Raw genomic sequence first — 87,261 nt, 5'->3', positions numbered from 1 at the left:
AGCACGACACAGCCAAAGAAGGAGAGAAAGAAGACCCAGACACCCACCGAATAACCCGCAAAGCTGGTCCAACGGGTGGGTCAGAATTCAATGCAAATCGTGGGTCAGGATTCCGTGCAAATCAACATTCAAGGCTAAGCGCGATGCTCTGACTGAATTCTCGGGCGTGTGCAAGGCACGCTAGCATTGTTAGTGATCGTGCTAGCGCCGCTATGAACACGGCTAGCAGCAATTCTGAACTCCAACAGCAGTTCAACGATACGTACGGTCACCAGTGTGGTGACGAAATTCTCGTTATGGTGGCGATGCGCCTGCAAGCTACCGTACAGACGCACGCTGTAGTAGGGCGCCTTGGCGGAGACGAGTTCCTTATCGTGCGCAGGGCCGCCACTCCGACCGGCGTAGTCGAGCAGATGGTCGCCGAACTGATCGCAGCTCTGCAGGTTCCGATGAATTTACGTTGTGGTGTTGAGGTGGTCGGTGCGAGCTTCGGCATTGGTGTTCTAAAAGCTGGCGAGGATTCAAGCGAACTCATCAGGAAGGCAGACTGCGCGATGTATCAAGCCAAGAATCGGGATCTCGCTAATCGGATAGTGTCCGATACAGGCCGTATTTGTGCCGGGTGAGTCGTCAGGCCGGGCGCCGGCATCACAGTTCCCGACCTGTCCAATCCTCATTGCCAGATGTAGTGAGGATCAGAGGTGTTATTGGCCTCTGCTGCTGTTGGTGTTCACAAATGCCACTAGCCATGTTCACAGGAATGCTAGCGGCCAAAACGCCGGGATGGCTTGCTGCGCAATGCGTTGCGTGCGATCAGCGCCATTCGACGCCTGTTGCGACGGTACAACAATCGTGATGATGCTTGTTCAGTAACTCTGCTAGCGTCGCATCGGTGCTGGATATCAAGTCTCACGGACGATGCGATCCGAAAGACACTTTTCATGGGTGGAGTTCAGGATCGTCACCGGCCGCATGCAGTCAGAAAGCGCTTCTGTATTTTCTGATTTGGTTTAAGGAACGATAACTTTAACTCTTGTGCAAAGAGCTATTTTTGATTAGCACGTATGGTCGTGTTCGGCGGGGGCCATATTAGGCGCGGATCTGGTCTTGAGCCACCACTTGTTGAAGACTGGAAAGCAGGCTTCTTGCCTCAGACATCGACAATCCGAAGTCAGCCGGGGTCGCTCCTTCGAGCGGGTGCTGAAACCTCGCCAACGGCACTTTCTCGTCGGCTCCGTCCCGCTGCAGGTAAATCGTCCAGTGCATATCCATCCGTCACCTCGCTGAACGGGTGTCGAAGGTAGCTTAGGGCAAAACGCCGCGCTCCCCCAATTTTTGTCCACTCCCCGAATCGATGCTAGCGAGTTCGCGCCTGGAGAACGTGAAAAACGTGTTGAGTTCGAATTCGCTGAGTTCGCGCGGCACCTGTCGGATCCCGAGATAAGCCATTCGCCAGTGGTCCATCTCGAGTGCTCCGCATCGACGATGAGAGCGAGTTAGAGTAGCGACGCAAAGTCGGTCGCGCTACGGTGTAAATCGGGATAGCTGTCTCAGGTACAACGACTAAGGAAAGTGCCGGAACGCTGTAGTGACGCTTTTTCGTATGGCTGATACGGCGTCCCCGCAAACGTGAATCCCTCAGACGGATAGTCAGCAGGTACTTGATTGGAAGGACAATTTATACAGGGTCACAAGGCGGAGCCGCGCCAGGCTTAGGTGCCCTTAGCCGAAAAAATGCACGAAAATCAAAGGCACCCCTCTTTGCGGGGTGTTCCGCAGGCCGGTGCGCTGTTCACGTCATGTGGTCGAGGCGAGTGGAGCCCCATTTCCTACGGTCATCCGCCTCCCTCACGATGCACGTTTTGTCCGGTTGAACGTCGTCTCTGTCCATTGAGGAGAACGCGGCTCAGGCTCTAAATTGGCGGCATTAAACCCACCGGGCGCTTGCGAGAAACACGAATACCGCGCGCCACCCCGTCCGAACATCCCGCCAGCGGAGCGCCAGGTTCGGGCGGCTCTAGAGGAGACACCGCCATGGCCCATCAGATAACATTCCGTTTTGAGGACGGAGTGACCCGCTTCATCGAGTGCAAGGAGGGCGAGCGTGTCACCGATGCCGCCATTCGCGCCAGGATCAATATTCCACTCGATTGCCGTGATGGTGTGTGTGGCACCTGCAAGGCGGTCTGCGAGTCCGGCGACTACGTTCTGGGCGACTGCGTGGAAGATGCGCTCAGCCCGGAAGAGGCGAGCGCCCGCAAGGTTCTCACCTGCCAGATGAGCCCACGTTCTGACTGCGTGATCCAGCTCGCCACGAATTCCGATGTCTCGGGGACCGGGCCGTCCTCCCACCAAGGACGGATCGTCGCCTGCCAACGAGCGTCGGACACCACGATCGCCTTCTCGGTCGAGTTGGAGAACCGCGCAGATCTCAGCTTCCTTGCGGGGCAGTATGTCAACATCCGGGTGCCCGGCACCGATCAGACCCGCTCCTACTCCTTCAGCTCGGGGCCGTCCGAGCCGCGTTTGTCCTTCCTTGTGCGCAACGTGCGTCAAGGGGTGATGTCGAGCTGGCTGTGCGAATCCGCCAAAGTAGGAGACCAAATCGAGATTCGTGGCCCGCTGGGAAGCTTCTACTTGCGCCCCATCGAGCGGCCGGTGCTGTTTCTGGCGGGTGGTACGGGCCTCGCGCCGTTCCTGTCGATGCTGGACAAGATCGTTGCGGACGGCGGCAATCCGTATCCCATCCACATGATCTTTGGTGTGAACAGCGACGAAGATCTGGTTGGCATCGACCGGCTCGAAACCTATGCGCAGCGCCTGCCGAACTTCACCTATGCCTGCACCGTCTCCAGCCCCGACAGTGCCCACCCCAACAAAGGCTATGTGACCCACCACATCAGCGCCTCCCAGCTAAACGATGGCGATGCGGATGTGTACCTCTGCGGGCCGCCGCCGATGGTCGATGCGGTGCGCAATTTTCTCTCTGCCGAAGGGCTGACGCCGCGCAACTTCTATTACGAGAAGTTCGCCGGCACCGGCCTGGTGGTTCAGACCGGCGAGGAGCGCACGACTCCTGTCGATGTGGATGAAGCCTTCGATTTGCGCATGGCGCTCGAACTCGGGGCGGCTCAGCTGACCATGGGCCGGCTGTCGAGCGAGCAATTGATCATGTTCCGCCGGCTCGCCGAGGCGACGGCGCCGTTTGTGTCCGGGCAGCGCTTTACCGACGTTCCCCGCTACATCGAGGCAAATCACGCCTTCCATATGTTCACGGTTGAAGCTTCCCGGAACACCCAGCTGATCGCGCTTTACCGGCAACTTGCCGTGCAGGACTACATCGCCCGCGCGCTGACCGACCAGATCGAGATCGTCGGCGATATCGTCCAGCAGCACCGGGACATTGTCGGCGCCTTCGAGCTGGGCGACCTGAACAAGGCGCGAGACGTGATTGCGCTACATGCGCTCCATTCCAAGGCCACGATGAGCCGTGCGCTGGAGCGTATGGCGCAGGGAAAGACGGCACCCAAGGTCGAGGCGCCCCCCGTGCCCCCGACGGCTGTGCCGCAGAGCGCGCCGCAGGTTTGCCCGTTCACGGCCAGGACCCTTCCGCCCTATTCACACGAACTGGACTGGCCCGAGGAACTGGATCCGTTCAAGGTGGTCGATGACGGCTCGCAAGGCGACCCTTACGAGCACTACCGCTGGATGCGCGAGCATGCGCCGGTGCTGCGTTGCCAGTCGGCGACTTCGGACGTGTGGTTCCTGTCGCGCTATGACGATGTCTACCAGGCGATTCGCAATCCCAAGCTGTTTTCCTCCGAGGTCGTCAGCCCGCCACCGCTGACGTTCCTGACGCTGTTCGATGCGCCCGACCATTCGCGCTTGCGCAAGGTCGTCCAGCCGTCCTTCCTGCCGCTGGCGGTCGATCCCTTTATCGAGCAGATCGGGCAGAGAGCGGAGGACCTGCTCGACGCGATGATTGCCAAAGGCGGCGGCGATGTTGTCGACGATTTCGCTATCCCGCTCAGTATCTCGACGATCTCCACGATGATCGACGTGCCGAACGAGGATGAAGAGAAGATGAAGTTCTGGTCGGATGAGACCTTCAGCTACTTCGGGCGCCTCGCCCGCAATGCGCCGGGGACCGGCACCGACGAGCAGAGCGCGCAGGCTTTCTTCGCTTACCTGAAGCAAGCGCTGGAGCGGCTCGCCCGCACCGACAGCCAGTCGATCGGCGGGCATATCGCGCGCATGTGGAAGGACGGATTGCTTTCGGAAAAGGAAGCGAAGGAGCTGTGCGCCTTCGTCTTCATCGCCGGGCACGACACGACGACTATCCTTGTCGCCAACGCTTTTCGCATGTTCGCCGAACAGCCGGATCTGCTGGGACGGATTCGCGAAAACCCGGCCGACGCCGACCGTTTCGTCGAGGAGGTGGCGCGCTATCGTGGGACCGTCCAGCGCGTGAGCCGCATCACCACCGAGGCGACCTCGGTCGCGGGCGTCGATCTGCCCAAGGGCGCGGTGGTGCGCTTGCTGCTGTCGGCTGCGAACCGCGACAGCCGCAAGTTTACCGACGGCGAGAGGTTCGACATCGACCGCGATTCCAACGGTCATTTGGGTTTTGGCAACGGCATGCACAAATGCCTTGGTGCGCCCCTCGCCAAGCTGGAGACGCTGATCGCGACGAAGGCTCTGGCCCGCAAGGTTGGCGATATCGCACTCGATCCGGCACGGCCGATCCAGTATGTGCGGGGCAACAACCTGACCAACTCCGGGCCGGAACACCTGTTCGTCAAGTTCCGTGGGTTATCGGCCTAAAGCGGATGACGGGGGGCGCGGTCGAGTCAGCCCGCGCTCCCCTTTTCAGGCGGCAAGGATCGATCGTGGGCCGCGAAGCGGTATTCGGTTGGCCGCAGTCCCGTCTGCTTGCGGAAGAAACGACCGAAATAGGCCTCGTCCTGAAAGCCCAGTTCGCTGGCGATCTGCTTCACGCTGAGCGTCGAATAGCCGAGCAGCCGCTTGGCCTCATGGATCGAGCGCGCATCGATTGCCTCGATTGCCGACACCCCGAAGGTGGCGCGGCAGATGCGCGAGAGCTGACCGGTGCTCACGCCCATCTCGTCGGCATAGCTGGCGACCGGGCGCCGCTCACGGCAATGGCGGTCGAGCAACGCGCGGAACCGCTCGATCCGTCCAGCCATGGTGCGCTGTTCGGAACTGGCCGAGAGCCGGGCGCTCTCGCTGAGGCGCCCGATCTTGACGAACAAGGTGATCGCCAGTGCCGCGCCTGCGGTGAACTGCCAGCGCTCGTGGCTCTCCGCCTCGTGGCCGATCGACTCGAACAGGGTGTTTAGAGGTGTGCCGCGCTCGACGTCGGGATCGATCGACAGCACCGTCGGCGTGCGGATAAATTCCAGCAGCTCGGGCGCGGCCGTCATCGCCAGCGATTCCAGCGCGGACTGCGCGGCGGTGATGACGTGACCGTCGATGTCGCTGCGGAAGTGAAAGCCGTGAACCGAGCGCGCTGGCACGACGATCAGGCATGGCGCTTCGACTGCCCAGCTCTTGCCGTCGATGAAGGTCTCGCCGCCCCCGGCGGTGACGTAGAGCACCTGGATCAGTGCGTCATGGATGTGCGGCCTGATGTCGAAGTCGAAACGGCCGGCACGCAGGGGAATGCGTTCGTAATGGACCATGTCGACCCAGGATTGGTCGGCTTCCGCGCCATAGAGCGCGAAATGCAGAACGGTCCGGCGGCGCTGTTGGTCATTGGCCATGATGCACGTTATGTCCTGCTCTATGTGATCTCTGTCCATTGTTCCACAGGGGCTTGGGGCGTTCAATGGCGATACGGATTTCAGCAAGCAAAATCGCATGGAAATTTCAGAAAGGATAACTACATGAGACAGGAACTTGAAAATCGCGCCGCTGCGTCGCCCCCCTACGCGCTGAACCTGGACGGAAAGGTCTGCGTGGTCACGGGTGCAGGCAGTGGTATTGGTGCCGGCATCGCGCGCGCGTTCGCCAGTGTCGGAGCACATGTGGCGCTCGTGGATTGGAATCTTGCTGGCGCGGAAGCTGTCGCCGCCGAACTTCGGAACGCCGGTGCGGTGGCGCAGGCGTTCGGCTGCGATGTGTCGGACGAAGTCTCGGTTGCCGCGGCTGCTGGCGAAGTTCGCGCGGCGCTCGGGCCGGCCAGTGTGCTCGTCAACAATGCAGGGCTTCTACGCGCCGGACCTCTCGAGACGGTCTCGATCGCGGACTGGAACCAGGCCATCGCCGTGAACCTGACCGGCTATCTTCTGTGTGCTCGAGCTTTCGGGGGCGACATGCTGGCGGCAGGCAAAGGCAGTATCGTTCACGTTGCCTCGATTGCGGCGCTCAGTCCGCAGACCAATAGCGGTTCGTATAGCCCGAGCAAGGCGGGCGTGCTGCTGCTGTCGCGGCAGTTGGCGGCGGAGTGGGGTCCACGCGGGGTGCGCAGCAACTGCGTGCTGCCCGGCATGATCCGCACCGCGCTGTCCGCGAAGTTTTACGAGGAGCCCGGCTTCGAAGCTCGCCGCGCCGCCGCCACCGCGAGCCGCCGTATCGGCGAGCCGGAGGACCTCGCCGGCCCGGCCCTGTTCCTCGCCTCTGACCTGGCTGCCTACGTCAATGGCGCGGAGGTGCTCGTCGACGGCGGGCTCGATTGCATGCTGATGGACATGGTCCCGCGTCCCGGCTTCAACGCCACGCCGGCCGCGTGAGCACCATCACACCAAAACAAGGAGAGTGGATATGGCCAAGGAGATCACTTGCGATCTGGTCGTGGTCGGATCGGGTGCCGCGGGCCTCGCTACCGCGATCACTGCACGCAAGCGCGGCCTCGATGTCATCGTGCTCGAAAAGGAGCCCGTGTTCGGTGGTACCACCGCGCTGTCGGGCGGGGTCTTGTGGATTCCGCTGAGCAAATATGGCCGACAGCAGAACCCGGCTGACACCGTCGAGCGCGTGCGCGAATACATGATGAGCGAGACGGGCAACAACTACGATGCCGCCGCGGTCCAATGTTTTATCGAGAACGGGCCGAGAATGGTCGAGTTCTTCGAGCGAGAGACCGAGATGAAGTTCGTGCCCACGTTCTATCCGGACTATCACCCGGATGCGCCCGGCGGCGTCGACATCGGCCGCTCGATCCTCGCCGCGCCCTATGACATTCGCGGGCTGGGCAAGGACATGCACCGCCTCAAGCCGCCGCTCGAGACGATCACCTTCATGGGAATGATGTTCAATTCCTCGAACGCGGACCTCAAGCACTTCTTCCGCGCGACCAAGTCCATTGTTTCGTTCCTCTACGTGGCCCGGCGTCTGGCTACGCACATCAAGGAGCTGGCGCTTTACCGGCGGGGGATCAACGTAACGAGCGGCAACGCGCTCGCCGCGAGGCTCGCGAAGTCGGCGCTGGCGATCGACATTCCGATCCTTACTTCGACGCCCGTGAAGGACCTGCTGAGCGAGGACGGCAAGGTGGTCGGTGCGCGCGCGGCCGCTGCGGACGGTGACCTTCGGATCACCGCCCGGCACGGCGTCGTGCTGGCTTGCGGCGGCTTCCCGCAAGATCTCAAGCGCATCGCGCAGGTCTATCCGCATGTGACGCGTGGGGGTGAGCATCTCTCGCCTACTCCCGTCGGCAATACGGGCGACGGGCTGAGCATGGCGGAGAAGGTGGGTGGTGCCGTGGCGCTCGGCTTCGCCGATGCGTCGGCCTGGATGCCGGTATCAAAGGTGCCCTTCGGCAAGGGCCGCACAGGCGTATTCCCGCATCTGCTCGACCGCTACAAGCCCGGCGTGATCGGCGTGCTGCGCAACGGTCGGCGCTTCACCAACGAATCGAACTCCTACCACGATGTTGGCGCGGCGCTGATGCGAGCCTGTGAGGGTGAACGGGAGACGGCGATGTGGCTGATCTGCGACAAGGTGGCGCTCGGCAAGTATGGACTGGGCTATGCCAAGCCCGCGCCGATGCCGGTGGGGCCGTTGCTACGCAAAGGCTACCTCATCAAGGGCGAGACGATCGGCGAGCTGGCGCGCAATTGCGGGATTGTTCCTGATGCGCTTGAGATGACGGTCTCTGCCTACAATCTCGACGCCGAGCGCGGAGAAGACCCGGCGTTCCATCGCGGTCGCACATCGTTCAACCGTTATCTCGCCGATCCGGACAACCAACCCAATCCTTGCGTTGCGCCGATCGCGACCGGCCCCTTCTATGCGGTGAAGGTAGTGATGGGCGATCTGGGCACGTTCGACGGCCTCAGGACTAGCGTCACCGGCGAGGTGCTGCGCGCCGACGGCAGCCAGATTGAGGGCCTTTACGCGGTCGGCAATGACCGGCGCAGCGTGATGGGCGGCAACTATCCGGGCGCCGGTATCACCCATGGGCCCAATATGACTTTCGGCTATGTCACCGGTAACGCTATCGCCACCAAAGCCATGACCTGCAAAGAGAAGATGCACGCATGAGCACCCACCCAATGTTTCTGGCAAAGTCCCTCGTGGATTTCCGGGTCTACACTATCGCGCTGCGCAAGATGCCCGAGTTTCTCGAGGTGTTTGACAGGCTCGCCATGCCAATCCTGCTCGAGACGCTTGGACACCCGCTCGGCTTTTGGACAAGTCTGGTCGGGCCGCAGAACCAGTTCACCCACCTGTGGGGGTATGACGATCTGGCAGACTACGAACGACGGTGCCTTGCACGCGATACGCATCCGGATTTCCCGGCCTATCTCAAGGCATCGGGCCATCTGATCACGGCACAGGAGACACGACTCATTCGTGCAGCCGCGCTGGATAGCGTCGCAGAGTAAGTCGATACTCCGTTATCACACACCCGCTTTGGCCTTTTTCGTGCATCGCGCCCAGCAGCTGGTTCCAGCCGGGGGAGCTACGGTGGCAGGCTCAAGGTATGGCGCTGTCACGTTGAAGTGCTCGCGATGCACTAGCGGAGAGGACACGCATTCGCTCAGAAACGGACGGACCTTGGGTGATCTCAGTGAAACGCTTACACGCGGCGAAGCGTGCCGCGAGCTGTTTGCGACAAAGCGAAGTGGCCAGCAGGTGTCGCTTGAGCGCGAAGTGCTGACGGATCGTACCGAGGCTCGATAAGAAGGCTTGAACCGCTGACGCGGCAGTGGTGGTTTTTAGTGTGACCAGTGGGCTGCTGCCGGTTCGGTGGACAGCAAGTCAAGCTTTTCGAGTCTGCTCAAACTTAACGGGGCAGACATATCCCCGCGTCGAATGTCGGCGGGTCACGGTATAGAGGAATACAGGAGACAACGGTCATGAAGACCAAGGTAGTAATCATCGGTGCCGGGCCGTCCGGCCTGCTTTTGGGACAGTTGCTGCAAAAGGCGGCCATCGACAACGTCATTCTTGAACGACAGAGCGGCGAATATGTGCTCGGCCGAATCCGTGCAGGCGTGCTCGAGCAGGGCATGGTCGACCTGATGCGCGAAGCGGGCGTGAGTGAGCGTATGGATGCGGAAGGGTTGGTTCACGACGGTATCGAACTGGTGTTCGGTGGGCGACGTGACCGGATCGACCTGAAGAAGCTCACGGGTGGCTCGTCGGTGCTGGTGTACGGCCAGACCGAAGTGACGCGCGATTTGATGGCGGCGCGCGAGGCAAGCGGCGCGACCACGATTTACGAAGCGGCCAACGTTCAGCTGCACGACGTGAAAGGCGAAGCGCCCTATGTCACTTTCGAAAAGAGCGGTGAGACGTACCGTCTGGATTGCGATTACGTCGCGGGCTGCGATGGCTTTCATGGCGTGTCGCGCAAGACGATCCCTGCGGAAGTGCTCACGCACTACGAACGCATCTATCCGTTTGGTTGGCTCGGCCTGCTTTCCGACACGCCGCCTGTCAATCACGAACTGATTTACGCGCACCACGAACGCGGTTTTGTGCTCTGCAGCCAACGTTCGACGACTCGCAGCCGTTACTACCTGCAAGTCCCGTTGACCGAGAAGGCCGAGGACTGGTCCGACGAACGCTTCTGGGAAGAGTTGAAAACGCGCCTGCCGCAGGACGTAGCGGAGAAGGTGGTCACAGGTCCGTCGCTCGAGAAGAGCATCGCGCCGCTGCGCAGCTATGTGGTTGAGCCGATGCAGTACGGCAAGCTGTTTCTCGTTGGCGACGCGGCGCATATCGTGCCACCGACCGGCGCGAAGGGCCTGAATCTCGCTGCGAGCGACGTGAGCACGCTGTATCGGATTCTGAATCGTGTTTACCGCGACGGCAGAACCGATCTACTGGAAAAGTATTCGCAGATCGCGCTGCGCCGCGTGTGGAAGGCAGAGCGTTTCTCGTGGTTCATGACGAACCTCCTGCACGAGTTCTCGGAGCACGACACCTTCGACAAGCGCATGCAGCGTACCGACTACGACTACTACACGATTTCCGAAGCTGGACTCAAGACGATCGCGGAAAACTACGTTGGTTTGCCGTACGAGTCTATCGAGTGATGGCAACAGCGATGTTCGCTTGATTCACACTCGTCGTCTATGACGATGTATCTCGGGGGGCGCCTCTTGGTATCCCGAGATACTGCATCGATCTTTTCAGCAGACGAATTTCCGCCGAACGTTAAGATTTTCGCCGTCGGCATCTGGACCGGATAGGCGTCGTTTTCATAGGCGTTCGTATTGGCATCGAATCACAGAATTGAAAATCATCTAGCGGGCCTCCACCGCCGCCCTGACGGGCGACGGGGTTAAAGTGAGTTTGCCAAACCGCTGTAGCTGGAAGCCGTTAAAAACCCTGGGATGTTTTCTGCCAGAGCCATGTAACACGTCGCTGTACAATCCACGGAAACTGTCGTTGTGCGAGTTCGTGGAATTCCTTGTTCAACAACGCGACGCGCAATTGCACGACACTGTGTGCCCCCACGCGACTCCAACGCATATGCTGGCTCTTGCACATTCGACGGCCAACAATTCGATTAATCGACGATTCGACGAAGCCGGTGGAGATCCGCCCTCCCGCATGTTGCCATGTGCGATAGTCGATCAGCGACTCAACGTTGCTCTCGAGATAAGTGACCACATTCGAAAGGCTATAGCTCGCTTTCCTGACTTGGCTTCTCGCTGCTGGATCTCGTATCTCACGCAGATCAAGCAAGTGAGCGAGCTTGGCTGCGAACTGCTGCCACGCCACTGTGCTTCCGACCCAAACGTAATGTCGGAAGCGAACAAACAGATCCCACAGTTCAAACGCTGATCCACTTTCCGTGAGTCGCCCGTAAGCCAGAGGCGCGATAGCCTGATCAACGCGTCGCAACATCCGCCCGATGTGCGCCCAATCGAGAATCCACTCGTTATCGTAGGTGAAGTCATTGGCGACGCCGGCCAGGTCCCGAACTCCATCAGTTAGGACAACGACTTCATTAGGATCCCCGTATCCGCTGTCCTCGAGGAATCGTTTCATTTCTTGATTCAGCCGCCGGGTTCGCGGCAGGGCGGAAGCCCACACTCGTGGTTGCTCACCAGCTTGCCCCAAAGCAGCGACGATGACCGCGATCGACGATGATCGGTTCTCGGCTTCTGCGCGATTTTCCTTGCCTGACCCTTGCGATTGCAACGTGCGCGACGGACATAGCCGACGTCAATGCCAAGCTCTGCATTCGGTTTGGCCGTCTTGCACCACCGACGCACCGGCTGCGTGTGCTGTATCGATTTTCCGATGGCCACGGTGTGGTTGCGGATGGTTACATGATTGTCGCGATCTGAGGTGGGTAGCAGAAGGTCCATGATGGCCTTGGCTTGCCGATAAGGCATCGTGGCGCCAAGCTCCGCGTGCAGCCATCTCAGTTCACCGGTACTTGCCTCCGTCAAGTAGTCCTTGAGCGGAGAAACATATTTCGAGCCGTCAGCACCACAATTGCAGGCCTTCCATCGTTCGCGGCAATAGAAAACTTTTCCTAGCGCAGTCTTCAGCTCCGAGCAATGACTATCGTGCAGGCGACGCTGTACGCCGCAATCCACACAGGATCTACGCGACGCGCAAAAACGTTCGATCTGCTCGACAACGAACTCCTGCTGCACACGATTGAGCAATGACTTGCCTTCGGCGAGTGATAGTCCAACGTCTCCGGGTGTCTGGTATTCGACGGGCCTGTGAAGCCGCATGACCTCAACCCGCTTCACCACACTCCCATCGCCGTTATCGAACTCAAGAACGATCCGGAAATGCAAGCGACTCGGGACGGCCGCGCCGCTGAGCGCGTCACGGTCCACGGCAGAAAATGGCCGTTAGCAAGAGGGGAACTACTTGATGAATGAGAGCGCCGCTGCCGGCCCGGTGCGCGTGCGCTTCTACTGACTCGGTGGGGCCGATCACCACCACGCCATAGGCTGAGTCCGTAACAGGCTGGCCATCTCCGCGTTTGAACAGTGCATCGTCGTGTTCATATCCGAGGACGGCGTAGACGCGAAAGCCAAATGCCGTCAGGTTGCTGCCGTGCGCCGGTCGAAATGCGTTGACCGAGTTCGCCTCGACGCGCATCGGCTTCGGATCGATGTACTGGTCCTTCAGGAGCGGGGCGATGAACGCGTGTGCGTTCGATCTACAGTCGAGTTGCGGATCGAGCGCGTAGGCGTAGGACGAGACCTGAGGGAGCCCCGCGGCGATAGCAGCAAGCACCGTCACCCAGGCGTGGATTGCGGAAACCTTCATCAGTCTCTCCATTCAATCGAGCTTACTCCGCAGTGTGAGCGAACTCGACCCGGCACCAGCATGTTCTGCACCCGCTCCAGTTTCATGGCCAGCGGCCAGATGCGCATTCCAGCTCAGCGTGAAGGTTTCCTTGGTGGACGCTCCGGCACCATTTCGTCAAGATGACGAAGACTCCGCGCACAGGCTACCCCGACACTGAGACCCATCGGACTCCTCGCTATTCGCCAGTGCCGACTCCAACGCGTGAACAAAACGCTGAAACGCATCCAGCGTTCCATGGACGCTTCGGTACTCGGTGCGGCCGATCCTGCCGTCAAGTACGATCAGCATTCCAGCATCCGCCGCCAATTCCAGGGTATTCATTCCGTTCTCCTGAGATCGCCCGACTATCGACCCGTCGCTCATGCCGCAAGCGGGTAAGCGCGCATCGCCGGCGTGCTCGCCTTGGCCGGGAACACGTTCCACGAACCGTCATCGTGCCGGAAGAAAATGATGGTCAAACCTCCGTCCGGCCGCGCCACGCCGATCCGCACATAGCGCCTTCGATCCGATGGTGTGCGACTGAACTCCATCACGCGTACCGCCACCACCGCAGAGTGCCCAAACCACTTTGCGACCAGTGATCGCAAGCACATCTTGCCGGAACCCATCTCGCTCTCCTCTCACCGCGGCGCCACCATCGTGTCCCACCAATTCGTGGCTGGAACATTGCAACGTCTTGCCGGTTACCTTACCGTCAACTATAGGTTAGATAACCTATAAATCAACCGCTTAATTTGAGCGTAAGGGAAAACGATATTTTCCGATGGAAGCGTCGATTCATCGGACATTTGGCGTGTCGATGCTTTGGAAAACCGGTTTCTCAACCTATACTTAAGTCAGGTTAGATAACCTATTAAGTTGAGCGATTCCTGAAGCGGCCGCCGCGCAGTCGCACTGCCGACTCGCCAACGCGATGCCCGGAAAGCGTAGAACCGCAAGAATGATTGTTGTCGCACAGGGCGGTTGCGACCGCACGGGCCGCTGCCAGACGGAAACTTTGCGCCGAACAGCGAGACAGTCGGCGCCTCAGAACGGAGTGCACGTGAAAAAACTGACCCTCACTTCCGCAGCGATATTTGATCCACGAACCGCGACACTCACGAGACGGCGCGGCAATCGGGAGAGCCGGGTGCCTGAGATCATCGATGTATCGATCAACGTGCTGATCGCGGCGGGTTACGCGGGGTACACGATCAACCGCGTGGCCAATGATGCGGGCATTCGTCTGAGCACCTTACAGCACTATTTTTCGACCCGTGAAGCACTGTTGCGCGCCACGATCGAGGAAATCGCAAAGCGGTACTTCGACCGCTTTCGAGGCTTTGCCGAAAACAGAAACCGGTCCCCGCAGGCGCGGCTAGAAGCGATCATCGACGACGCTTTCGCCGAGTTTGTCAAACCTGGGTTGCCTGCAGCCATCTTCGAAAGTTGGGGATTGGCGCTGCATGAACCGTTCGCGCGCGATGTCTTCATAGAGATACAGAAGCAGTTCACGAGGCTCTTTGCGAAGCTCGTTGGCGAACTCAATCCGGCACTGTCGATGGAAGAACGCGAATTGCGTGGCGCATTGATCCTGTCCAGTTGCCAGGGCCTGGTCATTTTCCTTCGCTGGAGTGAAGACAACCCCTCGCAACTGCATGCCTTCCGCAAGGCTGTCAAGGTCGTATGGAGTGGCCTCGGCAAGGCTGACGAATGAGCACGCGCGACCTGCTGCCATGAGTCTGTGTCGTCGTGGCAGAACAATTGTCGCCGCGCACATGCGCGTGTCGGTCATCTCATGGGCGACCACCCAGCCGGACGTGAACCAGGCGGTCGAAGCCATCATCGGGGCATGGCGCCGGGTGGCGGCCAATGCATTGAGTTTGGTGCGATAACACGCGCTTCGCCAGATCTACGCCAATAGTCGTAGTCTTCATTGCCGACTCTCCTGTCCCTTGCAGGGGGAACAACGATTTCCCACTTTGGCATAGGTCTGCCCGTTTCGCAGAGGGAGTCGCCCATTAAATCGGAGCCGGCCGGAGTCCCTGCCAAGGCTATTGCGGGCCTGGAGGCGGCGCGCGGTCCGCCGTCGCAAAACGGAACGGGAGTAACATGAGTTCTGGCGAGTGAGGCTTCGTGGAAGCGACAGATCGCGCCGGGCCGCGCTTGCTGACAAGTGAACCGCAAGCAGGGAGAAGACCGTGCCGGCGAACTCAGAGACGACATTACCTCCCCTTGTCAGGATCATTGGCAAGGCGGGTTCGCCGATGGCGTACACCATTCGGGATTTTCTTCATCGCAGCGACGTGCCTTTCGAATGGGTTCAGCTTACGACTGACGAAGAGGCGCGCTCGCGGGCAGGTGTGGAGCATCTCCATGATCCGCGTCTGCCAGTTTGTGTATTTCAGGATGGCAGCCGAATCGAGGCACCAACCGTACGCCAGATTACGGAGAGGCTCGGCTGGTTCCTCACCCCGTCGCGTGCCGAGTACGATCTTGCCATTTACGGTGCGGGCCTGGCAGGTTTGAGCGCCGCCGTCTACGCGTCATCTGATGGGCTCAAAACTGTTCTGATCGAGCGATCTGCCATCGGCGGGCAAGCCGGCAGCAGCTCCAGGATTGAGAACTACCTTGGATTTCCCGGAGGAATCAGCGGCGCGGAACTGGCCGAGCGAGCGAGGGAACAGGCGTGTCGCTTCGGAACGGAGATTCTCGTGGCGCGCGAAGGCGTCCGCGGCGAATTCCAGCCGGGCAGGTGCGTCGGCTACCTTGCTGATGGCACGAAGATTGTCTCCCGCGCCATCATCTGTGCGACCGGCGTCGAATACGCGCACCTCGGCTTGCCGAAGGAGGAGGAATATATCGGAGCCGGTTTGTACTATGGCGCGGGCTCGAGCGAAGCTTCGCTCACCCGGACCGAGCACGTCTATGTCGTCGGCGGCGGCAACTCGGCAGGACAGGCGGTGATGCATTTTGCTCCGTTTGCCTCGCGGGTCAGCATCGTCGTCCGTGGTGATTCGTTGGAATCCTCACTTTCGCAATACCTGGTCGATCGCATTTGTGCCTCCACGAATGTGGAGGTGCTTACGCGAACCGAAGTGGCGGGGCTGGAAGGGGATTCCCAGCTTCAAGCGATAACGCTCAAGGATCGCAACACGGGGCAGGAACGCAGGGTTGCCACACACTGGCTGTTCGTCTGTATCGGCGGTGTGCCACACACTGAATGGGCTCCAGAGTTAAGGGTCATGCGGGACGAGCGTGGTTATTTGATGACAGGTCCCGACCTTCTTCGCGACGGGCGGCAGCCGCCCAACTGGCCTCTCGATCGTGACCCGTATTACCTGGAAACCAATGTTCCCGGCCTCTTTGCAGTGGGTGACGTTCGTCACGGTGCGGTGAAACGCTGTGCCTCGGCAGTTGGCGAGGGTGCAATGGCCGTAGCGTTCGTGCACCGGTACCTGGCGGAAGGCTAAGACCGGCTTTTAAGCAGCCCCACAGACGCTCCAAGGTCGCCGTTTCGGGGTGATAGGGCAAGCCGACGGCGGACGAGTTCGCTGCCATTCGTCCGAGCAGATAACCCAATCATATGGCGCCCATGTAACTGCGCAGAGTCAAGCGCCCGGTTTCAGGCGGGAACACACGCCACGTACCGTCATCGTGCTGGAAGAAAAAAAGTGTGATCGAGCCTTGCGGCCGCAGTGCTTCGACGCGGACATAACGCCTCCAATTAGAGTGCGTGCGACTGAACCGGGTTACCCGAATCGGCGTCGCCGGAGTGGGTGTCAGCCATTTTTCAACCAGCAAGCGCAAGGACTTTTCTGCGATGCTCATCCGCTTCTCCTTCAAACAGAATGCTAGCCAAGGCGCGTGGTCAGAGAGCCTTGACCAGTTCCGGCACGGCGCTGAACAGATCAGCCTCGAGGCCATAGTCGGCCACGCTGAAAATAGGTGCCTCAGGATCCTTGTTGATCGCGACGATCACCTTGGAGTCCTTCATGCCGGCCAAATGCTGTATCGCCCCAGAAATGCCTGCGGCAATGTAGAGCTGCGGTGCGACGATCTTCCCCGTCTGTCCCACCTGCGAATCGTTCGGCGCGTAGCCCGCATCCACAGCGGCGCGGCTGGCGCCCAGGCCCGCCCCCAGTTTGTCGGCAAGGGGTGTCATGACTTCGGTGAATTTCTCGGCACTGCCCAAGGCTCTTCCGCCACTGACGACGATCTTTGCGACCGTCAGTTCGGGTCGATCGCTCCTCGTGAGTTCACGGCCCACGAAGCTGCTTTTGCCGCTATCGGCTACCGCTTGCACATGCTCGACACGGGCACTGCCACCAGTCGCCGCCGCGGCGTCAAACGCCGTGGCGCGCACGGTGACGACCTTGGTCGCATCGACGCTCTGCACTGTCGCAATCGCATTACCGGCATAGATTGGGCGCTCGAAAGTGTCCGGGCTGTTGACCCCGGTGATGTCGCTTATCTGGGCAACATCGAGCTTCGCCGCCACGCGTGGGGCGATATTCTTACCGTTGGCCGTGGCGGGGAAGAAGATGTGTCCGTACTCGCCAGCGATGGCGAGCACCTGCGCAGCGACATTCTCGGCGAGGTTCTCGCTCAGGCTGGCGCCATCGGCCACGATGACTTTGGCCACGCCGGCGATCGCGGCGGCCGCTTGAGCGGCTCCAGAGGCTTCGCAGCCGGCGACCAGCACGTGGATCTCGCCGCCGACACGGGCGGCGGCAGTCACGGTGTTGAGGGTGGCGGGCCTGACGCTTGCGTTGTCGTGTTCGGCAATAACGAGTACGGTCATGTTTCCTTTCTCCTCTTTCAGTCTCTCAGATCACTTTGGCTTCGTTCTTGAGCTTGTCGACCAACGTAGCCACGTCGGGCACCTTGATGCCGGCCCCGCGCCTGGGAGGCTCGCAGACCTTGAGGGTCTTCAGGCGAGGCTTGACGTCCACGCCCAAGTCCTCGGGCCTGAGTGTATCGAGCTGCTTCTTCTTGGCCTTCATGATGCTGGGCAGCGTGACGTAGCGCGGCTCGTTGAGGCGCAGGTCGGTGGTGATGACCGCCGGCAAGGACAGCGAGATGGTTTCCAGGCCGCCGTCGATTTCACGGGTGACCTCAACCTCGTCCCCTTTGACTTCCACCTTGGAGGCGAAGGTAGCTTGCGGTAGATCGGCCAGCGAGGCCAGCATCTGGCCCGTCTGGTTGGCGTCGTCGTCGATGGCCTGCTTGCCGAGGATAATGAGCTGGGGTTGCTCCTTGTCGACGATGGACTTAAGGAGCTTGGCCACAGCTAGAGGCTGGAGGTCCTCGGCGGTCTCAATGAGGATGGCACGATCGGCCCCGATGGCGAGCGCCGTGCGCAGGGTTTCCTGGACTTGGGCAGCGCCGGCGGAAATGGCAATGATCTCGGTGACGACGCCTTTTTCCTTGAGGCGCACCGCCTCCTCGACCGCAATCTCATCGAACGGGTTCATGCTCATCTTCACGTTGGCAATGTCCACACCGCTTGCGTCGCTTTTCACGCGAACCTTGACGTTATAGTCAATGACCCGCTTGACGGGCACCAGAACCTTCATGGGCTCAACTCCGGGAATGTTGGGGAGGACGACTCGGACACGCGCACGGCATGTCCAAAGTGGTTCTGTGCATTACAATACACTAGCGTACGAAATAGTCAAGCGCAAATTGACTTGGGACGCACCCTCGTACAGATGCCTCAAGCAGGCCCGATCAGGAATCCGCTGACAGGTAGGTCAGCAGGTTATGTTTCATGGTATCGAGCGTGACGGCCGCGGTTTCGAGCTGCGTATCGGGCAGTCCGGCGAGGATCTGCTGGTTGAGCTGATGGCTGAGCTTGCGCATCTTCGTAATGAGCTGCTTGCTCGTGGGCTCAAGAAAGATGCGGTTGATCCGGCGGTCACCGGCGTCGGCTTCGCGGCGCACGAGGCCCGTTTTCTCCAGCCGGTCGATCAGCCCGCCGATGGCCACCTTGCCGAGATCCAGCTCCTCGGCCAGCTGCGATTGCGTCATGCCGTCCTGGCGCGATAGATAGGCCAGCACCCACCATTGGGAGCGTGTAACTTTCATCGGCTTGAGGCAGCGGTCGAATGCGCTGCGCCGCAGGCGTGAGACGTCGTGGATGAGGAAGCCGAGCCGTAGCTCCCAGTCGGTACTTTTTGCGTCGTTGCTCATCTGTTTTCCGGATTGGGTGATCTTTTACTTTGCGGATGTGAACATTTTACAGACACACAGTACCCAGGTGTGCGACCGGTTGTGTCATTAGCGGGTGAGCCGGATCAGGCGCTTGCCGAGGTTGTCGCCGCGGTAGAGACCGGCGATCGCGCCCGGCGCCTGATCGATGCCGTCGAGCACGTCCTCAAGGTAGCGCAACTGTCCCGAGCGCAACCAGCCCGCCAGGTCGTGGAGCGCGACGTCCTCGTGTTCGGTGTGGTCGAAGATGACGAAGCCTTCGATGCGGGCGCGCTTGACGAGCAGATGCCGCTCGATGCGCGGGCCCTGCGGCGGCGGATCCCAGCTCGCGACCGACGCCGTTCCGCAGATGACGACGCGCGCGCCAATGTTCAGATGTTCGTGGACAGCGTCGCTGATAGGGCCGGCAGTGTTGTCGAAGTAGACGTCCACGCCACCCTTGCAGGCGGCGGCGAGCTGCTGCGCGAAGTCCGGCGCCTTGTAGTCGACGGCTGCGTCGAAGCCGAATGATTGGGTGCACAGCTGCGTCTTCTGTGGGCCGCCCGCGATGCCGACCGCGCGGCAGCCCTTGAGTTTCGCAATCTGCCCGACGCAGGAGCCTACGGCGCCGGCTGCGGTGGAGACGACGACCGTCTCGCCAGGCCGGGGCTGGCCTATCTCAAGCAGGCCATAGTGCGCGGTGACTCCGTTGATGCCGAGCACGCCCAGCGCGGTCGAAGGCGGAAGGTCGGTTTCGGTGACCTTGCGCCGGATTGCCTCGGCTTCCACCACCGCATAGTCCTGCCAGCCGAAGAGCCCGGTAACGAGATCGCCCACGCGATAGTCCGGATGACATGAGGCCTCGACACGCGCGACGGCGAACGAGCGCATCACACCGCCGACAGGCACCGGCTCGGCATAATTCTTTACTGCGCTCACCCAACCGCGCATGGCCGGCTCGACCGACAGATAAAGGTTGCGCACCAGCACCTGGCTGCCGGCCGGCGTAGGTACGGCGCTCTCGACGATCTGGAAATGCAGGCTCTCCGGGATGCCCTCCGGGCGTGACTTCAAGAGCACCTGGCGGTTGACTGTAGCGGTCATGTACGTCTCCTTCTCAAGGTTCTCACCGACACCCAACATCGGCGGATTTTGTGGATTCAAAAGTGAAGCGCAACGCCCCCGGTTTCCACGAATGTTGCCCAAAGCATGCGAGCATGCATGCGCTCTTTCTGCTCGAGCTGGCTGCGCTCGATCGGGTTTTCCAGCATCTGTGTGCCCTGAAGGATCTCAGCTGTTGGGCTTCACTTTTGAATTTTCCTTTGCTATAGTATGCATGTGTACTATGTATATGTACATGTTATATTAACACATCTTGTGGAGAAACCCGATGGCAGGCCTGTGGTTCGAGCAGTTCCGTGTCGATCAGGTGTTCGAGCACGAAATCCGGCGCACGGTGACGGAGGCCGATAACGTGTGGTTCTGCGGCGCCACCTACAACCCGGCCGCTGTCCATATCGACGCCGAGTACTGCAAGACTACCGAGTTTGGGCGGCCACTGATGAACAGCATCTTCACGCTCGGCCTGGTGATTGGCCTGTCCGTGCAGGAAACGACGCTGGGTACCACGGTGGCTAATCTTGGCATGACGGACGTGCGTTTTGCGTCGCCGGTGTTCGCCGGGGACACGATCCGCGCGGTGACGGCGGTGGCCGAGTTGCGCGAGAGCCGCACGCGGCCGAATGCGGGCATCGTGACTTTCGTGCACCGCGGACTCAACCAGAGCGGCGAGGAAGTGGTGACCTGCCGCCGCCAGGCGCTGATGCTCAAGAGGCCGGCATGAAATTGCGTTCGATGCTTTTTGTGCCGGCCGACAGCGAGCGCAAGCTCGACAAAGCCCTGGGTAGCCGCGCCGACGCCTTGATTCTCGATCTGGAGGACGCGGTCGCACCAGCCCGGAAACCGGCGGCACGCGAGGCCGCCGCGGTCTTCGTGGCCGCGCAGGCGAAGGCGCTTCCGGCCAGCCTTTTTGTGCGCATCAACCCGCTCGACTCAGGCCTTGCCCTCGACGACCTCGCGGCCGTGGTCGTGCCGGGACTCGCCGGCATCATGCTGCCCAAGACCACGAGCGCCGAGGATGTGCGCCGGCTTGGGCTTTACCTCGATGCGCTGGAGTCTCGCGCCGGCATGGCTCGGGGAACGGTACACGTCGTGCCGGTGGCCACCGAGACCGCGCAGGCGATGCTGACGATGGCGTCCTTCGTGCCTGGCATTCCTCGCCTGGCAGCGTTGACCTGGGGAGCGGAAGACCTGTCGGCTGCGCTCGGCGCAATCTCGAACCGTGAGGCCGACGGCAGCCTTTCGCCGCTCTACGTATTCGCCAATTCGATGTGTCTGTGCGCGGCGGCCGCGGCCGGCGTCGACGCCATCGATACGCTGCACGCCGACTTCCGCGATCGCGACGGCCTTGCGGCCGCCTGCGCCGTCGCGAGGCGCCGTGGGTTTCGCGGAAAGATCGCGATCCACCCGGACCAGGTGGACATCATCAACGAGGCGTTCACGCCCTCGGAGGCGGAAATTGCGGCCGCACGCCGCATTGTCGACGCCTTTGCCGCCCAGCCGCAGGCGGGCACGCTGAGCATCGACGGCGTGATGGTCGACCTGCCGCATCTCAAGCAGGCCCGGCGCACGCTGGGCCTTGACGACTAACGACGGAGACAGGAAACAATGGACTTCACAATCCCCGAGGACCATCGCGCAATCCGAGAAGGCGTGGGCGCCATCGTGCGCTCCTTCGGCGACGACTACTGGCTGGCGCGCGACGAGGACGGCGAGTTTCCACGCGAATTCCACCAGGCCATGGCGCGCGCCGGCTGGCTCGGCATTACGATGCCGCCCGAGTATGGTGGCGCGGGGCTTGGCGTGTCCGAGGCGGTGGTGATGCTGCACGAGGTGGCGAGCCACGGCGGCGGCATGGCGGCGGCCTCTACCGTTCATATCAACCTGTTCGGGCCGCACCCGATCGTGGTCTTCGGTACGCCGGAGCAGCGCCAGCGCTGGTTGCCGGGGCTGGTGGAAGGGCGCGACCAGTGCTGCTTCGGTTTCACGGAACCGGATGCGGGGCTCAACACCACCGCGATCAAGACCTTCGCAGAGAAGGTGCCAGGCGGCTACATCGTGCATGGCCAGAAAGTCTGGACTTCCACGGCGCAGGTAGCCAACAAGATCATGCTGTTGACGCGCACGACCAAGCTCGAGGACTGCGCCAAGCCGACCGACGGAATCACGATCTTCTATACCGAGCTCGACCGCAGCAAGATCGAGGTTCGCCGCATCGCGAAGATGGGCCGCAAGGCGGTGGACTCGAATGCGATCTTCATCGACGGCCTGTTTATCCCCGAGTCCGATCGCGTCGGTGAGGAGGGCAAGGGCTTCGGCTACATCCTGCACAGCCTGAACCCGGAGCGCCTGCTGGTCGCGGCCGAGGCGATCGGCATCGGCCAGGACGCGCTGCGCCGGGCGACCAGGTATGCCCGCGAGCGTATCGTCTTTGACCGGCCTATCGGGCAGAACCAGGGCATCCAGCATCCGCTGGCGGAGCGCTGGATGGCGCTGGAAGCAGCCTGGAACATGGTGCTCAAGGGCGCCTGGCTCTACGACCAGCACCAGCCCTGCGGCGCGGAAGCCAACAGTGCGAAGTTCCTTGGCGCACGTGCCGGCTTTGACGCGGCGCTCCAGGCAGTGCTGACGCACGGCGGCTTCGGTTACGCCAAGGAATACCACGTCGAACGCCTGCTGCGCGAAGTCACGGTGACGCGCATCGCACCCATCACCGAACAGCTCATCCTCTCCTTTATCGCCGAGAAGGTGCTGGATCTTCCCAAGTCATACTGAAAACGGAGTGCCGTCGTGATCAAGAGAGAATTATTTCAACCGGAACACGAGACCTTCCGAGATACGGTGCGCCGCTTCATCGACAAGGAGATCGCACCGCATCACGCCCAATGGGAAAAGGATGGGATCGTGCCGCGTGAACTGTGGCGAAAGGCGGGGGCAGCCGGCCTGCTGTGCTGCACCATCCCGGAGGAGTATGGCGGACTAGGCGCGGACTACCTGTTCGACGTGGTAGTTTTTGAAGAGATTGGGGCCGCCGGTTACACCGGACCGGGCTTTCTGATCCACTGTGACCTGGTCGCCACGTACATCAAGTCCTTCGGCAGCGAGGCGCAGAAAAAGTACTGGCTGCCGAAGATGGTGGCGGGCGAGGCCATCGGCTCGTTGGGCATGACCGAGCCGCACGCCGGGTCCGATCTGAAGGCAATCCGGACCAGGGCGGTCCGCGACGGAGACGACTATGTGATCAACGGCCAGAAGGTCTTCATCTCCAACGGTCAACTGTGCGACGTGCTGGTGCTGGCGACCAGGACCGACTCGGCCGCGGGCGCGAAGGGCATCACCCTGTTCCTGATCGATACCAGCCTGCCGGGCTTTCGCCGCGGCAAGAACCTGGACAAGCTCGGCATGAAGGCGCAGGACACCTCGGAACTGTTCTTCGACGATCTGCGCGTGCCGGCGTCGGCCATGCTGGGCGAGGAAGGACGAGGCTTCGAGCTGATGATGACCAAGCTTGCGCAGGAACGGCTTGCGCAGGCGATCCGGTCGGCGGCCGTTGCCGAGCGTGTGATCGAATACACCATCCAGTACACCGGCGAACGCAAGGCTTTCGGCAAGACGATCGGCGAGTTCCAGAACACGCAGTTCAAGCTGGCGGAGCTGGCCACCGATACGGCGGTAGGGCGCCAGTTCACCGACAAATGCATCCAGCTGTTCATGGAAGGCCGGCTCGATGCCATCGACGCGGCGATGGCCAAGATGTACCTGAGCAATCTGCACTGCCGCGTGGTGGACGAGTGCCTGCAACTGTTCGGCGGGTGGGGCTACATGTGGGAATATCCAATCGCGCGGGCCTATGCCGACGCCCGCATCGTCAAGATCGCCGGAGGCTCCATCGAGATCATGAAGCACATCATCGGCCGGCAGTTATTCGCGGATTTCCGGCCGCGAACAGAGGCGCGCTAGCGAGCGGTTGGAGGCAACGCGGTTTCGGGACCGCTTTAAAAAAGACAGGAGACACATATGGAAGACTCGATGAGCGATCCGTTCCGTCCGGACGTGCTGCGCGGCAAGCGCATTCTGGTGACCGGCGGTGGCACCGGCCTTGGCAAGGAGCTCTCACGTGCCTTCGTGGCGCGCGGCGCCGCCGTGCACATCTGCGGACGCCGTCCGGCCGTGCTCGAGCAGACCGTGGCCGAACTTGGCGCACAGGCGCAGCATGGCGGCGCGATCGAGGCGCATGTCTGTGACGTGCGCGAGGCCGAGCAGATCGAATCGATGGTGGAGACCATATGGCAGACCGGTCCGCTCACCGGTCTGGTCAACAACGCCGCAGCGAACTTCATCGCACCGTCGACCGAGATCAGCCCGCGCGGCTTCGCCGCCGTGCGCTCGACCGTGATGGATGGGGCGCTCTTTTCCACCCTGGCCTGCGGTCGCCGCTGGATCGAGCAGGGACTACCGGGCTCGGTGGTCAGCATGCTCGTCACCTGGGTTTGGACCGGTTCGGCCTATGTGTTGCCCTCGGCGATGGCGAAGACGGCCGTGCATGCGATGACGATGTCGCTCGCGGTGGAGTGGGGCCGTCACGGCATCCGCGTGAACGCGGTCGCGCCAGGTCCCTTTCCAACCGACAGCGCTTGGGAGAAGTTGTCTCCGATTCCGAAAGCCAACGTGGGCGCAGTCTCGTCCGAGCAGGTTCCCATGCGCCGTTTCGGCAGGATGGAGGAACTCTCGAACCTGCTGACCTTGCTGCAATCTGACGGATGCAACTACCTCACGGGGCAGAACATTGCGATCGATGGCGGACACCACCTTGCAGCACCCAGCACTTTCGCCGACCTGTCCCAGCTAACGGCGTCCGATTGGGCCGAGGCGAAGGCCGTTGTGCGTTCGCGCGCCGAGGCCGAGAAGGCGGAACGGGCGGCGGGGAAGTGAGGGCGCGATGAAGCACACCTCCGGCTATGAGATCTTCCGCCTCTGCCTCTTGCGCAAGGATTGAACCGATGACGGCAGCCGCCGATCTGCGCCGCTGGGCACTGGACACGCCGCATCGTTCCGCGGTGGTGTTCGGCAACATGCACCTCAGTTACGCTGAACTGGAGGCGCTCGCCAACCGCTATGCGCGGGTGTTCGAAAGCCGGGGGCTGGCCCGTGGGGACCATCTCGTGAGTCTGTGCGGCAACCGGCCGGAGGCGCTTGCGATTGCCTGGGGCGCCTACCGGTGCGGCCTCTACCTCACGCCGATGCCGACTACGCTGGCGTTGCCCGAAGCGGTGTACATGGTCGGGAACGCAGAGGCGAAGCTCGTTGTGGTGGATGCCGCCCTAGCCGAATTAGGAGCGGACCTGCGCGCCGCGTTGCAACACGAACTGGTGAGCTGGCTTTCGATCGGCGGATCGATTGAACACTTCGATTCGCTCGAAACCCTGGCAGCAGGCGAGCCGCCGACAGCACGTGTGCACGAGCCGCCCGGTGCCCTCATGGTCTACACCTCGGGGACCACCGGTGCGCCCAAGGGAGTGTGGCGGCCGCTGCCGGCGGCCGACTACCTTGGACCGCCCGCTTTTGCCGCAGACCTTCTGCAGCTCTTCGGACTCGGTGGGATGGGCGTTCGTTACCTCTCCACCGCGCCGCTCTATCATGCCGCGCCGCTGCGCTTCGCTCTGGCCGTCACGGCCGGCGGTGGCACGGTCCATCTATTGGAGCGCTTCGATGCCGAACTGGCGCTCGACGTGCTGGAGCGCGAGGCTATCACGCACAGCCAGTGGGTGCCAACGATGTTCCAGCGCCTGCTGGCTTTGCCCGAAAGCTGCCGAGGCGCCTTCGCGGCCCCGGCGCACCGCGTGGCGGTACATGGTGCCGCGCCATGCGCCGCCACGCTCAAGCAGCGCATGATCGACTGGTGGGGGCCGATCCTGCTCGAGTATTACTCGGGCAGCGAAGGCATAGGCCTGACGCTGATCGATTCAGCTGAGGCGCTTCGCAAGCTGGGCTCGGTGGGTCGTGCCCGCAAGGGCGAGATCCATGTCCTCGGCGCCGACGGGCAGGAATTGCCGGCTGGAGAGACTGGGGTCGTCCACTTCTCGGGCATCGCCCCGTTCACCTATTTCAAGGAGCCGCAAAAGACGGCGGCCAGAACGAGCGAGCGGGGTTGGCAGACGTTCGGCGACGTGGGCCACGTGGATGTCGACGGCTATCTTTACCTCAGGGACCGGCAGGACGACATGATCATCTCCGGCGGCGTGAACATTTACCCGCAGGAGATCGAGCAGGCCATCCTCGAGGTGCCGGGCGTTTCTGAATGCGCCGTAGTCGGTGTGGCCGACGAGCGATTCGGCGAGCGCCCGCTGGCGTTTGTGGTACCGGAGCGCGACGAGGTTCTGGCGCAGCAAGCGTTGGTGGAGGCGATCGAGGCGCACAACCGCCGGCGCCTCGGGCGGCTTAAGTGGCCCTCGGAGATCCGCATTATCGAGGACCTGCCGCGTTCGGCCACCGGCAAGGTTCTGCGCCGCGTGCTGCGCGATCTGCTCGGTCGACCAAGCTGAAATCGACCCCCTGGCAAGTGTGAGCGGCGCGTCCGGCTGACGGGCCAAGCGCCAGGCAGTCGCGTTTTTTTACTCTTTGGAAAGTACAAAGGAGACAAGCATGTTCCAGCAAAAGAAAGTCATCATCAGTTGTGCGGTCACGGGCGCAATCCACACACCGTCGATGTCGCCGTATCTGCCGGTGACACCGGAGGAAATCGCCGAATCGTCGATTGCCGCTGCCCAGGCCGGGGCCGCGATCATCCACCTGCATGCGCGCGATCCAGTGACGGGTAAGCCCGACCAGCGGCCGGAGGCGTTTACGCCTTTCCTCGGCCGCATCAAAAGCGCGTGCGACGCGGTGATCAACCTCACGACAGGCGGCTCCCCCTATATGCCGGTGCAGGAGCGCATTCGCCCGGCCGTCGAACTGCGGCCGGAGGTCGCCTCGATGAACATGGGGTCGATGAATTTCGGCCTGTTCCCGATGCTGCAGCGCTTCAAAGAATTCCGGCACGATTGGGAGCGGCCTTACCTCGAGGGCAGCAAGGATCTGATCTTCCGTAACACCTACGGAGACATCGAGACCGCGCTGCAGGAATTGTCATCGAGCGGCACGCGCTATGAATTCGAGTGCTATGACACTTCGCATCTCTACAACCTCGCCCATTTCATCGAGCGCGGCTTGGTGAAGCCGCCTTTTTTCGTCCAGACGGTGTTCGGCCTCCTGGGCGGCATTGGCGCCCATCCGGACGACGTGATGCACATGAAGCGCACGGCCGACCGGCTTTTCGGCAATGACTACCGCTGGTCGGTGCTGGGCGCCGGACGCAACCAGATGAAAGTGGCTGCGATGGCCGCCGCGATGGGGGGCAACGTCCGGGTCGGCCTTGAAGACAGTCTCTGGATCGGGGCGGGACGGCTCGCCGAGTCCAATGCGGCGCAGGTGCTCAAGGCGAGGGAGATCCTCGAGGGGCTCGGCCTGGAAATCGCAACGCCCGATGAGGCGCGCGAGATTCTGTCGCTTAAAGGTGCCGATCAGGTCGGCTTTTGAGGTTCAGGAGCGGCGAGCGGAGGCGGTCCCGGCAAGTGCCGAGGCGCATCGGATCGAAGCTTTCCGATGCCTCAAGCAGGGCGGGGATGCGATGGAGCGGGGCGAAGTTGGCCCCCGCCGTTCAAAGGCGGCGACGGATGGTGCCCCATGCTTCCTGGAGTGCCGCGCGATGTTCCGGCGCTGCAATGGCGATGAGGGCGTGGGCGCGGGCGTCGAGCGACAGATCACGCACCTGGGCCGCACCGTATTCTGTGACAACTACGTCGGCCATATGCCGGGGCAGCGTGCAAAGGCTCTGTGCATCCAGCGCAGGTACGATGCGCGAAACCGAGCCGCGCTTTGCCGTGGCTGCCATGCAAATCAGAAGGCGGCCACCGGTTGAGTTCAGCGCGCCTTGCGCGAAGGCCGGCAAGCCGCCGGCGCCGGCCTGCAGTACGCCAGCGCCGCGCTCGGCGTTCACCTGGCCGAACAGGTCGACTTCCATCGCCGAGTTGATGGCGACAAAGCGTGTCTTCGCTGCAATCGCCTGCACGTCGTGCGTCTCACGCACGTCGGCGAAGCGTAGACGCGGGTGGCTGCCGGCCCAGTCATAAAAGGCCGCATCGCCGAGTGCGACGCCGGTCATGATGGTGGCGCCAGGCTCCAGTGCGCCAGCGTCCTCGAGCGTGCGCGCTGCCTGCGAGACCATCCCGGTGTGCAGCCTGAGATGGCGGTGCGAGGCCAGTGCGCGAGCCAGCGCCAGCGGTACGGAGCCGATACCGAACTGGAGCGTGTCGCCATCGCGCACGAATTCGGCCGCCAACCGGCCGATTCGCGACATGGTTTCGCCGCCCCCTTCGGCTTCGGAGAACTCGGTCAGCGGCGCATCACACTCGACCGCCGCGTCGAGTTCGGAAAGGTGCACGCGAAAGCCGCTGGCCGTGCGTGGCATGGCGCGGTTGAGATGCGCCACGCGCCGCGCCGCGCGTGGCCATGCAATGGGCAGAAAATCCCCGCAAATGCCCGTGCTGCACCAGCCATCCGGGTCGGGCAGGCTGAAGTGGCCGATGGCGAGGTCGAGTGGGATGCACTGCTTCAGGTAGCGGGCAATGCCGGGATAATCCAGACTCAGCAAGTCCGCGCGCTGTTCCCGAATGCCATTTCGTATCGACGGTGACATGAAAAACGCCGTCTGCCGCGCCTGTGGATGGACGCTCAAGTAGTCGGCGTGACCAATGCCCGGAAACTGGACGCCGATGAAGTCGACGTCGCGCGCACGTTCAGGGTCATCCGTCAGTTCACGCAGCAGCAGTGGAGATTCGCCACTGAGTCCCGGCACGAAAACGCGCGTCTGCGGCCGCAGTGCATCGACGAGCCGCTTCACTTCGCCTCTCCTTCCTCAGACATCCGCAGCGAAATCTGCGCGCTCCCAGAAATCAGGAGTTCGCCCGCGTCGTTGTGTGCGCTGAGCGCGTAGTGGGCGATGAGGTCTTCCGTCCGCTCGAGCGTGCCCGTCAAGACGATGCGCGCGCCGCGCTGTGCGACGCTCACGAAACGCGTCTCCAGCGAGCGCAAAGCCTGCGCGCCGAAGTGCGCCGTGAGAAGCCTGGCCGCAAAAGCCATGGTCAGCATGCCGTGCACGACAGGCCGCTCGAAGCCGGCAGCAAGCGCGATTTCGTCGTCGAGGTGTAGCGGATTGTGGTCGGACGACGATGCCGCATAGAGGGCGAGATCGAGTGCGGTGACCGGACCGCATTCGAGCCGGATGGACGCGGGTGGCGGGTTCAACACGACGTTCATGCTGCTGATGCCTCGGCTGCGATGCTATTGCGGGCCACGATGGTTTGCCGGCTGGTGCCGATGGTGACGCCATCCCGCAGGTACTGCGTGTCGATCACGATGAAGCTCAGTGCTCCGTCGCGCTTGTCGTAGCTGTCGGTGATCCGTCGGCTGACCTCGATGCGTTCGTCGACATGCAGTGGTGCGAGGTAATCGAAGCGCTGCGCCGCGTGCAGTACCGAGCGCAGTGGCACACCGAGCTGCTCCATGAGCTGCGCGCTGTTGAAGTGATCGGTTTCGATCGCCTTGAGGAAGGTGGGCGGGACCGGACAAGCCGCATATCCCGCGTCGGCCGCAGCGCTGGCGTCCCAATACACCGGGTCGGTTTCGCCGATGGCCTGGCAGAAGAGCTTGACCCTCCACGCGTCGATCGTGACCGACGTGGGCGCGGTGGTGAAGCCGATGTGGACGCTGTCGATCATGATGGGTAGCTTGGTCCAAGCCGATGCTCGAGTGCACGCCAGGTCTCGGCCTCCGGGCCCTGCAGCCGGGCGGTCAGCCGACTGCGCTCCTGCCACAGGCGGGTGAACGGACCGCCACTGAAGGCGGGGGCAATACCGGCTGCGCATGCCGCGACGTCGAACAGTTCGGTGTCGTCGACCATGCCGTCGGCCGCGAGATCGAACGCGCTCAGTGCGAGCGCGTCAAGCGGGTTGTCGCCCGTCGCTGCGGCAAGCCGCAGCAGAGCGCTCCGGGCAGCTCGGGTCCGGTAGGGCAGGGCGCCGAGACCGTTGGCGAGCGCGGCAAGCGCCTGTGCCACAGCGTCGTCCGTCGCCACGATTTCCATGGCGCGTCCATAGGGGCCGGCAGGCGAAAGCACGGCTGCGGTGACGTCGAAGAATTCTTCTCCGCCTGCGTCGTCGAGCGTGCGTAAGGCGACGAGATAGCTGCGCCCCTGGCTGTCCACGATCTGCGCCGTGTCGGCAGACAATGCAGCATCGCTGGCATGCGCCAGCTTTGACTTCTCGATGGCTTCCCGCCATGCGCGACGCGTAGTGGACAGCGGGCCGAGCGTGATGCGTTCGATGCGCAAATCGCGTGGCGCCGCCAGTTCCCTGTCGGCGCGCTGACGATTGAGGAACAGCGTTCGCACCATGTTGCCTGCGACCGGGTCGAACATCAGCCGCAGAAATTGCCGCATCTCGATGTCGGTCGCTTCCGCCAGGTCCTTGCGTGCGCCGAGCAACACGCTGTCGATGATCGCGCTGTAGGCAGGATAACGTTCGAAATCAGGATCGGAAACGCCGTGTGCGCGCGCAATGCGGCGTGCCTGCTCGTCCGAGTGGACCGGGACATCGGTTTGGGCGTGATGGAGGTACTTGGCGGCCTGGTCGGGCGAGCGGCCCTGCAGTTCGCGCGCCACGGCGCGTGCCTCGGCGAGCAGTTCGGGCGCTGGCAAGGCACGTGAGAAGATCCCCCGTTCCGCAGCGTGCCTCGGTGTGATGGCGCGACCTGTCAACAGCATCGACAGGCCCTGCTCAAAGCCGGCAAGCCGGGGCAGCCGCTGGGTGCCGCCCGCGCCCGGCAGCAAGCCCCAACGCACTTCGGGCAGGCCAATGAGGGCTCGCGCGTCGTCGACGACAAGCCGTTCCCGGCAGGCCATCGCCAGTTCGAGGCCACCGCCGAGCGCGGTGCCGTTGACCGCAGCCACCCAGGGCTTGGTCGAGTCCTCGACCCGCAGGAACAGGCGCCCCAGGCGACCGCAGCGCTTGAACATCACCTCCGCGGTATCGGCGGGTCCAGGTTCGGTGAAACCGCGAACCATCGCCAGATCGGCGCCGGCCAGGAAAGACGACTTGCCTGAGGTCAGCACGACGCTGCGCACATCGGGCGTGGCTTCCACGTCGTCGAGCAGGGCTTCGAGTGCATCCATCAAAGCGACGGAGAACACGTTCATCGATCGCCCGGGCATCTCGATGGTGGCCAGCAGCACGCCATCGTCGCCCAACTCGCTGCGAATCAACATTGGCAACTCCCTCGGTTCGTCAGCCGGCATACTTCTTGAAGTCCGGTTTGCGTTTCTCGTTGAACGCCCGTACGCCTTCCTTCGACTCCTCAGTCTGATAGTAGTGCTTGACGGTCTGGATGCCGAGAAACCCGATGCCGCGGATATTTTCCGAGTCGGCGTTGAAGGAGCGTTTGGCGATGGTCAGGGCCGTGGGGCTCATCTCGTTGATCTCCTTGCACCACTGGTCGACCTCCGCATCGAGTTGCTCGTGCGGGACGACCTTGTTGACCAGCCCCATGTCGAACGCTTCCTGCGCCTTGTAGCGGCGGCACAGAAACCAGATTTCGCGAGCCTTTTTCTCGCCGACGATGCGCGAGAGGTAGGCGGTGCCCCAGCCCGGATCGACCGAGCCGACCTTCGGTCCGACCTGGCCGAACGTGGCCTTCTCCGAGGCGATGGTCAGGTCGCACAAGGTCGCGAACACGTTGCCGCCGCCGATGGCGAAGCCCTGCACCTTGGCGATCGTCACCTTGCGCACGTCGCGCAGCGCGGTCTGGAACTCTTCGATGGGCATGCCCACCGTGCCGCGCGGACCATAGAGACCATCTTCGCTGAGATGCTCCTTCTGGTCACCGCCAGTGCAGAACGCCTTGTCGCCGGCGCCGGCGAATACGATGACATTGGCCGACTTCTCCTCGCCCGCCTGCTGGAAAGCGTCGATCAGTTCTTCGAGCGTCTGCAGGCGGAACGCGTTGTAGACTTCGGGCCGGTTGATCGTGATGCGGACCACGCCGTCGCGAACTTCGTAGAGGACATCCTTGTAACTGGTGCTCATTTTCAGTTTTCCTTATCCGTGCATGGTGAGACCGCCCGAGACGCTGATCGTCTGGCCGGTGATGAAAGCGGCGTCCTCACTCGCGAGAAACGCGACGAGACCAGGGTAATCGTCAGGCAGGCCAATGCGCCCGAGCGGCACGCCCCGCACCATGGCGTCGCGGATTTTCTGGCCCTGCTCGCCGCTGCCGACGAAGGCTTCCATGGCGGGCGTTTCGGTCGGACCGGGGCACACGGTGTTGACGGTGATCTGGTTGCGTGCGAGCTCACGCGCGAGAGCCTTTGCGAACGCGATGGTCGCGCCCTTGCAACCGGAGTAGACGACCTCGCCGCTCGAGCCGACCCTGCCGGCGTCGGATGCAATGTTGATGATGCGTCCGGCCTTGCGGGCCGCCATGCCCTGGGCCACCGCATGGGTCACGTGGAGTGGGCCGAACCAGTTGATCTCGACGACCTTCTTCCAGAAGGCCTCGTCGGTCTTCAGGAAAGGCATCGGCGTGTCCCAGCCAGCGTTGTTCACGAGAATGTCGGTGCCCGCGCCAGCCGCTTCCTCGAAGGCCTTCAAGGCCTCCACCACGCTCGTGTATTGGGTGATATCGGCGATCGCCGCGATGGCCTTGCCGCCGGCTTCCTGTATCGCGGCGACTGTCTCGTTCGCCCCCTTCTCGCTGATGTCGAAGACGCCGACGGTGATCCCTTCGGCCGCAAGCCGCAGGGCGATTGCGCGGCCGATGCCGCTTCCCGCGCCGGTCACGATGGCGGTTTTTCCCTTGAGTCCTCTCATGTGCTGCGTCTCCTGAAAAGAGTGGATATGTTTCGCTGCTCGCGCCCGACGGCGGATCGGTATGGATCCCCGCTCAGGCCCTGTGACGTCCGATGATCGCCACGGCACTGACATTCTGATGCGGATGACCGCCCAGGTTTTGCGTCAATCCGAGGTCGATGCGCTTGATCTGACGCTCGCCAGCCCGTCCGTGGATTTGCTGGTAGATTTCGTAGACCATGCGCAGTCCCGATGCGCCGATCGGATGGCCGAAACATTTGAGCCCGCCGTCAGGTTGCACGGGAAGCAGGCCGTTGCGGTCGAACACCCCATCCAGTACATCGTAGATCGCGCGGCCAGGTGCGCTGAACCCCAGGTCCTCCATCAGCACCGCCTCGGTAACGGAGAAGCAGTCGTGCACCTCCGCCATATGGACCTGCTCGCGCGGAGCCGTGATGCCGGCACTGCGATAGGCGCGCGCGCTGGCTGTGCGCGCCGTTGCGATGTGAGCGCCGTCCCAACTGCTGAATGCGGCCTCCTCGCCATTGCTGACTGAGACTTCGAGCGCCTTGATGCTGACAATTTCCGCACCCGGTTTGAGCGAGCGTGCGATCTCGGGTGTAGTCACAATCGCGCAGGCCGCGCCGTCGCTCACGCCGGAACAGTCGTAGAGGCCAAGCGGCTCGGCGATCATCGGCGCCTTGAACACATCCTCCTCGCTGATGAGATTGCGCAGGTGGGCCTTTGGGTTCAGAGCACCGTTAGCATGGCTCTTGACCGAGATGTGCGCCATGGCGCGCTTGAGATCGATCTTGTCCACGCCATGCCTGGCGGCATAAGCCGCCGCCAGTTGCGCAAAAGCGCCCGGCGCTGTGGCGTTTGGCAGCCACAGGTCATTGTTGACGCCGCGCGTTCGCACCGGCAGGCCGCCGTAGCCCGTGTCCTTGAGCTTCTCGACGCCCAGCGCGAGCACGATGTCGTAGGCGCCGGCGGCCACCGCATACGCGGCGCCGCGTAAGGCTTCCGTGCCGGTGGCGCAGGCGTTCTCTACCCGCGTGGCGGCTATCCTGGGCAGCCGCAGCGCCTGCGCGAGCGGTCCTGCGGTCTTGCCGACGTTGTTTTCTTCAAGGCAGACGCCGAGCCAGGCGGCTTCGATCTGGCCGATTTCGATGCACGCGTCGGCCATCGCCTCGTTAAAAGCTTCAAGCATCAGATCTTCCGGGCCGCTGTCCCAGTGTTCGCCAAAACGCGTGCAACCCATCCCCAGAATGGCGACCTTGTCGCGTATACCTTCAGCCACCGGATGCTCCTTGCTCTACCGCCCGCACGGGCGTTGCTTTCCAGAAATAGCGGCGGAAGCCACGTCTGGTATCGTATTCCTTGACGCGGAACACCATGCGCAGCGGCACGCCAACGCTCAGCTCGCCAGCGTCGGTGTCAGCGAACTCCATCAGTACACGTCCACCACCGTCGAAGTCGATGTGGCCGAACTGGAAGGGAGGCGCCGGCGTGTAAGCGAGCCAGTCACAGGTGTGTGACAGCACACGTGCGCCGGTGTCGACGAGGCTTTGGGGCGTCTGGGTGTCTTGCGCACGGCAGATCGGGTTGACGCACAGGCGCGAACGGGGAAACTGCGTGGTACCGCAGGCTGAGCATCTTCCGGCCTCGAAGTGGGCTACGCGGGCGCCTTCACGCCAGGCGGCGGTCAGTGCCGTCCGGTTGTCCATCTCGGCGCGCATGCCCCATTCGAGCGCGATCTGGCCGGTGAATGAGAGGTACTTCATGTAGCTTGTCTCCGGCCGACCTGCGGACGGCACAGTTCCAGGGCAGGGCGCTTCGGTGCGGCGCAGCAGCAATGCGTCGCAGCCGCTGCCGAACGCGACCAGCAGCACCAGTTCGCCGGGTGCGGCACGACGAAGTGCTACGTCAAGGAGGGCAAGCGGCTGCGCCGTACCGAGATCACCTGCCTGTTCCGAGCAGGCTCCGACGAGGGCTTCGGTGCGTATGCCCAGTTTTTTGGCCATCGCCTCATTGATGCGGTTGATCGGTGCCGGCATCGCGAATTGAGCAATATCAGCAGCATCCACGCCGGCACTGGCCAGACATTGACGTACCGCCGGCAGGGCCACTTTCATATAGCCTTCGTCGCGTACCCAGCGCTCCTCCCAGCCGTAGTCGTAGGTCTGGCCGGCGGCGCGGAAACGGTCAACGAAGTCGGCATGCACGCTGTGGCTCGCCACCAGCGTGGCGATCGGAAGGCCGCTGCCCACTACCGCTCCGGCTGCGCCATCGCCGTATATCATCTCCTGTGGACTGCCAGGTTTGGCGAGGCGGCGATCCGAGGCCACCAGCATGTGTGCCGGACCGCCGCCCCGGCGCAGCAGGGCGACCAACTCGGTTGCGGCGGCGCGGGGGCTGGAACTCAGGTCCCGCACCAACAGGGCATCGGGCAAACCTAGCGCAGATGCAACGATGCCGGCATTCGATCTTTCGGCGAAGGGTAGGGTGGTCGACGTCAGCGTCAATCCGCCCAGTTCGATGGACGGCGCGGCCCGGACCAGTTCCCGTGCCGCCTCGACCGCCATCGTCACACTGTCTTCATCCCATGAGGCCATGGTGCGCATACCGCGCGCCAGCGATTTGAGCCCGGGTGCCATCCATTGGTGCTGGGCGAAAATTGCGGCTCGATCAAGCCTCAGGCGAGGCAGATAGCGGCTGGTGGCGAGCACGCCGTGTCCGCGGTTGATTGGGTCCGTCATCCTTTTCCTGTGCTCGATCGCGTCATGATGTGATGATGCATACAGTACACTAGCGAACTAAATGAGGCAAGCAAAAAACCGAATGTCTGGAATGAACGATGCCAGACGTGGGCCCTGAATAGTTCAAACCGGATCCCACGTGAATATATCTCCGGATCGGTCCAGCGCGTAGAAAGCCGGGCGCAGCATCGGCAACGCGGTATCGATCACGCTTTCAGGCGTCCAGCCCTCTCCGCGGTGTGCATTGCGGATCGGCCGTGGCTGGCTGAACAGGTGGATTTCGTTGTTGCGTACGCCGAAAACCTGCCCCGTGACATCAGACGCTGCATCGGCGCACAAGGCGACGACAAAGGGCGCCACCCGTTCCGGCAATAATTTTTTCAGAGAATCAACACGTCGCTTCTGTTCGGCCGTCTCGTTCGGAATGGAGTCGACCATGCGCGTCCAGGCAAATGGCGCGACCGCATTCGAACGGACACCAAACTTCTGCATGTCGATGGCGATCGATTTCGAGAGCGCCGCGATGCCGAGCTTGGCCGCACTGTAGTTGGCCTGGCCGACGTTGCCGATCAGGCCCGAGGTCGAGGTCATGTGCACGAAGCTGCCTCCGCCCTGTTCCTTGAAGTACGGGGCAGCAGCACGGCTCACGCTGAAGCAGCCTTTAAGGTGAACGGAGACCACATCGTCGAATTCCTGCTCGGTCATGCGATGAAAAATCGCATCCCGCAGGATGCCGGCATTGTTGACCACGATGTCGATCCGGCCGAAGGCATCGACGGCCGCACGGACCATGGCTTGCGCGGCCGCCCAATCGACGACCGAGCCACCGTCGGCGACGGCTCGGCCGCCGAGCGCTTCGATGGCGGCGATCACGTCCAGCGCCGGGCGTTCCGCCTCCGGGCTGCCGTCGAGTCCCGCGCCAAGATCATTGACCACCACGCTGGCACCCGCAGCAGCCAGCGCCAGTGCGATGCCCCGACCGACGCCACGGCCTCCGCCGGTGACCAATGCGACTTTTCCTTCCAGCAACTTGCTCATTCGCGCTCCTGATGTCGATAACTCATGCTTTCCACTTGCCCTGCACCCGCCGGTCATTCGCCGGGGAAGCCCGTGCCGTCGTGCTCTGAATCAGTCATTCAACTACGTCACTTAGCATATATTGCACTAGTGTACGATAAAGTCAAAGAGTCATCGGCAAACATTTCGCGGTGGATCAGGGCTGGACCAACAGGCCGTAGGCGCGAGCCTTGGCCAGTGCAGCCGATCGGCTGCGCACGCCTATCTTCGTGTAGAGGTTATTCAGGTGCCACTTCACGGTGGGTACTGTCAGGGACAACCGGTCGGCTAGTTGCTGATTGCTGAGACCTTCATTGATGAGGTGCAGCAACTGCGTTTCCCGTACCGTCAGCGCCGGCAACGCGCTCTTCTGCTCGGTCCCGACCGGCGTCGCGGCTGCGTCGCCGGGGACGGCCATGTCCGGCAGCCCGACCAGTGCCCGAAGCCGCTCGAGAAACCTGACTTCATTCGGATGAACGAAGCCGAAATCGCGCGGCCCGGCGCTGTCCAGCACTTTGCCTAGCGCGTTACCGCACACCATGAAGGGATAAACCAGTTGCCCCGGGCAGGCCAATGAGATCGCCATCGACAGGACCCGCAGGGCCTTCGTCGAATCGCCCAGCCTGACGTGCGCGTCCATGGCGGCCAGCAGGAGCTCGACGCGATCGTGCTGGCGCCCTTGAGCCTGAGCAACCTTCATAGCCTCGTTGATCTCGTTCAAGGCTTGCTCGCACATGCCTCTCCCGATCAACAGTTCAATACCGGCCAGCAGCCAATCGCCGCGTGCACGCATGGGCGGATCGATGGCGTGGCGTGATCGCGGGGTTAGCAGATTGCATCGTTCCGCCAGGTTCACCGCCTCCTGGGTATTTCCCAACCGCAATTGCCGGCGTACGCGCTGGGCCGACAGCAGCCTCAGCACTCTGGGCGGATAGCTGCGGGCGATTCGATCAAGCGCCGACTCCGACAACGCATCCTCGGGCTGGTCAGGCAACAAGGCGACGCATGCGCCAAGGCCCGATTCGGCGGACATGACCACGCCGTGGTCATGCGCACGGGCCAGCCCACGACGGGCTGGCAGGAGGGCTTCCGAAAGTCGCCCCGAGTCCACCAGGGCACGCGCGTGCACGAAGTCGATCGCCGCGACGACGCCAGCATCCTCCCCGATTTGGGCAGCCACATTCGCACGCGCTTCGATCAACAGTCGGTCTGCCACGTCGGGCCGCGCGCGAGCCAGTTCGGCCATCGCCCGCAGGATCGCCACCCAGGCTTGGGCAAAGGCGCTTTGCGAACGCAATATGGCGCCTTCGGCACGATCCAGGTGCTGCTGCGCATCAGCCAGATCTCCGCAATCGATCTCTGCCATGGCTGCGATCGCTGTAACCGTGCCGGTGTGCAACGGGTCGTTCGGATGGTCGCTGGCAAGCCAGGCCAGCGCTTCGGCATGGGCAACGTCCAGCGTGTCCAGGTATACGCCCAAGACCATCCGGAGGAACGGGAGATCCGCACTCACCTGGCTTGCATCCGTGTCAGGCACCGTGCCCTGCTGCAAACGACGGTCGAACACGTCCAATGCAAGCCGCGCACGTTCGTACTGCATCGTGTGGCACAAGGCCCATACATACCAGCCCTGGGCTTCCGCCGGCACACGGCCACCGGCGAGGAGCAAACGGTCAACCCACTGGACGAAAAGCGTCATCTGCCCACGGTCCCCGGCCACCTGCCGTGCGACCCGGCCGATCAGGTCCTGCGCCAGTTCGACGTCGGGTGCATCGAGTGCGCACCCGATGGCAGCGACGTAGTCGCCACGGCTGGCATGCCATTGGGCGACGCGCTTTAAAACGTCTCGGCGCCGAACGCTGTCGAGGCGCTCCTGCCCCTCGTTCAGCAGATATTCCCGCAACAGCGTATGAAAGCGGAACCAGCGACGATTGCGATCCACTGGGAATATCAGCATGTTGCGAAGCACCAGGTCGTCCAGCCATGCATGGGCCTGAACAGATCCGGTCATGTACTGCGCCAACTCCGCGCTGAATTCCCGCACCAGCGCTATCTCCATGAGAAACTGGACACCCGCGGGCTCGATTCCGGCCATCACGCGGTTCGTGAGAACGCGCGCAATATCCGTCTGGTCGCCACCGAAGTGCTCCAGCACCGCTGCAGGAATGACGCCTTGAACAGGGCCTGCATCGATGCCGCGCTCGGCAGACATCAGCACCTGCAGCAGACGCACGGCTGCGGGCCAACCCTCAGTTTGCGTCTGAATGTGGTCGAGCATCGTCGCGTCGAGCGAAGAAAAGCCCGCCAGCTGGAGCAATCGTCGGGTCGCGACGCAATCGAAGCAGAGATGCTCCGCGCGCAGTTCTAGCGCGCCCAGTTCCATTTTGACCCGCACGATGTCGATCGGCAGTGCGCGGTTGCTGGAGATGATCAGACGCAACTCGGGGCCGCTGTCGAACACCAGGCGCTCCAGCAGCGCAGAAAGCCGCAAGTCCTCGCACAAGCCCAGGTTGTCGATGAGGACAACAGTCTTGCCCGGCAGTAGACGGATCTGCCTGATTACCCTATCCATCATTTCGCCGGGATCGGCGAACGGCAGCACCTCGACTTCGGTTTCGTCGGCGGGGGCATCTGCGCTTTGCGTCAGCGCACCACGCAGTAAAGCTAGCAACGAAAGCAGGTCGCGGTCGCGGTCGTCGAGCGACAGCCACAGACAGCGCTCGCCGCGCGACCGCAGGTGTTCATGGACCCGGCTAAGCAGCACCGTCTTGCCGTATCCAGGCGGCGCGCACACGGCCGTCAACTTGGGCAGAGCGTCCGCTTGCAGCTGCGACAGGGCGCGCGTCGGCACACACTCGAACCCGAAACCCGGAGGTGCCAGACGTCCCCTGGACCACTCATCCCGCTTCATGCGACCCGCAGAATGTTCAGCGAGGATTGCCCCAAAGTGCTGGTCCGCTACGTCATCCGACGGTTCTGACCCCCGTGGGTTTTCATGTCCACTTACAGTGACTCGAGACGCCGGCGGCGAGATCGCTTTCATTCATACGCCCGAGCTAAGTTCACTTGTACATTGTAAGTGACATATACCATATTCATGTTTATGGTAGTCATGGTCTCGCCCCTTCTGGCGGTTTCCCCGATTGTGAGCTTGCTCGGGTGTCTTGATGCCTCGGGTTTGTCCTAGTCGGACCCCAATCTTTCGGATGGGGTTATCAATCCTCCTCTCCATTCTAATTACAACAGGTCGCCAATGAGGAATCCGTGTGCCGATTCATCGGCATCGGGGACTCGCACCAGTCCACGACCGTCGCTGCATTGCAGCATGACGGGGCGATAAACCAAGGAGACAACCATGAGACTCAAAGACAAGGTCGCGGTCATCACCGGCGCGTCGACAGGCATAGGTCGCGCGATTGCCGAGCGCTACGCCCGGGAGGGGGCCTGCGTTGTCGTGGCCGACGTCCGGGGAGCCGCCGGGGCCGCCGCCGAGATCGGCCAAAATGCCTTGGGCGTCACGACGGATGTTTCCGACCCTCAGAGCACCCACGCGATGGCCGTGGCGGCGATCAATCGATTCGGGCGAGTCGATATTCTGGTCAATAACGCCGGCATTTTCACCGGGCTCAACTACACGCCCATGGAAGCACTCGCCGTTGCTGACTGGCAAAAAATCCTGGCGGTCAACGTCATGGGGCCGTGGCTGTGTGCAAGTGCGGTGTCGCCGAATATGCGTGCGAACGGCGGCGGCAAGATCATCAACATCGCTTCTGTGATTGCGCATATCGGCATCCCGTTCATGCTGCACTACGTGGCGAGCAAAGGCGCGTTGGCCGCGATGACGCGAGCGATGGCGCGCGAGTTTGCCGCCGCGAAGGCTGGCATCACGGTCAACGCGATTTCCCCCGGTTATATCCACTCGCCCAACGCGGTGGCCAACGCAGCGCAGCACGAACAGTTCGAGGCGGTGGCGTCCCAGATGCGAACCATCGAGCGCGCGCAGACGCCGCAGGACATTGCCGGCGCCGCCTTGTGGCTCGCAGGCGATGAGTCATCGACCGTCAACGGCCAGAACATCGTAGTCGACGGCGGCATCTTCATGAGCCTGTAGAGGGCGTCGGCCAGCTGCAGCGGGCCGACAACTTCATTTGAACCGCAACGCTCGCGCTCCCATGTCCCGTAGTCACGTATCGAATTCAGGAGACAGTCAGATGGACACTTCCGTACAGTTCGGAACCCGAATCAAGGCGGTGCAAAACAAGAATCTCATTGGCGGACAATGGCTGGACGCCGCTTCGGGCCAGACCATCGAGGTGGAGAATCCCGCGACCCAGGACATGATCGCCGCTGTTCCGCGTAGCGCAGCGCAAGACATCGACCGCGCGGTGAAAGCGGCTCGGGCCGCCTTCGAGAGCGATGCGTGGCGCAAGATGCGCCCAATCGATCGAGGCCGTCTGCTCGAAAACATTGCCCGCAAGATCGAGGACCACGCAGAAGAACTGGCCTACCTGGAGTCGGTCGACACCGGCAAGGCCATCACCTTTGCCAAAGTCCTGGATCTACCGTCCACGGTCGAGGTGTTCCGCTACATGGGAGGCTGGTGCAGCAAGGTCGGCGGCAAGACTTTACCCGTCTCTTTCGACGGCAAGGAGTACCACGCCTATACGCGCCGCGAGCCAGTGGGCGTGGTGGGCGCCATCACGCCATGGAATTATCCGCTCGCGCTTGGGGCATGGAAGATCGCGTCGGCGTTGGCGGCCGGATGCACGATGGTGCTGAAGCCCACGGAGCTCACTCCGCTGAGCACGTTGCGGCTTGCCGAGCTCTGCCTCGAAGCAGGTCTGCCAGAAGGTGTCCTGAACATCGTCAACGGTTATGGCCACGAAGCCGGCGCTGCGCTGGCCCAGCACCCCGACGTCAACAAGATCACGTTCACCGGCTCGACCGCAGTGGGCAAACAGATCGTCGAGTATTCGCTTGGCAACATGAAGCGGGTTTCGCTGGAACTCGGCGGCAAGTCGCCCAGCATCGTTTTTGCCGATGCGGACCTCGACCAGGTCGGCCTCGGCGCGGCGCTTGCCGTGTTCTTCAACTCCGGCCAGATCTGCTTTGCCGCCAGCCGGCTGTTCGTGCAGGACAGCGTATACGACCAGGTGGTTGAGGCGGTGGCGGCGGCGGCTTCCCAGTTCAAGGTGGGCAATGGCCAGAACCCGGAAACCATGATGGGGCCGCTCGTCTCCGGCAAGCAGCAGGAACGCGTACTAGGCTACGTCGCCTCAGGGCTGGAGCAGGGCGCGACGCTGGTCTGTGGCGGCAAGAAGACGGGAGACAAGGGTTACTTCATGGAGCCAACCGTGTTTGCCAATGCCGACCCGTCGATGAAGATCGCCCAGGAGGAGATTTTCGGACCGGTGGTCAGCGTGATGCGGTTCAAGGACGTCGAGGACGTCACCCGAATGGCCAACGACACCCCCTACGGGCTGGCCGCCAACATCTGGACACGCGACATCAAGAAGGCCCACCGACTGGCGCACAGGCTGGAGGCCGGTTCGGTCTGGATCAACTGCCATGGAATCATCGACGCAGCACTGCCTTTCGGCGGATTCAAGCAGTCCGGCTGGGGGCGCGAGGTGTCCGAGGAAGGGCTGCTGGCCTACACCGAGACAAAGACGGTCTGCGCGTTGCTCGACGACTGAAATGAAACCCAAATGCCCCGCACTGCGGGCTCCTGGAGGAACGTGAAATGTGGGATTACCTCAAATATTATCTGGCGCCGCTGACGCAAGCGTTAAGCATGCTGGGACTCTACATGGGCGGTGACTATGTCTGGGTCGGCCTCGGTTTCTTTCCGTTGATGGCAGCCATTGACAGCATGCTGCCGCTGGACCTGAAGGCGCGCAAGATGAAAAGCCGGGGTTGGGCCTTCGTGCCGATCTGGCTTTCGACCTTGCTGGGACCGGCCACGTACCTCATGCTGGCCTGGTCTGTCGCCCATCATGATCTGACCGGCTGGCAGATGCTCGGCGGCGTGATGAGCTGCGCATGGCTCTCGGTGGTGCCGATGGTTCCCGCTTCCCACGAGCTCTACCACGCACGGGGCAGAATCGGCCGCACGTTTGGACGCTACGCGCAGATATGCTTCCTCGACCCGACGCGGATGGAGGCGCATGTCGTGAGTCATCACCGTGACGTGGGCACTGCCCACGACAGCGACACTGCAGCGCGTGGCGAAACCCTGTATTCGTTCGCACCCAAGGCCGTTCTTGAATCCACGCTGCTGGCCCAACGTATCGAGTCGGATGCGCTGGAAAAGCGCGGCTTCGCCCGCTGGTCGATTCGCCACCATCTCTGGCGCGCGATCCTGGCGCAGGTGCTGTTCCAGTCACTGATGTACTGGATCGGCGGTTGGGCGTCGGTAGGGCTCGCGCTCGTTGCCATGGTGATTGCCCGCTTCTGGGTCGAAACCTTCAATTACTTCCAGCACTATGGGCAGGTACGCGTGGCTGGCAGCCCGATCGAGAAGCGCCATGTATGGAATCACTTCGGTCCGCTGTCACGGTTGGTCGCTTTCGAGATCACCAACCACGCTGACCACCACCTGAACACCTATCTCTCCTACTACGAGTTGGTTCCTCACCGCGAGGCGATCCGCATGCCCAGTGTGTTCGGTTGCTTCATGGCAGCGCTGTTGCCGCCGGTGTGGTTCAGTCTGATCATCAAGCCGGCCCTGCGGCGCTGGGACAACGAATGGGCGTCCGCGGAAGAGCGCCGTCTGGCTGCCGAGCAGAACCGCCGCGCGGGTTGGGAAGATTGGCTAGGGCAACCTCCTGCGACGGCCAGTTCATCCAGTTGATGGACCACGCCCCTGACGAACCCATCCAATGAAGAGCGCGAACATGATTGTCGATATCCAGCGGCGCATGATTGGTCATGCCGCACTCATCCTCCTTATCGGGATGCTGGCAGGCGCGGGCCTGCTTGTCAGTCTGGTAGGAGGACTCGAGTGGTGGCCCGGAAAGACGATGCCGCTGCACCTGCCGATTTCCACCGATGCCTGGGTGCGCACACACCTCGGCGGCATGCTCAACGCCTTCCTGATCATGCTGGCGGCACTGGCCATGCCGGTGGTCGGGTTCGACGTGCCTGGCGGGCGCCGCCTCGGCTGGATGTTCGTGGGCACGGGGTGGGCCAATACCGTCTTTTACTGGGCGGCGATGTTTGCCCCCAATCGCGCGCTGAGCTTTGCCGACAACCGGTTCGGGTCATCCAACCTGTTCACGGTGATCGGCCTCGCGCCTGCCTTGCTGTTCACCCTCGTATCCATCGTCGCGGTTGTGCTGCTGGCGTATCGGGCCTTGCGCTAAGCCCTTGTCCACGGCGTCGCTTTCCGTTTTCCGGACTCTCCACACTCCATGCGAAATTTCCTCAACTCCTTGCTGCCGCGGTCCCCTACCAAGCGGCAGATCCGGATCCTCCCGCAGGGGGTGACCATTGACGTCGCCTCGGGTCAGACGTTGCTGGAAGCGGCACTGGCCAATGGCGTTCACTATCCTCATAACTGTACTGTGGGCACCTGCGCTTCGTGCAAGACGCTCTTGCGCCAGGGCCGCGTGCGGGAAGCCACTCCTTTTGGCTACACCCTGTCCAAACAGGAACTGGATGCGGGCTACATCCTCGCCTGTCAGGCCTTTGTGCGCGACGATCTCACCGTCGTGGAGATTGCCCCCCCGAGCGCGGATCTGCCAGTGGCGGAATCCTACGCGGCCAACATCGTCGCGACCGAGCCGCTGACTCACGACATTCTGAAAGTCACGATGCGTACAGACCGCCCAGTGAACTATGTGGCCGGGCAGTACGCTAGCGTCCTTGCGCCCGGATTGCCCCGCAGCCGACACTACTCGTTCGCCGACGCGCCGCAGAGGAGCGGCCGCACAGAGCTTGCGTTTTTCATCCGGAAGGTGCCGGGTGGCGCCTTCACCGATGCATTGTTCAGTGGCAGCCTCGCCGGTCAGTCGCTCGCGATCGAGGCGCCCCACGGCAGTTTCTACTTGCGAGGCGGCAACGCGCCGATGGTGTGCGTCGCAGGTGGCAGTGGCTTGGCGCCATTGTTGAGCATCCTGGAGGATGCGCGCAGGAGCCGCATCCGCCGCCCCTGCACATTGCTCTTCGGCGCGCGTACGCAAGCCGATTTGTACATGCTCGATGCCATCCGGGAGCTTGCCGGAAACTGGCCCGATCCTTTCGAATTTATCCCGGTGTTGTCTCACGATTCTCCAGGCAGCCCCTGGAAAGGTGCCCGAGGCCTGGTCAGCGATTTCATCACCGCAGCGATGGCTGACGGTGCGGAAGGCTATCTATGCGGACCACCGCGCATGATTGACGCAGGCATCGCAATGCTGGTGCAGCACGGGGTTTCGCTCGAGGCCATTTACTACGACAAGTTCACAGACGGCCACGATGGGGTGCCGGGTGGCTGACCCCTGCACTGCATTTGCCGATTCAAACTCGCCCAAGAACACGGCAATCTGGCAGACCACGATGAATATGTCTTCCGAGGTAGTGCAAACACTTATAGATAGCTACAGTACGGTACACTACTGTACTAGTTATGCAGATGGCGCCAACCCGGCATAACCCAGGAGATTGAATAGATGGTCCTGACCGAAGACCAGAAAGCGCTTCAGGAGACCGCGCGAAGATTTTCACGCGAGCGGTTACTCCCTGACTACCAGAAGCGGGAAAAGCAGAGGGTGCTTGACCGGGTCCTGATCCGCGAGATGGGTGCATTGGGCCTGCTGGGAACAGACATTCCCGAATCCTTCGGCGGCCTGGGGATGGATGGCGTGACGACGGGCCTGATCGCAGAAGAAGTCGCGTACGGCGATTTCAATATCGGCGGTGTGTCCGTCGCGATTTCACTGCTCGCTGCGATCATCCTGCGCAATGCGAATGCGGCCCTCACAGACGCATGGGTGCCCCGCATGGCGCGCGGCGAGGTCATCGTCGGCATCTGCGTGACGGAACCGCGCGGCGGGTCGGATGCAGCCAATCTGCAATTGCGTGCCCGGATTGACGGCAACCATTACGTGGTGAACGGCGAGAAGACGTCTATCACCTTTGCCGACTGCGCCGACGCTTTCCTGGTCTTTGCACGCACCGGCCGGCCGGAGGAAGGTGCGCGTGGCATCACGGCGCTCTTCATTCCGGCCGACTCACCCGGGGTGCAGCGTACCCGCTTCGACGATGTAGGAAGCCACATCACCGGACGCGGCTCGGTGTTTTTCGATGACGTGCGCGTACCGCTCGACCACCGGCTAGGCGAGGAGGGGCGAGGCTTTACCCAGGTCATGCAGGGCTTCGACTACAGCCGCGCGCTGATTGCGCTGCAGTGCGTTGGCGCCGCCCAGGCATCGCTTGACGAAGCGTGGTGCTACGCAAAGGAGCGGGAGGCGTTCGGCCGGCCAATCGGGCAGTTCCAGGGCGTGAGTTTCCCGCTGGTCGAAGGGGATTCCTCAATCGCAGCCATCCGGCAGCTCTCGTACCACGCGTTGTCGCTACGTGACGCGGGGCTGCCGCATACAGCCGAAGCTGCAATGGTCAAATGGATGGGACCGAGAACCGCCTTCGATGTCATTCATCAATGCCTGCTGACGTTCGGCCACTACGGCTGGTCAAAAGACCTGCCGCACCAGCAGCGCATGCGCGATGTAATGGGCCTGGAGATCGGGGACGGCACGGCCGGTGTCATGAAACTGATCATCGCGCGCGAACGCATTGGCCGTGCCGCCGTGCAGTATGCATGAGAGCGAAATCATGAGGATAACCAGGAGGTGTCTGTGAGTTATCGGTCCGCGTTCCGCCATGGCCTGTTCGAAGACCGATGCGTCATCGTGACGGGCGGCGGCAGTGGCATCGGCCGCTGTGCCGCGCATGAACTCGCCGCGCTTGGCGCAGACGTCGCCATTGTTGGCCGCACGGCAGAGAAGCTCGAGGTCGTGAAGGCTGAAATCGAGCAGGACGGTGGCAAGGCGAGCACGCACATCTGCGATATCCGCGAGGAGGCGCAGGTGCAGGCCACGATCGATGCAGTGCTCGCGCAACACGGCCGTATCGACGGGCTCGTCAACAATGCGGGCGGCCAATACCGTGCCGCGCTCAAGAGCATTTCGACGAAAGGATTCGAGGCGGTCGTGCGCAATAACCTGACCGGAGGCTTCATCTTCATGCGCGAGGTCTATACGCGCTGGATGGAAGTCCACGGCGGCTCGATCGTCAACATCATCGCTGATATCTGGAATGGCTGGCCGAACTTTGCGCATTCGGGCGCGGCGCGCGGCGGCATGCTCACGCTCAGCCAGTCGGCTGCGTCCGAGTGGGCCGGATCGGGCGTGAGGGTGAACGTCGTAGCGCCAGGCGGCATTGCTTCGAGCGGGTTTGACACCTATACACCCGAAGCTTTTGAGGAGATACGCAAGGTTGCGAGCGGGGTGCCCCTGCAGCGCTTCGGCAACGAAGCGGAGGTTTCATCGGCGATCGTCTATCTCCTGTCGCCAGCCGCGTCGTACATCACCGGCACATACATTCGCGTTGACGGCGGCAGTCCGAATGCGCGTCAGACCGGAACGCTGGCCACCGAATCGCGGGTACCGCCGTTTGACGGCTTTCATCGTGCTTTGCCCACGCGCAGTTGAGGACGCGATGCCAATTCCCTGGAAAGAGCGATGGTTTGACGACTTCGCCGTCGGCGAAACGGCGGTGTTCGGTGAACATCTGGTCTCCGAAGACGAGATCGTCGAATTCGCGCGACGCTACGATCCGCAGCCTTTCCATGTTGATCCGGTCGCGGCGATGCAATCGCCCTACGGCGGGTTGATCGCCAGCGGCTGGATGACGGGTGCAGTCGTGACGCGTCTGATGTGCGCGCACTTCCTTTCGCCCTGCTCGGCAATGGCGTCGCCCGGCCTGGATGAGCTGCGGTGGCTCAAGCCTGTTCGACCAGGAGACCGTCTGTCCGTGCGCGTCGAAGTGCTGGAGACCAACCGTTCACGCAGCAAGCCCGATCGTGGCGTCGTACGTTTGTTGCAGCAGGCGGTGAATCAGGACGGGGAGGTCGTGCTGTCCGTACACGGGCGAGCGATGTTCTGGTGCCGCCCATGCAGCCGCTGACCGTTCGCCGAAGTGGCCAAGAGAGCAGCGCTGGAAGCGCTGAACTTTTCCGAACAACACAGAGAGATCTCATGCCGTTTGAAATCGCACTGAGCCCGGCACGGGCCAACACCCTGCGCGCTCAGGGATGGTGGCGCGACAAGACCATTAACGCCTGTTTTGACCAGGTGCTCGAGCGTTCGCCGGACAAGACAGCGCTTGTGGCTCATACCCGGGGTAACGAGGCTGCGCGCCGCATCAGCTACCGGGAGCTCGACCGGCTCGTCGCCACGGCGTCCGCTTCGTTGAGCGCGCTCGGCGTCGGACGCGGGGACGTTGTATCGATTCAACTGCCCAATGTCTGGCAGTTCGTAGTGACGTCATTAGCGGCCTCGCGCATCGGGGCGGTCGTGAATCCATTGATGCCCATCCTGCGTGAGCGCGAACTGGCCTACATGCTTGACTTTTGCGAGGCGAAGGTTCTGGTCGTTCCGTCCCGTTACCGGGGCCATGATCATGCCGCTATGGCGCGCGGCCTGCTGCCTCAGTTGACGAAGCTGAAACGGCTTGTGGTTGTGGGAGATGACGGCGCAGACGGTTTTGATCGTGTGCTGCTGAATCCGGACATGCAGGCTCCCGTTTCTCTGAGCGCCGCTGCGGCCAGGTTGCAGCCGGATGACGTGTCACTCCTGATGTTCAGTTCGGGGACCACCGGCGCCCCCAAGGGCGTGATGCACACGTCCAACACGTTGCTGTCGACGCTGTTCACGTCGATCGAAGACCTGCACCTGAGCTCTGACGACGTGGTGCTGACCATTTCGCCCGTCGGCCATCTGCTTGGCTATGCGTATCAGACGATGATGCCGCTGATGCTTGGCGCAACGACCGTTCTGATGGACGAGTGGGAGCCGCGCGTCGCGCTCGAACTGATGCGCAGCGAAAAGGTGAGCTTCAGCGCCGCCGCCACGCCATTCCTCGCTGATCTGCTCAATGCCGTGGAAGCGGGTGACCCTGGCGCACCCAGTTTCCGGCTGCTCGGCTGCGCTGGCGCACCGGTGCCCGCAGTGCTGGTCGAGCGCGCGGCTACGTGCATGAACCTGACCGTGTGCTCGATCTGGGGCATGACGGAAACGGTGGCCGGAACGCTGACACAGGTTGAGCGTGCGCGAGAGTTGTCTGCCGTGGCCGATGGCCGGGCAGCGCGAGGCAACGAAGTGAGGGTGGTTGACGAAGAGGGAAGGCCGGTGCCGCTGGGCACCACTGGCCGCCTGCTGTTCCGCGGCAGTTCGCTCTTCGTTGGCTATCTGAAGCGTCCCGAGCTTAATGCCCTCGACGCCGAAGGCTGGTTCGACACAGGAGACCGCGCCTATCTGTTGAACGACGAGGGCTACATCCGGATCAACGGGCGGAGCAAGGACATCATCATTCGTGGTGGCGAGAACATACCAGTGTTCGAAATCGAATCGCTGCTGCTGCGTCACCCTGCCATTGCTGAGATAGCGATCGTGGGTTATCCGGACGAGCGACTCGGCGAGCGCGCCTGTGCGTTCATCGTCCTCAAGCCGAGATGGACCTTCGACACCGATGCCATGGCGCAGTACATGGGGGCGTCGAAGACCGCCAAACAGTATTGGCCCGAGCGAATCGTGATCTGCGAGGAGTTGCCGAAAACCGGAAGCGGAAAGGTACAGAAGTTCAGGCTGCGCGAACGGGCGATCGCCTGCGCCAGCGATCAGAGCTGACAGATTGGCCAGAGAGACAGTCCTATGTCAACGAACTATTCGTCGCTTCGCCTCGAGATCGATGCCGGTCTCGCAACGGTGACCATGACGCAGCCGTCGCGCGGCAATCCGATCGACGCCGATTTCACCCGCGAGTTCAAGGAAGTTTTTCTCGAACTGTGGGACACGGTGGGCTTGCGCGCCGTGCTGTTGCGTGCGGAGGGCGAAAATTTCAGCTTCGGGGGAGACCTCAAGACTTTCCATCCCGCACGCGATCAACTTCCTGCTCTGGTTCGGCGGTTGACCAGCGACCTGCACATGGGACTGTCGCGGGCGTGGCAACTGCCGGTTCCGATCGTCGCCGAAGTGCAGGGCTGGGCGATGGGCGGCGCAGTCGCCATGATTGCCGGCTGCGACATGGTGGTGTCGGCCGAGTCCGCGCGCTTTGGCTCGGCCTTTTCCCGGATCGGTTTTTCGTGCGACAGCGGCTCCACTGTCACGTTGACATTCCGTATGGGAGCCGCTCGCGCCCGTCGCTTTGTCCTGATGGGAGAAGCGCTTGGCAGCACTGAGGCTTTGGCCACAGGTCTGGTAGACCGGGTGGTGCCGGACACACAGCTGGCGGAACTCGCACGCGGCCTGGCGTCGGAGCTGGCAGCCGGCCCGACCCTGGCCTACGGTGAGATCAAGCGGCTTTTTCTAAAGGCTGGCCATGCGCAACTCGAGGAACGTCTTGAGGATGAGGCTCTTACTTTGGCGCGCATATCGGGCACGCAGGACGCCCGGGAGGGCGTGGCGGCGATGTTTGAGCGGCGCAAGCCCTCATTCCATGGGCGTTGAGCAATCATGTCGGTCCCGTCATGGACTACCTGTCGAGCGGTTGCGGTACATGAGGGTTGATTCGGGAGGAACGCTTCAACGAGAGTGAGCCAGGTGTAAGTAATTCGTACTGCATACGTGTGTAATAAAAAAACCCAAATCGATAGGAGACGGCAGGCATGAAGTATTCAATTTTCAAGGACGACGGCATGTCGCGCTGGCGTAAAAAGCCGAGTCGAGTGTCGGTTCTCGCGGCGCTTCCAGCGCTGCTGATCGCACTGGGTTCGCCCGCCGGGGCGTACGCAGCCGACGAACCACCTCCCCCCGGTGAACAACGTTCCGGGTTGAGTGGGCTAATCGGGTTGACGGACAACTACCTCACGCTTGGCGGATTCGTCCGTACGTGGGCGTCGATGAACCTCCAGAATCATCCGGAGACGTCAAGGAATGACGCCGGGACGCTTCAGATGCTTCGAGGGTCGCTCGAACTCGATGCAAAACTGAAAACCGGTCCGCTCACCTGGACGGCGGTGGGCAGGGCTGACCGGGAAGTCCTGACCACGTATCAAAAGGATCTGCAGAACCTTGCGCGCCAGAATACGCCGGGAGGACCGGGAAGCAGTCTGTTGTCACAATACAATCAAACCGAGCTTAGAGAGTTCTATGTCGATGCTGATGTCGGAGATCGAGTCCATCTCCGTTTGGGCAAGCAGCAAATCGTCTGGGGCGAGACGGACTTCTTTCACCCGACCGACCTGATTCAAGGGTACGACTACCGGTGGCGCTCCTTTGTCGAGCCGGAGAGTGACGAGGTCCGCAAGCCCTTGATCATGGCCAACGCAAAGATCGCCGTGCCTGAGGCTGGCGGAACACTGCAGTTGGTGATTCGCCCGGGGCTGGATCGCAAGCGGGATATTGGTAATACGTACGATATCTACGGTGGGCGTTGGAGCGTACAGCCATTCCAGGGCGTCGACTTTCTCTCCGGCATAGTCCGCTACGACTATGACCACCCTTATGGCAAAGCCAGTTCTCCGACAGGGGGCGCCAGATGGACAGGGATCGCGGGCCCGGTGAACTATGCGTTTTCGTATCTCAACACGTTTACGCCCGACCCTGTCCTGAACCCGGCGGCCAACCCGATCGGCAAGTCGCCGTCCGGCCTGCTCGGGGATTTCTTCTTCCCGAAGATCAATGTTTATGATGCAAGCGTGAGTGGCCAGATCCCGGTCATCGACACCATTGTCAACGCGGAGATCGCCTACCAGCCGAATCGGTATTTCAATACCGGCACGGGGCTGCCCAACGGCACGCAGGGCACCGGGCCCGTGATCAGAAAGAACGTCATTTTAACGACGCTTCGTCTGGACAAGGAGCTGAGTCTCGAACGCTTGCTCGGAACGAATGCTGCGTCGCTTCTCTCGATCCAGTTGTTCGACCAGTGGATTCAGAACTTCAAATCCAGCGACGACATCGTCGCCCAGGTCGGTTGGAGCGCGCCAGCCAAGAGGCACGACACGATCTTGACGGCGTTCCTCACGCTCAACTACATGAATAGCCGCTTGAACCCAAGTTTGGCGGGAGGAGTAGACATCAGCACCGGCGATGGATTCGTTATCCCCAGCATCACCTATACGGTCGGCAATCACTGGCGATTCCTGGCCGAAGCGGACATCTTCCTGCCGCGGCATGCGCGTACCAGCCCAGCGCAATTAGGACAGAGCACCTATGGACTGGCGGGCTTCGGCAACCACGACCAGTTGCTGCTGCGCGCAACGTATCAGTTTTAACCAGAGGCAATCGGAGACATGATTATGCAAACTCAATTCAAGCCAGGCGTGGCGTACCGTCTTAAGACGCTGGTGGCTGCATGCTTGATCGCGACGAGTGCTTCCGCACTGGCGGCGGAGCTTTCTGACGGAACCGTGATCAGCAAAGCCAACCTCGACCAGATCAAGAACGACACCTTCATGGGGCATACGATCGGCAGCCTGCTCACGGAAAAGGTTGAATGGCAAATACGCAACACCGGCCTCAAGATGAAGCTGGGTAAGTCAAAAGAGCCGGAGTTTGACCCAAAGTACGTGGAATCCACGAAGAAGTATTCCGACCAGGTTAAGTTCGATCCCAAGACAAGGGAAGTCACCGGCTGGGTTGCGGGTCTGCCGTTCCCCGATATCTCCGAGTCGGATCCGGACGCGGGGGAAAAGGTGATGTGGAACTTCTACTATGGGTCGCCCTATCCCAGAGATATTAAAAAGGACGTCTATTTCGTGACGGTCAACAGTTCGGGTTACGAGGCGACCCAACACTATATCTTCGATCGGCTTATCAATAAGGGACGTCTGGGGGAAGGCAAAACGGTTCTGGGCGATCCAGACGTGCTGACCAAAACGATGCTTGTCGCTGTAGAGCCGCAGGACATCAAAGGGACGGGTACTTTCACGGTTCGCTATGACGTCAGCGCGTCGAAGCTCGAGGATCAGTTTGCGTATATCAAATCCGCTCGCAGAATCCGGAGACTGACCGGAAACGCATGGATGGACCCCGTAGGCGGGCTGGATTTCCTGAATGACGACATCTACGCCTACAACGCCCGTCCATCTCAATACAAGCAGAACAAGCTGATCGGCAAGCGCTGGATTCTCGCCGCCGTTGACTACAAAGTGACACGAAATGCCGCCAAGGCGGGAACCTTGGAAGAGTGGCCAATCATCGATTCGAGCGGGCCTGCGCCCTACTGGTACCAGAAAATGAACTATGCGCCGCGCGAGGTGTGGGTCGTCGAGGGTACCCCACCTCCCGAGCATCCCTACAGCAAGAAGATTATGTACGTGGACACCAAGATTCCGGCTGTCTACATGGCCGAGACGTACGACAAGAAAGGCGATTTCTGGCGATACATCGAATACGGCTACGACCAGCTAACCGGACAGACAACCGGAATTAAGTATATGACCCCAGCTGGCGGGGAGTTCATTGATTTCAAGGCGAAGCACGAGACCCAGTTCATCGCTCCGGGCGTAGTCGATTATGGCGCGAAGTGGGGACAATATACGCCTGAAGCTCTGGAGGCATTGCAATAGCGCGGCTGAGCCAAGGCGCCGGTTCGCGCGTTCGCGGGCGCGCGCTTTCCGGTGCCTTTGTCGGGTCCGGCTTTCGCACCTGGGCCTCGCACGCGCCAAATCCATTTCTGCCCGCGTTCGTCGGCTTTTGCCGCAACGTATCAGGACATCAACGTGAACCGCATATTCAATCTTTTAACGTCTGCGTTGCCGCTGGTCATCATCGGTGGATTGCTGTATGCCGGGCTTTTCATCAAGCCACAGCCGCAGGGGGCTGCGTTAGCAAGGCCGGTGTTCGAACGCGGTGATCGCTTCTATGGGTTGGCCGTGGAGCAGGACGGGAGGGCGTGGGTGGTCGGCAGCGGCGGAAAGATCGCGCGCACGGAAGACAGCGGGCGCTCGTGGGGAATTCAGCGATCCGCTGTTGATGTCTCGCTGCAGGATGTGGCGGCGTGGGATGGGCGACACGCTGTTGCGGTCGGCAACGGTGGGGCCGTGATCGTTACCGATGACGGCGGGAATCTGTGGCGTGGTGTCGAGGCCCCGCACAACAAGATCGCCAACAAGCTGATGCGCGTCACGGCGCTGGCCGGCGGACAGGCATGGGCCGTGGGCGAGGGCGGAAGCGTGCTCCATTCAACCGACTTCGGGAGCACCTGGGCTCAGGTCGGACCCGAAGAGGACATCGCATGGAACGACGTCTCATTTCGCGGAGAGCGTGGCTGGATGGTGGGCGAATATGGCCGGATTCGAGTATCGAACGATGATGGTGCCTCATGGCACGAGGTCAAAAGCCCGACGAAGATGAGCCTCATGTCAGTCGCGTTCAGGGATGCCGAAAACGGTGTGGCGGTCGGCCTGAACGGCGTCATTCTTGTTTCGCACGACGGCGGGAAAACCTGGACCCAGGAGAGGTTTGTATCGCCCGATCAGTCGCCCCAGACCATCCAGACTGACGATCGTCTGGAAGCGGGAAAAGTGTATGAACGCGGACGATTGGAGCATCTGCTTGACGTGATTTGGGACGGCGAGCGCTGGGTTGCCGTGGGCTCCAAAGGCATTGTCGTCATTGGATCGACAGACGCCAGCGAGTGGAAAGCAACCCGCCTGTCGCCGGATGATCGCAATTGGTACACGAGCATTGCACGGAGCCCAACGCAGTATTACCTCGTAGGTTCGCGAGTGGTCACCACCCAGGAAATGAAGGCCCTGTAGGCACGGGGCGAGCAAAGAGCGCGGCAATCCGGAGAGCAACACTGTGAAAGACCTTACGTATACCAAGCTTCAGAACTTCGTCGAATTCTGCATCCGAAACCGTGTGGCCGTGGCCGGAGCTTACCTCCTGCTGACGCTGGTGATGACGCTCTTCGCCGCACGCGTACACGTCAAGACGGTATTTGAAGACCTGCTGCCGCGCAGTCACCCTTACGTTCAGGTACATGAGCGATTTCAGGAGCACTTTGGCGGCTCAAACGTGATCAGCGTCATGCTTGAGGTAAAGCAGGGCGATATCTTCAATCAGAAGGTGCTCGAAAAAGTCAGAAAAATTACGAATGAACTGCCATTGGTCGATGGCGTGAACTCGACCCAGATCGTTTCGCTTGCTTCGAACAAGCTAAGGGAAATCAGGGCGTCGACCGACGCCATTGAAGCACGGCCTGTCATGTGGCCGGATATTCCGAAGACGCAACAAGAGATGCAGGCGCTGAAGTCCTCTGTGCTCAACAGTCCGTTGATCTACGGGCCGTACGTTTCACGAGATCTGAAGTCAACGCTGATTACGGTCGACTTCTATGAGAGCCTGGTCGACTACAACAAGATCTTTCCGCAGATCACCAAGCTGGCCGAGGCCGCGCAAGGCGAAGGCGTGCAGGTCAGCGTGGTCGGCGAGCCGATGCTCTATGGCTGGGTGAACTATTACGTCCCGGAAACCTTGCACATCTTTCTTTTCACTATCGGCTGCCTGGTAGCACTCCTGTTTCTGATCGCGCGGACCTGGCGCGGCACGCTACTGCCGCTGCTGGCAGGCCTGACCAGTGCGATCTGGGCGCTCGGCTTCGCCTCGCTCCTTGGTTTCAACCTCGATCCACTGGTCATTGTCATCGCTTTCCTGATTACCGCCCGATCCATCTCGCATTCGGTGCAACTGGTGTCGAGATTCGGCGATGAACTGGCGGCTGGGGCCGAGACGACGCGTGCGGCTGCCAGCTCCGCGATGCTCCAGCTCTTCAAGCCAGGCATGCTCGGGGTGATCGCCGACGCGGGCTGCATGGTCGTGGTGGTGCTCACGCCGATTCCGCTCATGCAGAAGGTAGCGGTCATCGGGACCATCTGGGTACTGACCATCGCCGTAAGCGCCTGCGTCATGACGCCGGTGCTACTGTCGTGGCTCAAGAAACCCAAGGGCTGCGCTCACCCGTTCGACGTTTCGCCGCTGCTCGATCGCGTGCTTACGCTGGCCATCTCGGTTGCCGCCTCCAGATGGCGTTACGTAGTGGTGGCAGGTGCCGCGGCGGTTTTCGTCGGCTCGGGCCTCTATGCCTTCAGGCTTCAGATCGGCGACGCAGATGCCGGTTCGCCGATTCTTTGGCAAGACTCGCGCTATAACCAGGACTCAGCGGCGGTCAATCGGCAGTTCCAGGGGGCGGACCGCATGTACGCGGTCTTCGCGGGAACGAAGCCCGACGACGTCAAAGAGCCTGCGGTGCTCGAAAATATGGTTTCGATGCAGCGCTTCATGGCCGCGCAGCCGGAGATCGGGGGGAGTCTGTCGATTGCGGACGTCATTCCGTCAGTCAACCGGATCCTGCGCGAGGACAATCCGCGCTATCAGGAGTTCGGCAAAACCAAGAACGAGAACGGCGAGTTGTTCTACATGTGGGGGGCCGATGCAGGTGAGTCTGCCCAATTTGTAGACCCCAAGTTTCAGTACGCACCGGTGACCTTCTATTTCAAGGATCATCGCGGTGGCAGCATTCGGACGGCGGTGCAGCGGCTCAAGGAATTCATCGCTGACAACCCCTTGAAGCAAGGCTCCTACCTACTGGCCGGGGGCGTGATCGGCGTCACCGCGGCCGTCAACGAAGTGATCCTCTCCGGGCAGATCGAAAGCGTTGCGCTGGCACTACTCTGGCTGGTCATCTGCTGTGCCGTCGCCTATCGCTCGACGCGGGCAGGAATCTTTTTCATGGTGCCGGTCATGCTTTCCAACACCATTACCTTCAGCTTCATGGCCTGGAAGGGCATCGGCATGACTCTGAGCACCTTGCCTGTCGCCGCACTCGGGATTGGGCTGGGTGTCGATTATGCGTTCTACGTCGTCGATGGAATCCGCGAGGAACTCCATCACCACAACGATCTGAAGCTGGCAATTCAACAGTCGTTGCGCACTGCGGGCAAAGGCGTGCTGATCACGTCTCTGACGCTGACCGTGAGCGTGGTGCTGTGGCTGCAGTCGTCGCTGCGTTTTCAGGCGGAAATGGGGCTGTTGATGGCGATCTGGCTCTTCGTTTCGGCATTCAGTGCCTTGTTCATCATGCCCGCCATGGTCTACGTCTTCAGGCCAGAGTTCATCGTGGGAAAACGCAGCGAGTCAAAATACAGCACGCCGGCCAAACGGCATCGGAAGGTGGAGGATCCGGCGTGGGAGTGCCCCACCCGGGCAGTGAGCAGCAAACCAGGCCGGCGCGTCGCCAATGATTGACGCAGACGTCGCTGCGCGCGTTGTAAGAGGAGAGGAATTTGTGATGCCGATTTCTGTAGCAGTCGTTGGCAGCGGTCCAGCGGGTATGTATCTCGTGGAGGCTCTGCAAAGGCATGTACCGACTCCACCGCTGATCGACGTAATAGATCGGCTGCCGACGCCGTTCGGGCTCGTTCGCTCCGGCGTTGCGCCAGATCACGCGTCTGTCAGAGCGGTGACGCAGCGTTTCGAACAGGCCTTTTCCAGGCATGGTGTTCGGTTTCTCGGCGGCGTCGAGATTGGCCAGGCGGTTTCACTCGACCGTCTGCGAGAACTCTACGACGCAGTGGTACTAGCCTGTGGTTGTCCTGTCGACAACACGCTGGATATCCCTGGAGAACACCTGCCTGGCGTGTGGGGATCGGCTCGATTCACCGGTTGGTACAACGCCCATCCTGATCACGCAGAGTTGGAAATTGCCGAGCTGCCGGAAACCGTGATGGTTATCGGCAACGGCAATGTCGCGATTGACGTGGCTCGGCTACTGACAAAGCCCGTCGATTCGCTTGCGCAGACCGATATATCTCCTCGCGCGATGGACATGCTGCGCGAGTCGCGCGTACGAAAAGTCGTGCTGGCCGGACGGCGCAGCCCCATGGATGCTCGCTTTTCGGTCAAGGAGCTGGAGGAGTTGGGCGAAGCAGCAGATGTTTCTCTATCCTTGCCGACAGGAACAGAGTTCCCGGATAGCACGGTCATCGCGAGCCTTCCGGCGCCGCAAGCGTCCATGCTGAATGCTCTGGCCCGCTTCTCCAACTCTGCAATGTCAGGAAAGGCCCGCGCTATCGAGCTTCAATTCCTCGGAAGGCCAGTCGAGATCATCGGCCGCACGCGAGTGGAAGCGATGCGCTTCGAGCGAATGCGGATGAACGGAAACATCGTCGAAGGCACGCGCTCATTTTTCAATGTTCGGTGCGATGTGGTGATCAGTTGTATCGGCTACCGCGTGAAGCGATTGGCGCCTCTGAATATCGATGAGCGGCGCGGGTCCTTCCTGCATGAGGATGGTCGAATCGAGGAAGGCCTGTACTGCACCGGATGGGCGAGACGAGGGCCGGGTGGAACCATCGCAACCAATAGAGCCGATGCCGCTCAGATCGCCGCTCGCATCAGTAAGGAAGTCTCCGCTATCGGTGGTGAAGGTCCTTCTGGGCTGGACAAGTTGCTGGCAGAACGCGGCATCCGTCCTGTCGTGTTCGAGGACTGGAAGGCAATCGATCGCGCTGAATGCACACGCGCGACCGGAGGAGCACCCCGCAGGAAATTTCACACCGTCGAAGAAATGTTAGGCATATGCGGTATTGACCGAGTGAGCGCCGCGAGCGCGTAAAACGAAGTGAGGAAACGATCATGACCTATGTCGTTACAGACTCCTGCATACGATGCAAATACACAGACTGCGTTGACGTATGCCCGGTGGAGTGCTTTCGCGGCGGCGAAGTCATGCTGGTCATCGATCCGGTGACCTGCATCGATTGCGCTGCCTGCGTCCCGATCTGCCCCAGTCAAGCCATTGTCGCTGGCAGCAAACCGGAAGCCGCGCGCTGGCTGGCGCTCAACAGGCAGCTCTCGGCCGTCTGGCCAAAAATGGTCGAACACCGACGGGACTTCCCCGACGCCGACGAATACAAGGGGATGTCGGGCAAGTTCGAGAAATTCTTCAGCGAACAGCCACAGAGCGAGTGATCGCCGTCAGGTGTGAAGTTGGAGGAACGTACGATGAGCGCTACAAGCATGGAAGGAAGTCTGAGCCGGCACGTTCGCAAGTGCCCCATCTGCGAAGCAGGGTGCGGCGTCGTGGTGACCGCCGATAGGGAGACGCGAACCGTGCTGGATATTCGCGGCGACGAGCATGACCCGCTCAGCCGTGGTTTCGTCTGCCCCAAAAGCCAGGGCATGAAAGCGTTGCGTGAAGACCGTGATGTACTCGCCAAACCACTGCGCCGCCGAGGCAAGGATTTCGAGGAAATCAGCTGGCAGGATGCCCTCGAGTTGGCGGCCGAACGCTTCAAGGACATTTCGCACAAGTATGGCGCGGACGCCAACGCGATTTACGTCGGCAATCCTACCGCACACAATCCGGGCGGACTGCTGTACACGCTGAGCTGCGCGATGGCGCTGGGCACACGCTCGCTGTACTCTTCAACCTCGGTCGACCATCTGCCCAAGGTGCTGTCAACAGGCCTGGTATTCGGCGACCAGTCGTTGATTCCGGTGCCGGACGTCGAGCGCACCGACTACCTTCTCATTCTGGGCGCTAACCCCTGTATCTCGGGGGGCAGCCTGATGACGGCGCCCGGCTTCGGCCGGCGCATGGAGGAAATCCGGCAGCGTGGTGGCCAGGTGGTAGTGGTGGACCCGCGCCGAACCGAAACAGCGGCCTTGGCGAATCGACACCTGCCCATTCGACCGGGCACCGACCCTTACTTCCTGCTGGGGCTGTTGCGGGTGCTCTTCGACGAGAACCTTGTCAAGCTCGGCAGACTGGAGACGCATGTCAATGGCGTGCAGGAGGTCGCCGCCTTGGCGAGGTCGTTCTCGCTGCCGGAGCTCGCCGCGGCCAGTGGCATCCCTGCCGAGACGATCAGGGAGATCGCCCGCGATTTTGCCGGCGCTCCATCGGCCGTCTGCTATGGGCGAACCGGGTCATCCCAGCAGCCTTTCGGTTCGGTGACCAGCTGGCTGATCGACGTGGTCAATGCGCTGACAGGAAATCTCGACCGTCCCGGCGGCGCCATGATCCCTATGGGAGTGACGCCTTCGATCTTCCTGAACGAACGTTACCGGAACGGTGTGGCGCCGCATCACCGCTGGCATTCGCGGGTGCGCGGACTGCCGGAAGTCGCCGGCCAGTTGCCCGCGGTCGTCCTGGCCGAGGAGATTCTCACGCCCGGACAAGGACAGATCCGGGGCCTGCTCACGATGTGCGCCAATCCGGTCATCAGCGTGCCCAACGGCCCACAGTTGTCGAAGGCGCTGTCCTCGCTGGATTTCATGGTGGCGGTCGATATCTATGTGGGCGAGACGAGCCGCCATGCCGATCTGATCCTGCCCGGCTCGGGCCACCTGGACCGTTCGGACTGGCCGATTTTCACGACGACACTGGCCGTGCGCCATGTCGCCAAGTGGGTCGACAAGGTGTTCGAGCCGATCCCGGGTACGAAGTCCGACGGCGAGATCATGCTGTCCCTGGCCGCCAAGCTCTCCGATATCTCCGAGCAGGCCGTCGACAATGCGCTCGCTGAGTTCTTTCTGCAGGGCGCGCAGGCCGGCGGCGGCCTGGGCGGCAAGACGGCTGCCCAGGCCCTGGAGCTGCTGGAGGAGAAGCAGGGCAGCGACCGCATCTATGAAATCCTGCTGCGCACGCATCATTTCGGCGACAAGTTCGGAGCCAAGCCTGACGGCCTTACCTTATCGAAGGTCAAGGCGGCGGATCACGGCATCGACCTAGGCCCGCTATTCGAGCGCCTTCCGCAGGCGCTGGGCACGCCGAGCGGCAAGGTCGAACTGGCGCCCGAGCTGCTGATGCGGGAAGCGCCGCGCCTGCGCGAAGCGATGACGCAGTACACGACCAGCGACCGAATGATCATGATCGGCCGGCGCCAGCTGCACTCGATCAATTCCTGGATGCACAACATCCGCGCGTTCAATCGCGGCCCGGACAAATGCACGGCCATGCTGCATCCGAACGACGCGGAGCGCCTTCAGGTCAAGACGGGCGACCGCGTCGAGATTAGTCGGAACGACAAGATGATCACGGTGCCGGTGACCGTTTCGGACGAAATCATGCCTGGTGTCATCAGCATGCCGCACGGCTGGGGACACGACGCACCCGATGCGCGTCTGTCCTATGCGCGCACACGGCCTGGCGTCAATTCGAATCTGGTCGCCTCGGAATTCGACATCGACATTCCCAGTGGCAATGCGGTCCTCACGGGTTTCACCGTCGGTGTAGCACGGACGGCCGCCGTGCCGGCGCCGACTCTGGACGTAGCGTAGCGATCCCAGCCTTTTATTGGCGTAGTGTCAACTCAATTTGGAAGAGGTAATCATGAATCAAAATGCTCAAGGTACTGACTACGGGATGTGGCGGTTGCTCGCCTGGTGCGGTCCCATCTTCATGGCGATTTTCTGTTACTTCTGGGGCATCCTGTCCCATAACATGCCCCCGATCGGCGCCGACGTCACACCAGCGCAGATCGCGGCCCACTACCTTGAAAACAATCTGGCGCTGCGTGTAGGCATGTCCGTTTGCATGGTCGGCGCAGCCTTTTACATGGCCTGGGGTTGTGCCGTGTCCAAAGTCATGCGCCGCATCGAGGGGCCGGACGGTCTTCTGTCCAGTCTTGAAATGATGGGCGCCACCATCACTGTTTGTCCTCTGCTGATCGCCTGCGGTACCTGGCTGACCGCCGCCATGGAAACATCAATTCTGACGCCGGAACTCATTCACACGCTCTATTACATGGGCTGGATGATTATCGACCTCGCTTACATGGTGACAACGTTCCAGATTTTCGCGATCTGTGTGGTGTTTCTGCGCGACAAGCGCGCCGAGCCCTTGATGCCGGCCTGGGTCTGCTGGTGGGGCTTCTTTACCTGCGCAACATTCTTTCCAGTCAGCCTCATCCCTTTCTTCAAGACCGGTCCATTCGCCTTCCAGGGCATGTTCAATTTCTGGGTCGCCTTTCTCGCCTGGTATGCGTGGGTATTCGCCACGTCCTTCTATGTGATCCGTGCAATCACTCGGATCGAGCAAGAGGACACGGACCTTGTTGCCAGTTCCATCTCCGAGGCCGGATTTCCAGCAATCTCTTCAACTTGAAAGATCGTGACAGCCACTCTGAATCACCCACGACGCTTGCCCGGAGCGGAAGGCGTCTTTGTCTTTATCGCCGCCGACATGATGGTGTTCGGCCTGCTCTTTGCCGCGTTCGTTATTGAACGCGGCAAAAACCTCGATCTATTCAATCTCTGTCGGCAAACGCTCAACTTCAACTACGGCGGAATCAATACGCTGATCCTGCTGACCAGTTCCTGGTTTGTAGTCATGGCGGTACAAGCGGCCAAAGCGAACAGGCTGCGGCACGTGCCCCATTTCATCGCCATTGGTGTTCTCTGCGGGGCCACGTTCGGCGTGCTTAAAATTGTTGAATACACCGAGAAAATGAGCGCCGGGATATCGATGCTCACTAACGATTTCTACATGTTCTATTTTATTTTGACGGGCATCCATCTGTTGCATGTCGTCGGGGGCATCGTAGTTCTCGTCATCCTCTGGAAGAAAGCGCGACTTGGCGCTTACAACGGCAAGAATTGCACCGGTCTCGAAAGCGGTGCCTCGTTCTGGCATATGGTCGATCTGCTATGGATCTTCCTTTTCCCACTCCTTTATTTGATGAAGTAGAACATGCGCATCCTGTTAAGTCCGGTGAGTGCTGTCTGGATGCTTCTCATGCTCGCTACCTGTGCGAGTACCTGGTGGCTCTCGAAGGATGGCATTGCCCCGACTACCGTGACGGTTCTGATCCTGGCGATTGCGGCCATCAAAGTGAGACTGATCATGATTAATTTTATGGAGCTGGGCCGCGCTCCGTTTCGGTGGCGCTTGCTGTTCGAAGCATGGACGGTGGCTTGTACGGCAGTTATTTTGATCACGTACCTGCGTTAGGGCCGAAACGTATTGCAAACACTGCTGAAACTTTCTCTGGCAACGAGGTGACATGAGCGAACCATCAGAGCAGTTCAAAACGAAGTTTTCCCTCGACCCGGTGCATGACGGTCGCCATCGCCTGCGCAATGATCCCCTCGCGCGCGAATCATTGGTATTCATGTTGCAACTGCCCGAGGAGAATATTGCGGCATTTGTCTATACATGGGTCAATGGCGAAAGCAAAGCCGGCGCCGCACTATGCGTCTTTGGCCCTGGAGCGGGTTCCGTGCCAATTTTTGAAGCGGTCGACGGCATTCCCGTTCCACACGAACAGGGCTTCGACGACTGGCGCGTCGGCAAGGTGCGCGTCGCGCATGGTGCCGTATTGCAGACGGCGGACCTTGCCTATTCCGGCGATGGGGTAAGCCTGCAATACCACTTCGAAGCAACGCATCCCGCGTACAACTACGGCTCGCATGCCGACGGCTGTCCGCAATGGCTGGCCGACGACCGCTTCGAGCAGGCCGGCCAGGTCAGCGGCGTATTGCGCCTTGGCGATCGCGAGATTCCTTTCGACACAATGGGTCACCGCGACCACTCCTGGGGTAGGCGTGATTGGGGTGTGGCGCAGCACTGGAAGTGGCTGGAGGCGCAAGCCGGGCCGGATACTTCCGTGCATTTTTTTGATATCCAGGCGCTCGGTCGCAATATTCTGCGCGGCTACGTGCAGCGCGATGGAAAAATTGCGGAAGTGAGGTCGGTTGACGTTAGCTTCGAGCACGATGCCCTGCTCAGGCATACGGGCATCGATGCCGTCGTCACCGATGCACTCGGAAGAACAACGCATGTGCGCGGTACCACGTTTGCGCTATTCGAATTCAAGGTCAGTCCGCTCGCGACCCTGAATGAGGGATCGATGTCGGTCGAGATCGATGGCGTCAAGGGTGTCGGCCATGTCGAGATGTGCTGGCCGAAACCATACCTGGACTATATGGCGAAAACAGGCGCGACCTGAATCCGGCCCTCTCCAACCGCAGCATGCCCCACCTTTAAAAAAACATGTATCGCCGAAAGCCGTTATGGCTCGTTCCATAATGAGGAGACGAGAATGCAAGAGATTAACAAGGACAGTCCGTCGGCGGAATGGATCAGCGCCATCCGCCGGCGCTTCACCGTCGAGAAGGAAATCGACCACATCCTGACCCGCAAGCTTGAACGGCGCAGCGGGCCGGGTTATTCACCCATAACGCTCGCGTCGCTGGTGCAGAGTGTCGAGTCGTTGCTCCGCACCGAAATCGGCGATACCTTCGAAATCAAGGATACGCGCTGGTTATCCGGTGGCGCCTCGAAATTGCAAATGGCGTTCACGCTTGAATGGAATCGTCCCGGAGCAGGCTTTGAAAAAACCGCGATGGTGCTGCGCATGGAACCGGCCGAGTCGATCGTCGAAACCAGCCGCCTGCGCGAGTTTCAGTTGCTCAAGGCGTGCGAAGCCGTGGTACCCGTCCCATCTGTTTTCTGGTGCGACGCGCAAGCAAGGCATTTGCCCTATCCGGCACTGATCTATGGTTTTGCGCCCGGCGTGACCAAGCCTTCCAATGCCAGCAGCGGCGTTTCCGGCCTGGCAACCCACCTGCCCGAACTGGTGCGCAACCGCCTCGCGCCGCAATTCGTCGCCAACCTCGCAGCAATCCATCTTCATGACTATCGCAATGCGGACCTTAGTGCGTTCGACGTGCCACGCATCGGCACGACGCAGTGTGCCGAGTGGGGCATCGACCATTGGGACCGGATCTGGGAAGAAGACAGCGATGAGGATATTCCGCTGATGCGGGTCGTCTCCGCGTGGCTGCGCCGCAATATGCCTGTTCTGGATCGCGCATCCATTGTGCACTCGGACTACCGCACGGGCAATTTCCTGTTCACCGAGCATGACCTCAAGATTTCCGCCTGGCTGGATTGGGAACTCGGGCGCATTGGCGATCGACATCAGGACCTGGCGTGGACGACAAATCGTGCGTTCGGCCACCTCGATCAGGATGGCAAAATCTTTCTTGTTTGCGGACTCATGCCGGAAGCGCAATTTTTTGAACAATACGAGAAGGCATCGGGGATGTCGGTGTCCGCCAGGACTGTGCATTGGTACAAGATTTACAACAGTTACAGCATCGCTGTCCTTACGCTTGCCACCGGCTACCGGATCGCGCGTAATGGCAAGACGCACCAGGATGTGCTGGTGACCTGGCTGATAGGAATCGGGTACATGATTCTCGAGGAAGTGCGAACCCTGATAGCGATGGAGAACTGATATGCAGATGCGGCCAGAAGTACAGATCGCCAGCGTGATCAAGGCGATGACGGATGTGGTAATCCCGGCGATCGATCCTGCCAACAGGCTTGCGATCGAACAATCCCAACTGATCATCGGGCTGTTGAGTCTGTTGAATACCCAGTTGCCCCTGCAGTTCCGCTTTGATCGCGATGAACTTGGCCGGCTGCTTGCGAATGCGGAAACCCTGAAGGCAACTCCCGCAAACGATCCAGGCACCAGGGCGGCATTGGACAAACTCGCCGTCATCAGTGCCGCCGCCTGCACCGTACTGGATCGATGTACGCTCGATCCTGTGCTACTCACGCAGAGCGTCCGCGACATGCGCGTGGCCATGGGATCAGTCGTGGTCGCGGCGGCTGGCACCGCCGATCTCGACACGCAGTTGCGCGTGGAAAAAATTGTTCTCAACATGTCAAAGGACCAACTCCTGCGCGACCGCTCGCTGATGAAGATGCAGGGGTGGGAGGCGGATCCGGCTGCGCTGCCGGATATCGAAGACCTATTGGCGCAACACTGACATTCAACCATCTTCAGGCAGCGTCGGCCGGCACGTTCATTTTCGACCGGCACGGCGAGGGGCCAGAAGACGACTTCCCCCTTCATCCTAAGATGAGCGACGTTGATGACAATCTCCCCATCGGGGCTTGAAGGCGCACCCAATTTTCGCGACCTCGGTGGCTTTCGTGCTGCCGGCGGCTCTCGCGTTCGACCGGGGCGGCTGTTCCGCTCCGAGTCGCTTGAGCGGCTGACGGATGCCGATCTCGCGCAGGTCGCGAGCCTCGACATTGCGCTGGCGTACGATTTGCGAAATGCTGACGAACGAACACGCGCATCGAATCGATGCCCACCTGGCAAGACACCTGAAACCGTGGCCGGGATTGATTCGCTCGAGTTTGAGGCAGTCAGCGTATTCGGCTGGCGCGAGCGCATCGCCGATCCGACGTTTGATGCAGCGGCCGCTTGCCACTGGATGCAGGATGCTTACGCCAAAATGCCAGGATTGTTTGCCGGGGTTCTCGTCTCGGTATTTGACCGTCTTGGCGCGCCCTCCGCGCCCGCGACCTTGATCCACTGCACTGCCGGCAAGGACCGGACTGGATTTACCAGTGCCATGGTGTTGCTGGCACTGGGCGTTTCCCGTGATGAGGTGTTCGAAGACTACCTCTTGACCCGCAATCGGCGATCTCCCGAAGCATTGTTGCGCACATTGTTGGGCCCAGACCTCACCCGACAGTCGCCAACCACCAGCGCCGCCATGCTCACCATTGCGGATGTCCGCGAAGAGTATCTTGGGGCCGCCCTGCACGCCATCGAACGCGATTTTGGCAGTATGGAGGCCTATCTCGCACTAGCGTGTGGACTGGATTCTACGCGGTCAAGACGCTTGCGTTTGCAGTTGCTGGAATAAGAGCCAGGACATGCCCCGCATGATTCGCCGCATGAATGTCTCAACGTCACAGACGGTGAAAGTCATTCAGTCCGATCCAGTAAACGCCCAGCAGGGCGACAGAAATCACTAGAAGCCATCCTTCAAGAATACCCCGCCAGACGGGTGGGGCGTGTCTGAGTTCCATGAAATCGAGAACGACGAGTCGCCCCTTGAGATAGGCGATCGCCAGAGTGCCCGCACCAGCGGCGAGTCCCACAACGCCGTCGGCACGGAGCCAGAACGTCACGCTGGTTGCGATGATCAGCACTATCCAGGTTCGGTGAAGCGGTTCTCGCAGCAGTCGGAGCATGGCCGGTTACCTCAACAGATAGAGCAGAGGGAAAAGGAAAATCCAGAGCAGATCGACCATGTGCCAGTATGACGCGCCGGTCTCCAGTCCCTTGGTGTTCCGCGCATGGTAGACGCCTTCTTTCGCTTTCATCCACATGACAATCAGGATGATCGTCCCGCCGATGACGTGTAGCAGGTGAATCACCGTCAGGCAGAAATAGAACATGTAGAACGTGTTGGTCGTCATTGTGACGCCGGCGTTGAACTTGGCCGAATACTCGACGTACTTCACCAACATGAAGGCGAAACTTAGCGTTATCCCGACACCGAGATATAGCGATACTTTGGACCGCCTGTTCCTGCGTGCTGCGTGCACGGATAACGCCACAGCCCAGGAACTTGTCACTAAAAAAAACGTGTTGGCGACACCCAAATTCCGATTCAGCGTGAGTTGCGAGGCGTTAAACATCTCGACTTCGAAGAACCGATTCATGATGTAAATGGCGAAGAAGACGCCGAACATAAGAAGCTCGGCAATGATGAAGACCCAGACATCCTTGTCTCCCGGCAGGTGGCGCGCTATGGGGCTTGTGCCAACCGCCGGGGGTGCTGTACCGACCGCCATGAGTCAACGCTCCATGAACAGGCGACGGTTGCCACGCGGATGGCACCTCCGTCGAAAAGATGGGTAGGTAAAACCAGGCACTCCTCCGATCTCGGAACGGCCGAGGTCGGAGGAGATCAGCTTGGACGCCGAATGCGAAACTTCAACTGCCCGTACGGTGCGCGAAGCCGCCAGCTGTTTCCGGAATATCGGAAACAGCCATACGACGGCGAATCTCTTTGATCATGTAGATGCTTGCCGTAATGTACCAACACAGCCAACAAAAATACGGAAAGTAGTAGCTCAGTACACCGCTCCATGCGAAAGGCCCCGTCTGTAGCACGCCAGTCAGGCTTGCCGGGAAGAAGCTGATGCCGCACCAGATTGTCAGGAAGCAGACCCATCGGGGGAACAGCGGAATCTTGCTCTTGTCGGCCAGTCCGACCAGCGCTGCTGCCACCATTTGTAGCGTCGTGCAGGCGTACTGGAGATCGATGCACAGCCAGCCCAGATCGGTGAGCAGTTGAATAGACGCCGGATCCCGTTCGGGTCGGAAAGCAGCGACGGCCCAGAACATGACACTGAAAGAGACCACCATCACTGTTAACCCGCCGCCTAGCAATTGAAGAAAGCTAAGAACCGGGAACTTCCCTTCGATCCGCGCCATTTGTGCGGTGAGTACCGCGGTCCACGGCATGTATAAGACCACCGTGATCATCGAAACGATGAAGCCAAGACGAATTTGACCGAGGTTGGCGAGATAACGCGCTGCCAGGTCCGAGGCGCTCAGCGCTGGCGACGGGTTAGGCAGGTTGTGCCCCAAGACCCCCCAAAAAAAAACGAATGTCACGAGAAAAGCGGGACCGCACCATGCGCTGATGAGCTGATACTTGAGACTCGTTCTGTCATCCATACTCGCTTCTCCTCACGTTGTGTCGATGGCCTCGACGTTGCAGTTCGATCTCGGGACTTCCGCGCGTCTTTAAGCGCAATGATTCGAATCAGACGGACCGTGATCGTCTCGGACGCGGGGAAGCGCCGGCAGTGTCTCCGCCATGGGTGGCGTGCTCCGTTCTATCGACAAGCGCCGCTCGATTCAGGCAAACTAGTACGCAATATGTATAGTGTACATGCGTACTATAGTAGCGGTTGAAAACGTTCTTTGCAAGCGGGACGGCCTGATTGTTACCCCTCGGCGATGGCCAGCCCTCGGCGGGAGTGCGCATTGACCACCAGCACCAGTATTGCGGCCTTAGGCTGGAAGTTCAGCAACGAGGAGAACGAGCTGACCGCGAACCAACTGCCCCCGTAACCGCAGGATGGCGAGGTTCGCTGAGAGTTTCATCTTCCAGGAGGCGATGGGTAGACACGACTAGAAAGGAAGAGCGAATCGTTGAAGATGCCGAACTTTTGGTGGGGGAGGTTCGGTCTTGCTGGCTATAGGCTTAGTGGTATGGATGTCCAGTTGCGCGTTGCCGTAGACCGAAGGAAATCTGTCAACCCTCTGCATAGCACCGGCGGGGCAATCCGTGTTCAGGTTGACATTTTTACGTACGTACCAAGCGGAGCAAAAGTGTCAATTCGCATATATACGTATTAAATTCGTCAATTCGCCTCCTACACTTCGAATCCCGTCTTGAAGGCGTGGATCTCATGGAATTGTCCTTGCCGCTGGTCAAGCCCATCGCGCTCGTGCGACCACGAGGCGCGCATCGGTTCGAAGCATTCAGCGCCAAGCTGCAGCGCCGGGTTACGTTCTGTCGACATTCCCTGCTTGAGTTGTGGGTGCTGTTAGAGACGGATCCGGCGGTGGTCGCTTTCTGCGAGCGTCCCGGTTACATACAGATGGAAGGGCGCCCACGGCTCGCGGATTTTCTGGTTCGTTACGTTGACCATGATGAATTTGCAGTCCTAACAGGCTGTGATGCTGACAGTAGCTTGCGCGAGGCGATGAGTTCCCAACGTTCAATCGATGGCAACGCGTTAGCCATCCGTCGAGTCGGCCCGGCTGAGCTTGCCGCCGGACGGGTCTGGATTGAGAACTGGCAGCGCATGTTGCCCTATGTTGTCGCCAACCATGGCCTTATCTCACCGACGCTGTCGGAGGCGATCGTGCGGTTCGTTGCTGTGCCTCAGAGACTACTTGCCATCGAGCGTGAGTTTTCGACCGGCGATCCGGTTCTGTGCCGTGCGGCGTTGTTTGGCTTGTTGTACAGCGGGCGAGTCAAGGCACCGGAGCTTCACACCCAGCCATTGTCTCTGTTGTCGTCATTTGTAGAGGCGGAGGCAGGATCATGAACCACTGGAAGACCGAGTTGCAGGCGATCGACGTGAGCGTCTGGCCGACCGTTGCGCATACAGAACTCGACGAGGTCGCGCGGCGAGTTTTCGAAAAACGCAGGCAGGCCGTCGTGCGCTATGCCGCCGGAGAGTCGGTCAAATCGATCGAGCTATCAACAGGGGTGAACCGTCGTCAGCTGTACCGCTTGCTTGAACGCGCTACGTTGCCGCACCCGGATGGAAGACCGTATGGTTTCCGCGCTCTCGTGCGTTACACGCGCATCGCGGAATATACGCGGGTAAGAGCCGTGGAGACCGGTCGCGATTGCGGTGGCTATGGGGCAGCAGGAGCGCTATCGCTCCTGTTCGAGCAATACCCGGCCCTGACAGGCTGGCTGCTGCTGAAGCTCAAGCAACGCAAGGTACTGCTCGTAAAGATACATACGGACTCGGGGCTGCGAACCCGTCTAAGCGGTTTGCAAGCGTTGCACGATGAATTTCTCCGCCAATGTCGCACGGTCGGACTGACTGTCGGCGATTACCCATTCAACACCTCAGACAACGCGATCCGTTCCCTGTCGCGACGCGTGAAGGCAGAGTTGTTGCGTCGCTTCGACACAGCAGCGCGGTCGGCAGGCGCTTCGCATCTCAAGGGCTTGCCACGCCCGACCGACGCGGGTGTCACGGCAGCGAGCCGCCCGTATCAGGTGGTCGAATTCGACGGCCACCGGCTTGATATCCGACTTAAGGTGGTCACGCGTGACCCGCTTGGCTTTGAGCATGAGTTCGAGATCGACCGGGCGTGGCTCCTTGTCATCATCGATGTCTGCACACGCGCCGTGCTCGGATATCACATTGCAGTTGGGAAAGAATACAGCCGTTACGACGTCATCAAGACGATCGAGAAGGCTCTGGAGCCACATCGTGAGCGAAGTCTCACCATCGCTGGCCTGACATACGGGCCGCAGGACGGCTTTCCGTCGCAACGGCTACCGGAGCTGGCGTATGCCACCTGGGAATGGATGAAGCTCGACAACGGGAGGGCTAACCTCGCGAACGAGACGTTGACCGCGTTGTGTGAGTTTATCGGGTGTCTTGTTGACGCCGGACCAAAATACAGCCCGGACGAACGGCCTTACATCGAACGGTTCTTCGGCACGATCGCAAGTCGGCTGTCTTCCCGCCTGCCAGGCTACACAGGGTCCCACCCACGCGATCTGCGCAGAGCGCTGAGCGACCCCAAGGGTAACCTGCGGTTGTATGTCTCGTTCGACGAGCTTGAAGAGTTGGTCGAATATGCCATCGCGAGTTACAACGGTACGCCACACGGCGGCCTGAACAACGTCACGCCTCTTGAAGCGATCGGGTATTTCGTGCGCGGCAAGCAGACGCTGGTAACGTGGCTGGCCGAGCATCACCGTCGCACCCTTTGCCTGATGCAGTCGGCGCGGCGGTGTCGCGTTCGGGCGTATCTCGACCAGGGCGTGCGTCCTCACATCAATCTGCATGGTGCCCGCTACACCAACCGCGTGCTCGCCACAAGCACGCACCTCATCGGCCAGCAGTTGCTCGTCTATATGAACACGGACGATCTGCGCTGCGTCCGGGCATTTCTGTCCGATGGCGCTGAACTGGGCGTGCTTGACGTGCTAGGGTCATGGTGTCTGATTCCGCACAACCTCAAGCTACGCCAGCAAATCCTGAAGCAGGCAGGCGAACGCCGTCAACGTGGAGCGGGCGCGCCAGACCCGATCGAAGCCTATGTTAAGGAAAAGCTGGCAGGTGCAAAGACAGCGCGGAAGGCGGCGACAGAACTTGCCAACGTCAACCGATTGATTGGGTCGGCGTCGACTGCGAAAACTCCACCGGGCCCGGCGCGCCAGCCTGAAACAGTAGTCGCCCCTGCGCTGGAAGCCACGGCGACATCCGCCGCCCCGACCGACGGTGTCGTTGATCGTGCACAAGGCACCGCGGCCCGACCCCGCAAACTGTCAATCGGCACCGGTCAGGTATTTTAGTTCTGGACTTTGCTTTTGGGAGGTGAGTCATGTCGCTTCAGATACCGCGCCCGATCGACCAGTCGCTGCACCCGCTCGTGACTGGCAATTACCGTATCGCCACGCCCGCCATTGAGGCCTTCTATGAGCTGGTCATCCGCTGTCTGCGCTACCGGATCATGGGCGCTCTGATCTACGGCCCGTCCCGGATCGGCAAAACGCGCGCGATTGAATACGTTCGCCTGCTGTTAGCGCAGAACCATCCAAAGATGACGAGCTACCACGCGCAGTGCGAGCATAAACCGCGGCACGCAGAAGGGCCGTTCTTTGCAAACCTGCTTGAGGCCGTCGGCGACCCGGATCCCAACGCAGGTACAAATCCATCAAAACGCATGCGCTTGTCGCTGAGGATACGGGAGGCAGCGGCGCGCGCTGGCAGCGGAACGGTGCTCCTGTTCTGCGACGAGGCCCAGCGCTACAACGAAAACGAGTACGAGTGGTTGCGAGATGTTCACGACGCGCTCGACCGGCAGCAGATCAAACTGTTCACGTTCCTCGTCGGCCAGCAGGAACTCCTCGCGCAGAAAACCGGGCTGCAGATCGCAGCCAAAACCCAGATCGTTGCGCGCCTGATGGTCGAGGAGCTGTCATTCCACGGTATCCGCAACGCCGGGGATGTCGCGACGTGCCTGAACGGATACGACCAGACCGCCTACCCTGAAGCAAGCGAGTGGAGCTTCACACGGTTCTATATTCCACAGGCGTTCGACGCCGGGTATCGTCTTGTCAGTGATGCCGACACGCTTTGGCGGACGTTCGAAGCGGCGCACCACAAGGCAAGTCTGCCTGGGCGCCTGGAGATTCCGATGGAGTCGTTCGCACGCGTCGTTGAGATCGTCCTGAAAGAAAGCGAACTCAAGGACGGGCTCGGCTATTGTCCGGAACCCGCTTTGTGGGCCTACGCGGTACATCACTGCGGCTATGTTCAATCACGCCATGCAACCGGTCGCGTCCTCATCGCCGCCGCGTAGCGTTGCGGAGCTAACGCGGCTGAGTTTTCCAATTCTCACGCTTGAGGAGCGCTCGCTAACGCCCGCGCTCGGGTACGTTCTCAACAAGAAATGGCTCGAGCCGTACGAGTCCATAGTTTCGATCTTGTGGAAGTTCAAGACGGCCAACGCGCTTCCCGGGTACGCTCTCGCACGACTGCTGGGGCCGCGTGTGGATCCGTACGAAGGGGTGGCGCCGCAACTGGAAGCGATCGAGCTTGAGCGCTTACGCAGCACCCTTGATCTGCCGGTGAAAGCCCTGCGTGCTGCGCTCCTGCCGGCACTTCAGCATCGGCCTTGTAGCGAGTCATTCCGCTACGGCCGCCGATGCATCGCTTGTGGGTACCACAGCGCGCTCTACCAGATTGAAAGGGTTATCGTTTGCCCCGCACATTCGTTGCCTCTCGAGGTAGCTTGCCGGAGGTGCGGGTATGAAGCGCCGTATCTACTAAACGTGCGCCTGCTCGAGACACCTTATCGCTGTGCAGAGTGCGGAGCACGGTACGGCAGTAAGAAATGGTCACCGGACAGGATACAACCGTTGTCGGGGGAGCATCGACGGGCGATCACGCGGGTCTATATCGAGCGGGGGTTACTGTAGGGCGGCCGAAGCGAGCTTTGACGCGTCGCTTGGGTCGAGGGCCATGGTGACGCCCGAGGAAATTTCGGTTGTCTGCGCGCTCGCCGCAGTCGCCGCCGCCGCCAGTTCGCTTGCTGGCGCGCACCAACAAAACGATCAGATTGCTGTCAGCACTGTAATTTAGGCCGATTGACACAATTACTGCCGAAACGGTGACACTTTTGCGTCGGTCTACGACACCAGCATGAGTTGTGCTGGCGATCCGGAGCGTCTCTCGGACGATGTCGTTGCCGAGAGAGCTGCGCGCCTGTGTGCAATCGCCGAAGCAACTGCCGGGCGAGAAGGTAAAAAGGAAAAACCGGTGTATATCATTGGCACGGAGGTTCCGGTTCCGGGTGGCGCGGCCGAAGAACTCGATACCGTCGACGTAACCAATCCGGATGCCGCGCTGGATACCGTCGCGGTGCACCGCAGCGCGTGGCGCGATCGTGGCCTTGACGCTGCGTGGCAACGTGTGATCGCCCTCGTCGTTCAACCCGGCGTTGAGTTCGATCATACGAAGGTCGTGGATTACAAGCCTGAGCTTGCCACGAAACTTTCCAGTGTTCTTGAACAGTTGCCCGGCATGGTCTTCGAAGCTCACTCCACTGACTATCAGAAGCCGGAGTCCCTCGCCGCGCTGGTACGGGATGGCTTTGCAATTCCGAAAGTTGGCCCTGGCGTCACCTTTGCCCTGCGCGAAGCTATTTACGCACTTTCCGATATCGAAGTCGAACTCGTTGCCCCAGTGGCAAGGTCGAACCTGCGCGAGATAGTCGAGAGGGTCATGCTTTCCAAACCAGGTAACTGGGAGAAGTATTACCACGGTGAAGAGCAGGAAAAGCGGCTGCTGAGAACTTACAGCTATAGCGACCGGGTCAGATATTACTGGGCGGACCCGGAGATCGACACTGCGGCTCAGAAGCTGATCAGCAATCTGACCGACGTCACGATTTCCGAGAATCTGCTCAGCCGCTACCTGCCGGAACAATACTGGCAATTCCGGCGGGGGCTGATCGATGCGTCTCCGTTGAGCCTCATTCAGAGCAAGATTCGCGAAGTCATTGGCGCGTACGCCGCCGCGTGCACAGCATGAAACGCATCTCGCGCAGACCAGACCGAATGCCTGGGGCGTGGCGAGAGAACTCAGAAACCGTATGCGGCCGGAACGTGTCGATCCACCGCTTTGGCGGCATGCAAGCTTGTGCAATTGAAAAATTCGGCAACAAACGATCAAGGAAACCATCGTGGCTACCCACTCAAATACCGCCTACGATTTCTCAGATACCGTCGTCGTTATTACCGGCGCCGCAGCTGGCATCGGCCACAAGACAGCTGAGATGTTTGCGCAAGCAGGCGCCACTTTGGCGCTTATGGATATCTCTCCATCGATTGGGGCGGTCGCTTCCTCGTTTGGTCCGAAGCATCATGGCTGGACCGTTGACATTACCGACGCCGAACTGGTTGCCAGCGTTGCTTTGGAGGTCAAGGAGCGGTTCGGCCGCGTGGACGTACTGGTCAACAACGCGGGTATCGGACCGCTCGCTCCTGCGGAGAACTTTCCTCTGGCGACTTGGGACAAGACGATTGCCGTCAATCTGACTGGCGCGTTTCTCGTCGCGCGCGCGTTTGCGTCCGATATGCTCGCGAGAAAACGAGGACGAGTCATCAATCTGGCATCCCAGGCCGCCGTGATCGGGATCGAGGGTCACCTGGCCTACTGCGCGAGCAAGGCCGGAATCATCGGAATGACAAATTGCATGGCGCTTGAATGGGCACCGGGGGGCGTAACAGTCAACGCCATTTCACCTACGGTGGTGGAGACCGAACTGGGATTGAGCGGCTGGGCCGGAGAAACAGGCGAGCGGGCCCGAGCCACGATCCCGACACGCCGATTTGCGAAGCCCGCCGAAATTGCCGCTGCAATCATGTACCTGGCCAGCGCGGAGGCGGCCATGATCAACGGTGCGAATTTGATGATCGACGGCGGATACACCATTACTTGAGCACGGTGGATGAGCGCTGAGAAAGAGGGATGGGATTTGTTCTTTGGTATTTACATGGCGACTATTTAGTAATGCACATTTAAAGTTTCGTGGCTATTTGACAAAAAGACTGTTGGATTGAAAAGGTAAGTGTCTTGGCTCTTTCTCGTTAGTCTTGTTAGTTGATAGCGCGATATTCGGGTTCGCTCGGAGAGCATTGTGCGAAGCCCATGTCCAATGGAAACTAAGGAGACAGGAACGAATGCGAAATTTCACTTTAATCGGCGAATCTTGCGTACGCTATTCCGGCGCTTCACGGCGATTGCCGCAGTGTGCGGCGTCCTGGGCGCAAGTGGCGCCGCCAATGCAGTCACGGTGACGATCGGGGTGCCCAACAACAACGATCGGATCGAGCTGAAAAAGCTGTCGACGTCATTCGAGAAGGCGAATCCAGATATCAAACTTAACTGGGTGGTTCTGGAGGAAAACGTCCTGCGGCAGAGGTTGACAACGGACATCACGACCAACGGTGGTCAGTTCGACGTGCTGATGATCGGATTGTACGAGGCACCGTTATGGGCAAAGCGCGGGTGGCTGGTTCCGATGAATAACCTGCCGGCGGACTATGCTGTCAATGACCTGTTCAAGAGCGTACGCGACGGCTTGTCGTATGACGGCAAGCTGTTTGCGCTGCCTTTCAATGCAGAAAGTTCCATGACGTTTTACCGCAAGGACCTGTTCGCGGCAAAGGGTTTGACGATGCCGGCGCAGCCGACCTACGGACAAATCGCGGCACTGGCCGATAAGCTGACGGACCGGAGCAACGGCGTCTACGGCATTTGCTTGCGCGGCAAGGCCGGCTGGGGGGAAAGCATGGCCTACGTCGGGACCCTCGTCAACACGTTCGGTGGCCGCTGGTTCGACGAGAAATGGCAGGCTCAAATAACGTCGCCTGAGTGGAAGAGTGCGATCGACTTTTACGTCAACCTGATGAAGAAGAACGGCCCTCCTGGCGCGAGCTCGAATGGCTTCAATGAAAATCTCTCGCTGATGTCAAGCGGCAAGTGCGCTATATGGATCGATGCGACATCGGCTGCGGGTATTCTCTATAACCCCAAGGAATCTTCCATCGCCGATAAGGTCGGGTTTGCGGCGGCACCTGTTCAGGCTACGCCCAATGGCGCGCATTGGCTGTGGTCGTGGGCGCTGGCGGTTCCGAAGACATCGCGATCGCAGGATGCCGCAAAGCGGTTTATCGAGTGGGCGACCTCGAAGGAATACATCAAGATGGTCGGGGCCGATATTGGTTGGGCGTCGCTGCCGCCCGGCACCCGGCTCTCGACTTATCAAATCCCCGAATACCAGAAGGCGGCTCCGTTCTCGGAGTTCGTTCGCAACGCGATCGAGACCGCCGATCCCACCCATCCGACGGCGAAGTCCGTTCCTTATACAGGTGTCCAGTTCGTAAGCATTCCTAAATTCAAGGCGTTCGGCACGGCCGTCGGCCAGGCCATTTCCGGCACGCTTGCTGGACAGACGAGCGTCGATCAGGCACTCGCGGCAGGCAATGCGGCAGCCGATCGCGAAGTGCGTCAGGCTGGCTACCAGAAGTAATGCCGGAATGTTCTGGAAATGCGGGGCGCTGGCAACGGCCAGTGCCGCCGCGAACTCCCAGATGAGACGATCATGCAGCAAGTTGCTTCTTCCGCTGAACTGCCTGTCGCACAAGCTGGTGGGCTGGACCAGAAAGGTTCATCATCCGCCCGCTGGCTGGTATCGCCCTCGGTCTCAGTACTGGTGATTACCGTGGTCGTCGGCGCCGCGACGCGGCGGGAAATCCTCTATCAGGACAGGCTCGGGTCGTTGGTTTCATGGCCGGGATTATCTCGCGTCCCCGGCAAGCAGCCCGCGAGTTGACAGTACCTAGGCGGGATGCGGCGGGTTGCACTTAACTCGCTGTCGGTTGTTGCACACCTGAACTAAAGTCACAGCAACGCCGTGCAATGTCGGCGACCATGTGCCCCAGCGCGGAATGAGATTGCTTCAAGAAAATCGCGTCGTAGCGAACCATCGGTGCAGGAGGGTTGGTCATCACGATCTGCATCAGCCGGTTCTGAATTTGCTGCCTGAAAAGGTCGACCGGCAGCAAGCTCACGCCAACCCCGGCCGCCACGAGGCCGCCCACTACCACCGCATTGTTGCCGCCGCAAATACGCTCAGGCTCGACGCCCGCACTTTCGAAGCTCCTGGAACTCAGGATCGTGATGATGGATGCCGGAATCTGCTCGATGACCGGAACAGTGCCCAGTTCGTGCAGCGACACTGTGCGCTCGCTGTCGAACGCACCGGGACGGCAGAACCACGCGAAGCGGGCACTCCCGAGCATCACGCGCTCGACTGATGCGGGCAGCTCTGCGTCGGGCAAAATCGCGAAGTCGAGGCGTCCATCGATCACCCGCTCTTGCAGCGGCCCGGACATGTCGACATGGGGTTGCAGGATGAGATTTGGAAAGAGCTCGCGCATCTGCTGGAGGAACGCTGGGAACCACGTCAACGCAACCAGTTCGGTCAGGCCGATGTGTAGCACGCGGGCCATATGCCGGTCGGCGTCCTGATAGGCTTCCAGTCGCCCAATGCTGTCCAGCAAGCCTTCGCACAGCGTGAACATCTCGTGTCCTTTCGCGGACAACCTTGCTTTCTTGCCGCTCCCTTCGAACAAACGTGCTGCGGACTTCGCTTCGACATCCTGCAGGCGCTTGGTCGCTGCGGACTGCGTGATATGGAGCTTGTCGGCCGCCCGCTGAACGGTGCCGAGCTTCGCTACCCAGTAGAACGTCTCGATCTGCTTGACGGTCAGCATCGTTATTCAGCCTCGTTGACGAGCGATTCGCGTGCGCGTGCGTCCTGATAGCGCATTCCATAATCACACATCACGCGCGCGAGGGTAATGACCTTGCGGTGGAACGGTGTCAACGCGTCTTGCCGCGCGACGGCGACATAGCGCACCGGTGGCATCACCGGTGTCACATGGACGGCACGCAACAGACCCAGCGTCACGAGTTCACCGGAGATGGCGTCTGGCAGACAGGCGATACCCAAACCTGCGCTCGCCATGCCGCCAAGCGCCGCGAAGTTGTTGCAGGTCAGGATGCTGCGCGGTTGCACACCGTTGCGCTCGAGCCATTTGCTCATGACATGTCCCACCGCCGAGTCGGCAGACTGCGACAGCAGCGTCAACTGGCCGAGTTCCGATACGGCGAGCCTGCGCCGCTTGAGGCTGAACGTGGGACTGCAGAACCAGCCGTTACGCACGTTGGCGAGCGGGAACCTCACCATGTCCGCCCAGCGTGGCGTGTCGGGCACGATGGCCAGATCCAGCTGCGCCAGTTTGAGCTTTTCGTAGAGTTCCACAGCGACGCCACCCACCTCCAGTTCGACATCCACCAGCGGATAGGTAGAACGCAGTGCATCGATGAAGCCAGGCAACCAGGTCAGCGCGGCGAGCTCAGTCACGCCCAGCCTTAACGAGCGCCGCAATACTTTCTCGCTCGCATACTGACTCAACAGGGCATCACGTTGCTGAAGAATCGTGCGCGCCTGCGAGAGTATCTCGAGACCGTCGACGGTCAGCCGTGCCGATCGCGAACCACGGTCGAATAGCGGCTTCGGGAACCGGCTCTCCAGCTCGCGAACGTGGCGCGACACACCGGACTGAACGCTGCCGAGCTTGCGCCCGGCCGCCTCGAATGAGCCCATATCCGCGATTGCAACCAGTGCTTCGAGTTGCAGGAAAGTGATCTGGTGTGCCACGTGGCCCCTCTTAAATTGATCTCATTTTGGAATGGATAAGTATGCACAAATATCTCTTTATTTGGGATTTTGTTCGGCCAAGAATACATTCTCCAAGTCCCCTTCTATGCAGATCGAGCACATCAACAGCTCGCGGTTGCGCTTTGAAGCACCTGTCTACGGAGATCGCATGAAATCGTCTAACAAACTAGCCGCGGCATTGCTTGGCCTCACCCTGACCCTGCTTACGGGTACAGCACAGGCAGACCAGCTTGCAGACATCAAGGCGCGCGGAACGCTGGTATGCGGGGTACTGGCCAACTTCGAGCCATTCGGCTTTCAGGATCCGGCGTCTCGGGAGATCGTTGGTTACGACGTCGACTACTGCAAGGGCGTCGCGAAGGCTTTGGGCGTCAAGCCGCAGTTGCAGGTGGTGTCGATGGAGGCCCGCATTCCGGAACTGCTGCAAGGCCGTGTCGATGTACTCGCCGCGGTGCTCGGCTACTCCCCGGCGCGCGCCGAACAACTCACATTCACGCATCAGTACTACGTCGCCAAGCAGGTCATTGCCGTGAAGACAGGTGGCCCGTTCAAAGCGCGGGACGATCTCGACGGCAAGCGGGTCAGTACGATCAAAGGCTCCAGCAATATCGCCATCATGGGGCGGGTCATGCCGAGCGTGCAGCTCGTCAGCTATGACGACTCGCCGTCGGCTTTCCTGGCCATGGTGCAGGGCAAGGTCAATGGCTTTGTCGTCTCCGAACCCATCATGCATCGCTTTGCCGCGAAACTCGGTCACGACACCAATGTAGAGGCGCTGTCGCCGCCGGTGGGTCTCGAATACTGGGGACTCGGTATCAAGAAGGGCGAGCCAGCATTGCTCGACGCGGTGAACAACGCGCTGGACGGAATGGAAAAATCAGGCGAAGCACAGCAGATTTTCGATAAATGGCTTGGCCCCAACACGATCTATCAGCTGCATCGCGATTTCAGGATCGGGTCGATCAAAGGCTGACCTCCATGTCGTCCTGTGTAATGAGGATTACTCATGTTAGCGCATCTCAACTTCTCGAGCATCTTCACAGATCAGAATCTGAAGCACCTCATGTGGGGATTGCAGTACACCGTGTTGCTCACACTGACGAGTTGGCTGCTCGCGGTCGCGCTCGGCACGGTGCTGGCGACGCTGCGCGCGATAGGTAACCCGTTTATCGAGCGGGTCGTCGCCGGCTACGTTGCCTACCATCAGAACGTGCCGATGCTTGCGCAACTGTTCCTCTGGTATTTCGGGTTTCCAACGTTGCTTCCGGAAATCGCGCAAGGATGGATTAACGCCCATGGGGGCGAATTCATCTTCGCGTCGATTGCCATTGGCCTGTGCATGGCGGCGTACTACTCGGAGGATATTAGAAGTGGCCTGCGGGCAGTACCGGCTGGTCAACTTGAGGCTGCCCGCTCGCTGGGTTTGACCTTTCCGAAGTCGATGCGTTACGTGATCCTGCCGCAAGGTTTTCGCATCGCCATGCCGCCGTTCATCAATCATACGGTGGTGCTCTTCAAGAATACGAGTCTGGCGATGGCGATTGGGGTTGCGGAGTTGACATACACGGTACGCGACATCGAGAACCAGACGTTTCAAACCTTTGAGATCTATCTCGTTGGAACGGTCATCTACCTGGCCATTTCATTGGGTCTGATGGGCGTGGGCGCGGCGGTCACGCGCCGCACCCGTATCTTGGCGAAATAAGCGATGCTCGACATACTCATCCACAACGCGCATTTCCTGCTGCTCGGGCAATATCCGAACGGCCCGGTCGGTGGTCTCGCGCTCACGCTGATTCTCGCACTGCTCGGTCTCGCTTTTGCCTTTCCGCTTGGCCTGCTGTTGGCGTTATGCCGGGTCTCGCCCTACAGGGTGTTGAGCGTGCCATCGACGGTGCTCGTCTATATCGTGCGCGGTGTGCCGCTTGTAATGCTGGTGTTCTGGAGTTATTTCCTCGTGCCGGGTCTGATCGGCCATCTGGTGAGCGCATTTACGACCATGGTCGTCACGCTGGTGATCTATCAGGCGGCCTACCTGAGTGAGATTTTCCGGGCCGGCATCGAATCCTTGCCCAAAGGGCAGACCGAGTCCGCACGCTCGCTCGGGATGAGTTACGGCGCGACGATGCGTCACGTGATTCTGCCGCAAGCGCTGTACAACATGCTGCCGACTATTCTCAGCCAATGCGTATCGACGGTGAAGGACACATCGATAGGTTATGTGATCAGTGTCCAGGAACTGACGTTTTCGGCCCAGCAGATTAACGCCCAGCTTCTTACACAACCGTTTCATGTTTTCTTCATTCTCGCGCTGACCTACTTCGTGGTGTGCTACACGCTCACCCAATGCGCGCACGTCATGGAACGTCGCATCGCGCATCGGCGTGCCTCAGGAAAGATGCAAAAAGTCAGGAGCGTCATCAATGATTCAATTCTCCAAAGTTAATAAGTGGTACGGCGAGTATCAGGCGCTCGTCGACGTCACTGCAGAGGTGAAGCGAGGCGAGGTGGTGGTCGTGTGCGGCCCTTCCGGGTCGGGCAAGTCGACGCTGATCCGTACCGTCAACCGCCTCGAGGAGATTCAGGGGGGCGGGATCACGGTCGACGGAACCAGCGTCCATCAGGCTTCGTTGAACCTGAACCGGTTCCGCACCCGTATCGGCTTCGTGTTTCAGCAGTTCAATCTGTTTCCTCATTTGTCGGCGCTCGACAACGTGTGCCTCGCGCCGACGAAGGCGGCCGGAAAAAGCCGCGCGGAGGCGAAGCGGCAGGCATTGGCACTGCTCGATCGCGTGGGTTTGGCTAGCAAGGCGAACTCATATCCGCAGCAGTTGTCTGGAGGGCAGCAGCAACGCGTTGCGATCGCTCGCGCATTGGCAATGGAGCCGCCGGTGATGCTCTTCGACGAGCCGACGAGCGCGCTTGATCCTGAGATGGTTGGCGAGGTGCTCAGCGTCATGAAATCGCTTGCCAGAGATGGGATGACGATGATGTGCGTGACCCACGAGATGGGATTCGCGCGCGAGGTGAGCGACAGCGTCTGGTTCATGGATCGCGGCGCGATTCTCGAGGTGGCCGATCCGCAAACGTTCTTCCGGTCTCCACAGCACCCGCGTGCGCAGGCATTCCTGTCCGACTTGCGCCACTAGCCAACCGTCATCGATGCGAGTTCGTTCTCCGATGAGATTCATACACGCGAGGCGACGTCGATGCTCCCTGATTATTACTCTATGACAACAGACAACCCGTTCAATCCGGTTGCCGTGGATCTGGTGCCTGCGGTCTCAACGCCTTGCTTTGTGGTGATGGAGGACCGCGTCCTGCACAATCTGAAGGTCACTGCGCAAGCGTGCGGCGGCGTCGAGCGGCTAATGCCGCATGTGAAGACCCACCGCGCTGCGTGGCTTGTTGCATTGCTGCTGACCAATGGCGTCGACGCTTTCAAAGCCAGTACGCTCGCCGAGGTCGAAATGGTACTGGCTGCAGGTGCCACACGCGTCACCTGGGCGTTCCCGACCGTCAATCCACAGAACGTCGGCCGTTTTATCGAATTGGCGTCGGTGTTTCCGAAGGCCGAACTCACGACCCTCATCGATTCCCGCGAGGGACTGGACGTATGGACGCGGCTACTCGACGGCGCCCCGTCCTCCGTCCGCCTGCGTATCGATCTCGATCCCGGAATGGGGCGCACAGGCGTCGCGATGGACGAGGCAGCGCTCGAACTCGCGCGCGGGGTGGAGCGACTTGGTCGGCTTGCGGGGTGGCATGTTTACGACGGCCACATCCGGGGCGCGTATGACGAGCGCAAAGCCGAAGTGGAGAAACTTGCCGGTACGCTGGAGTTTCTGCAGTCTAGCCTGCGCGAAGACGGCATCGATGTCGACGTCGTCGGCGCATGCAGCTATACGTTCGACCTGTGGCCGCGCTCTGTGATGCAGTACGTGTCGCCGGGCACCTGGGTGTATTCGAACGCCCAGCACCTGAGGGAGCTATCGCATCACAACTGGGTTGCGGCCGGGTTTGTGTTGACAACGGTTGTTTCAACGCGCAATGGCACGTCGACATTGGACGCCGGCAGTAAGGCGATCTCACCGGACAAACCGCTGCGGCAGCGTTTTGACGGCGTCGGCGAGATCGTGATGATGAACGAAGAGCACACGGTAATCCGCAGCGACGCGCTTCACACCGGCGACAGGCTGTTACTGATCCCGGAGCACACGTGTACCACCGCCTACCTGTACAGCAATGCCCTGGTTCGATCTCTTGACGGACAGTGGGAATACCGCGATCAGCTCGGCAACGAACGTTCTGTTGTCGCGTTGACGCGGTAACTGCCAAAAGGCGAGTACATGCGGACCCTGTCCATACTCCTCCCAACTCGAGACCTCACACATGACCGAATCAAGCAAGCAACCGTCCACGGGCGGTCACTACAGTCTATGGCGCCGCGCAGGCGGACTGATTTTCGTGGCAGGTCAGGTTCCGCGAGATCCTGAGCGAAACATTATTGGCGACACGATCGAAGAGCAAACAACCGCGGTGCTCAACAATTTGCGTCTTGTCCTGGAAGACGCCGGCACTGATTTCAGCCGACTTGTTCGCGTCCAGGTGTATCTGTCGGACATTGGCGAATTCCAACGCTTTAACACCGTATACGCCCAGGTGATAGGCACTGCCGCTCCCGTACGAACCACTATCGGGTGCGCGTTGAATGGCGTGCGTATCGAAATTGATGCTGTTGCGGAACCCGGTGACGCACCGATCCGCCCAGCAGTAAATAGTTAACCAGTTTCTCACAGGGAAAGACGATGGACCTACAGTTAAAAGATAAGACCGCTCTCGTGCTTGGTGGTGGTGGCGGTCTTGGTGGCGTCATCTCGCGAACGCTTGCGGCCGAGGGCGTTCGCGTTGCCGTTGCCGACATTGATCTGGCGGCGGCCGAAAAGACCGCAAAGGCGGTGAGAGAGGCGGGCTCGCATGCTATTGCGCTTCAGTGGGATCTTGGAGATCTGTCTACCGTGGACAGTCATATCACCCGGATCGAGGACGAACTGGGGTCTATCGACATACTGGTGAACAATACCGGAGGCCCCCCTCCGACGCCGGCGCATGGACAGGATGCAGCACTGTGGCGCAAGCACTTCGAGAGCATGGTCTTGTCGGTGGTATCCATCACCGACCGGGTGCTTCCGGGAATGCGCGAACGTGGTTTCGGCAGGGTCATCACCAGCACCTCATCGGGTGTTGTCTCGCCCATACCGAACCTCGGGTTGTCAAACGCACTGCGCATGTCCCTTGTCGGCTGGTCGAAAACACTGGCGCGAGAAGTCGGTCGCGATGGCGTTACCTGCAACATCGTGCTGCCCGGACGTATTGCCACCGATCGCATACGCTTCCTTGACGAGGCCAAAGCCGGGCGCGAAGGACGATCAGTCGAGGACGTTGCAGCCGAGAGCACTGCGTCGATTCCGGTGGGGCGCTACGGCGAGCCGCAAGAGTACGCAGATGTGGTGACCTTCCTTGCGAGTCCTCGAGCTTCATACATTACTGGCTCAACAGTCCGGATCGACGGCGGCCTCATCGCCAGCATCTGATCACTTTTTCTTGGGAAGCGCCAAACCATGACCATCGACTCACTTCCGCTCGACGAAAAAATCGTTGCAACCCTCTCGGGCGTATCTACGGCCACGCTTACGACGGTCCTGCTCAAGCATGGTCTTCGCAACGTGTGGCTTCGCGGTACCCGACCGATAGCGGAAGGTCAGCCACGGCTCGTCGGCCGTGCATTCACCCTCCGTTTCGTGCCGGCCCGGGAAGACCTTGCGACCCCCGCTTCGTGGGGCTCGCCCATTTCAACCCGCGCGGCTATTGAAGCAATGCCACGTGGCTGTATTGCCGTAGTGGGCGCACTGGGCGTAACCGATGCGGGAATCTTCGGCGATATTCTCTGCGCACGGATGCACATGCGCGGAGTCGCAGCGCTTGTCACGGACGGCGTGGTTCGGGATATTGCGGGTGTGCTGAATACCGGCCTGCCAGTATGGTGTCAGGGTACCGCATCGCCACCCTCAGTGGCCGGCCTGACGTTTGTCGGCTGGCAGGAACCTATCGACTGTGGCGGCGTCGCGGTATTTCCAGACGACGTAATCGTGGTCGACCGGGATGGCGCTGTGCTTATTCCGGCCGCGCTTCTTGACGAGGTTGTTGCTGCGTCCGTCGAACAGGAGCGACTGGAAAACTGGATCATGAGCGAGGTCGAAAACGGCGCTGCGTTGCCAGGCCTCTATCCGCCGAATGAGGCAAACCGGGCGCGCTATGATGCGACGAATGTTTCATTGGGCGGTGCGTCGAAGGTCGGTGGGTAACTGCTGCTGCTCCGACCTACGTTCATTTGAACGGAGCCTTCAGCCGGTCGATCTCGGACCGCGTTTGCGGTCGCACGCCTCGCCACCGCGACATGTGCAGGGCGCCCCTCAACAGACTCCGTCGCACTAGGGAGGGGTGCAGAAGCCGCAAAAGAGTGTCCGCGTTCAACCAGTACCATCGCACACAAAGAATGATCACGTCACGGTCAAAGTGACGGCCGGCGAACAGCCCGTCCAAACTCTTCAGCCTGCTCATAGCGGCCCCTCAAATCGAGCAGCTCGACACTCTACCCGATTCGTTAATCGCTATTTGCACCACAGCCGTCGGGACCTCCCGGCGTGTACTGACGCTTGCGCGGGGGACAGATGAAGGGTCCTGTCACGTTGAAGAGGCGGTCTGGCGAGATAGCGACACGGCTACCGCTTTCCGGCGGCGATCATCAGATACGCGGTGCGCTGGTACTGTCGGTTCAACCTGAGCTTGCTTGATATCGAGGAGTTGCTGCTTGAGCGCGGCGTGAGGGTCACGTACGCTCCGGAGGAAGTCCCCTAGGGGGACGGACGCAAGTTTTATGGTTGAAAACTGTCAATATCGGAAGTTATTTGAGTAACAGACCCAGCGAACGGCCTCGGTTTTGATCGCTAAATTTGCCCAAAACGGAAGTTATTTGGTTAATTTTCCGGAAGCCAATTGAGTTCCTCTACAACTAGCGGGCCTTCGTCGATGTTGATGCATAAGGCACTGTGGCTCAGAAAGTATTCGACGGAGCTTGGGTGACATTGGTGAATTCGCGCCATGCGACGAACCGGGCCGCGAGGTGTTTGCGATAGAGAGGCGCGCAGCAGATGTCGTTTCAGTGCGAAGTGCTGCCGGATCGGACCGAAGCTCGACAGGAAGGCCTGCGTGCGCTTCGGGTCGCGAAAGCCTCGCATGCGTCGCTCGCGCTCCCGCGTGGGCTGATGGCTGTTCTCCGCACGGTTGTTGACACGGGTCGCAGCCTTGACGAACACGTGCTTCACGCCGACCAGCTCCGGGATGTCGGCTTTCGCCGCCGGATAGCTACGCAATTGATCGGTGACGATCTTGCGTGGCACCGGGTTCGAGCGCAGCACCCGCTTGAAGAAACGTTTGGCGGCGGCCTTGTCGCGCCGCGTTTGCAGCAGGATGTCGAGTTCGACGCCGTGCTCGTCGACTGCACGCCAAAGCAGGTACGGCTCGCCACGCAGGGTGACGAACATCTCGTCGAGGTGCCACGTGCTACCCGGCTTGCGGCGCGCCGCTTTCACCCGATTGGCAAAGCCCGCGCCGAACTTCTCGCACCAGCGGCGAATCGTCTCGTAGCTGACCGTCACGCCGCGCTCGAACAGCAACTCTTCAATGTCGCGCAAGCTGAGCTGGAACCGAAAGGCAGTATGACTTTGCGTGAGGCAAGGGCTGGCCCGCCGTGGGGAAACTGAACGCGGGTTAGCATTGCTGTCAGAGCCGCACGGGCGTGGACTGGGCCATGCCCCGGCGATTCCCTCCACGGAGG

Annotated in this window: 80 protein-coding genes and 5 pseudogenes; 56 read left to right on the top strand and 29 right to left on the bottom strand. The window is 60.8% G+C overall.

All coding sequences use genetic code 11. From position 1 onward, the window contains the following. The first annotated feature begins 212 nt into the window (after nt 1–212). On the top strand, nt 213–626 hold the full coding sequence (locus tag FSO04_RS20120; protein ID WP_154561727.1) for a GGDEF domain-containing protein: 414 nt from the start codon (nt 213–215) through the stop codon (nt 624–626). 463 nt (nt 627–1,089) lie between these two features. Here the strand turns inward: FSO04_RS20120 and FSO04_RS20115 are convergent, their stop codons facing one another. Next, nucleotides 1,090–1,272, bottom strand: coding sequence for a hypothetical protein (locus FSO04_RS20115; RefSeq protein ID WP_154561725.1), 183 nt, complete (start codon nt 1,270–1,272; stop codon nt 1,090–1,092). Between the two features lie 762 nt (nt 1,273–2,034). Between FSO04_RS20115 and benC the strand changes: the two genes are divergently transcribed. Continuing rightward, nucleotides 2,035–4,824 carry a benzoate 1,2-dioxygenase electron transfer component BenC gene (gene benC / locus FSO04_RS20110; RefSeq protein WP_154561723.1) on the top strand — a complete coding sequence of 930 codons (2,790 nt, stop codon included), beginning with the start codon at nt 2,035–2,037 and terminating at the stop codon, nt 4,822–4,824. A 26-nt stretch (nt 4,825–4,850) separates the two neighbouring features. Here the strand turns inward: benC and FSO04_RS20105 are convergent, their stop codons facing one another. Then, on the bottom strand, nt 4,851–5,783 hold the full coding sequence (locus tag FSO04_RS20105; RefSeq protein ID WP_154561721.1) for a helix-turn-helix domain-containing protein: 933 nt from the start codon (nt 5,781–5,783) through the stop codon (nt 4,851–4,853). Between the two features lie 123 nt (nt 5,784–5,906). Between FSO04_RS20105 and FSO04_RS20100 the strand changes: the two genes are divergently transcribed. The 3 genes from FSO04_RS20100 to FSO04_RS20090 are packed head-to-tail and all read left to right on the top strand — an operon-like array spanning nt 5,907 to nt 8,849. Further along, the gene (locus FSO04_RS20100) at nt 5,907–6,752 is read left to right on the top strand and encodes an SDR family NAD(P)-dependent oxidoreductase (protein WP_154561719.1); all 846 of its coding nucleotides are present in this window, start codon (nt 5,907–5,909) and stop codon (nt 6,750–6,752) included. 25 nt (nt 6,753–6,777) lie between these two features. Then, the gene (locus tag FSO04_RS20095) at nt 6,778–8,505 is read left to right on the top strand and encodes an FAD-dependent oxidoreductase (protein ID WP_267905036.1); all 1,728 of its coding nucleotides are present in this window, start codon (nt 6,778–6,780) and stop codon (nt 8,503–8,505) included. Continuing rightward, nucleotides 8,502–8,849, top strand: coding sequence for an NIPSNAP family protein (locus FSO04_RS20090; RefSeq protein WP_154561715.1), 348 nt, complete (start codon nt 8,502–8,504; stop codon nt 8,847–8,849). The genes FSO04_RS20095 and FSO04_RS20090 overlap by 4 nt, the downstream gene beginning before the upstream one ends. 163 nt (nt 8,850–9,012) lie before the next feature. On the opposite strand, the pseudogene FSO04_RS47620 reads toward FSO04_RS20090, so the two are convergent. Beyond that, nucleotides 9,013–9,156, bottom strand: a pseudogene (locus tag FSO04_RS47620) (IS6 family transposase); the annotation flags it as partial. A 167-nt stretch (nt 9,157–9,323) separates the two neighbouring features. Between FSO04_RS47620 and pobA the strand changes: the two are divergent. Then, nucleotides 9,324–10,508: a 4-hydroxybenzoate 3-monooxygenase gene (pobA, locus tag FSO04_RS20085; protein WP_154561713.1), complete on the top strand. Its 1,185-nt coding sequence runs from the start codon at nt 9,324–9,326 to the stop codon at nt 10,506–10,508. A 286-nt stretch (nt 10,509–10,794) separates the two neighbouring features. Here pobA and FSO04_RS20080 read toward each other — a convergent pair. From FSO04_RS20080 to FSO04_RS20065, 4 genes and pseudogenes are all read right to left on the bottom strand, one after another. Beyond that, nucleotides 10,795–12,236: pseudogene (locus tag FSO04_RS20080) on the bottom strand (ISKra4 family transposase). 31 nt (nt 12,237–12,267) lie between these two features. Beyond that, nucleotides 12,268–12,717, bottom strand: coding sequence for a hypothetical protein (locus FSO04_RS20075; protein ID WP_154561711.1), 450 nt, complete (start codon nt 12,715–12,717; stop codon nt 12,268–12,270). Nucleotides 12,718–12,873: 156 nt separating this feature from the next. After that, nucleotides 12,874–13,080 carry a hypothetical protein gene (locus FSO04_RS20070; RefSeq protein WP_154561709.1) on the bottom strand — a complete coding sequence of 69 codons (207 nt, stop codon included), beginning with the start codon at nt 13,078–13,080 and terminating at the stop codon, nt 12,874–12,876. A 38-nt stretch (nt 13,081–13,118) separates the two neighbouring features. Next, nucleotides 13,119–13,367, bottom strand: coding sequence for a hypothetical protein (locus FSO04_RS20065; RefSeq protein ID WP_154561707.1), 249 nt, complete (start codon nt 13,365–13,367; stop codon nt 13,119–13,121). A gap of 428 nt (nt 13,368–13,795) precedes the next feature. Here FSO04_RS20065 and FSO04_RS20060 point away from each other — a divergent pair, with 428 nt between their 5' ends. From FSO04_RS20060 to FSO04_RS20050, 3 genes are all read left to right on the top strand, one after another. After that, on the top strand, nt 13,796–14,455 hold the full coding sequence (locus tag FSO04_RS20060; protein ID WP_325063530.1) for a TetR/AcrR family transcriptional regulator: 660 nt from the start codon (nt 13,796–13,798) through the stop codon (nt 14,453–14,455). 19 nt (nt 14,456–14,474) lie between these two features. Continuing rightward, complete coding sequence (locus tag FSO04_RS20055) at nt 14,475–14,633, top strand: hypothetical protein (protein ID WP_154561703.1); 159 nt, start codon at nt 14,475–14,477, stop codon at nt 14,631–14,633. Between the two features lie 372 nt (nt 14,634–15,005). Continuing rightward, nucleotides 15,006–16,211 (top strand): NAD(P)/FAD-dependent oxidoreductase, encoded by a 1,206-nt coding sequence (locus FSO04_RS20050; RefSeq protein WP_154561701.1) that lies wholly within the window; start codon nt 15,006–15,008, stop codon nt 16,209–16,211. A 109-nt stretch (nt 16,212–16,320) separates the two neighbouring features. Here the strand turns inward: FSO04_RS20050 and FSO04_RS20045 are convergent, their stop codons facing one another. The 5 genes from FSO04_RS20045 to FSO04_RS20025 form a co-directional block, all read right to left on the bottom strand. Then, nucleotides 16,321–16,569: a hypothetical protein gene (locus FSO04_RS20045; protein ID WP_154561699.1), complete on the bottom strand. Its 249-nt coding sequence runs from the start codon at nt 16,567–16,569 to the stop codon at nt 16,321–16,323. Between the two features lie 40 nt (nt 16,570–16,609). Further along, nucleotides 16,610–17,542, bottom strand: a complete 933-nt coding sequence (locus FSO04_RS20040) for an electron transfer flavoprotein subunit alpha/FixB family protein (RefSeq protein WP_154561697.1) — start codon at nt 17,540–17,542, stop codon at nt 16,610–16,612. 25 nt (nt 17,543–17,567) lie between these two features. Next, nucleotides 17,568–18,317, bottom strand: a complete 750-nt coding sequence (locus tag FSO04_RS20035; RefSeq protein WP_154561695.1) for an electron transfer flavoprotein subunit beta/FixA family protein — start codon at nt 18,315–18,317, stop codon at nt 17,568–17,570. A gap of 154 nt (nt 18,318–18,471) precedes the next feature. After that, complete coding sequence (locus FSO04_RS20030; protein ID WP_097389308.1) at nt 18,472–18,933, bottom strand: MarR family winged helix-turn-helix transcriptional regulator; 462 nt, start codon at nt 18,931–18,933, stop codon at nt 18,472–18,474. A gap of 87 nt (nt 18,934–19,020) precedes the next feature. After that, nucleotides 19,021–20,034, bottom strand: coding sequence for an NADP-dependent oxidoreductase (locus tag FSO04_RS20025; protein WP_154561693.1), 1,014 nt, complete (start codon nt 20,032–20,034; stop codon nt 19,021–19,023). Nucleotides 20,035–20,320: 286 nt separating this feature from the next. Here FSO04_RS20025 and FSO04_RS20020 point away from each other — a divergent pair, with 286 nt between their 5' ends. From FSO04_RS20020 to kce, 7 genes are all read left to right on the top strand, one after another. Continuing rightward, a complete protein-coding gene (locus tag FSO04_RS20020) occupies nt 20,321–20,773 on the top strand; it encodes a MaoC family dehydratase (RefSeq protein WP_154561691.1) in 453 nt (150 codons plus the stop codon). Continuing rightward, the gene (locus tag FSO04_RS20015; RefSeq protein ID WP_154561689.1) at nt 20,770–21,639 is read left to right on the top strand and encodes an HpcH/HpaI aldolase/citrate lyase family protein; all 870 of its coding nucleotides are present in this window, start codon (nt 20,770–20,772) and stop codon (nt 21,637–21,639) included. The genes FSO04_RS20020 and FSO04_RS20015 overlap by 4 nt, the downstream gene beginning before the upstream one ends. An 18-nt stretch (nt 21,640–21,657) precedes the next feature. Next, nucleotides 21,658–22,824, top strand: coding sequence for an acyl-CoA dehydrogenase family protein (locus tag FSO04_RS20010; protein ID WP_154561687.1), 1,167 nt, complete (start codon nt 21,658–21,660; stop codon nt 22,822–22,824). A 15-nt stretch (nt 22,825–22,839) separates the two neighbouring features. Next, nucleotides 22,840–24,009 carry an acyl-CoA dehydrogenase family protein gene (locus tag FSO04_RS20005; protein WP_168435756.1) on the top strand — a complete coding sequence of 390 codons (1,170 nt, stop codon included), beginning with the start codon at nt 22,840–22,842 and terminating at the stop codon, nt 24,007–24,009. Between the two features lie 57 nt (nt 24,010–24,066). Then, nucleotides 24,067–24,981, top strand: coding sequence for an SDR family oxidoreductase (locus FSO04_RS20000; RefSeq protein ID WP_199203050.1), 915 nt, complete (start codon nt 24,067–24,069; stop codon nt 24,979–24,981). Nucleotides 24,982–25,049: 68 nt separating this feature from the next. Then, a complete protein-coding gene (locus FSO04_RS19995; RefSeq protein WP_154561685.1) occupies nt 25,050–26,591 on the top strand; it encodes an AMP-binding protein in 1,542 nt (513 codons plus the stop codon). A 100-nt stretch (nt 26,592–26,691) separates the two neighbouring features. Continuing rightward, on the top strand, nt 26,692–27,624 hold the full coding sequence (gene kce, locus FSO04_RS19990) for a 3,5-dioxohexanoate:acetyl-CoA acetone transferase (RefSeq protein WP_154561683.1): 933 nt from the start codon (nt 26,692–26,694) through the stop codon (nt 27,622–27,624). Nucleotides 27,625–27,745: 121 nt separating this feature from the next. Here kce and FSO04_RS19985 read toward each other — a convergent pair whose 3' ends face one another. The 10 genes from FSO04_RS19985 to FSO04_RS19940 form a co-directional block, all read right to left on the bottom strand. Continuing rightward, complete coding sequence (locus tag FSO04_RS19985; protein WP_168435755.1) at nt 27,746–28,987, bottom strand: acetyl-CoA hydrolase/transferase family protein; 1,242 nt, start codon at nt 28,985–28,987, stop codon at nt 27,746–27,748. Then, nucleotides 28,984–29,403: a MaoC/PaaZ C-terminal domain-containing protein gene (locus FSO04_RS19980; protein ID WP_154561681.1), complete on the bottom strand. Its 420-nt coding sequence runs from the start codon at nt 29,401–29,403 to the stop codon at nt 28,984–28,986. The genes FSO04_RS19985 and FSO04_RS19980 overlap by 4 nt, the downstream gene beginning before the upstream one ends. Further along, nucleotides 29,400–29,864, bottom strand: coding sequence for an FAS1-like dehydratase domain-containing protein (locus tag FSO04_RS19975; RefSeq protein WP_166618218.1), 465 nt, complete (start codon nt 29,862–29,864; stop codon nt 29,400–29,402). The genes FSO04_RS19980 and FSO04_RS19975 overlap by 4 nt, the downstream gene beginning before the upstream one ends. Continuing rightward, on the bottom strand, nt 29,861–31,408 hold the full coding sequence (locus FSO04_RS19970) for an enoyl-CoA hydratase-related protein (protein ID WP_166618217.1): 1,548 nt from the start codon (nt 31,406–31,408) through the stop codon (nt 29,861–29,863). Before FSO04_RS19970 ends, FSO04_RS19975 begins: the two co-directional genes overlap by 4 nt. A gap of 19 nt (nt 31,409–31,427) precedes the next feature. Then, entirely contained in the window at nt 31,428–32,225 is a 798-nt protein-coding gene (locus FSO04_RS19965; protein WP_154561675.1) for an enoyl-CoA hydratase-related protein, read from the bottom strand. A 12-nt stretch (nt 32,226–32,237) separates the two neighbouring features. After that, complete coding sequence (locus FSO04_RS19960) at nt 32,238–33,008, bottom strand: glucose 1-dehydrogenase (RefSeq protein ID WP_154561673.1); 771 nt, start codon at nt 33,006–33,008, stop codon at nt 32,238–32,240. A gap of 73 nt (nt 33,009–33,081) precedes the next feature. Beyond that, nucleotides 33,082–34,248: an acetyl-CoA acetyltransferase gene (locus tag FSO04_RS19955; protein ID WP_154561747.1), complete on the bottom strand. Its 1,167-nt coding sequence runs from the start codon at nt 34,246–34,248 to the stop codon at nt 33,082–33,084. Between the two features lie 31 nt (nt 34,249–34,279). Then, the gene (locus tag FSO04_RS19950; protein ID WP_199203049.1) at nt 34,280–35,746 is read right to left on the bottom strand and encodes a 3-oxoacyl-[acyl-carrier-protein] synthase III C-terminal domain-containing protein; all 1,467 of its coding nucleotides are present in this window, start codon (nt 35,744–35,746) and stop codon (nt 34,280–34,282) included. A gap of 123 nt (nt 35,747–35,869) precedes the next feature. Further along, on the bottom strand, nt 35,870–36,784 hold the full coding sequence (locus FSO04_RS19945) for an SDR family NAD(P)-dependent oxidoreductase (protein ID WP_174825302.1): 915 nt from the start codon (nt 36,782–36,784) through the stop codon (nt 35,870–35,872). Between the two features lie 175 nt (nt 36,785–36,959). Then, nucleotides 36,960–39,653: a winged helix-turn-helix domain-containing protein gene (locus tag FSO04_RS19940; protein WP_199203048.1), complete on the bottom strand. Its 2,694-nt coding sequence runs from the start codon at nt 39,651–39,653 to the stop codon at nt 36,960–36,962. 504 nt (nt 39,654–40,157) lie between these two features. On the opposite strand from FSO04_RS19940, the gene FSO04_RS19935 reads away from it, so the two are divergent. The 24 genes from FSO04_RS19935 to FSO04_RS19820 all read left to right on the top strand — a co-directional run bounded on the left by FSO04_RS19935 (nt 40,158) and on the right by FSO04_RS19820 (nt 66,687). Then, nucleotides 40,158–40,913, top strand: a complete 756-nt coding sequence (locus FSO04_RS19935; protein WP_154561669.1) for an SDR family NAD(P)-dependent oxidoreductase — start codon at nt 40,158–40,160, stop codon at nt 40,911–40,913. 100 nt (nt 40,914–41,013) lie between these two features. Continuing rightward, a complete protein-coding gene (locus FSO04_RS19930) occupies nt 41,014–42,498 on the top strand; it encodes an aldehyde dehydrogenase family protein (RefSeq protein WP_154561667.1) in 1,485 nt (494 codons plus the stop codon). A 47-nt stretch (nt 42,499–42,545) separates the two neighbouring features. After that, a complete protein-coding gene (locus FSO04_RS19925; protein WP_154561665.1) occupies nt 42,546–43,655 on the top strand; it encodes an alkane 1-monooxygenase in 1,110 nt (369 codons plus the stop codon). 28 nt (nt 43,656–43,683) lie between these two features. Further along, complete coding sequence (locus FSO04_RS19920) at nt 43,684–44,166, top strand: styrene oxide isomerase (RefSeq protein WP_199203047.1); 483 nt, start codon at nt 43,684–43,686, stop codon at nt 44,164–44,166. A gap of 48 nt (nt 44,167–44,214) precedes the next feature. Beyond that, nucleotides 44,215–45,279 (top strand): 2Fe-2S iron-sulfur cluster-binding protein, encoded by a 1,065-nt coding sequence (locus FSO04_RS19915; RefSeq protein WP_154561661.1) that lies wholly within the window; start codon nt 44,215–44,217, stop codon nt 45,277–45,279. 174 nt (nt 45,280–45,453) lie between these two features. Continuing rightward, nucleotides 45,454–46,605, top strand: coding sequence for an acyl-CoA dehydrogenase family protein (locus FSO04_RS19910; protein WP_154561659.1), 1,152 nt, complete (start codon nt 45,454–45,456; stop codon nt 46,603–46,605). 33 nt (nt 46,606–46,638) lie between these two features. Beyond that, nucleotides 46,639–47,493 (top strand): SDR family oxidoreductase, encoded by an 855-nt coding sequence (locus FSO04_RS19905; protein WP_168435753.1) that lies wholly within the window; start codon nt 46,639–46,641, stop codon nt 47,491–47,493. 7 nt (nt 47,494–47,500) lie between these two features. Continuing rightward, a complete protein-coding gene (locus tag FSO04_RS19900) occupies nt 47,501–47,968 on the top strand; it encodes a MaoC family dehydratase (RefSeq protein ID WP_154561657.1) in 468 nt (155 codons plus the stop codon). After that, a complete protein-coding gene (locus FSO04_RS19895; protein WP_233464918.1) occupies nt 47,956–49,689 on the top strand; it encodes an AMP-binding protein in 1,734 nt (577 codons plus the stop codon). Before FSO04_RS19900 ends, FSO04_RS19895 begins: the two co-directional genes overlap by 13 nt. A 24-nt stretch (nt 49,690–49,713) precedes the next feature. Then, nucleotides 49,714–50,508 carry an enoyl-CoA hydratase/isomerase family protein gene (locus FSO04_RS19890; RefSeq protein ID WP_154561655.1) on the top strand — a complete coding sequence of 265 codons (795 nt, stop codon included), beginning with the start codon at nt 49,714–49,716 and terminating at the stop codon, nt 50,506–50,508. A gap of 158 nt (nt 50,509–50,666) precedes the next feature. Next, nucleotides 50,667–52,277: a DUF1302 family protein gene (locus FSO04_RS19885; protein WP_233464917.1), complete on the top strand. Its 1,611-nt coding sequence runs from the start codon at nt 50,667–50,669 to the stop codon at nt 52,275–52,277. Nucleotides 52,278–52,301: 24 nt separating this feature from the next. After that, nucleotides 52,302–53,573 (top strand): DUF1329 domain-containing protein, encoded by a 1,272-nt coding sequence (locus FSO04_RS19880; RefSeq protein WP_166618214.1) that lies wholly within the window; start codon nt 52,302–52,304, stop codon nt 53,571–53,573. Between the two features lie 153 nt (nt 53,574–53,726). Then, a complete protein-coding gene (locus FSO04_RS19875; RefSeq protein WP_168435752.1) occupies nt 53,727–54,767 on the top strand; it encodes a WD40/YVTN/BNR-like repeat-containing protein in 1,041 nt (346 codons plus the stop codon). Nucleotides 54,768–54,870: 103 nt separating this feature from the next. After that, nucleotides 54,871–57,255, top strand: a complete 2,385-nt coding sequence (locus FSO04_RS19870; protein ID WP_233464916.1) for an efflux RND transporter permease subunit — start codon at nt 54,871–54,873, stop codon at nt 57,253–57,255. After that, a complete protein-coding gene (locus FSO04_RS19865; protein WP_154561651.1) occupies nt 57,248–58,624 on the top strand; it encodes an FAD-dependent oxidoreductase in 1,377 nt (458 codons plus the stop codon). The genes FSO04_RS19870 and FSO04_RS19865 overlap by 8 nt, the downstream gene beginning before the upstream one ends. A 20-nt stretch (nt 58,625–58,644) precedes the next feature. After that, complete coding sequence (gene fdxA, locus FSO04_RS19860) at nt 58,645–58,980, top strand: ferredoxin FdxA (RefSeq protein ID WP_154561649.1); 336 nt, start codon at nt 58,645–58,647, stop codon at nt 58,978–58,980. A gap of 33 nt (nt 58,981–59,013) precedes the next feature. Further along, nucleotides 59,014–61,293, top strand: a complete 2,280-nt coding sequence (locus tag FSO04_RS19855; RefSeq protein WP_154561647.1) for a molybdopterin-dependent oxidoreductase — start codon at nt 59,014–59,016, stop codon at nt 61,291–61,293. 52 nt (nt 61,294–61,345) lie between these two features. Beyond that, the gene (locus FSO04_RS19850) at nt 61,346–62,119 is read left to right on the top strand and encodes a hypothetical protein (RefSeq protein ID WP_154561645.1); all 774 of its coding nucleotides are present in this window, start codon (nt 61,346–61,348) and stop codon (nt 62,117–62,119) included. Nucleotides 62,120–62,125: 6 nt separating this feature from the next. After that, nucleotides 62,126–62,701, top strand: coding sequence for a cytochrome c oxidase subunit 3 family protein (locus FSO04_RS19845; RefSeq protein WP_199203046.1), 576 nt, complete (start codon nt 62,126–62,128; stop codon nt 62,699–62,701). 3 nt (nt 62,702–62,704) lie between these two features. Next, nucleotides 62,705–62,965: a cytochrome C oxidase subunit IV family protein gene (locus tag FSO04_RS19840; protein ID WP_154561643.1), complete on the top strand. Its 261-nt coding sequence runs from the start codon at nt 62,705–62,707 to the stop codon at nt 62,963–62,965. Nucleotides 62,966–63,017: 52 nt separating this feature from the next. Continuing rightward, nucleotides 63,018–63,962: a DUF7064 domain-containing protein gene (locus FSO04_RS19835; RefSeq protein ID WP_154561641.1), complete on the top strand. Its 945-nt coding sequence runs from the start codon at nt 63,018–63,020 to the stop codon at nt 63,960–63,962. Nucleotides 63,963–64,226: 264 nt separating this feature from the next. Continuing rightward, nucleotides 64,227–65,255 carry a phosphotransferase family protein gene (locus FSO04_RS19830; protein WP_233464915.1) on the top strand — a complete coding sequence of 343 codons (1,029 nt, stop codon included), beginning with the start codon at nt 64,227–64,229 and terminating at the stop codon, nt 65,253–65,255. Between the two features lies 1 nt (nt 65,256). Then, on the top strand, nt 65,257–65,796 hold the full coding sequence (locus tag FSO04_RS19825; protein WP_154561637.1) for a hypothetical protein: 540 nt from the start codon (nt 65,257–65,259) through the stop codon (nt 65,794–65,796). A 105-nt stretch (nt 65,797–65,901) separates the two neighbouring features. Further along, nucleotides 65,902–66,687 (top strand): tyrosine-protein phosphatase, encoded by a 786-nt coding sequence (locus tag FSO04_RS19820; protein ID WP_154561635.1) that lies wholly within the window; start codon nt 65,902–65,904, stop codon nt 66,685–66,687. Nucleotides 66,688–66,733: 46 nt separating this feature from the next. On the opposite strand, the gene FSO04_RS19815 is transcribed toward FSO04_RS19820, so the two are convergent. The 3 genes from FSO04_RS19815 to FSO04_RS19805 form a co-directional block, all read right to left on the bottom strand. Next, nucleotides 66,734–66,976, bottom strand: a complete 243-nt coding sequence (locus FSO04_RS19815) for a cytochrome C oxidase subunit IV family protein (RefSeq protein WP_233464914.1) — start codon at nt 66,974–66,976, stop codon at nt 66,734–66,736. 48 nt (nt 66,977–67,024) lie between these two features. Beyond that, complete coding sequence (locus tag FSO04_RS19810) at nt 67,025–67,624, bottom strand: cytochrome c oxidase subunit 3 family protein (RefSeq protein WP_154561631.1); 600 nt, start codon at nt 67,622–67,624, stop codon at nt 67,025–67,027. Nucleotides 67,625–67,766: 142 nt separating this feature from the next. Then, nucleotides 67,767–68,516 (bottom strand): hypothetical protein, encoded by a 750-nt coding sequence (locus tag FSO04_RS19805; RefSeq protein WP_154561629.1) that lies wholly within the window; start codon nt 68,514–68,516, stop codon nt 67,767–67,769. A gap of 740 nt (nt 68,517–69,256) precedes the next feature. Between FSO04_RS19805 and FSO04_RS19800 the strand changes: the two genes are divergently transcribed. The 7 genes from FSO04_RS19800 (at nt 69,257) to FSO04_RS19770 (ending at nt 77,450) form a co-directional block, all read left to right on the top strand. Beyond that, complete coding sequence (locus tag FSO04_RS19800; protein WP_154561627.1) at nt 69,257–69,901, top strand: hypothetical protein; 645 nt, start codon at nt 69,257–69,259, stop codon at nt 69,899–69,901. Continuing rightward, nucleotides 69,898–71,901, top strand: coding sequence for a DDE-type integrase/transposase/recombinase (locus FSO04_RS19795; protein ID WP_154561729.1), 2,004 nt, complete (start codon nt 69,898–69,900; stop codon nt 71,899–71,901). Before FSO04_RS19800 ends, FSO04_RS19795 begins: the two co-directional genes overlap by 4 nt. A 29-nt stretch (nt 71,902–71,930) precedes the next feature. Beyond that, complete coding sequence (locus FSO04_RS19790; RefSeq protein ID WP_154561625.1) at nt 71,931–72,911, top strand: AAA family ATPase; 981 nt, start codon at nt 71,931–71,933, stop codon at nt 72,909–72,911. An 842-nt stretch (nt 72,912–73,753) separates the two neighbouring features. Next, entirely contained in the window at nt 73,754–74,644 is an 891-nt protein-coding gene (locus tag FSO04_RS19785) for a class II D-tagatose-bisphosphate aldolase non-catalytic subunit (protein ID WP_233464913.1), read from the top strand. Nucleotides 74,645–74,795: 151 nt separating this feature from the next. Continuing rightward, on the top strand, nt 74,796–75,554 hold the full coding sequence (locus tag FSO04_RS19780) for a GolD/DthD family dehydrogenase (RefSeq protein WP_168435751.1): 759 nt from the start codon (nt 74,796–74,798) through the stop codon (nt 75,552–75,554). A 216-nt stretch (nt 75,555–75,770) separates the two neighbouring features. Continuing rightward, complete coding sequence (locus FSO04_RS19775) at nt 75,771–77,147, top strand: ABC transporter substrate-binding protein (protein WP_154561623.1); 1,377 nt, start codon at nt 75,771–75,773, stop codon at nt 77,145–77,147. A gap of 72 nt (nt 77,148–77,219) precedes the next feature. Next, nucleotides 77,220–77,450, top strand: coding sequence for a hypothetical protein (locus FSO04_RS19770; RefSeq protein ID WP_154561621.1), 231 nt, complete (start codon nt 77,220–77,222; stop codon nt 77,448–77,450). Between the two features lie 31 nt (nt 77,451–77,481). Here FSO04_RS19770 and FSO04_RS19765 read toward each other — a convergent pair whose 3' ends face one another. Then, the gene (locus FSO04_RS19765; RefSeq protein ID WP_154561619.1) at nt 77,482–78,393 is read right to left on the bottom strand and encodes a LysR family transcriptional regulator; all 912 of its coding nucleotides are present in this window, start codon (nt 78,391–78,393) and stop codon (nt 77,482–77,484) included. Between the two features lie 2 nt (nt 78,394–78,395). Further along, a complete protein-coding gene (locus FSO04_RS19760) occupies nt 78,396–79,343 on the bottom strand; it encodes a LysR family transcriptional regulator (RefSeq protein WP_154561617.1) in 948 nt (315 codons plus the stop codon). A gap of 31 nt (nt 79,344–79,374) precedes the next feature. On the opposite strand from FSO04_RS19760, the gene FSO04_RS19755 reads away from it, so the two are divergent. The 8 genes from FSO04_RS19755 to FSO04_RS19720 all read left to right on the top strand — a co-directional run bounded on the left by FSO04_RS19755 (nt 79,375) and on the right by FSO04_RS19720 (nt 85,729). Further along, complete coding sequence (locus tag FSO04_RS19755; protein WP_233464912.1) at nt 79,375–80,337, top strand: ABC transporter substrate-binding protein; 963 nt, start codon at nt 79,375–79,377, stop codon at nt 80,335–80,337. 33 nt (nt 80,338–80,370) lie between these two features. Continuing rightward, nucleotides 80,371–81,069: an amino acid ABC transporter permease gene (locus FSO04_RS19750; RefSeq protein WP_154561613.1), complete on the top strand. Its 699-nt coding sequence runs from the start codon at nt 80,371–80,373 to the stop codon at nt 81,067–81,069. Between the two features lie 3 nt (nt 81,070–81,072). Continuing rightward, the gene (locus FSO04_RS19745; protein ID WP_154561611.1) at nt 81,073–81,810 is read left to right on the top strand and encodes an amino acid ABC transporter permease; all 738 of its coding nucleotides are present in this window, start codon (nt 81,073–81,075) and stop codon (nt 81,808–81,810) included. Further along, nucleotides 81,788–82,513, top strand: a complete 726-nt coding sequence (locus FSO04_RS19740; RefSeq protein ID WP_154561609.1) for an amino acid ABC transporter ATP-binding protein — start codon at nt 81,788–81,790, stop codon at nt 82,511–82,513. Before FSO04_RS19745 ends, FSO04_RS19740 begins: the two co-directional genes overlap by 23 nt. An 81-nt stretch (nt 82,514–82,594) precedes the next feature. Then, nucleotides 82,595–83,695 (top strand): alanine racemase, encoded by a 1,101-nt coding sequence (locus FSO04_RS19735; RefSeq protein ID WP_154561607.1) that lies wholly within the window; start codon nt 82,595–82,597, stop codon nt 83,693–83,695. A gap of 61 nt (nt 83,696–83,756) precedes the next feature. Next, a complete protein-coding gene (locus FSO04_RS19730) occupies nt 83,757–84,149 on the top strand; it encodes a RidA family protein (protein WP_154561605.1) in 393 nt (130 codons plus the stop codon). Between the two features lie 23 nt (nt 84,150–84,172). Further along, nucleotides 84,173–84,958: an SDR family oxidoreductase gene (locus FSO04_RS19725; RefSeq protein WP_154561603.1), complete on the top strand. Its 786-nt coding sequence runs from the start codon at nt 84,173–84,175 to the stop codon at nt 84,956–84,958. Between the two features lie 27 nt (nt 84,959–84,985). After that, the gene (locus FSO04_RS19720) at nt 84,986–85,729 is read left to right on the top strand and encodes a ribonuclease activity regulator RraA (protein ID WP_154561601.1); all 744 of its coding nucleotides are present in this window, start codon (nt 84,986–84,988) and stop codon (nt 85,727–85,729) included. Nucleotides 85,730–85,894: 165 nt separating this feature from the next. Here the strand turns inward: FSO04_RS19720 and FSO04_RS49020 are convergent. After that, nucleotides 85,895–85,985, bottom strand: a pseudogene (locus FSO04_RS49020) (IS6 family transposase); the annotation flags it as partial. Between the two features lie 180 nt (nt 85,986–86,165). Here FSO04_RS49020 and FSO04_RS47610 point away from each other — a divergent pair. Next, nucleotides 86,166–86,261 (top strand): annotated as a pseudogene (locus FSO04_RS47610) (IS6 family transposase); the annotation flags it as partial. A gap of 217 nt (nt 86,262–86,478) precedes the next feature. On the opposite strand, the pseudogene FSO04_RS19710 reads toward FSO04_RS47610, so the two are convergent. Then, a pseudogene (locus FSO04_RS19710) lies at nt 86,479–87,136 on the bottom strand (IS6 family transposase); the annotation flags it as partial. Nucleotides 87,137–87,261 lie beyond the last annotated feature (125 nt).

Origin of the sequence: Paraburkholderia madseniana, assembly GCF_009690905.1 — a bacterium.
GTDB classification, from domain to species: Bacteria; Pseudomonadota; Gammaproteobacteria; order Burkholderiales; family Burkholderiaceae; genus Paraburkholderia; species Paraburkholderia madseniana.
This window is presented reverse-complemented; position numbering and strand designations above follow the sequence as displayed.

Excerpts from the sequence above, each read along its gene's own strand:
- FSO04_RS19910 (WP_154561659.1), top strand. The coding sequence starts at position 45,454 with ATGGTCCTGACCGAAGACCAGAAAGCGCTTCAGGAGACCGCGCGAAGA.
- FSO04_RS19960 (WP_154561673.1), bottom strand. The coding sequence starts at position 33,008 with ATGAGAGGACTCAAGGGAAAAACCGCCATCGTGACCGGCGCGGGAAGC.
- FSO04_RS19820 (WP_154561635.1), top strand. The coding sequence starts at position 65,902 with ATGACAATCTCCCCATCGGGGCTTGAAGGCGCACCCAATTTTCGCGAC.
- FSO04_RS20055 (WP_154561703.1), top strand. The coding sequence starts at position 14,475 with ATGAGTCTGTGTCGTCGTGGCAGAACAATTGTCGCCGCGCACATGCGC.
- FSO04_RS19750 (WP_154561613.1), top strand. The coding sequence starts at position 80,371 with ATGTTAGCGCATCTCAACTTCTCGAGCATCTTCACAGATCAGAATCTG.
- FSO04_RS19800 (WP_154561627.1), top strand. The coding sequence starts at position 69,257 with ATGGAATTGTCCTTGCCGCTGGTCAAGCCCATCGCGCTCGTGCGACCA.
- FSO04_RS20020 (WP_154561691.1), top strand. The coding sequence starts at position 20,321 with ATGGCAGGCCTGTGGTTCGAGCAGTTCCGTGTCGATCAGGTGTTCGAG.
- FSO04_RS19895 (WP_233464918.1), top strand. The coding sequence starts at position 47,956 with ATGCAGCCGCTGACCGTTCGCCGAAGTGGCCAAGAGAGCAGCGCTGGA.
- FSO04_RS20120 (WP_154561727.1), top strand. The coding sequence starts at position 213 with ATGAACACGGCTAGCAGCAATTCTGAACTCCAACAGCAGTTCAACGAT.
- FSO04_RS19925 (WP_154561665.1), top strand. The coding sequence starts at position 42,546 with ATGTGGGATTACCTCAAATATTATCTGGCGCCGCTGACGCAAGCGTTA.
- FSO04_RS19785 (WP_233464913.1), top strand. The coding sequence starts at position 73,754 with ATGAGTTGTGCTGGCGATCCGGAGCGTCTCTCGGACGATGTCGTTGCC.
- FSO04_RS19765 (WP_154561619.1), bottom strand. The coding sequence starts at position 78,393 with ATGCTGACCGTCAAGCAGATCGAGACGTTCTACTGGGTAGCGAAGCTC.
- FSO04_RS20030 (WP_097389308.1), bottom strand. The coding sequence starts at position 18,933 with ATGAGCAACGACGCAAAAAGTACCGACTGGGAGCTACGGCTCGGCTTC.
- FSO04_RS20070 (WP_154561709.1), bottom strand. The coding sequence starts at position 13,080 with ATGAATACCCTGGAATTGGCGGCGGATGCTGGAATGCTGATCGTACTT.
- FSO04_RS19775 (WP_154561623.1), top strand. The coding sequence starts at position 75,771 with ATGGAAACTAAGGAGACAGGAACGAATGCGAAATTTCACTTTAATCGG.
- FSO04_RS19995 (WP_154561685.1), top strand. The coding sequence starts at position 25,050 with ATGACGGCAGCCGCCGATCTGCGCCGCTGGGCACTGGACACGCCGCAT.
- FSO04_RS19790 (WP_154561625.1), top strand. The coding sequence starts at position 71,931 with ATGTCGCTTCAGATACCGCGCCCGATCGACCAGTCGCTGCACCCGCTC.
- FSO04_RS20050 (WP_154561701.1), top strand. The coding sequence starts at position 15,006 with ATGGCGTACACCATTCGGGATTTTCTTCATCGCAGCGACGTGCCTTTC.
- FSO04_RS19935 (WP_154561669.1), top strand. The coding sequence starts at position 40,158 with ATGAGACTCAAAGACAAGGTCGCGGTCATCACCGGCGCGTCGACAGGC.
- FSO04_RS20090 (WP_154561715.1), top strand. The coding sequence starts at position 8,502 with ATGAGCACCCACCCAATGTTTCTGGCAAAGTCCCTCGTGGATTTCCGG.
- FSO04_RS19975 (WP_166618218.1), bottom strand. The coding sequence starts at position 29,864 with ATGATCGACAGCGTCCACATCGGCTTCACCACCGCGCCCACGTCGGTC.
- pobA (WP_154561713.1), top strand. The coding sequence starts at position 9,324 with ATGAAGACCAAGGTAGTAATCATCGGTGCCGGGCCGTCCGGCCTGCTT.
- FSO04_RS20065 (WP_154561707.1), bottom strand. The coding sequence starts at position 13,367 with ATGGGTTCCGGCAAGATGTGCTTGCGATCACTGGTCGCAAAGTGGTTT.
- FSO04_RS19835 (WP_154561641.1), top strand. The coding sequence starts at position 63,018 with ATGAGCGAACCATCAGAGCAGTTCAAAACGAAGTTTTCCCTCGACCCG.
- FSO04_RS19980 (WP_154561681.1), bottom strand. The coding sequence starts at position 29,403 with ATGAACGTCGTGTTGAACCCGCCACCCGCGTCCATCCGGCTCGAATGC.
- FSO04_RS19855 (WP_154561647.1), top strand. The coding sequence starts at position 59,014 with ATGAGCGCTACAAGCATGGAAGGAAGTCTGAGCCGGCACGTTCGCAAG.
- FSO04_RS19955 (WP_154561747.1), bottom strand. The coding sequence starts at position 34,248 with ATGGGTTGCACGCGTTTTGGCGAACACTGGGACAGCGGCCCGGAAGAT.
- benC (WP_154561723.1), top strand. The coding sequence starts at position 2,035 with ATGGCCCATCAGATAACATTCCGTTTTGAGGACGGAGTGACCCGCTTC.
- FSO04_RS19970 (WP_166618217.1), bottom strand. The coding sequence starts at position 31,408 with ATGTTGATTCGCAGCGAGTTGGGCGACGATGGCGTGCTGCTGGCCACC.
- FSO04_RS19720 (WP_154561601.1), top strand. The coding sequence starts at position 84,986 with ATGACCATCGACTCACTTCCGCTCGACGAAAAAATCGTTGCAACCCTC.
- FSO04_RS20045 (WP_154561699.1), bottom strand. The coding sequence starts at position 16,569 with ATGAGCATCGCAGAAAAGTCCTTGCGCTTGCTGGTTGAAAAATGGCTG.
- FSO04_RS19735 (WP_154561607.1), top strand. The coding sequence starts at position 82,595 with ATGACAACAGACAACCCGTTCAATCCGGTTGCCGTGGATCTGGTGCCT.
- FSO04_RS19810 (WP_154561631.1), bottom strand. The coding sequence starts at position 67,624 with ATGGCGGTCGGTACAGCACCCCCGGCGGTTGGCACAAGCCCCATAGCG.
- FSO04_RS19880 (WP_166618214.1), top strand. The coding sequence starts at position 52,302 with ATGCAAACTCAATTCAAGCCAGGCGTGGCGTACCGTCTTAAGACGCTG.
- FSO04_RS19840 (WP_154561643.1), top strand. The coding sequence starts at position 62,705 with ATGCGCATCCTGTTAAGTCCGGTGAGTGCTGTCTGGATGCTTCTCATG.
- FSO04_RS20025 (WP_154561693.1), bottom strand. The coding sequence starts at position 20,034 with ATGACCGCTACAGTCAACCGCCAGGTGCTCTTGAAGTCACGCCCGGAG.
- FSO04_RS19770 (WP_154561621.1), top strand. The coding sequence starts at position 77,220 with ATGCAGCAAGTTGCTTCTTCCGCTGAACTGCCTGTCGCACAAGCTGGT.
- FSO04_RS20035 (WP_154561695.1), bottom strand. The coding sequence starts at position 18,317 with ATGAAGGTTCTGGTGCCCGTCAAGCGGGTCATTGACTATAACGTCAAG.
- FSO04_RS19950 (WP_199203049.1), bottom strand. The coding sequence starts at position 35,746 with ATGACGGACCCAATCAACCGCGGACACGGCGTGCTCGCCACCAGCCGC.
- kce (WP_154561683.1), top strand. The coding sequence starts at position 26,692 with ATGTTCCAGCAAAAGAAAGTCATCATCAGTTGTGCGGTCACGGGCGCA.
- FSO04_RS20040 (WP_154561697.1), bottom strand. The coding sequence starts at position 17,542 with ATGACCGTACTCGTTATTGCCGAACACGACAACGCAAGCGTCAGGCCC.
- FSO04_RS19945 (WP_174825302.1), bottom strand. The coding sequence starts at position 36,784 with ATGAGCAAGTTGCTGGAAGGAAAAGTCGCATTGGTCACCGGCGGAGGC.
- FSO04_RS19805 (WP_154561629.1), bottom strand. The coding sequence starts at position 68,516 with ATGGATGACAGAACGAGTCTCAAGTATCAGCTCATCAGCGCATGGTGC.
- FSO04_RS19890 (WP_154561655.1), top strand. The coding sequence starts at position 49,714 with ATGTCAACGAACTATTCGTCGCTTCGCCTCGAGATCGATGCCGGTCTC.
- FSO04_RS20115 (WP_154561725.1), bottom strand. The coding sequence starts at position 1,272 with ATGGATATGCACTGGACGATTTACCTGCAGCGGGACGGAGCCGACGAG.
- FSO04_RS19850 (WP_154561645.1), top strand. The coding sequence starts at position 61,346 with ATGAATCAAAATGCTCAAGGTACTGACTACGGGATGTGGCGGTTGCTC.
- FSO04_RS19930 (WP_154561667.1), top strand. The coding sequence starts at position 41,014 with ATGGACACTTCCGTACAGTTCGGAACCCGAATCAAGGCGGTGCAAAAC.
- FSO04_RS20100 (WP_154561719.1), top strand. The coding sequence starts at position 5,907 with ATGAGACAGGAACTTGAAAATCGCGCCGCTGCGTCGCCCCCCTACGCG.
- FSO04_RS19740 (WP_154561609.1), top strand. The coding sequence starts at position 81,788 with ATGATTCAATTCTCCAAAGTTAATAAGTGGTACGGCGAGTATCAGGCG.
- FSO04_RS20015 (WP_154561689.1), top strand. The coding sequence starts at position 20,770 with ATGAAATTGCGTTCGATGCTTTTTGTGCCGGCCGACAGCGAGCGCAAG.
- FSO04_RS19885 (WP_233464917.1), top strand. The coding sequence starts at position 50,667 with ATGAAGTATTCAATTTTCAAGGACGACGGCATGTCGCGCTGGCGTAAA.
- fdxA (WP_154561649.1), top strand. The coding sequence starts at position 58,645 with ATGACCTATGTCGTTACAGACTCCTGCATACGATGCAAATACACAGAC.
- FSO04_RS19745 (WP_154561611.1), top strand. The coding sequence starts at position 81,073 with ATGCTCGACATACTCATCCACAACGCGCATTTCCTGCTGCTCGGGCAA.
- FSO04_RS19755 (WP_233464912.1), top strand. The coding sequence starts at position 79,375 with ATGGATAAGTATGCACAAATATCTCTTTATTTGGGATTTTGTTCGGCC.
- FSO04_RS19865 (WP_154561651.1), top strand. The coding sequence starts at position 57,248 with ATGATTGACGCAGACGTCGCTGCGCGCGTTGTAAGAGGAGAGGAATTT.
- FSO04_RS19920 (WP_199203047.1), top strand. The coding sequence starts at position 43,684 with ATGAAGAGCGCGAACATGATTGTCGATATCCAGCGGCGCATGATTGGT.
- FSO04_RS19915 (WP_154561661.1), top strand. The coding sequence starts at position 44,215 with ATGCGAAATTTCCTCAACTCCTTGCTGCCGCGGTCCCCTACCAAGCGG.
- FSO04_RS20075 (WP_154561711.1), bottom strand. The coding sequence starts at position 12,717 with ATGAAGGTTTCCGCAATCCACGCCTGGGTGACGGTGCTTGCTGCTATC.
- FSO04_RS19900 (WP_154561657.1), top strand. The coding sequence starts at position 47,501 with ATGCCAATTCCCTGGAAAGAGCGATGGTTTGACGACTTCGCCGTCGGC.
- FSO04_RS19795 (WP_154561729.1), top strand. The coding sequence starts at position 69,898 with ATGAACCACTGGAAGACCGAGTTGCAGGCGATCGACGTGAGCGTCTGG.
- FSO04_RS19965 (WP_154561675.1), bottom strand. The coding sequence starts at position 32,225 with ATGAGCACCAGTTACAAGGATGTCCTCTACGAAGTTCGCGACGGCGTG.
- FSO04_RS19725 (WP_154561603.1), top strand. The coding sequence starts at position 84,173 with ATGGACCTACAGTTAAAAGATAAGACCGCTCTCGTGCTTGGTGGTGGT.
- FSO04_RS19730 (WP_154561605.1), top strand. The coding sequence starts at position 83,757 with ATGACCGAATCAAGCAAGCAACCGTCCACGGGCGGTCACTACAGTCTA.
- FSO04_RS20010 (WP_154561687.1), top strand. The coding sequence starts at position 21,658 with ATGGACTTCACAATCCCCGAGGACCATCGCGCAATCCGAGAAGGCGTG.
- FSO04_RS20105 (WP_154561721.1), bottom strand. The coding sequence starts at position 5,783 with ATGGCCAATGACCAACAGCGCCGCCGGACCGTTCTGCATTTCGCGCTC.
- FSO04_RS19825 (WP_154561637.1), top strand. The coding sequence starts at position 65,257 with ATGCAGATGCGGCCAGAAGTACAGATCGCCAGCGTGATCAAGGCGATG.
- FSO04_RS20000 (WP_199203050.1), top strand. The coding sequence starts at position 24,067 with ATGGAAGACTCGATGAGCGATCCGTTCCGTCCGGACGTGCTGCGCGGC.